Annotated in this window: 99 protein-coding genes, 2 tRNA genes and 1 pseudogene (1 of these 102 running past the window's edge); 65 read left to right on the forward strand and 37 right to left on the reverse strand. The window is 41.8% G+C overall.

Annotated features, from left to right (window positions below):
- From E3D81_RS01025 to E3D81_RS01045, 5 genes are all read right to left on the reverse strand, one after another.
- Nucleotides 1-628 carry the beginning of a UDP-N-acetylmuramoyl-tripeptide--D-alanyl-D-alanine ligase gene (locus E3D81_RS01025; RefSeq protein ID WP_134776107.1) on the reverse strand. Its footprint begins 728 nt before the window's first position, so the window shows 628 of its 1,356 coding nt (coding positions 1-628); its start codon is at nt 626-628; the stop codon falls past the left edge of the window.
- Between the two features lie 80 nt (nt 629-708).
- Nucleotides 709-1,683 carry a 6-phosphofructokinase gene (pfkA, locus tag E3D81_RS01030; RefSeq protein ID WP_099367104.1) on the reverse strand — a complete coding sequence of 325 codons (975 nt, stop codon included), beginning with the start codon at nt 1,681-1,683 and terminating at the stop codon, nt 709-711.
- Between the two features lie 50 nt (nt 1,684-1,733).
- Nucleotides 1,734-3,449, reverse strand: a complete 1,716-nt coding sequence (locus E3D81_RS01035) for a protein-disulfide reductase DsbD family protein (protein ID WP_134776108.1) — start codon at nt 3,447-3,449, stop codon at nt 1,734-1,736.
- Between the two features lie 77 nt (nt 3,450-3,526).
- Nucleotides 3,527-3,979, reverse strand: coding sequence for a protein-disulfide reductase DsbD domain-containing protein (locus E3D81_RS01040; protein ID WP_099367106.1), 453 nt, complete (start codon nt 3,977-3,979; stop codon nt 3,527-3,529).
- Nucleotides 3,980-4,063: 84 nt separating this feature from the next.
- Entirely contained in the window at nt 4,064-4,873 is an 810-nt protein-coding gene (locus E3D81_RS01045) for a biotin--[acetyl-CoA-carboxylase] ligase (protein WP_134776109.1), read from the reverse strand.
- Between the two features lie 48 nt (nt 4,874-4,921).
- On the opposite strand from E3D81_RS01045, the gene rsfS reads away from it, so the two are divergent.
- The 4 genes from rsfS to E3D81_RS01065 all read left to right on the forward strand — a co-directional run bounded on the left by rsfS (nt 4,922) and on the right by E3D81_RS01065 (nt 8,771).
- Nucleotides 4,922-5,296, forward strand: a complete 375-nt coding sequence (gene rsfS / locus E3D81_RS01050; protein WP_099367108.1) for a ribosome silencing factor — start codon at nt 4,922-4,924, stop codon at nt 5,294-5,296.
- 35 nt (nt 5,297-5,331) lie between these two features.
- Nucleotides 5,332-7,410 (forward strand): ATP-dependent zinc metalloprotease FtsH, encoded by a 2,079-nt coding sequence (gene ftsH, locus E3D81_RS01055; RefSeq protein WP_134776110.1) that lies wholly within the window; start codon nt 5,332-5,334, stop codon nt 7,408-7,410.
- A gap of 83 nt (nt 7,411-7,493) precedes the next feature.
- Complete coding sequence (locus E3D81_RS01060; RefSeq protein WP_134776111.1) at nt 7,494-8,141, forward strand: lactate utilization protein C; 648 nt, start codon at nt 7,494-7,496, stop codon at nt 8,139-8,141.
- Nucleotides 8,142-8,771 (forward strand): rhomboid family intramembrane serine protease, encoded by a 630-nt coding sequence (locus E3D81_RS01065; RefSeq protein ID WP_099367111.1) that lies wholly within the window; start codon nt 8,142-8,144, stop codon nt 8,769-8,771.
- A gap of 13 nt (nt 8,772-8,784) precedes the next feature.
- Here the strand turns inward: E3D81_RS01065 and E3D81_RS01070 are convergent.
- Nucleotides 8,785-10,322 (reverse strand): annotated as a pseudogene (locus E3D81_RS01070) (YifB family Mg chelatase-like AAA ATPase).
- Nucleotides 10,323-10,547: 225 nt separating this feature from the next.
- On the opposite strand from E3D81_RS01070, the gene E3D81_RS01075 reads away from it, so the two are divergent.
- From E3D81_RS01075 to E3D81_RS01085, 3 genes are read left to right on the forward strand one after another with little or no spacing between them, the layout of a single operon-like run.
- Nucleotides 10,548-10,817 carry a YtxH domain-containing protein gene (locus E3D81_RS01075; protein ID WP_134776112.1) on the forward strand — a complete coding sequence of 90 codons (270 nt, stop codon included), beginning with the start codon at nt 10,548-10,550 and terminating at the stop codon, nt 10,815-10,817.
- A gap of 20 nt (nt 10,818-10,837) precedes the next feature.
- Nucleotides 10,838-11,290: a hypothetical protein gene (locus tag E3D81_RS01080; RefSeq protein ID WP_180268484.1), complete on the forward strand. Its 453-nt coding sequence runs from the start codon at nt 10,838-10,840 to the stop codon at nt 11,288-11,290.
- Nucleotides 11,271-11,849: a hypothetical protein gene (locus tag E3D81_RS01085; RefSeq protein WP_134776113.1), complete on the forward strand. Its 579-nt coding sequence runs from the start codon at nt 11,271-11,273 to the stop codon at nt 11,847-11,849. The genes E3D81_RS01080 and E3D81_RS01085 overlap by 20 nt, the downstream gene beginning before the upstream one ends.
- 63 nt (nt 11,850-11,912) lie before the next feature.
- Here the strand turns inward: E3D81_RS01085 and E3D81_RS01090 are convergent, their stop codons facing one another.
- Nucleotides 11,913-12,845 carry a GDP-L-fucose synthase family protein gene (locus E3D81_RS01090; RefSeq protein ID WP_134776114.1) on the reverse strand — a complete coding sequence of 311 codons (933 nt, stop codon included), beginning with the start codon at nt 12,843-12,845 and terminating at the stop codon, nt 11,913-11,915.
- Between the two features lie 56 nt (nt 12,846-12,901).
- Here E3D81_RS01090 and trmB point away from each other — a divergent pair, with 56 nt between their 5' ends.
- Together trmB and E3D81_RS01100 are read left to right on the forward strand one after the other, a co-directional pair.
- The gene (trmB, locus tag E3D81_RS01095; protein WP_134776115.1) at nt 12,902-13,558 is read left to right on the forward strand and encodes a tRNA (guanosine(46)-N7)-methyltransferase TrmB; all 657 of its coding nucleotides are present in this window, start codon (nt 12,902-12,904) and stop codon (nt 13,556-13,558) included.
- Nucleotides 13,559-13,594: 36 nt separating this feature from the next.
- Nucleotides 13,595-15,058 carry a M28 family peptidase gene (locus E3D81_RS01100; protein ID WP_134776116.1) on the forward strand — a complete coding sequence of 488 codons (1,464 nt, stop codon included), beginning with the start codon at nt 13,595-13,597 and terminating at the stop codon, nt 15,056-15,058.
- Here the strand turns inward: E3D81_RS01100 and E3D81_RS01105 are convergent.
- The 7 genes from E3D81_RS01105 to E3D81_RS01135 form a co-directional block, all read right to left on the reverse strand.
- Nucleotides 15,055-15,837 carry a M48 family metallopeptidase gene (locus E3D81_RS01105; RefSeq protein ID WP_134776117.1) on the reverse strand — a complete coding sequence of 261 codons (783 nt, stop codon included), beginning with the start codon at nt 15,835-15,837 and terminating at the stop codon, nt 15,055-15,057. The genes E3D81_RS01100 and E3D81_RS01105 overlap by 4 nt on opposite strands.
- Nucleotides 15,834-16,277 (reverse strand): DUF4870 domain-containing protein, encoded by a 444-nt coding sequence (locus E3D81_RS01110; protein ID WP_099367012.1) that lies wholly within the window; start codon nt 16,275-16,277, stop codon nt 15,834-15,836. Before E3D81_RS01110 ends, E3D81_RS01105 begins: the two co-directional genes overlap by 4 nt.
- Nucleotides 16,253-16,660: a DUF2752 domain-containing protein gene (locus E3D81_RS01115; protein ID WP_134776118.1), complete on the reverse strand. Its 408-nt coding sequence runs from the start codon at nt 16,658-16,660 to the stop codon at nt 16,253-16,255. Before E3D81_RS01115 ends, E3D81_RS01110 begins: the two co-directional genes overlap by 25 nt.
- 3 nt (nt 16,661-16,663) lie before the next feature.
- Nucleotides 16,664-17,005 (reverse strand): TM2 domain-containing protein, encoded by a 342-nt coding sequence (locus E3D81_RS01120; RefSeq protein WP_099367010.1) that lies wholly within the window; start codon nt 17,003-17,005, stop codon nt 16,664-16,666.
- Nucleotides 17,006-17,085: 80 nt separating this feature from the next.
- A complete protein-coding gene (locus E3D81_RS01125; protein ID WP_134776119.1) occupies nt 17,086-18,057 on the reverse strand; it encodes a rhodanese-related sulfurtransferase in 972 nt (323 codons plus the stop codon).
- 89 nt (nt 18,058-18,146) lie between these two features.
- The gene (locus E3D81_RS01130; RefSeq protein WP_317128165.1) at nt 18,147-18,383 is read right to left on the reverse strand and encodes a DUF3820 family protein; all 237 of its coding nucleotides are present in this window, start codon (nt 18,381-18,383) and stop codon (nt 18,147-18,149) included.
- Nucleotides 18,364-19,122, reverse strand: a complete 759-nt coding sequence (locus E3D81_RS01135) for a glycosyltransferase family 2 protein (RefSeq protein WP_134776120.1) — start codon at nt 19,120-19,122, stop codon at nt 18,364-18,366. The genes E3D81_RS01130 and E3D81_RS01135 overlap by 20 nt, the downstream gene beginning before the upstream one ends.
- A gap of 408 nt (nt 19,123-19,530) precedes the next feature.
- Between E3D81_RS01135 and E3D81_RS01140 the strand changes: the two genes are divergently transcribed.
- Nucleotides 19,531-20,229 (forward strand): FkbM family methyltransferase, encoded by a 699-nt coding sequence (locus E3D81_RS01140; protein ID WP_134776121.1) that lies wholly within the window; start codon nt 19,531-19,533, stop codon nt 20,227-20,229.
- 33 nt (nt 20,230-20,262) lie between these two features.
- Here E3D81_RS01140 and E3D81_RS01145 read toward each other — a convergent pair whose 3' ends face one another.
- Nucleotides 20,263-21,189: a glycosyltransferase gene (locus E3D81_RS01145; protein ID WP_134776122.1), complete on the reverse strand. Its 927-nt coding sequence runs from the start codon at nt 21,187-21,189 to the stop codon at nt 20,263-20,265.
- A gap of 85 nt (nt 21,190-21,274) precedes the next feature.
- Between E3D81_RS01145 and E3D81_RS01150 the strand changes: the two genes are divergently transcribed.
- Genes E3D81_RS01150 through E3D81_RS01160 form a run of 3 tightly spaced genes read left to right on the forward strand, consistent with a single transcriptional unit; the run spans nt 21,275 to nt 25,189 of the window.
- The gene (locus tag E3D81_RS01150; RefSeq protein ID WP_134776123.1) at nt 21,275-22,729 is read left to right on the forward strand and encodes a lipopolysaccharide biosynthesis protein; all 1,455 of its coding nucleotides are present in this window, start codon (nt 21,275-21,277) and stop codon (nt 22,727-22,729) included.
- Entirely contained in the window at nt 22,729-24,093 is a 1,365-nt protein-coding gene (locus E3D81_RS01155; RefSeq protein WP_134776124.1) for a hypothetical protein, read from the forward strand. The genes E3D81_RS01150 and E3D81_RS01155 overlap by 1 nt, the downstream gene beginning before the upstream one ends.
- Nucleotides 24,086-25,189, forward strand: a complete 1,104-nt coding sequence (locus E3D81_RS01160) for a CapA family protein (RefSeq protein ID WP_134776125.1) — start codon at nt 24,086-24,088, stop codon at nt 25,187-25,189. Before E3D81_RS01155 ends, E3D81_RS01160 begins: the two co-directional genes overlap by 8 nt.
- Nucleotides 25,190-25,278: 89 nt before the next feature.
- Here E3D81_RS01160 and E3D81_RS01165 read toward each other — a convergent pair whose 3' ends face one another.
- From E3D81_RS01165 to E3D81_RS01180, 4 genes are all read right to left on the reverse strand, one after another.
- Complete coding sequence (locus E3D81_RS01165) at nt 25,279-26,022, reverse strand: DeoR/GlpR family DNA-binding transcription regulator (protein WP_099367002.1); 744 nt, start codon at nt 26,020-26,022, stop codon at nt 25,279-25,281.
- A gap of 64 nt (nt 26,023-26,086) precedes the next feature.
- Nucleotides 26,087-27,145, reverse strand: a complete 1,059-nt coding sequence (locus E3D81_RS01170) for a hypothetical protein (protein WP_134776126.1) — start codon at nt 27,143-27,145, stop codon at nt 26,087-26,089.
- 88 nt (nt 27,146-27,233) lie between these two features.
- Entirely contained in the window at nt 27,234-27,959 is a 726-nt protein-coding gene (locus tag E3D81_RS01175; RefSeq protein WP_099367000.1) for a YebC/PmpR family DNA-binding transcriptional regulator, read from the reverse strand.
- A gap of 1 nt (nt 27,960) precedes the next feature.
- Complete coding sequence (locus tag E3D81_RS01180) at nt 27,961-28,911, reverse strand: NAD-dependent epimerase/dehydratase family protein (protein WP_134776127.1); 951 nt, start codon at nt 28,909-28,911, stop codon at nt 27,961-27,963.
- A 339-nt stretch (nt 28,912-29,250) separates the two neighbouring features.
- Between E3D81_RS01180 and E3D81_RS01185 the strand changes: the two genes are divergently transcribed.
- Nucleotides 29,251-30,240, forward strand: coding sequence for an aspartate-semialdehyde dehydrogenase (locus tag E3D81_RS01185; protein WP_134776128.1), 990 nt, complete (start codon nt 29,251-29,253; stop codon nt 30,238-30,240).
- An 87-nt stretch (nt 30,241-30,327) separates the two neighbouring features.
- Here E3D81_RS01185 and E3D81_RS01190 read toward each other — a convergent pair whose 3' ends face one another.
- Together E3D81_RS01190 and E3D81_RS01195 are read right to left on the reverse strand one after the other, a co-directional pair.
- Nucleotides 30,328-31,311, reverse strand: a complete 984-nt coding sequence (locus tag E3D81_RS01190; protein ID WP_134776129.1) for a Kelch repeat-containing protein — start codon at nt 31,309-31,311, stop codon at nt 30,328-30,330.
- Between the two features lie 3 nt (nt 31,312-31,314).
- The gene (locus tag E3D81_RS01195; protein ID WP_167554207.1) at nt 31,315-32,673 is read right to left on the reverse strand and encodes a DUF4270 family protein; all 1,359 of its coding nucleotides are present in this window, start codon (nt 32,671-32,673) and stop codon (nt 31,315-31,317) included.
- 220 nt (nt 32,674-32,893) lie between these two features.
- On the opposite strand from E3D81_RS01195, the gene E3D81_RS01200 reads away from it, so the two are divergent.
- The 3 genes from E3D81_RS01200 to pncA are packed head-to-tail and all read left to right on the forward strand — an operon-like array spanning nt 32,894 to nt 35,610.
- Entirely contained in the window at nt 32,894-34,327 is a 1,434-nt protein-coding gene (locus E3D81_RS01200) for a sensor histidine kinase (RefSeq protein ID WP_134776131.1), read from the forward strand.
- Nucleotides 34,324-34,998 (forward strand): response regulator transcription factor, encoded by a 675-nt coding sequence (locus E3D81_RS01205; protein ID WP_134776132.1) that lies wholly within the window; start codon nt 34,324-34,326, stop codon nt 34,996-34,998. The genes E3D81_RS01200 and E3D81_RS01205 overlap by 4 nt, the downstream gene beginning before the upstream one ends.
- A gap of 21 nt (nt 34,999-35,019) precedes the next feature.
- Nucleotides 35,020-35,610: a bifunctional nicotinamidase/pyrazinamidase gene (pncA, locus tag E3D81_RS01210; protein WP_099366993.1), complete on the forward strand. Its 591-nt coding sequence runs from the start codon at nt 35,020-35,022 to the stop codon at nt 35,608-35,610.
- A 34-nt stretch (nt 35,611-35,644) separates the two neighbouring features.
- On the opposite strand, the gene E3D81_RS01215 is transcribed toward pncA, so the two are convergent.
- Nucleotides 35,645-38,506 carry an outer membrane beta-barrel protein gene (locus E3D81_RS01215; RefSeq protein ID WP_134776133.1) on the reverse strand — a complete coding sequence of 954 codons (2,862 nt, stop codon included), beginning with the start codon at nt 38,504-38,506 and terminating at the stop codon, nt 35,645-35,647.
- A gap of 125 nt (nt 38,507-38,631) precedes the next feature.
- Here E3D81_RS01215 and E3D81_RS01220 point away from each other — a divergent pair, with 125 nt between their 5' ends.
- From E3D81_RS01220 to E3D81_RS01245, 6 genes are all read left to right on the forward strand, one after another.
- Nucleotides 38,632-39,174 carry a TetR/AcrR family transcriptional regulator gene (locus E3D81_RS01220; RefSeq protein WP_099366991.1) on the forward strand — a complete coding sequence of 181 codons (543 nt, stop codon included), beginning with the start codon at nt 38,632-38,634 and terminating at the stop codon, nt 39,172-39,174.
- A 101-nt stretch (nt 39,175-39,275) separates the two neighbouring features.
- Nucleotides 39,276-40,982: a glycoside hydrolase family 3 protein gene (locus tag E3D81_RS01225; RefSeq protein ID WP_099366990.1), complete on the forward strand. Its 1,707-nt coding sequence runs from the start codon at nt 39,276-39,278 to the stop codon at nt 40,980-40,982.
- Between the two features lie 119 nt (nt 40,983-41,101).
- A complete protein-coding gene (locus tag E3D81_RS17330; protein WP_209023091.1) occupies nt 41,102-41,635 on the forward strand; it encodes a transposase in 534 nt (177 codons plus the stop codon).
- Nucleotides 41,636-41,859: 224 nt separating this feature from the next.
- Complete coding sequence (locus E3D81_RS01235) at nt 41,860-42,540, forward strand: IS3 family transposase (protein WP_262708803.1); 681 nt, start codon at nt 41,860-41,862, stop codon at nt 42,538-42,540.
- A 437-nt stretch (nt 42,541-42,977) separates the two neighbouring features.
- Nucleotides 42,978-44,405, forward strand: a complete 1,428-nt coding sequence (locus tag E3D81_RS01240) for an L-serine ammonia-lyase (RefSeq protein WP_099367625.1) — start codon at nt 42,978-42,980, stop codon at nt 44,403-44,405.
- 16 nt (nt 44,406-44,421) lie between these two features.
- Nucleotides 44,422-45,255 carry an MBL fold metallo-hydrolase gene (locus E3D81_RS01245; RefSeq protein WP_245153259.1) on the forward strand — a complete coding sequence of 278 codons (834 nt, stop codon included), beginning with the start codon at nt 44,422-44,424 and terminating at the stop codon, nt 45,253-45,255.
- 77 nt (nt 45,256-45,332) lie between these two features.
- On the opposite strand, the gene E3D81_RS01250 is transcribed toward E3D81_RS01245, so the two are convergent.
- Nucleotides 45,333-45,725 (reverse strand): serine protease, encoded by a 393-nt coding sequence (locus E3D81_RS01250; protein ID WP_167554208.1) that lies wholly within the window; start codon nt 45,723-45,725, stop codon nt 45,333-45,335.
- Nucleotides 45,726-45,824: 99 nt separating this feature from the next.
- Between E3D81_RS01250 and E3D81_RS01255 the strand changes: the two genes are divergently transcribed.
- Nucleotides 45,825-46,037, forward strand: coding sequence for a hypothetical protein (locus E3D81_RS01255; protein WP_099367623.1), 213 nt, complete (start codon nt 45,825-45,827; stop codon nt 46,035-46,037).
- A gap of 465 nt (nt 46,038-46,502) precedes the next feature.
- Nucleotides 46,503-47,327: a hypothetical protein gene (locus E3D81_RS01260; RefSeq protein WP_099367622.1), complete on the forward strand. Its 825-nt coding sequence runs from the start codon at nt 46,503-46,505 to the stop codon at nt 47,325-47,327.
- 88 nt (nt 47,328-47,415) lie between these two features.
- Here E3D81_RS01260 and lipB read toward each other — a convergent pair whose 3' ends face one another.
- The 4 genes from lipB to E3D81_RS01280 are packed head-to-tail and all read right to left on the reverse strand — an operon-like array spanning nt 47,416 to nt 51,889.
- On the reverse strand, nt 47,416-48,114 hold the full coding sequence (gene lipB, locus E3D81_RS01265) for a lipoyl(octanoyl) transferase LipB (protein WP_134776135.1): 699 nt from the start codon (nt 48,112-48,114) through the stop codon (nt 47,416-47,418).
- Between the two features lie 40 nt (nt 48,115-48,154).
- The gene (gene hflX / locus E3D81_RS01270) at nt 48,155-49,345 is read right to left on the reverse strand and encodes a GTPase HflX (protein ID WP_099367620.1); all 1,191 of its coding nucleotides are present in this window, start codon (nt 49,343-49,345) and stop codon (nt 48,155-48,157) included.
- Nucleotides 49,346-49,386: 41 nt separating this feature from the next.
- Nucleotides 49,387-51,492 (reverse strand): ATP-dependent DNA helicase RecG, encoded by a 2,106-nt coding sequence (gene recG / locus E3D81_RS01275; RefSeq protein ID WP_134776136.1) that lies wholly within the window; start codon nt 51,490-51,492, stop codon nt 49,387-49,389.
- A gap of 4 nt (nt 51,493-51,496) precedes the next feature.
- On the reverse strand, nt 51,497-51,889 hold the full coding sequence (locus E3D81_RS01280; RefSeq protein WP_099367618.1) for a RidA family protein: 393 nt from the start codon (nt 51,887-51,889) through the stop codon (nt 51,497-51,499).
- A 111-nt stretch (nt 51,890-52,000) separates the two neighbouring features.
- Here E3D81_RS01280 and nagA point away from each other — a divergent pair, with 111 nt between their 5' ends.
- The 21 genes from nagA to E3D81_RS01380 all read left to right on the forward strand — a co-directional run bounded on the left by nagA (nt 52,001) and on the right by E3D81_RS01380 (nt 83,621).
- Nucleotides 52,001-53,113, forward strand: coding sequence for an N-acetylglucosamine-6-phosphate deacetylase (nagA, locus tag E3D81_RS01285; RefSeq protein WP_134776137.1), 1,113 nt, complete (start codon nt 52,001-52,003; stop codon nt 53,111-53,113).
- 71 nt (nt 53,114-53,184) lie between these two features.
- The gene (locus E3D81_RS01290) at nt 53,185-54,837 is read left to right on the forward strand and encodes a glycoside hydrolase family 10 protein (RefSeq protein WP_245153260.1); all 1,653 of its coding nucleotides are present in this window, start codon (nt 53,185-53,187) and stop codon (nt 54,835-54,837) included.
- Nucleotides 54,838-55,453: 616 nt separating this feature from the next.
- The gene (locus E3D81_RS01295; RefSeq protein ID WP_134776139.1) at nt 55,454-58,540 is read left to right on the forward strand and encodes a SusC/RagA family TonB-linked outer membrane protein; all 3,087 of its coding nucleotides are present in this window, start codon (nt 55,454-55,456) and stop codon (nt 58,538-58,540) included.
- 10 nt (nt 58,541-58,550) lie between these two features.
- Nucleotides 58,551-60,137: a SusD/RagB family nutrient-binding outer membrane lipoprotein gene (locus E3D81_RS01300; protein WP_134776140.1), complete on the forward strand. Its 1,587-nt coding sequence runs from the start codon at nt 58,551-58,553 to the stop codon at nt 60,135-60,137.
- Nucleotides 60,138-60,153: 16 nt separating this feature from the next.
- A complete protein-coding gene (locus E3D81_RS01305) occupies nt 60,154-60,975 on the forward strand; it encodes a DUF4397 domain-containing protein (protein WP_134776141.1) in 822 nt (273 codons plus the stop codon).
- A gap of 2 nt (nt 60,976-60,977) precedes the next feature.
- Nucleotides 60,978-61,955 carry a phosphodiester glycosidase family protein gene (locus tag E3D81_RS01310; protein ID WP_134776142.1) on the forward strand — a complete coding sequence of 326 codons (978 nt, stop codon included), beginning with the start codon at nt 60,978-60,980 and terminating at the stop codon, nt 61,953-61,955.
- A 335-nt stretch (nt 61,956-62,290) separates the two neighbouring features.
- Nucleotides 62,291-63,526 (forward strand): exo-beta-N-acetylmuramidase NamZ domain-containing protein, encoded by a 1,236-nt coding sequence (locus E3D81_RS01315; protein ID WP_134776143.1) that lies wholly within the window; start codon nt 62,291-62,293, stop codon nt 63,524-63,526.
- Between the two features lie 184 nt (nt 63,527-63,710).
- A complete protein-coding gene (locus tag E3D81_RS01320) occupies nt 63,711-67,169 on the forward strand; it encodes a SusC/RagA family TonB-linked outer membrane protein (RefSeq protein ID WP_099366739.1) in 3,459 nt (1,152 codons plus the stop codon).
- An 18-nt stretch (nt 67,170-67,187) separates the two neighbouring features.
- Nucleotides 67,188-68,990: a RagB/SusD family nutrient uptake outer membrane protein gene (locus E3D81_RS01325; protein WP_099366738.1), complete on the forward strand. Its 1,803-nt coding sequence runs from the start codon at nt 67,188-67,190 to the stop codon at nt 68,988-68,990.
- Between the two features lie 25 nt (nt 68,991-69,015).
- The gene (locus E3D81_RS01330) at nt 69,016-70,440 is read left to right on the forward strand and encodes a DUF4623 domain-containing protein (protein WP_209023092.1); all 1,425 of its coding nucleotides are present in this window, start codon (nt 69,016-69,018) and stop codon (nt 70,438-70,440) included.
- Nucleotides 70,441-70,544: 104 nt separating this feature from the next.
- Entirely contained in the window at nt 70,545-71,996 is a 1,452-nt protein-coding gene (locus E3D81_RS01335) for a glycoside hydrolase family 10 protein (RefSeq protein ID WP_245153261.1), read from the forward strand.
- Between the two features lie 2 nt (nt 71,997-71,998).
- On the forward strand, nt 71,999-73,846 hold the full coding sequence (locus E3D81_RS01340) for a PQQ-binding-like beta-propeller repeat protein (RefSeq protein WP_099366737.1): 1,848 nt from the start codon (nt 71,999-72,001) through the stop codon (nt 73,844-73,846).
- A gap of 42 nt (nt 73,847-73,888) precedes the next feature.
- Nucleotides 73,889-75,712, forward strand: coding sequence for a glycoside hydrolase family 9 protein (locus E3D81_RS01345; RefSeq protein ID WP_245153262.1), 1,824 nt, complete (start codon nt 73,889-73,891; stop codon nt 75,710-75,712).
- A 65-nt stretch (nt 75,713-75,777) separates the two neighbouring features.
- Nucleotides 75,778-76,371: a polysaccharide deacetylase family protein gene (locus tag E3D81_RS17435; protein WP_245153263.1), complete on the forward strand. Its 594-nt coding sequence runs from the start codon at nt 75,778-75,780 to the stop codon at nt 76,369-76,371.
- 85 nt (nt 76,372-76,456) lie between these two features.
- On the forward strand, nt 76,457-77,275 hold the full coding sequence (gene murQ / locus E3D81_RS01350) for an N-acetylmuramic acid 6-phosphate etherase (RefSeq protein ID WP_099366744.1): 819 nt from the start codon (nt 76,457-76,459) through the stop codon (nt 77,273-77,275).
- 9 nt (nt 77,276-77,284) lie between these two features.
- On the forward strand, nt 77,285-78,796 hold the full coding sequence (locus tag E3D81_RS01355) for a sodium:solute symporter (RefSeq protein WP_099366736.1): 1,512 nt from the start codon (nt 77,285-77,287) through the stop codon (nt 78,794-78,796).
- Nucleotides 78,797-78,863: 67 nt separating this feature from the next.
- Nucleotides 78,864-79,679: a purine-nucleoside phosphorylase gene (locus E3D81_RS01360; protein WP_134776144.1), complete on the forward strand. Its 816-nt coding sequence runs from the start codon at nt 78,864-78,866 to the stop codon at nt 79,677-79,679.
- A gap of 53 nt (nt 79,680-79,732) precedes the next feature.
- Nucleotides 79,733-81,721 (forward strand): putative porin, encoded by a 1,989-nt coding sequence (locus E3D81_RS01365; protein ID WP_134776145.1) that lies wholly within the window; start codon nt 79,733-79,735, stop codon nt 81,719-81,721.
- A 441-nt stretch (nt 81,722-82,162) separates the two neighbouring features.
- Nucleotides 82,163-82,240, forward strand: a tRNA-Val gene (locus E3D81_RS01370).
- A gap of 44 nt (nt 82,241-82,284) precedes the next feature.
- Nucleotides 82,285-82,359: transfer RNA gene (locus tag E3D81_RS01375), tRNA-Val, on the forward strand.
- A 314-nt stretch (nt 82,360-82,673) separates the two neighbouring features.
- Nucleotides 82,674-83,621, forward strand: coding sequence for an IS110 family transposase (locus tag E3D81_RS01380; protein ID WP_134776146.1), 948 nt, complete (start codon nt 82,674-82,676; stop codon nt 83,619-83,621).
- Nucleotides 83,622-84,083: 462 nt separating this feature from the next.
- Here E3D81_RS01380 and E3D81_RS01385 read toward each other — a convergent pair whose 3' ends face one another.
- A complete protein-coding gene (locus E3D81_RS01385) occupies nt 84,084-84,776 on the reverse strand; it encodes a DUF1080 domain-containing protein (protein ID WP_134776147.1) in 693 nt (230 codons plus the stop codon).
- A 78-nt stretch (nt 84,777-84,854) separates the two neighbouring features.
- Nucleotides 84,855-85,376 carry an NADPH-dependent FMN reductase gene (locus tag E3D81_RS01390; RefSeq protein ID WP_134776148.1) on the reverse strand — a complete coding sequence of 174 codons (522 nt, stop codon included), beginning with the start codon at nt 85,374-85,376 and terminating at the stop codon, nt 84,855-84,857.
- Nucleotides 85,377-85,592: 216 nt separating this feature from the next.
- Between E3D81_RS01390 and E3D81_RS01395 the strand changes: the two genes are divergently transcribed.
- The 5 genes from E3D81_RS01395 to lepB are packed head-to-tail and all read left to right on the forward strand — an operon-like array spanning nt 85,593 to nt 90,279.
- Nucleotides 85,593-86,390: a ParA family protein gene (locus tag E3D81_RS01395; RefSeq protein WP_099366731.1), complete on the forward strand. Its 798-nt coding sequence runs from the start codon at nt 85,593-85,595 to the stop codon at nt 86,388-86,390.
- A 1-nt stretch (nt 86,391) separates the two neighbouring features.
- Nucleotides 86,392-87,312: a ParB/RepB/Spo0J family partition protein gene (locus tag E3D81_RS01400; RefSeq protein WP_099366730.1), complete on the forward strand. Its 921-nt coding sequence runs from the start codon at nt 86,392-86,394 to the stop codon at nt 87,310-87,312.
- Nucleotides 87,312-88,082, forward strand: a complete 771-nt coding sequence (locus tag E3D81_RS01405) for a DUF5683 domain-containing protein (RefSeq protein WP_134776149.1) — start codon at nt 87,312-87,314, stop codon at nt 88,080-88,082. Before E3D81_RS01400 ends, E3D81_RS01405 begins: the two co-directional genes overlap by 1 nt.
- Nucleotides 88,083-88,101: 19 nt before the next feature.
- On the forward strand, nt 88,102-88,845 hold the full coding sequence (gene dapB / locus E3D81_RS01410) for a 4-hydroxy-tetrahydrodipicolinate reductase (RefSeq protein ID WP_134776150.1): 744 nt from the start codon (nt 88,102-88,104) through the stop codon (nt 88,843-88,845).
- A gap of 3 nt (nt 88,846-88,848) precedes the next feature.
- Entirely contained in the window at nt 88,849-90,279 is a 1,431-nt protein-coding gene (gene lepB, locus E3D81_RS01415; protein WP_099366727.1) for a signal peptidase I, read from the forward strand.
- A 230-nt stretch (nt 90,280-90,509) separates the two neighbouring features.
- Here lepB and E3D81_RS01420 read toward each other — a convergent pair whose 3' ends face one another.
- Nucleotides 90,510-91,229 carry a pyridoxine 5'-phosphate synthase gene (locus E3D81_RS01420; RefSeq protein WP_134776151.1) on the reverse strand — a complete coding sequence of 240 codons (720 nt, stop codon included), beginning with the start codon at nt 91,227-91,229 and terminating at the stop codon, nt 90,510-90,512.
- Between the two features lie 95 nt (nt 91,230-91,324).
- On the opposite strand from E3D81_RS01420, the gene cdaA reads away from it, so the two are divergent.
- From cdaA to E3D81_RS01435, 3 genes are all read left to right on the forward strand, one after another.
- Nucleotides 91,325-92,119 carry a diadenylate cyclase CdaA gene (cdaA, locus tag E3D81_RS01425; RefSeq protein WP_099367805.1) on the forward strand — a complete coding sequence of 265 codons (795 nt, stop codon included), beginning with the start codon at nt 91,325-91,327 and terminating at the stop codon, nt 92,117-92,119.
- Nucleotides 92,120-92,223: 104 nt separating this feature from the next.
- Nucleotides 92,224-93,129: a DUF1338 domain-containing protein gene (locus E3D81_RS01430; protein WP_134776152.1), complete on the forward strand. Its 906-nt coding sequence runs from the start codon at nt 92,224-92,226 to the stop codon at nt 93,127-93,129.
- A gap of 7 nt (nt 93,130-93,136) precedes the next feature.
- Entirely contained in the window at nt 93,137-96,058 is a 2,922-nt protein-coding gene (locus E3D81_RS01435; RefSeq protein WP_134778364.1) for an FAD-binding and (Fe-S)-binding domain-containing protein, read from the forward strand.
- A gap of 169 nt (nt 96,059-96,227) precedes the next feature.
- Here E3D81_RS01435 and E3D81_RS01440 read toward each other — a convergent pair whose 3' ends face one another.
- The 5 genes from E3D81_RS01440 to E3D81_RS01460 form a co-directional block, all read right to left on the reverse strand.
- Nucleotides 96,228-97,076, reverse strand: coding sequence for a DUF2911 domain-containing protein (locus tag E3D81_RS01440; RefSeq protein ID WP_134776153.1), 849 nt, complete (start codon nt 97,074-97,076; stop codon nt 96,228-96,230).
- Nucleotides 97,077-97,210: 134 nt separating this feature from the next.
- Nucleotides 97,211-98,476: a sugar MFS transporter gene (locus E3D81_RS01445; RefSeq protein ID WP_134776154.1), complete on the reverse strand. Its 1,266-nt coding sequence runs from the start codon at nt 98,474-98,476 to the stop codon at nt 97,211-97,213.
- 210 nt (nt 98,477-98,686) lie between these two features.
- Entirely contained in the window at nt 98,687-99,115 is a 429-nt protein-coding gene (locus E3D81_RS01450) for a hotdog fold thioesterase (RefSeq protein WP_099367800.1), read from the reverse strand.
- Nucleotides 99,102-99,638, reverse strand: a complete 537-nt coding sequence (locus E3D81_RS01455; protein WP_099367799.1) for a DinB family protein — start codon at nt 99,636-99,638, stop codon at nt 99,102-99,104. The genes E3D81_RS01450 and E3D81_RS01455 overlap by 14 nt, the downstream gene beginning before the upstream one ends.
- Nucleotides 99,619-100,839 carry a sensor histidine kinase gene (locus E3D81_RS01460; RefSeq protein WP_134776155.1) on the reverse strand — a complete coding sequence of 407 codons (1,221 nt, stop codon included), beginning with the start codon at nt 100,837-100,839 and terminating at the stop codon, nt 99,619-99,621. The genes E3D81_RS01455 and E3D81_RS01460 overlap by 20 nt, the downstream gene beginning before the upstream one ends.
- A 78-nt stretch (nt 100,840-100,917) precedes the next feature.
- On the opposite strand from E3D81_RS01460, the gene gltX reads away from it, so the two are divergent.
- Both gltX and E3D81_RS01470 read left to right on the forward strand, forming a co-directional pair.
- Nucleotides 100,918-102,438 (forward strand): glutamate--tRNA ligase, encoded by a 1,521-nt coding sequence (gltX, locus tag E3D81_RS01465; RefSeq protein WP_134776156.1) that lies wholly within the window; start codon nt 100,918-100,920, stop codon nt 102,436-102,438.
- Between the two features lie 24 nt (nt 102,439-102,462).
- Nucleotides 102,463-103,347, forward strand: coding sequence for a sugar phosphate isomerase/epimerase family protein (locus E3D81_RS01470; RefSeq protein WP_134776157.1), 885 nt, complete (start codon nt 102,463-102,465; stop codon nt 103,345-103,347).
- Nucleotides 103,348-103,823: 476 nt separating this feature from the next.
- On the opposite strand, the gene E3D81_RS01475 is transcribed toward E3D81_RS01470, so the two are convergent.
- Both E3D81_RS01475 and dapF read right to left on the reverse strand, forming a co-directional pair.
- Nucleotides 103,824-106,706 carry a DEAD/DEAH box helicase gene (locus E3D81_RS01475; protein WP_134776158.1) on the reverse strand — a complete coding sequence of 961 codons (2,883 nt, stop codon included), beginning with the start codon at nt 106,704-106,706 and terminating at the stop codon, nt 103,824-103,826.
- 76 nt (nt 106,707-106,782) lie between these two features.
- Nucleotides 106,783-107,574, reverse strand: a complete 792-nt coding sequence (dapF, locus tag E3D81_RS01480; RefSeq protein ID WP_134776159.1) for a diaminopimelate epimerase — start codon at nt 107,572-107,574, stop codon at nt 106,783-106,785.
- A gap of 199 nt (nt 107,575-107,773) precedes the next feature.
- Between dapF and E3D81_RS01485 the strand changes: the two genes are divergently transcribed.
- The 9 genes from E3D81_RS01485 (at nt 107,774) to E3D81_RS01525 (ending at nt 115,065) form a co-directional block, all read left to right on the forward strand.
- Nucleotides 107,774-109,318: a Do family serine endopeptidase gene (locus E3D81_RS01485; protein ID WP_134776160.1), complete on the forward strand. Its 1,545-nt coding sequence runs from the start codon at nt 107,774-107,776 to the stop codon at nt 109,316-109,318.
- Between the two features lie 230 nt (nt 109,319-109,548).
- Complete coding sequence (locus tag E3D81_RS01490) at nt 109,549-109,983, forward strand: low molecular weight protein-tyrosine-phosphatase (protein WP_134776161.1); 435 nt, start codon at nt 109,549-109,551, stop codon at nt 109,981-109,983.
- Between the two features lie 73 nt (nt 109,984-110,056).
- Complete coding sequence (locus tag E3D81_RS01495; protein ID WP_134776162.1) at nt 110,057-110,404, forward strand: hypothetical protein; 348 nt, start codon at nt 110,057-110,059, stop codon at nt 110,402-110,404.
- A 51-nt stretch (nt 110,405-110,455) separates the two neighbouring features.
- Nucleotides 110,456-111,211, forward strand: a complete 756-nt coding sequence (locus E3D81_RS01500) for a peptidylprolyl isomerase (protein WP_134776163.1) — start codon at nt 110,456-110,458, stop codon at nt 111,209-111,211.
- Between the two features lie 24 nt (nt 111,212-111,235).
- Entirely contained in the window at nt 111,236-112,000 is a 765-nt protein-coding gene (locus E3D81_RS01505) for an exodeoxyribonuclease III (protein WP_134776164.1), read from the forward strand.
- Between the two features lie 94 nt (nt 112,001-112,094).
- On the forward strand, nt 112,095-112,292 hold the full coding sequence (locus tag E3D81_RS01510; protein ID WP_134776165.1) for a hypothetical protein: 198 nt from the start codon (nt 112,095-112,097) through the stop codon (nt 112,290-112,292).
- Nucleotides 112,293-112,329: 37 nt separating this feature from the next.
- Nucleotides 112,330-113,373: a glutamate 5-kinase gene (proB, locus tag E3D81_RS01515; protein WP_134776166.1), complete on the forward strand. Its 1,044-nt coding sequence runs from the start codon at nt 112,330-112,332 to the stop codon at nt 113,371-113,373.
- Nucleotides 113,374-113,404: 31 nt separating this feature from the next.
- Nucleotides 113,405-114,676: a glutamate-5-semialdehyde dehydrogenase gene (locus tag E3D81_RS01520; protein ID WP_134776167.1), complete on the forward strand. Its 1,272-nt coding sequence runs from the start codon at nt 113,405-113,407 to the stop codon at nt 114,674-114,676.
- Nucleotides 114,677-114,678: 2 nt separating this feature from the next.
- Entirely contained in the window at nt 114,679-115,065 is a 387-nt protein-coding gene (locus E3D81_RS01525; protein ID WP_134776168.1) for a hypothetical protein, read from the forward strand.
- Nucleotides 115,066-115,343: the final 278 nt, after the last annotated feature.

The raw sequence follows: 115,343 nt of genomic DNA on the forward strand, positions 1-115,343 counted from the left end.
GAACAAAAACCTGCCCATTATGCTCCTTAAGGTAATCATAAAGCTCTCCTTTGGTCTTCATCACTCCTTCAAAAGAACCAAACCCTTCCAGATGAGCCTTGCCCACATTGGTGATCAGACCATGGCTTGGCTGCGCGATATGACATAGAAATTCAATTTCTCCCTGATGATTAGCACCCATTTCAATAATGGCCAGTTCCAGATCCTTTGGTAAGGAAAGAATAGTCAAAGGAACACCGATATGGTTGTTCAGGTTTCCCTTCGTAGCAAAAGCCTTGAATTTTTGGGAAAGGACGCTGTATAACAATTCCTTGCTGGTAGTTTTACCATTGGTTCCCGTAATCCCCACAAAAGGGATATCCAATTGTTTCCGATGATGTGTAGCCAAGGCCTGCAAACTGCTTAACACATCCTCTACCAGGATATAAGCGGGGCCATCCTGAACATATTCCCGATCATCCAGCACCACATATTTAGCCCCGGCCTCCAATGCTTTTTCGGCAAAGGTATTCCCATTAAAAGATTCCCCTTTAAGGGCAAAAAATATACAGTCTTTAGTGATCTGACGCGTATCCGTACAGATGGATGGGTAGTCTAGGTAGATTTGATAAAGTTCAGCTATTTGCATCTCCAAAAATTTTAAACAAAGGTATAAAATAAAAAATCCCGTTTCTTTTTTGGAAACGGGATTTCAGGTATTTTTTTTCCTTACAAGGAAAGGATTTCGACGATCCGAGTAAGGTTGGTATTGATTTTATCAATATGCTTGATGGCTTTGTTGAACGGGGTAAATTGTACATTTCCACAGATCAATCCGGCCATTTCGCCTTTACGACCTTCGAGAAGTCCTTCTACCGCGGCAACACCCAAACGGCTAGCTAACACACGGTCCATACAGGTTGGTGATCCACCGCGTTGGATATGTCCCAATATGGAAACACGAACATCATAAGCAGGGAAGTTGGCCTTGATTTTTTCGGCAACGACCAATCCGCCTTCTTTATCACCTTCAGCAACGATGATGATACGGGATGATTTGTTTTTTCTGGTTTTATCCAGGCGTTTCATGATGGCATCATAATCCACTTCCAGTTCTGGGATAAGCACGGCTTCAGCACCAGTACTGATACCTGAACGTAAAGCGATCAGACCGGAGTCGCGACCCATCACTTCCACCACAAATAGGCGGTCGTGGGACTCTGCGGTATCACGGATCTTATCTACAGCATCCACTACGGTGTTGATGGCTGTATCATAACCGATCGTAAAGTCTGTACCATTCAAGTCATTATCGATGGTGCCGGGCATACCAATAATAGGAATATCAAATTCTTCAATGAATTTGGATGCTCCTGTAAAGGTTCCGTCTCCACCAATAACCACTAAGGCATCAATATCATGTTTTTTAAGGTTTTCGTAAGCTTGTTTTCTTCCTTCGACAGTTCTGAATTCATCACTTCTTGCTGTTTTCAGGATGGTACCACCACGTTGGATGATATTGGCTACAGATTTAGCATCCATCGCAATAATATCGCCCTGAACCATGCCATCGTATCCTCTACGGATACCAAACATGTTCATTCCATGGTAAATACCTGAACGGATAACTGCACGGATACCGGCATTCATACCTGGAGAATCACCTCCAGAAGTTAAAACGGCAATGTTTTTAATGTTACTCATATGCCAAATATACCGATTTACTTACGTTTAAAATGTATGATTATGTTAACTTATTTCGCGTTGTATTTATCCAAACCTGATTGCAAGAATGCTTTGTAGCTAGCAATATCGTAATCCGCTCCACTGGTTGGAACCAATAATTCACCATTATTATCCAATAAAGCATATAAAGGTTGTGAATTGGAGTTGAAACGCTCGATCTGTAGTTCCGAATTCTTCTTACTTACTTTGGTTACTTTTTTACCCGTGATTTTAGAGGTGTAATGCTCAGATTCCGGTAATTCCAAAGCACTATCATCCACATAAAGTTCAACTAGGATAAATTTCTCATTGATCATGGCTTTTACGCTTGGATCAGACCAAACGGTTGCTTCCATCTTACGACAGTTTACACAGTTCCAGCCTGTGAAATCGACCATAAGCGGTTTGTTCTGCGCTTTTGCTGCTGCTAAAGCTTCATCATAATCGTAATAAGGGTCCATTCCTTTCAAGGTTGTTCTTGGATGGAAATGGCTATAATATTTACGGCTAGAAGCATCGGCTGAACCTGCAGGAGCTGCATGACCTCCACCGCCACCGGCAGAAATATCAAAATCTTGGGTTCCGATCGGAGGAAGGAATGCTGAAATAGATTTCAACGGTGCTCCCCACATACCAGGTACCATATACATCACAAAAGAGAATACGATAATGGCCAAGATTGTTCTTGGAACCGACATGAATTTCAGGTCGCTATCATGCGAGAATTTGATTTTTCCGATCAGGTATAGTCCCATCAAGCCAAAGATCACGATCCATAATGCTAGGAATACCTCACGGTCTAGGAATTGCCAGTTGTAGGCCAAATCGACATTCGAAAGGAATTTTAAGGCCAAAGCTAACTCTAAGAAACCTAATACCACTTTCACACTGTTTAACCAACCACCTGATTTAGGCATTGATTTCAACAGGGATGGGAACATCGCAAATAGTACGAAAGGAATAGCTAACGCGATCGAGAATCCCAACATACCAATGGCAGGACCTAAGCGATCACCTTTTGTAGCCGCATCAACCAATAATGTACCAATAATTGGTCCTGTACAGGAGAACGATACTACCGCTAAACTTGCGGACATAAAGAAGAGACCTATCAATCCACCTTTGTCTGATTTTGCATCAATTTTGTTGACAAAAGAACTTGGAAGGGTAATTTCGAATGCTCCTAAGAAAGAAGCTGCAAATACCACCAAGAGTAGGAAGAATAGGAAATTGAATATACCATTTGTAGAGAGGACATTCAGGGCATCGGCACCGAAAGCGATGGTAATCAACATACCTAAGGCTACATAGATTACGATGATGAATAATCCGTAAAGGAAAGCTTGTTGAACAGCTTGTGCTGTGTTTCCTGATTTTTTGGTGAAGAAACTTACGGTCAAAGGAACCATTGGGAAGATACATGGCATTAAGAATGCAATAAATCCACCGATTAGCCCTTTAATGAAAATCCCCCACATGCTGGTGTCTTCCCCATCTGCATCAGATGGAGCAGCGGCAACAGTTGTAGTAGTTGTGTCTTGTGCACTGGTATCCTGACCATCGGAGAACTCTAGATCTCCAACATCAGTTAGCAATGTGTCATCAGATGTCGTTTGTTCTTCCCCCGAACTGAACTCGATATCATCTGTATTGATTAAAGAATCTTGTGAAAAACCTGCTAGAGGTGTGGTTAATGAAAGTAAAAGCCAACATGTGGCAATTAAAATATGTTTTAAATTGAACATAATTATTAGTTTATCGCGGCAAAGCTAAGAAAAAGGCAGGGAACCCTGCCTTTTTAGATAAGATATTTTATAATATTTTACTTGATTGTTACAGCAAATTCGTACTCATCTGGTGGAAGACAACGTTCTTTGTCACATACCATGAAGGTAGCAGTACCTTTAACTTTGGTAGGTTTACCATTAGCTAAATTAACTTTTTGTTGGAAAATCACTTCTCCGTTGTAGTAAGGAACATTCATTTTGAAGGTTTCCTCGTACTTAGATTTTGGTGCTTTCGCTGCAACTTTACCGTTTAATTTTGCACCATTGTCTGCAGTGATGTTGAATTCGGTAGCAATTGGGCCTCCTTCAGGAACACTTAACCCGTAGATATGCCATCCTTCATCTACTTTCGCTTTGATAAAAACAACCGCTTCCTTAGCGTTGATTTTCTTCGTAGCAACCGACCATTCTACTGGTTTCAATACCTGCGCAAATGCACCTGAAATGGCGAATAGTACGAAGGCAATTAATAAATTTATTTTTTTCATAAAAAACCGTTTGTGTAATTGACTATTAATTTTTAATATAGTTTAATTCAAAGTTAGAATAATATGTTTCAAAGTTTGTCATATTTAGTTATTTTTTTTTCGAGTGTAATCAATTTTTTGCAAATGAAATACGACTTCTTTGAACTGGTAACTTTTTAACTCACTGGCACTTTCTATATATATAAGGCCATTTCTGTCCACTTTTCTGATTATTCCTTCGAATTGTATATCATTAGACGTGTAAATAGCTGGAATGTCCCTTTGAAAAAGTAATTTGTTGTAAAGATTCAATAATTCCTCTTCTGTAATTTTCTCCGATTTAAAAGCATCGTATTTATTTTGAATGGATTGCAGGAGCTCTTCGCATGCTTTTACCAGATCGTGGATTTCATATCCGGTCTCTTTTAAAAGAGAGCTGGCGGTTGCTTTGATTTCCTGTGGAAATTCCTGTTGATTGACGTTGATGCCTATGCCAATTATGGCATGATTTATCGCTTTCGAGGTAATACTGTTCTCGATCAGGATTCCCGCTATTTTTTTTCCGTTCAAGAGAATATCGTTCGGCCATTTAATTTCTGCATCAATCTGAAGACTTTTCAACCAATCGATGATCCCTAAACTGATCAGCATATTCAACAAGAAATGATCTTGCAAGCTTAGGAATTTTGGATAGAGCAAGGTGCTTACGGTAATGTTTTTATTTGGCGGAACGGTCCATACATTGCCTCTTTGGCCTCTTCCATGGGTCTGATGCCTTGCCATTATGGCAGTCCATTCTGGTAATGGCTTGAAATTTGACAGTTGAGATTTTAAATAATCATTTGTTGAGCCAATTTGCTCCAAAACAATTATCTTTTGGCGTAGTGAATCTCCCGAAAATGTGTTATTTTGCAAAAAGAAAGAGTTTTAATAAAATATTTATCAAAAGTATAATATTTCTTAATGAGTAAAAACAAAAAAGGTTCCTTATCAGAAAAGCTTGCAGACATTGTGATTCATGGGATGCAGGAAAAAAAAGGAAACGAAATAGTGCGGTTGGATATGCGGGAAGTTAATGGGACATTGTCCGATTATTTTGTAATCTGCCATGCCGACTCCACGGCACAAGTAAATGCTATCGCAAAAAGTGTAGAAGACGAAGTTTATAAGGCTTTTAACCAAGATCCATGGCATAAAGAAGGCCAAGGGAATGGGGAATGGATTTTATTGGACTTTGTGGATGTTGTAGTTCACATTTTCCAAACGGAAAAACGTTCGCATTATCGGATGGAAGACCTTTGGGGCGATGCAGAAGCAAGCAGCTATCAGAGCGCTTAAGAATTGATTGTATAGAAACGTAGTATAGAGAATAAATGAAGAAAGTTCCAAGTAAGAAGATTACGCCAATGCCACCAAAATTTAATATGATATGGCTTTGGATAGCAATTTTTATTGGTTTTTTTGGGCTCCAGTATTTGTTTAGTGGTGAGGGAGCTAAAAAGATAACCTATAAAGAATTTGAAACGAAATCCCTGATCCCAGGTGATGTCGATAAATTGATTGCCTATAAAAATGGGGAATTGTGGGATGTAGAAGTATATATTAAACAGGATCGTTTAGCAGAAGAGAAATATAAGGATGTTGCTCCAAAAGGCAATTCATTGAACTTCAGCAAAACGCAAAGCCCACAATATGTATTTTCGGAAGCAAATGCCGAAGCATTAGAGAATAAATTAAAAGCATCACAGGATAGCCTAGCGGCTAACCAACCTCGTGTTGGAGTTAGCTTCGAAGACCGTTCAAACCCTTGGGCGGGATGGTTCGTATCCTTCATGTTGCCATTGTTGATCATTGTTGCCATCTGGATTTTCTTGATGCGCAGAATGAACGGTGGAGCAGGGGGTGGCGGCGGTGCCATTTTTAATATCGGTAAATCGAAAGCACAACTTTTCGACAAAGAATCTCAGATCAACATCACCTTCAACGATGTTGCTGGATTGGAAGAGGCAAAACAAGAGGTCATGGAAATCGTGGATTTCTTGAAAAACCCGAAGAAATATACCGATTTAGGAGGTAAGATCCCTAAAGGAGCGCTATTAGTAGGCCCTCCGGGAACCGGTAAAACCTTGTTGGCGAAAGCAGTAGCAGGCGAAGCGCAAGTACCTTTCTTCTCCTTGTCAGGTTCTGACTTCGTGGAGATGTTCGTAGGTGTTGGGGCATCCCGTGTTCGCGATTTGTTCAAGCAAGCAAAAGAAAAAGCGCCATGTATCATCTTTATTGATGAGATCGATGCGATCGGACGTGCTCGTGGAAAGAATTCCATTATGGGCGGAAATGACGAGCGTGAAAATACGTTGAACCAGTTATTGGTGGAGATGGATGGTTTCGGAACCAACGTTGGGGTGATCATCCTGGCGGCTACCAACCGTTTAGATGTACTGGATTCGGCTTTATTGCGTCCAGGACGTTTTGATAGACAGATTTCGATCGATAAACCAGATTTGATCGGTCGTGAACATATCTTTAATGTACACTTGAAGCCATTGAAATTGGCGGAAGAGGTTGATGCGAAGAAATTATCGGCACAGACCCCAGGTTTTGCTGGTGCAGAAATTGCGAACGTATGTAACGAGGCAGCCTTGATTGCAGCTCGTAAGAACAAGAAAGCAATTGAAATGCAGGATTTCCAAGATGCAATTGATCGCGTAATTGGTGGTTTGGAGAAAAAGAATAAAATCATCTCTCCGGATGAGAAAAAGATCGTGGCTTACCACGAGGCAGGTCACGCGATTGCGGGTTGGTTCCTGGAACATGCGGACCCTTTGGTTAAAGTTTCCATTGTTCCACGTGGAGTTGCTGCCTTAGGCTATGCCCAATATCTGCCAAAAGAGCAGTTTTTATACACCACTGAGCAGTTGATTGACAGTATGTGTATGACAATGGGTGGTCGTGTTGCGGAGGATATTACTTTTGGAAGAATATCTACCGGTGCACAGAACGACTTAGAGCGTATCACCAAATTGGCTTATGCAATGACGGCGGTTTACGGTATGAACCACAAAGTGGGGAATGTCTCTTTCCGTGATAGCTCTGGCGATAGCCAATTCCAAAAACCATATTCCGATCAAACGGCAGAGTTGATCGATGATGAGGTGAGAACATTGATCTCTGAAGTTTACGAGCGTACGAAACAATTGTTGCTGGAGAAACAAGAGGGATTGATCAGAATCGCAGAGAAATTATTGGAAAAAGAAATCCTTTTCCAAGCAGATCTGGAGGAAATCTTAGGAAAGCGTCCATTTGCCAATAAAACCACTTACGATGAATTCGTGAATGGTGGGGCTGATGGTGGCGGTGTTCCTCAAACGGATCTTCCGATTCCGACAGGCGATGTGGATGATGCAGAACAAGCAGCAGACAACAAGCCTAATACAAATTCTGAAAATATTTAATCAAATCATAGACAGACAAGGCTTTCCCAAACCTTGTCTGTTTTTTTTATAGCTATTGTTAGCTTTTTGTTTTATATTATAGCATGAACACCCGAAATACCACGGCGAAAGAGAAGATGTTGAAGAAGATCCGTCAGGCACTTCTTCAGAAGAAGGAGAACCCTCATCCTATGTTTGAGGAGACCCCGCTGTATAAGGACGAGGAAGAACCGTTGGACGTCACTTTTGCCCGTGAATTCACGCAGGTATCGGGAAAGTTTGTGTATTGTGATGGAGAGATCAATCTGATCGAAAATCTGATCATTTTGGTGGAGAAGCTGGAAATTTCTAAGCTATATGTTTGGGAAAAGACTGTTCAACAGTTGTTGGATCAGTATGGTTTCCCTTATCGAAGCACGCAAGTGAATTTTGAGGAGGTGGAAGCCAGTATTACGGGTTGTGAAGCACTGATCGCCTGTAATGGAAGCATCATGCTGAGCAATGCCAATGAATCGGGACGCCGGTTGAGCGTTTATCCACCGGTACATATTGTGATTGCAAGAGCCTCTCAATTGGTGATGGACCTGAAGCACGGAATGGCGGTGGTTCGTCAAAAATATGGAGCAGACCTGCCTTCCATGATCAGTACCATCACAGGGCCTAGCCGAACTGCCGATATCGAAAAGCGTTTGGTGCTTGGTGCCCATGGACCTAAAGAACTTTATTTATTTTTACTCGAAGACCGTTTTTAAATGTTAGCTTATTATCTTTTTAATCTACCTGTTGCCAGTGTTATTTTTGCCCTTACTATCGGATTGAGCATTTATGTTTTTGCAAATCCGCAATGGTATGGCAAATTGATGTTGCATCCTTATAGTATTTCAAGAGATAAGAAATATGCCTATCTGATCTTTACCAGTGGGCTTATCCATAAAGATTGGATGCACCTGATCTTTAACATGATTACCTTCTACTATTTCGGTTTCGGACTGGAAGCTATTTTTGTTGCACAATTAGGGGTTTTGGGGCATGTGATGTTTGCGGTATTATACATTGTGGCATTGGTGCTGAGCGATATTCCTACGATCATGAGGCATAAGGATAATTATGGTTACCATAGTTTAGGCGCTTCTGGAGCTATTTCTGCAGTGCTGTTCAGTTATATTTTATTTAACCCACTTACTAAGCTTTATATCTTTTTTGCCCTTCCGCTTCCGGCTTTTTTATTCGCTGGTTTGTATTTGGTGTATTGTATATGGGCTTCCAAGAATTCCAATGATGGGATCAATCATGATGCGCATTTATTTGGCGCATTGACGGGATTGGTGCTTACTATTCTGATGTTCCCTGGAATTATCAATCATTTTATTGGGCAGTTTTAAGAAGTATTCTATTTTAATTCGTCCAGTTTTCCCGATCCAAACTCCTATACTGTATAGCTTCAGCTAAATGCTCGATTTTAATGGCCACAGAATTATCCAGATCAGCAATAGTTCTGGCCACCTTTAATATCCTATCATAAGCCCTCGAAGAAAGATTCAATTTATCCATTGCCTTTTTCAACAAACCTTTCCCGATCTCATCAATCAAGCAATATTCTCGAATATTCCTCACCCGCATCTGCGCATTCGAATGGATATGCTCCAAATCCTTAAACCGCTGTTCCTGAATCCTCCTAGCAAGAATCACCCTTTCCCTTATACTCCCACTTTTTTCTGTTGCTCTTACCGTCGTCAATTCATTGAATTCAACAGGCGTCACTTCAATGTGGATATCAATTCGATCCAATAAAGGACCAGAGATCCTGCTCAAATATTTCTGCACATTAATATATCCACAAGTACAATTCCTACTGGGATGGTTATAAAAACCACAAGGGCAGGGGTTCATGGCTGCGATCAGCATAAAACTGGCGGGATAATCCACCGTGATCTTTGCTTTGGAAATGGTAATCGATCGAGATTCCAAGGGTTGACGCATCACCTCCAGAACAGACCTTTTAAATTCAGGCAGCTCATCCAGGAAAAGAACCCCATTATGCGCCAAGGAAATCTCTCCTGGTTGTGGATTTGCCCCGCCACCAACCAAAGCCACATCAGAAATGGTATGATGGGGAGATCGGAACGGCCTAATCGTCAATAGCGACTCTGTGGCAGCCAATTGGCCAGAAACAGAATGTATTTTGGTGGTTTCCAAAGATTCCTCCATGGACAAAGGCGGGAGTATGCTGGGGATTCGCTTCGCCAACATGGTCTTGCCAGAACCTGGAGGACCAATCAAAATCACATTATGCCCCCCAGCAGCCGCTATTTCCAAAGCCCTTTTGATATTCTCCTGTCCTTTGACATCCGAAAAGTCCATCTCGTATCCATTCACCTGCTGATTAAATATTTCCTGCACATCAATCCGCAAAGGGGCAACCTGCCGGATACCCAATAGAAAAGAACAAGTATCCGAAAGGTCTTCTACCGGATATACGGCAATCCCTTCCACAATGGCGGCCTCTTCTGCATTCTGTTTGGGAAGGATGATTCCTTGAAAACCATCTTTCTTCGCCTGGAGGACAATGGGTAATACGCCTTTAATAGGCAAGTTTTTCCGTCGAGAGCAAGCTCTCCCAAGATCATATGCGTTGCGAGTTTATCGGTAGGGATCTGTTCGGAAGCCGCAAGTATTCCAATGGCAATACTCAGATCATAGGAAGAACCTTCCTTTCGGATATCCGCAGGTGCCAGATTAATCAGGATCTTACGTCTGGGCATGTGAAAACCAATAGACAATATGGCACTTTCTATCCGTAATAAGCTCTCTCTGACAGCAATATCTGGCAATCCAACAATATAATATTGGGTTCCGGTCGTTATGTTCGCTTCTACGGTGATGGTCCGGGCACCAATGCCAAAGACAGCGCTACTGTATGTTTTTGTCAACATATAGGAAAATAATTCAATTTGCAGATAGAATAAATTATTTGCAGAACAAAATGGGCTCAAAATTTGAGATAAATGTTTATATTATAAGTGACCGTGGGAAAAGGCTGTAGCCGAATGACTATTGATTATCGATAAAATATTATTTATTAAAACGATTCGGTCTATTTTTTGTTAACACTATATAAAACGGTAAAGAAATTACAAAAAATTAAAATACATACTAAAATGAACGATAACGGTAAAATTGTAACAGCATTATTAGCTGGATTAGCAGCAGGAGCAATATTGGGAATTTTGTTCGCACCAGAAAAAGGAAGCGAAACTAGAGAAAAAATCAATGAATCATTAGCCGATCTTGGCGATGCGATCAAAGAGCGCGCAGAAGAGCAATTCGATCAATTGAATGACTTTAAAGAAAAAATCGTAGCTACATTAAAAACGAAACTAGGTAAAGCAGATTCGTATATCGACGAAGAGATTGAAGAACACGCGTAAGCGGAAAGGGGAATTGCTGCATGGAAGAACAAAAATTTTCATTTTCTGAGTCCTTTGATAAATCCAAGGAATACGTAGAAACACAATTTGAGTTATTGAAACTCAAAGCTATTTCCAGAATGTCCAGGATCTTAGGATCCTTGATCGTGGATGCCAGCAAGGTTTTATTGACCCTATTGATTGTGTTCTTTGTATCCCTTGCCTTAGGGTTTTATTTAGGAGAATTAATGGGTAGCTATTCATTGGGCTTCTTATCCACAGGTGGTATTTTCTTGGTGATCTTATTGATTATCCGAGCTATGGAACCTAAATTGGAAGCCAAGTTTATGAATGTAACCATCAAAAGAATCCTTACAAAATGGGACGATGAAGATGATGAGGAGGAACAGCCCATCGTAAAGCCTAATATGGAGGAAGTGAAACAAGATGTTAACCAGGAAGGACCGATAGAAAATGATCATAGACAGCAATAATAAAAGAAGAAGTGTCAACAACATTGATGATCTAAATGCTGAGATTGCCAGGTTGAAGCGTCTCAAAATTGAGCAGGAAGATTTTTTGAAAAATCAATATTCCCTGCTCAAACATAAAATTGAGACACCAGCGCGTATCGCCAATATGTTGATGAACAGGGTTCCTGGAGTAAGTACCATCAAGGGATTGGTTCAGGGAATCGGAGAGGTTACAAATAAAAGCAACAAATCCGATTGGTTGACCAAAACGCTTCAATTAGGACTTCCATTGGTGTTGAACAAGACCTTACTTAAGAATGCAGGTTGGATCAAAAAAGGCTTGGTCTTGTTAGCTTCGGAAACTGCAGCAAAAAATGTGAATCAAGATAATGTAAGCTCCTGGATTGGGAAGATTACAGACATGATCAAACCCAAAAAGAAAAAGAAGAAAAACAAGGTAGAGGCTCCGGTGGGCGAGGTGATAAACCCCGTTCCTCCACAACATCCACCGATGATTACGGCGGAGGAGTCTGTACAGGATAATATTTACGGTATCCCAAAGGATAGCGAAGCTTATTAGGCGCGAGGCCTGATAGCAAAATAAAAAACCAAGGTCATTCGACCTTGGTTTTTCTTTTTTATGTTAAGCCTGGTTTTTCTGTTTGAAATCTTCGTAAGCTAAAGCAATACCTTCCTTAAGACTGGTTTTAGGCAACCAACCCAACCCTTTTAATTTTCCAACATCCATCAGTTTCCTTGGCGTACCATCAGGTTTGCTGCTATCAAACTCCAATTCGCCTTCAAAACCAACCACTTCCTTGATCAGCAGCGCGAGATCTTTAATGGAAATATCTTCACCTACGCCAATATTGACAAATTGCTCCTCGTCGTAATTTTCCATCAAAAATACACAGGCATCCGCTAGGTCATCCGCATACATGAACTCACGTAATGGTTTTCCGGATCCCCAAATGCTCACAGAAGCCGCATTATTCATTTTGGCTTCATGAAATTTCCTGATCAGCGCAGGTAGTACGTGCGAATTTTCAGGATGGTAATTGTCGTTGATGCCGTAAAGATTGGTCGGCATAACGGAAATATAATTATCGCCATATTGCAAGCGATAGGATTCCACCATCTTGATTCCTGCAATCTTGGCAATGGCATATGGCTCGTTGGTGTACTCCAATGGTCCGGTCAATAAGAAATCTTCTTTCAAGGGCTGCGGAGCCATTTTCGGGTAGATACAGCTCGAGCCCAGGAACATCAGTTTCTTCACCTCATTTTCATGGGAAAAGTGGATCACATTGTTCTGGATGGCTAGATTTTCGTAGATGAAATCTGCACGGTAGGTATTGTTGGCCATGATGCCACCCACCTTTGCCGCCGCAAGGAATACATAATCTGGTTTTTCCAGTTCAAAGAATTCCTTAACCGCTTGTTGGTCACGGAGGTCCAGTTCACCGGATGTTCTAGTGATAATATTTTCATATCCCAACTCCTGTAATTTGCGCAAAATAGCAGACCCCACCATTCCGCGGTGTCCAGCAACATAAATTTTCGCTTGTTTTTCCACCTGAATATCTTGTTTACTGCAAATATAAGGTTAATTTTGCGACTTAATTATCAGTTATGGGTAAGGATAAACTTAGAAAATTCGCAGAGATTGCCACCTTCGAGAATGTAGTGGAAATGGATGCCGGGAAAGCATATAAAGGAAAATGGGCCAAGGAATTCTTTAAAAACGATAAGCCAATCGTTCTTGAACTGGCCTGTGGCAAAGGGGAATACACAGTAAACTTAGCGAAACTATTTCCAGAGCGTAATTTTATTGGTATCGATTATAAAGGAAACCGGATTTGGAGAGGTGCTAAAACAGCCTTGGAAGAGGGAATATCCAACGTAGGGTTTTTACGCATACAGATCGAAACTTTGCTGGAGCATTTTGCAGAAGCGGAAGTAGCTGAAATTTGGATAACTTTTCCAGACCCTCAACCGCAGGATAGCCGCGAGAAAAAAAGGTTGACCAACCCGAAATTCTTGGAGCGTTATAAACATGTCCTTGTTCCAGGTGGAATCATGCACCTGAAAACAGATAATGACGGATTCTATGCCTATACCCTTGAGCAGATCGCCTTACAGGAACTTCCTAAACTAAAAGAAACTACCGATCTTTACCATTCCGATTTAGTGGATGAGGTTCTTTCCATCAAAACCTATTACGAGAAAAAATACCTTGCACACGACAAGAACATCAATTACGTGCAGTGGAAATTGACTAAAGGATAAGCATTTAAAAGGCAGATTTTGTAACTTCATTTCATTATGAAAAGAATTTACCTAATCTGCCTCCTACTTTCGGGTTTTGTGGCTCAAGCACAGGAAAACCCAAATAGTGCTCAGGCACAAGAAAACCTAAATAATACCTTCTCTCGCATTATTTCGGAAGTAAATCAGCATGCTGAAGCTTACGACCGGTTGAAATACAGTACCGAACATTTGGGGCACCGCCTCACAGGTTCGGAAAATGGAAGAAAAGCGGAGGAATATGCATTCAAACTTCTTCAATCCTATGGATTGGATGTCTCCTATCAACCTTTTTCATCCGAAAGTTGGTCTAGGGAATCTCTTTCCTTATCCTTCAACGGAGATCCTATTGCTGCGGTAGCCTTGGCACATTCTCCGATCAAAGTGGATTTAAACGCAGAAATCATTGATTTAGGGAATGGTTTGGAAGCAGATTATCAACGGGTGGGTGATAAAATCAAGGGTAAAATTGCATTAGTCTATTTACATATTCTCCCTAATTCCGGAAAAGACCTCAAGAACCTTCATCGATCAGAGAAAACAGCTTTGGCCGAAAAATATGGTGCAAAAGGGATTATATTCATCAATAGCGTTGCAAATAATGTGTTATTAACCGGTACAGCTTCGATTACGGGTCAATTAATAAATATTCCGGCCATTTGTATTGGATTGGAGGATGGTTTGAAATGGAAGGAAGCCCTTGCAAGCAAGGTTGTTAAGGTGAGCATTAACATGCGGAATAAGGCAGGGGAAACCCAATCGAGAAATATACTTGTCCGTATGAAAGGTACGGAGCTGCCCAACGAAAAGATTGTTATAGGTGGACATTTGGATAGCTGGGATCTGGCAACCGGAGCAATTGATAATGGAATCGGCTCCTATGCGGTAATGGATATTGCCAGGACATTCAAAAAATTAGCATTAGCCAACAAGAGATCCATTGACTTTGTCCTGTTTATGGGGGAGGAGCAGGGATTATTAGGCGCAAAAGCCTACGTTGATGCCGTGCTGAAAGAAGGTTCTCTGGATCAGATCAAATACATGCTGAATTTTGACATGGTCAATGCACCTACTGGTTTTTCCACTACAAGGGAAGAAATGATCCCGTTACTCAACGCACAAGGTGAAAATTATGCTGCCTTGGACAGTACATTTAAAAACAATAATGCGATAAGTGTGGGTCTGCATAGTGATCATCAGCCTTTTATGCTACGAGGGATCCCAACGGGAACCGGCCGAGGAGGTAAGCTTCCGAATAATGCAGGGATGTATTACCACTCCAATAAAGATGATTTTAGTTTGGTGGATAAAGCCGGATTGACGCAGACCATCCGTGTCGGCGCAGCCTACCTTTATTTATTGGCAAATGCAAAGGAGCTGCCTGCTAAAAAATTAGCAGACAATGAACTGGTGGATTTCCTGAACAAGGCCGGCCTAAAAGAACCTTTGCAAATTTCAGGAGAATGGCGATGGGGCAATTAATACCTAACCTGATCCTGAAATTTTGTCCAAGTGCTTGGATCTAAAGCCTGCTGATAAGTAGAGGCCTTTGGATTCAAGCGTTTTATACGATTTTTGATATACGCTTTTCTATCGGCCGGCGCAGGATGGGTTGAGATCCAGGTCAGATCTATATCCTCAGCCATATGGATTTCGAAGAGTTCCATGACCCTAGACAAGTTTTTTGGATCAATTCCTGCAGCATTTAGATATTCCACTGCCGTTTCATCTGCCTCTTTTTCCAAACTCCTTGAAAAGGCTTGTCCGGTTAGGAAGTTAGTCACTTCTGCGGTTCCTGTACTGGAAAGCAGTAGGTCCAATCCGAAATTGGTGACCAAAGATTTCATCACGTGGTTCTTTTCGCAATGCGCGATTTCATGGGCTATAATCCCCGAAAGGTATTCTGCACTATCCAAAAAGTCGATTAAACCGGTGGTTACCAAAATCTGGTCATCAGGAAGAGCAAAGGCATTCACTTCCTCATCCACGATGATATGAAAGCTATAATTGGTACTATCGATATCATTTTTGCTTAAAATAGGCAGGCAGATGGAGTCAAGTGTTGTCATGATGGAATCTTCCCCATCCAATACCTCATAAGTATCAAAGATATGGTTCATGATCATGGATCCTAGTTTTTTCTCCATCTTCTTTCCATTTTCTTGGACCTGGAATATACCGGTCCAATTTATTTGGGCAAGTAAAAAGTAAGAACCAGCGATGGCCACAAGAAGTAGGAGGGTTTTCGTTAAGATTTTCATGGTTTAATAATATTATCCGTAATGTCTGAGAACAAAAACCAACGTACATGAATACCTTTTCTGGTTTGAATGGAGGTATAGATGGTTGATACAATTTCAATGATATTGATGATAACTATCAAAAAGATATAAGCGATATAGTAATTGGTTATTTCCGTTTTATGAAGAATCACGGAGATGGTCCACCAGAAACCCACAGTATTGAAAAAGAAGATGAAAATTTGGGATATCAATGCCTGCATCCCATGCCATCGAACAAATTTGGTGGATCTTTTTTTGCCCACAACAAAGATGATGGTGGCCAATAAATTAAAAATGGGTAAAGGCAGTCCTGCAAATAGCGCAAATAGAGACATCAAATAGCTGTTGGAAGCATATTCTCTTTCGTCTTCTGATACCTGTTGGGGTGTAAATGTTATAATCCCTTCTTGATGTTCCATATCCAATTGGCAATTAATAATATAATAAGTAAAACGGAAATAAGCATGTTTTTTTTGAGGAACTCTTCCGCTGCGTTGTATACCCTGAAATAATAATCCCTTTTGGTGATTAGATCAACCAGGATCAAGCAGATAATGCTGGCCAGCAAAAATAAAGAGATGATCCCTAGAGGGTTGATCAGTATGGCCTCCCAGATGTTTCCATGCAAAAAGGCATCAATAGCTCGTGAAGAACCGCATGAAGGGCAAGGATAACCGGTTAGGTTCTTGACGGGACAGAGTGTAACCGCTGTATGGAAATAATGTAAGAACCCAAGCCATAGTATTCCAAAAAAACAGATTATACCTGTGATAAGGTATAATCTGTTCTTCTTCGCTATCATGAATTAGTAATTTAACGCAGTTACTAATTTTTCAAAATTCTTTGATTTAGTGGATCCCATGATCAAAAACCAGTCAATGATGGTCCATATTCCTAAACCACCACAGGTCAATAATTTTGCGATACCCAATCCCGTATCACCGATCATAAAACGATCAATACCAAATGTTCCAGCTAAAAGGGAAACTATAAGGACAGTAGTCGGATCTTTATATTGTTGAATCTGAACATTTGTCAATTTACTATCATCCGCTTTGGCCAATAAGTCTCGGATCTCCATGAGATGATAGGATTCAAAAAATTTGTTGTTAGACATTAAGAACATGTCTACTCTATTGCTTTCCATTTTATTTTGGTTATTGATGAATAAAAAAATCCGTTTATATAATGAAGATAAACGGATTTTTTCAATTTTCTGATAAAACTTTAATTTTTTATAAATTTTTTGTGCTTTCGCTTAGAAATTTTGTCCAAGTTAACGGGCTGAGGAATTTTTACATAATAGCCAGTACCATCGTATTCTCGTTTATTTGGGCTCTCTTTGCAGGCATCTGAACAACAGCCATCCAATTTCCAACCACATTCATCACATTGGGTGAAGTGCTCATTGCAAACAGGGTTTGCGCAATTGATCATTTTTGCGGTAACCGTTCCACAATTCTTACAGGTTGAGACGATGGATGGGTTCACCGAATTGACAGGTACGGTAACCCGGTTGTCAAATACGTAGCATTCGCCTTCAAAATCCTTTCCACCAGCTTCTTTACCATATTTGATAATACCGCCATGCAATTGGTAAACATCTTCAAAACCTTCTTTCAATAATAATGCAGAAGCTTTCTCACATTTGATACCCCCTGTACAATAGGTCAGGATCTTTTTACCTTTCAGATGCTCCAGTTCCTTCACTTTTTCAGGGAATTCGCGGAAATTATCGATATCTAACGTAACTGCATTCTTAAAACGGCCTACATTATGTTCGTAATTTGAACGAACATCCAGGATGACCACATCCTCCTCATCTTTCATCTGCATGAATTCCTGAGGCTCTAAATGCTTACCAGTTTGTTTATTGGGGTCGATGATTTTCGGGTCACGCAGTCCGGAATGGACAATCTCCTCTTTGTAACGACAATGCATCTTGATAAAGGAAAGTTCATCGACATTATCGATCTTAAATTCCGTTTTGGCAAAGCGAGGATCGGCATGTACCGCTTCCATATAGGCCTTACAAGCCTCAGGAGTACCGGATACTGTACCGTTCAAACCTTCATCTGCGACGATGATACGGCCGACAAGACCTAGGGATTTACAAAATGCTAAATGATTATCCGCGAATTGTTCCGCGTTTTCGATAGGGCTGTAGCAATAGTACAGCAATGTTTGATATTGTGCCATATATTCATTGATACCGCTGCAAACGGCGTTTAATGTTTTTAAATTTTATGCAAAGATAAGGAAAATGAAAAAATAAAAATTGATGGCGATCACTTTTTGATCAAGGGGGTCAATAAATACTCCAGCCCATTCAGTTTTATTTCGTAAAGTGTTTCCAATAAAACACCCAATTTACCCGCTGGAAAGCCATTTTTTTTGAACCATACGAGGTATGGCTCCGGTAATCGGCAAAGAAGATAACCTTGATATTTTCCGAAAGGCATCTTCATGTTGGCCAATTCCACCAAGATATTCGGATCCATAAAATTAGTCTCTTGTTTTGCCATGGGTCAATCGGTGTTTTAATAGGCGCAGGGCAATGATTCCATGGTTGAGTAGATTTGGAATCGTACCATAATATTTTTTGAAGATCTCGTAACGCTCTTTTAAGCTTTGTTTATGCCTTTGTTGCGACATGCCTCCAACCAAATATTTGGCCACATAGTCTTTTACATTGACCGTTTTCTTCGCTTTTTTAGCTGCACGGATCACCCAGTCGATATCCGAGCTGAGTTTATATTGCATGTCATACGGTTCTGCAATTTCCCTTTTGACATAGATCGCCTGATGGCATACATTCATCCCGTATTTGAAGGACTTCCAATCAAAGGTATCTGGGCATTTGTGTCGACGATCGCCCAGGATCTCCCGATCTTCATTGACCAATTTGGTCTCGCCATAATAGATATCTGCATCTTCTCCGGAATTAAAAACCTTTTCCAAGGTGTCAGGGGCATAAAGTTCATCCCCAGAATTGAGGAAGAGTACATAATCGCCTGTTGCCAAGCGTAATCCCTTGTTCATGGCATCGTAGATACCTTTATCCTTTTCGGAAACAAGAACGGTGATATGATCTTTGTATTCCTGGATGACATCCAAGGTTCCATCATTGGAATTTCCATCGATGACAAGGTATTCTATATTTGGATAGGTTTGCTGAGCAACCGATTCCAAGGTATACCTAATATCACGTACATTATTGTACACTATGGTAATGATGGATATTTTGGGTTTTGCGAATGTCATGATGGATTGTAATGCAACGGCACAAAAATAGGGAATTAAGTGGAAATAAATATTATCTAACAAGTTGGCTTCGCTGCTAAAGCATACTGAAAGTAATGTTAAAGTATGTAAATCCTATGCTTCGCATACTTTTCAATGTTTTAACCTTGCTTTAAGCCTACTTAAATAACGATTCTAACCCAAAATCAATCACATATTGAACCATGAAGTCCTGAACCACGCTAAGAAAATGGATAATAATCGTTATGATGTGTCCATTCCGACATCAAATGTAAGCACATTTTAAATAATAAAGGACCAATATAAAAACGGAGAGCATTGATTAATTAAATATAAATGCTAATTTAAAGCGAGATTTTAATCCATTTATAAATTTAGGTCATAGTTATTCCAGGTCTCCAAGAAAATATGTCAACACTTAAACAAACCATTCTAAAATACTTTCCTGTCCATAAATTTTTCCATGCACGATCTTTTTCCCAAGAAGGGGAGGATATGGTTATTCGTGGATTTTACGAAGCTAAAAAAGGATATAAAGGTGTTTATGTAGACGTGGGTGCCCACCATCCTTACCGTTTTTCCAATACGAACTACTTTTATAAAAAAGGATGGCGCGGAATCAATATTGAACCCTCACCTGATGCCATGCGTTGGTTTAAATGGTTCAGACCCAAGGATGTGAATCTGAATATCGGCATCAGCGAAAGCCCTCAGGAATTGACCTATTACTGTTTCAACGAACCTGCATTGAATGGGTTCTCCCAAGAAGTTTCGGAAAGTAGGGATGGTTTGCACGCCAAATATCACCTCTTAAAGACCATTCCAGTTCCTACCTTGCCTTTGTCGGATGTGCTGGATAAATATTTAGCTCCTGGAAAACAGATCGACTTTCTTTCAGTAGACGCGGAAGGGTTTGACCTGATTGTCCTTAAATCCAATAATTGGGAAAAATATAAACCGATTTTCGTGTTGGTGGAAGAAGAACTCTCTATTCCAGAATTGAATAAGTCAGAGGTTTACCAATTGATGCTGAGTAAGGGATATTCCTTAGTAGCAAAAACAAAACGGACCTTGTTTTTTAAACGCAGCGATCTCACGAATTTTTAATTTTTTTATCTCGCTAAATTTAAATCCATCGATCTAGGAGATTTTCGATTTCTTGGCTTTATAGGCATTGATCTTTTTCTCTAAGAACCTGGCCAAACGCTCAAAGAAGGTACCTTTCCGATGTTTGTAGAAATGTTTGATGGCCGCATAGGCCGTTGGATCTTCCTGAATGACGCTAGGAAAGCGCTGCACAGGTTTGGTAGATAGCTCCACACGATATACCTGATCAACATCTGAGTGGGTACCAGAACCATCTGTGCCGGTATTTTGAATAAAAGATCGACGAGGATATAACACTAATCCCTGCTGATTAAAAATGGATAGATACCAACGTATTGCCCAGGAATTGATCTTTCCAGCCTTAAATTGCTGTACCTGCTTCCAAAAATTCTCCGTTCCGTCCACACTGAAAGCCTTGCGATCTTTACGCTTAAAATCTTTCGTCAATTCTTCAATATCCGGATTGAAATGCTTCCAGGCTCTTTCCCACGTTGCCCAGCCCCAGCTATTGGCTACCCGAAAAAAGAAGGATTGCTGAAGGCTTTTAGGCCTTTCTACAGGATACATATAACCCGAAATCTCCATGACCCGCTCTTCATCTACATACCTGTCCAGCGCATCATTGAAATATTGTAAAGCAAATGGCGAAGTTTCCAGATCGTCCTCCAGAACAATGATCCTGCCGTGTTTTTGTATAACCTGACTGACGCCATCGATAATGCTATTTGCCAGACCTTTATTCTGTGCCCTTTCAATGATGTAAATATGTTTGAATTTCCAAGGCTCCCGGATTAAGGAGCGGACTTGGTTCACCATATCGATGTCGTTTGCTGATTTAGGTCCATCAGAAAAAATATACAGATCAGATTCTTCTGCCAAAGGGTTGGCCTCTAAAGCTGTCAATGTTTTTCTCGTATGTTGGGGTCTATTATAAACAAAAAGTGCGATCGGTGCTAACATGTATTCTCGAAAATCAATCAATTCAAAATCAAATATATGGAGATAAAGTCGGAATCTTTCCTAAATTTGCTGATTATACCATTTCATGAGCGAAAACGCAAAAAACATAACCATTAAGGGGCTTTTTTGGAATGCCATAGATCGGTTTGGCTATCAGGTCATAACCAATCTGACCACCATTGTGCTGGCAAGAATCTTCGCTCCTGATGATTTTGGGGTCATTTATGTCCTGGCTATCTTTACCACTATTGCTACTTCCTTGGTGGATTCGGGCCTCGCGACATCGCTCGTGCGATCAAAAGTGGTTAAGGATGTCGACTATTCCACCATGTTTGTCTTCAACCTGCTTGTTAGTGGTGCTATTTATCTGATACTATTTATTGCCGCGCCCTATCTGGAAGAACTCTATCAGATCAATAACCTCAGCCTATATGCCCGGATTTTATTCCTGCAGATTTTGGTCCAAGCCTTTGGGATTGTCCAATATGTAAAGATGCTTAAGAGCTTTCAGTTCAACCTGACAGCCAGGGTAAACTTTATTGCGGTTTTAGGCTCTGCTATCGTGGTCGTTTTTTTGGCCTGGATGGGATTGGGATTTTGGGGGCTTTTATTGCAAGCTGTATTGTATGCCTTCTTCCGCTCCGTCCTGTTATGGGTATGGGGAAATTGGAAGCTGGATTTATCGTTCAGTAAGGAGTCCATGCGGACGCATTGGGGATTTTCCATCTCCTTCATGATCTCCAACCTGTTAGGGAAACTCCTGAGCCCTTTGTACAATAATTTATTAAAGATGAATTATACCACCGAGGATGTAGGAATTTATGGTATGGCAAATAAATTGGGAGAATCGCCTAATTTGTTGATTTCTTCAGTCGTCCAAGGGACAACCTTATCTACCTTGACTCCGCTACAGGATGATTTCCCACGCTTTTTGAATGCCTGCCGGAAAACCATGTCTTCACTTGCGTTTTTACTTTTTCCGGTAAGTTTTCTGGCTATTTGTGTTGCTGAACCGGCATTTCAGACGCTTTTAAAGGAAAAATGGAATGATGCCATTCCGCTGTTCCAATGGCTTTGTTTCGCTGGCTTATTCATTTCCCTGACGGATATGAATGTAAATTTTCTGAACATCAAGGGAAAGTCGAAATTCGCCCTGGTACTGGAGGTCATCAAGGTTGGATCTGCAGTAGGGATTTTCTTTTTTACCTATCAGCATGGATTATTAGCGGTTGTTTTTGGTCAATTAGCAATTCGCATCCTGTGTTATATCATTGCTGCCAGCATGAGTGTTAAAGTTTATGGATATACGATCTTTGCCCAGGCAAAAGACCTTTTTTCTTCTTTTCTGATTAGCTTGCTCGCTGCGGTCATTGCTTATTTGCCGCTATATTTCGGTTGGATTCACAATAACTTGTTCCTATTGGTGGTACAAACCCTTATATTCGCTTTGATTTACATCGGCATAAACCACATGATCAAAAACCAGATTTGGATGGAGGTGCTGGATTTGGCAAAAAAGAAAATATCTAAAAAAGTTTAATGGAAGTTGCAAAAGGAAATTGGGTTGGTTACGAAACGGTATTTTACCATGAAAAAACTGGAAAATTCAGCCAGGATATCAATGAGGTAATTGATTATACCAATTTGGAGATCGATCCAGAAGGATTGGCGGCCTATCTCGATTTCGGATACAGTGTATTTGGGCATACTCCGGTTAAATATGTTCGATTTTTATTGCCGAATCAGACCCTGCTGTTGAAAGATGGAAAATTGGAGGTTAGGGAAGAATCCGATTCCACCATCCAATTGATTGGTAAAAAAAGTCAAGAGGATGATGTATTTGCGAAGTTGCATCAATCGTTGAACAGCTGGGCTTCTGGATTTGAGGAAGATATTCTGATACCGACCAGTGGTGGGTTTGACTCTCGACTAATGAATGTGCTGATCGATGATAAATCTCGTATCCATGCCTATACCTATGGAACCTCCTTTAACCAAGGGCTTTCTCGGGAATCGGTGTATGCGGGATTATTGTCCGAACGCTTGGGCACACAATGGTCCAGAATTCCTTTGGGCATTTTCAATGTGTATATGGAGCAGTGGTATGACCAATTTGGTCCTGCAGTAGGCGCATCGGGAACTTACCATATGGAGTTCTACCAAAAAATCAAGGAAAAGGAGAATTTCAAAAAACTTCACTTATTAAGTGGGATTATCGGCGATGCCTGGGCCGGTGCGGTACATGTACCGATGATCCATTCCGCTCAGGAATATAGAACCTTAGGCTATACCCACGGTATGAGTGCCAACTCCAAGTTGGCGATGGACGTAGATTACCTATCTATTGTGGAGCCTGTTTTTGATAAACAGAAAGATCATCTGAAGGATCCTGATTTCCGGATTATTACCGCCATGCGAACCAAGATGATGTTGTTGCAATACCTGATCTCAGTGCCTTCCAAAATGGGCTTTCCTGGATATTCCCCTTTCGTGGAGGAAGAGATTGCCCTGGCGATGTTGAACCTTCCGAAGGAAAGAAAAGAGAACAGAAATTGGCAAAGGGATTTCTTCCGCAAAAACAACCTGCTTTTTGAAGAAGAGAAACATAAATATACCTATCAGAATTCGTTGAACTACTATTCCTTGTTGCATGAGGACCTGGCACCTTTGGATGTGGACCTCTTAAAGGAACATCTAAAACCAGCTTACCTGGAATGGATAAATAGTAAGATTCAGCATATTGGCAAGAAGGAAAGGGTTTTCCAGACCTTGATGCATACCCCTAAGGTTAAGGGTGTCCTTAAATTATTGGGGGCAAAGAATGAACTGTTGGAAGCTTATTTTGCTTATATTACCATAAAACCGATCGAGATTCTATTAAAAAAGAGAGAGAAACATGCCTAAACAACATAAACTTCTTTTTGCTGGGGATGTGGTGATGAACAGTAAACCCGAATTTTCGGCTGCCTTACAGCAGTTATTGGCTTCGGCCACTGTTTTGTCCTGCAATTTTGAAGCGCCAGTTGCGGGCTATGGCAAGGCTATTGCCAAAACCGGACCGCATGTTGGTCAGGATCCTCTGGCAATCAATTGGCTATACCAAGAAGGTTTTAACCTGTTCTCATTAGCCAATAACCATATCAACGATTATGGAAAGGAAGCTTTAAAAAAGACCATTTCCTTATTTAAAAAGGGTGATGTAGTTGGAGCTGGTGATGAACGGGAAGCGTTAGAGCCTGTTGTTCGTGAGCTGGAAGGTGTAAGGTTCGCTTTTATGGCTTTTGGGGAGAATGGTTATGGAGCATTGAACGGAGATCGATCTTACGGTCATGCTTGGGTGAATGCCGAAGGTGTTGATGAAAAGATTAGGCGCTGTAAAGAAAAGGTTGATGTCCTGATCGTCCAGGTGCATGCTGGTGTGGAATTGTTGGATGTTCCTATCCCAGAATGGAAAACCCGTTATCAGGAATTGATCGAAGCTGGTGCTGATGTGGTTGTGGGACATCATCCCCATGTGCTTCAAGGAATAGAAACCTATAAAGGGAAACTCATCTGTTACAGCTTGGGTAACTTTTATTTTGATTATCCATCAAACCATCCGCAGTGGAATACCGGGGGATTATTAGAGCTCCAATTTGAAGGAAAGGAACTTTCCGGCTTTCAGATGCATGTGGTTGAAAAGAAGGGAGCTCAATTGGATCTGCTTTCAGAAGCTGCTATGAATCTTTTGCAGCATCTACAAGAAAAATTGGAAGGTAATGATTACCTGGAATTGGTAGACCGCTTTGCTGTGCAGGAATGGGATAAGCATCACCTTGGATATTATGCAAAACCATTTAATGGTTTAATGAGCTATTCTCCGAAAGGGATTTTAAAACATCTTAAACGCAGTATTTTTAACCGTAAGGTGGATTATAACATGATCTGGCATAACCTATTTATCGAAAGCAACAAATGGCTCGTGGAAAGAGCCATTCGTAAAAAAATGTCTGATAAATAAGTGCCTCCCGCGTCATTGCGAGGAGGTACGACGAAGCAATCTTCCTAACCAACCTTCCGAAAAACAAACCTTCCGAAAAACCAATCTCCTTAAATAACCGTTATCTGATTACTAAAATCCTTCAAACTCGGATGTTTAGGATCAAGATCCGTAATCAAATAATTAATATCCTTTAAAGGACACACCCGCATCTTCTGGTTCGAATTCAATTTCTCCACAATACTCAACACCCCAAGTTTTTTGGAACACTTGATCATCGCCTTCTTGATTTGTACTACTTCCCAATCCGAATCCGTGATCCCTTCCTCTACAGAAAGACTATTTGTTCCCAATAAACACAAATCCACCTTGATCTCCGATAGCTCGTTGATCACCTGAGAACCCGTTACCACATTCGTATTCCTGGATAACTTTCCACCCAACAAAATCACCTCAATATTCTCTTTTTCTGCCAATTCCAAAGCTACCAAAGGACTAATGGTAAAAAAGGTACATTGCACATCTTTGGGTACCAATCGGGCCAACTCAATCATGCTTGTTCCTCCACCCACAAGTACGGTCATCCCACTCTTGATCAGGGTTATAGCCTTAGAAGCAATCTCTTTTTTTGCCTCTTTTGCATATACATTTCCTTCTTGAAAAGGGTATTGGAAAGACCTCGAAAGGGCACCGCCATAAACTTTTAGAACTTGCCCGCTCTCTGCTAATTCATTCAGATCTCTTCGGATCGTATCCTCTGAAACGTTCAATTGAACACTTAAATCTGAAGACAATACCTTATTATGGATATTGATCTGATGTATGATGTAGGCTTGCCTTTCTTCTTTTAACATAATTATTCGTTGACTTTGGGGTATAAAAATATGAAAATATTCCTAAGTGTAATCAGGTATCTACCTAATTATCATCTTCTTTGTCTTTTTTGTCTTCGGTTTTATTGGTTTTTCCCTCTTCAGGATTGCCCTCCAATTTCTTAGGAAGATTAGAAGCTTTAAATCTTGGCTTGAATCCAGCTGGTTTAACAGCTTTTTTCTCTTCTGCAGCAGGTGTTTCTGCGGCAGAGACCTCCGCAGCAGGTGCTTCCTGTTTTACAGAATCTGTAGTTTCCACTTCTTTCGAAGTCTCAGTAACCACTGGCTTTGGAAGATTGGAAGCTTTAAATCTTGGCTTGAATCCAGCTGGTTTAACAGCTTTTTTCTCTTCCGAGGCAGGTGTTTCTGCGGCAGAGACCTCCGCAGCAGGTGCTTCCTGTTTTACAGAATCTGTAGTTTCCACTTCTTTCGAAGTCTCAGTAACCACTGGCTTTGGAAGATTGGAAGCTTTAAACCTTGGCTTGAATCCAGCTGGTTTCACCGCTTTTTTCTCTTCCGCTGGAGGCGCTTCCGTAGCAGAGACCTCCGCAGCAGGTGCTTCCTGTTTTACAGAATCTTGAGTCTCTTCTACTTTGGGAGTTTCTGTTACCGCTGGTTTTGGAAGATTGGAGGCTTTAAACCTTGGTTTGAATCCAGCCGGTTTAACAGCTTTTTTCTCTTTCCCGCCAGTAGCTTCTGCAGTGGTAGCCTCGGATTTTACAGAATCTGTAGTTTCTTCTTTCTTCGGCGTTTCAACTTCCGCTGGCTTTTTAATATTTCCTGACTTAAATCTAGGTTTAAACCCTGCAGGTTTTGCAGTTGTATTCCCCGGATCAGAAACTTCTGTAGATTTGCTTTCAACATTTACCGAACTTGTAACATCAGGCTTAACCAGCTCTTTTTTCTCCTCCGCAGGAATCTCAATTTCCTCCAGCAGAAATTCCTTTCGCAATCTATTGAACCAGAATTTCTTACTATGATCAAAGCTTTTTTCACCCATTAAAGCATAATCCCGATCGAATTCCTGATAGAGATCCGGTCTAGACTTTTGAAGCGCAATAATATCGATCTTCTTTTTCGTGAAAAACTCCGTAAAAGTTAACATAATACAAACTTACTGATTCATGGATGAAATACCGCTTAAAAGAAATGGAGGATATAAACCCTCCATTCCTAGTATCCTATAAATAAGATTAATCCATATTGTGGTAAACCGCTTGCACATCATCATCTTCTTCGATCTTATCGATCAATTTCAAGACGTCTGCAGCCTGTTCTTCGGTCAATGTGGTATGTGATAGGGCAATACGTTCCAACTTCGCAGAACTCACCTCAATCCCTTTTTCTTCTAAAAGACGTTGCATATTTCCGAAGTCCTCAAAAGAAGTTTGAACCACAACGACATCGTTTCCTTCTTCATCAGCCTCCACATATAATTCCTCTAAACCACCATCGATCAATTCCAATTCCAGTTCTTCCACATCCAATTCCTCTGTAGCAGGGAAACGGAAGATGGATTTACGGTTAAAGATAAAATCCAAAGAACCGGTCTTCCCTAAAGAACCACCAGCTTTGGTAAAATAACTGCGCACATTGGCAACCGTTCTATTGGTATTATCTGTAGCGGTTTCGATCAATACAGGAACGCCATGCGGGCCATATCCTTCGTATACAAATTCCTCGTATCCTTTCGCATCCTTTTCTGATGCACGCTTGATAGCAGCCTCCACACGGTCCTTCGGCATGTTTACAGCTTTGGCGTTTTGGATCGCCGTACGTAAGCGGGAGTTGTTTTCCGGGTGAGGACCGCCTTCTTTTACCGCTATGGCAATTTCTTTCCCAAGTCGTGTAAACTGAACGGCCATCTTGGCCCAGCGTTTGAATTTTCTTTCTTTTCTAAATTCGAAAGCTCTACCCATTTTATTGTAATTTAATTTTAAGATTATCTAACATATCCTTTGTCATTGCTGTCAGATCAAACGTTGGTTTCCAACCCCAATCGCTTCTTGCTTGCTCATCATTGATGCTCTTTGGCCAGGAGTCCGCAATCGATTGACGTGGATCGTTGTCTGAATAGGATATCTCAAAATTAGGTAGAATTTTTTTAATTTCTTCAGCTATTTCTCTAGGAGTGAAACTAATTCCTGCCAGGTTATAGCTTGAACGGATGCTCAGTTTCGATGGATCGGCATCCATCAACTCGATCGTTCCACGAACGGCATCGTCCATGTACAACATCGGAAGTTCCGTTCCTTCGGATAAGAAGGACGTATATTTGCCCTGACGGATCGCTTCAAAGAAGATGTGGACTGCATAATCCGTTGTACCTCCTCCTGGTTCTGTTCTCCAGGAAATGATTCCAGGATAACGTACCGAACGGATATCCAAGCCAAATTTCTCGTGATAATATTCACATAACCTTTCACCAGCCAATTTACTGATTCCGTAGATGCTGTTCGGGTCCATCACGCAGTACTGAGGCGTATCTACTTTTGGTGAGTGAGGTCCGAATACCGCAATAGAACTTGGCCAGAAGATCTTTTTGATGCCAAATTCAACCGCAAGGTCCAATACGTTCAAAAGGCCGTTCATGTTCAAGTCCCAAGCTTTTTGAGGGTATTTTTCGCCAGTTGCCGAAAGCATGGCTGCCAATAAATAAATCTGGGTTGGTTTATATTTAACGATAAGGGCTTTGATAGCTTCCTTATCCAACACATTAAGGGTTTCGAAGATTTCCCCCGATGCAATGGCTTGCGGTTCGCGGATGTCGGAAGTGATCACGTTTTCATTTCCAAACTTTAATCTTAACGCAGCCGCTAATTCTGAACCGATTTGACCGTTCGCACCGATCATCAAAATGCATTCTTTCATGCTATTGGAGATAATTTTTATTTAAATGAATCCTAAATTCTCCTAATGGGAGAACATAAATGCGAAAATACCAATTAAATGGCTGAATATGATGGTTATTTGTGATTTTACGCAATCGTATGATTATAGGGAAAATGACAATTTATCAAGACATTTGTCTAAATACTGAATATATTTCATGGAAATCCGCTGCTTATTGAATAATGTTTTGGAAGCACTGTTTTACATTGTAAATTGCTAAATATTATGCAGATAACTCCTTTGAATTTATTAAGTTTGTTTTCTTGAATTAATTAATTAAGATCTATTTTTTTATAAATTTTTTAAAGTAAAAACTAAATGAAAGTTGCAGTAGTAGGCGCGACGGGACTTGTCGGGTCAGAAATGTTGACCGTATTAGCGGAACGTAATTTCCCAGTATCAGAATTGATTCCAGTAGCTTCGGAAAGAAGTAAGGGTAAGGAAATCGAATTCAAGGGAAATAAGTATAAGGTTGTGACGCCTACGGAAGCTATTGCACTGAAGCCGGATGTTGCTTTGTTTTCGGCTGGGGGTGGTACCTCTACCGAGTTTGCTCCTTTATTTGCAGAAGCGGGTATCACCGTAATTGACAACTCCTCTGCTTGGCGTATGGATCCATCCAAAAAATTGGTGGTTCCTGAGGTGAATGGTGATGTGCTTACCGCAGAAGATAAGATTATCGCTAATCCGAACTGTTCTACCATTCAAATGGTAGTGGTGATGAAACCTTTGCATGAAAAATATAAGATCAAACGTGTCGTTGTTTCTACTTACCAATCCGTTACAGGAACAGGTGTAAAAGCGGTAGACCAATTGATGAACGAGCGTAAGGGAGTAGAAGGAGAAATGGCTTATCCATATCCGATCGATCTAAACGTCATTCCTCACATCGATGTATTCCAAGATAATGGATATACCAAAGAGGAAATGAAGATGATCAAGGAAACGAATAAGATCATGGGAGACGACAGCATCAAGGTTACAGCAACCACGGTTCGTATCCCTGTGATGGGAGGACACTCTGAGTCGGTAAACATCGAATTTGAGAACGATTTTGATCTTGATGAACTGAGAGCGACATTAGCTGCTCAAGAAGGCGTGATCGTTGTGGATAATCCTGCGAAATTGGAATACCCGATGCCTAAGGATGCCCATGGCAAGGATGAGGTATTCGTTGGACGTATCCGTAGAGACGAATCCCAGGACAAAACAGTAAACCTTTGGATCGTAGCAGATAACCTGCGCAAGGGAGCAGCAACAAATGCCGTTCAGGTAGCTGAACTATTGAACAAGAAAGGTTTAATCTAACCCGAGATAATTAGGTCGATGTTAGCATCGACCTTCAACAAAAAAGGACGGCATTTGCCGTCCTTTTTTATCGTAATATCAAAAATATTATCTAACAGGAGTAAATTCCCAGTTATCATCAAAGAAGCTAGTTCCAGTAGAACCAGTTGTGATATATCCTTTACCTTTTACAGCAAAACCTACTGCCTTCTCACGAGCAGAAGTTAAAGATTCGTGTTTGTCTGTCCAAGTGTTGTTAGAAGGATCGAATTTCCAAACGGTATTAACAATACCAGAAGCAGAACGGCCACTCACTACATATCCATAGTTTCCGATAGCAAATGCAGATGCATTGAAACGTCTTGCATCATAGTTATCAGTTCTTAAGCTAGGTAATTTAGTCCAAGTAGTACCATCAAATTTATAGAAATCATCAGTAGGTACACCATTTGAGTAACCACCACCCACATACGCTACACCATTGATTACGAATGCATAGGCATACGCTTTTTTGTAGGTAAATGGCGTTTCGATTTTTGTCCATGAATCTGAGGATGGATCGTATTTGTAGAAATCGCTGAATGTTTTATCAGTAGATGTAGCACCTAAACCAACGTATGCATTGTTTCCGATAGCGAAAGCAACCGCTCCAAAGCGCGCTTCACCAGGGAAATCAGCAACTTTTGTCCAAGAGTTAGCTGTAGGGTTATATTTGTAGAAATCTTTCAATGCACCAACAGCGTCACCACCGTATCCTAAACCTACATAGCCTTGATCGTTTACTGAAAAACCTACTGCACTATGTCTTGCAGGACCAATAAAATTAGCTTTTGTGCTCCATTGAGATCCATCAAAAGCATGGTTATCTGCTAATACTTCGTTTGTTTTTAAATAACCACCTACAATATAGGCAACATCATTTATCGTGAAGGTTGAAGCTCCGTTACGTGGATCTTCTGGAAATACTGCTGAGCGAGTCCATTCAGTAGGTCCTGTCTCCGTGGTTTCCTCATCATCTTTTTTACAGGAATTGAAGGATGTAATTGCTAAAGTGGCTACTAAAAATAGTGCTAGCCAATTTTTCTTATTCATAGACTATTTAAATTTTGTATATACGATATTTAATTTAACTTTCGGTTGATTGTTTTGGGTCGCCAAAATACTGGTGTTTCCTGTGCTGAATAATGCTGGATTGCCCAAAGATAAGTATAATGATTTATTTTGAGCGTCAGGAAGGTTGACTGTACGGATATATTGGATCATGTTGAACACATATTTCCCAGGTCTACCCGTGTTATTTCCCAAAATATAAGTTCCTGTCTGTACCGTGTTGGTAAATGGAACAGGCAAGAAATTGGTCGGAACACCCATATCTGTCGTGTAAAGGACAGGTTGTGGTGCAGCCGTATAATATCCCAAATGGGAGGATGCAATCTCTATTTCTAATTCTGCTTTATTGATGGCGATGCCAGGTTGTTGCATAAAATCACGCAATGCTGGAAAGCTGATCTGCGTAGCTACTCCTGAACCGGCCTGGATAAAAGAAATGCCGTTAGTTTCTGCAACAGGAAGCGGATTTGTCGTTGTCAATGCTTCGAATTCAGTTCCCGTTCTATCAGCAACAATGTTATTATATTGAACGGATTTATCAGCCATGTTCAACGTTTTTACCCCTTTCTTTCTAAACCCGTCGGTACCCACATAGGAGTAATTGATCCTTACTTCTAAGGTATCCTTGAATCCGACCATCGCTGTATTGCCAGCATCCGGTCGAATGGTCAATCCCTTAAAGTATTCTTGAAAATTAGATGCAGAATTGAAAGCTACATCGTTGTTCTTGATTTTCTGGAAGAATTCTGTTCCAACTGCATCTGAAAGCCTAACCGATAAGGTGTCCACTTTGCTCATATGCGGTCTGAAGCTAACCGACCCTAACGCATTCGCATCGAAATTGAAGGATTGATGTGCGAATATTGTTGCTCCTGGATAGTAGATAGGAAATGATATTCCTGTCGGTGATGGAGTCAACGTAGTCGTTTCAAGAGCCTGCGTCAAACGATGAACATAAATCTTTTGGATTTTGCTGGTATCGCCATAAGCGTAACGATTGTTGCTCGGACGGATAACCAAATTCAAAGAGTCGAATTTTGCTGTTGTAGGAAAATCATTCGTAATCCCTGCCGGATTAAGTCTGAAAAAGGTGTTGGAAGTCAATGAACCAATAATAGGTTGGGTAACTTTTCCCACCAATAATGTTCCTGTTGCAGCTGTTGGAATGGTAGGCATTTGAACTGTAGAAACTACAGCAGACAAGCTGTCTACTGAAGAAACGTTCAAATTATCAATATTGTCGTTCTTCAACGAAATCGCCATATCCTTATCACAACCGGATAAGAATAATACAGCGCTTAGACTGAAAGTAGCAAAAAGAGAAAAACGTAAATTTTTAATCATAAATTCATTAGTCATGCAAAAGTATAGAAAGAGAATTGTTATTCATTGTTATATTTTGTTAAAAATCACGCAATTTCCCCTATCTTTTGCTTTATATTAACGGTTAAAACGGCTGATTTGCGACAATCAAATTGTCCAACTGTTAATCAGTGTTATAAATTGTTAAAAGCATCAAATTCTTTATGCCGTGCAAATCTACTAATTTAAATTTGTTTTAATTATGTTAAAAAACTATAAAATATTGATGCTTGCCATCGTCCTGACCGCTTCAGGTATCATCCTGGTGCTGAGTGTCTGGCTGTATGGGAGTTATCAGATTCGAAAGCAATTTTATTTGGGTACGGCGGAGCACGAGCTTTTCGATGTCATTCAGGATTTTTATCAAGATAACGAGGCTGAAATTCAAAAGGATAACCAGAACCAACGCAGAGGGCGGGTGGATCGGATCAGTATGGCCATCAAGAAGAAATATCCGGTCATCAATATAGACTCGGTGAAGGCCATCTTCGAAAATGAAAATTTCGGACGGAGGCAGAATAACGATCGTACAACGAACGATAGCCTGTCAAACGGTAAACCCAGAATGAGCCGTCATTTCATTTCCTCCTTCGTCTTTCGAAACATCAATTGGAGCGATGAAGTATTGGATACGCTTTCCAATAGGCTAACCATGGCTTTAAAGGAAAGAGGAATGTATACCCCCTTTAAACTAAGCCTGCTAAAACTTCCAGACGAAAACGAACGCAACGGAAGATTTTATAAAGAACGGTTCAAGGAAAATAAAACAAGACCGACCATGGTTGATGCCGGTGAGAACAAGTACCTGGAGCTGGATTTTGACAATCCCTGGCTATACCTGTTAAAATCCATCCTTTGGCAAGTAGTCATAGTGGTTCTCCTGATCTGTTTAATGATCGGAACCTTTATCTACCTCTTGGATACCATCAAAAAGCAGAACCAATTGGCAAAGATGCGGAAAGCATTTGTGAACAACATGACCCACGAACTGAAAACACCTGTTTCTACGGTTATGGCAGCGGTAGAATCCTTAGAACGCTATGGGGCCATGAACGATAAGGAAAGGATGGATCGATATTTTCGGATTTCCAGGCATGAGCTGGAACACCTATCCGATATGATCGAACGGGTATTGCAGGTTGATGTAGCGGAAACCAATGGCGTACTACTCGAAAAAAGCTGGGTGGATGTTGTTGCTCTTCTTAAGGAATGCAAGGAAAATGCCCAACTATTTGCCAAAAAAGCAGTTAGCATAAACATTGAAACCAACGTGGAAAGCTATGTGGTTTTTGCTGATCCTGCGCATATTAAAAATGTTTTCAGTAACTTATTGGACAATGCGATCAAATATGCGGCAGATGATGTGCAGATCATGATAAAGATCCAAGGAAGGGACCAAGCGGTTGAAGTGAGCATCCAGGATAATGGAATCGGTATTCCGAAATCATACCAAAAGGAGGTTTTCGATCTGTTTTTCCGGGTACCTTCCGGCGATATCCACAATGTAAAGGGATTTGGATTGGGCTTGGCCTATGTAAAACAGATTGTTTCCCAACATCATGGCACCATCGAATTGCGTAGCGAGGAGGGAAATGGAAGTATTTTTATTGTTAATTTACCGAAAGAGACAAAATGATCAATGTATTATATGTAGAGGACGAGGAAAGCTTGGCCATGATTGTTACCGATAGCTTGGAGGCCCATGGTTTTATGGTCCGACATGTATTGAACGGTCAGCAGGCATTGGTTTTCCATCAGAAATATAAACCCGATATCATCATCCTCGATGTCATGATGCCCTTAATGGATGGATTTACCGTAGCCAAAGAGATCAGGAAAACAGATCTTCATACGCCCATCATTTTCCTAACCGCCATGACGCAGACCGACGATGTGGTGAAGGGATTCAAGTTGGGTGCCAATGATTATATCCGCAAGCCATTCAAGATTGAGGAACTGATCGTTCGTATCGAAGCGGCTTTAAAGAAAAATGGACAAGGCATGTCCAATAATAAATTTGTGATCGGGAACTATACCTTGGATACCCTGAAAAACACATTGAGTATAGGCGATGAAACCGAAAAACTATCCTATCGAGAGGCAGAATTACTGAAAAGACTGATCGAAAGTAAGGATAAGGTACTGCCAAGGGATGAAATCATCCGCACCTACTGGACAAACGACACCTATTTTACAGGCAGAAGTCTGGATGTTTTTATCAGCCGGATCCGTAAATACCTTTCAGGCGATGAAAGGATCAAGATTACCAATATCCGAGGGGTGGGTTATATGCTGTCCTTAGATTAAGGATTATTTGTAAATTTAAGTATGAAAGCGCTAATAATTGTTGATGTACAATACGATTTCCTTCCTGGAGGCTCCCTTGCGGTTGCCAAAGGTGATGAGATCATACCGGTGATAAATTATATACAGAAAGATTATGATCTGCTGGTTGCTACCCAAGATTGGCATCCGGATAATCACCTGAGTTTTGCCAGCCAACATGAGGGAAAATTACCTTTTGAAGTGATCGACCTATTTGGGCTGGAACAGGTCCTATGGCCCGACCATTGTGTGCAGGGATCCTACGGGGCTGAATTTTCCGAAGATCTAAATATGAATAGGGTAGAAGCAATTTTCCGGAAAGGAATGGAAAGGAACATCGATAGCTATTCAGGTTTTTTTGATAACGGAAAAAGGAAGGATACCGGATTAGCGGGCTATTTAAAGGCAAGGAAGGTGGATGAAGTGCATGTTTGTGGATTGGCTGCTGATTATTGCGTATACTTTACAGCGATGGATGCATTAGCAGAAGGATTTAAAACCAACATCATTTCCAAAGCGACCAAGGCAATTGACAAAGGTGCTTTTATGGAAAAGAAAAATGAATTTATACAAGCAGGCGGATTATTATTGTAAATAATCCGCCTGTCCAATCATATCTATTCGTGAATTAAAATCTTCCTCCCCGGTTACCTCCTCCTTGATTGCCACCACGCTCATTTCTATTTCCGCCGCGATCTCCGCGATCCCCTCTTGGTCCTTCGGATCTTCCTTCTGGTGGAGCTGAACTTCGACCTCCAAAATTACGGATGTTATACGTCAGGTTCAATATGAAATACCTATTCAAGGTCTGTGATGTAGAGTTTGTAATGGAGGTAGGGCCAACATTCCGGTTGATGTTCTTCGCATTATTCAACAGATCGAAACCTTTGATGGAAAGTTCCGCATTCTTCCTTCGTAAGAACTTATAGCCCAAAGAAGCATTCAATAAGGTCAGGTTAATGTTCTGCGAGTTCGCTGAAGTGGAATTATTATTCTGGATCGCTCCGTTATTGATATAAACCAACTGATAGCCGATCAAGAAACTCTTGAACAATTCGATGGTTGCTCGCGAATTGAATCGATGATTGATGATGTTGTATTTCGGGTTGATCGTGTTGCTGGGGTTCTCAATAAATCGAGAAGACAGGTCATAGCCAACAGAAATCGTATATCTTCTATCAAAATTACTGTTCAGGGAAACCCCTTGCGAAAACCCAAAGGTTTGGTTTGGCGTCAAAACAGAATTCAGGAAGCTTTTTCTTTTGTTGTAAAATAAATTCGTAGTCGCATTCACATTAAAACCCAATTTTTTAATCGGCAACCCATAACTTGTCTGTGAATTCAAGGAATAGACCCCATCCACATTTGTTCTGGAATTAAAACGTCCGCCTGCACCCAATTCGATATCATCAAAAAGGATGATGCTGGTATCGGTTCTAAATTCATTGTCTACAATACTGTTGTCGATGATGTTAAAAGTAGCATGAGTCGTAAAACTTCTGCCGTTAACCTTGTTTACATCCCTATAATTTAACTTTAAGGAATGGGAGTATTCTTGTTTCAGATCCGGATTTCCTGTTGAAATATTCAAGGGGTTTTCATTGTTGAGGTAATCCTGCAGATCAGAGATCGACGGAACATTGGTGTTGGTGTTGTAGGTAAATTCGATTGTCCGTTCCTTGGTAAAGAAATAGGTCGTATTGAAATTCGGCAAGAAACTACCAAAGTTAGCTACGGTTCTTAAATCATAAGGTACTGTTCGATCATTAACACGCACGCCATGTTCATAGTTCAAGCCGGCCTGAATTCGTAATGTATCTCTTTTATTATAAGAATAGGAAAGCCCAACAGAATGATGGTTGAAATCGTTTCGGAATTCATTGGACAACCGTTGGTTCAATTCTTCGTATTGACCGGTTTCCGCTAAAAACTCCAATGTTTTCCGATCAGAATAATTACTGGTGTTCCGGAAACCGTAATTGGCCTGCAACCTCGACAGGTTATTGATGTTTTTGGTAAAACTCAATCGGCTATTGAATCCAGAACCATAACCATAGGTGGCATTCTGTCTATTGATGGTATCGCTTCGCTGCAACACAGCGTTTCTATAATACTCATTGAAGGCCAATGTTTGACCCAGCGCATCATTACTGCTTTTATTTCCATCGATATTCAAACTTATCGTTTGTCCTGGAGCCTTAAATCGGTGCATATAAGTCAGGTTTCCCCCGAAATTGAAGTTATTGCTCGAGTTGTTGTTACTTCGATCCACATTGTTGATTGGATCGGTCTTATTATAAGAAGTATTACTCTGCGTTGAATTTTCCCTGTCATTCCATCTCAAGGACATGTTCGGGTTGAAATCCAGGTTGTTCATGCTATCCAATCGCCATTTGAACCTTCCGCCTAAGGTATGCTCATTATTGATGGCCTCCGAAATATTGTGAGAATTCTGGAATTGATTTTCTCTGCCTGAACTGAGGAATTCAATATCATTTAAAATATCATTATTGGTATTGGATTTCCGGAAATTATAGTTGGCATTCACTTCCAGTTTTTTATCCAGGAAGGAGTTCGTATAATTCGCAGCCCCTGCGTAGGTGTCGGTAAGTCCATTTTCCGTGTTGCTGTTTCCATTTCGGGAGCCACCACGTCCAACAGAACCCAGGTCCGTTTCATTGATGTTATTGGCCATGAGGGCAACCGACATTTTCCGGTCTCCATTAAAGGCATTCAGAGCGGTGTTGATCGCAAATTTATCCGCATCGCCCTTACCCGCATTCGCACGGCCGAAAAATCCACTGCGGCGATCTGGTTTGGTGACGATATTGATCACCTTATTCCGTTTTCCATCATCAAATCCGGAGAACCTCGACTGCTCACTCCGTTCATCAATGATCTGTAGTTTGTCGATAATATCTGCTGGCAGGTTCTTTAGGGCTATCCGAGGGTCGGAAGTGAAGAATTCCTTTCCATCCACCAAGATCCTTTTTACATCCTCTCCATGGGCTTTTACATTCCCATTCTCGTCGATCACCACACCTGGCACCTGAGCCACCATTTCATCGGCATCGGCATATTCCCGGGTCTGAAAATTCTTGGCATTGAATTCCATGGTGTCCCCACGAACAGCCACAGTAGGAGGGGCCGTAATGGCAATCTCCTCGATCATGATCTCTCCGGGTTCCATGGCTAAGTTCAGGTTCATGGCTTTATTAGCCACCGTAACCAACAGCTCGCTGCGCTTAAACCCCAATAGGGTTGCCGTTAATTGGTAATTGCCGGGGTTAACTTTCTCGAAAGAAAATTCCCCTTTATCGTTTGATTTTATACTAGTTCGGGTGGAGTCTTTGGTATGAAGAAGGAGTAAGGTAACATCCTGCAACCCTTCGTTCTTTGTTTTGTCGGTTATTTTACCGGATAGTTTCACCTGTGCCTGTATGGTGGTAGTTAGCCCCAACCATATCAGGAGAAACAGCATGTATTTCATGGTTAAGAAAATTGATTGCTCAATATTAATTCATTTAAGTGTAAATTAATGTAAATACTGTTAAATCACAAAAAAGATACAATGTGTAGACTAAGCGAAAAAAGGATATATTTGTCTCATTAGGAATGAAGGAAACTAGTTTAAGTAGAAAAGAAAAAATACTGCAGACGGCATTACAGTTATTTGCAACAAAAGGATATCTGGACAGCTCCACGAAAGAGATTGCCGCACAGGCGGGTGTCTCGGAGGCGCTGATATTCAAGCATTTTGGAAATAAGGATGCCTTATTGGCGCATATCGTCAAATCCGGTTACCGTAAAGTGCTCATGCAGCACAAGGGTATGATGACCTATAAAGGGGCTAAGGATTTTTTGCGCAATATGGTTTTGCTTCCTAGCCAGCTAGTGGCCGAAGAACCGCTTTTCTGGAAGCTCCAGGAAAGATTATCCCATCATTCCTTTTCCAAATCCCAACACGAGCTTTTCATAAAACCTGTACAGCCCATCGTTCATCGTGCGTTTGTAGAACTCGGTTTTAAAAATCCAGAATTGGAAACCCAATTTCTCCTTCTGGTTATCGATATGCTCTGGAAGAAAGAGGCCTGTGGTGATATTGAAAATGCAGCCGAACTTGCCAGCCTGATCCAAAAGAAATATGATTTGACGTAATGCGTGTTTATGCACGTTTATGATCGAATTTTCGAATAAAAGCGCAGTATTATTTCCATAACTAAGCAAAATTTCCGTATTTCGTAACAAACTAATTTGTGATGATTAAAAAAATAGCTAGTGTAGGCGCCCTTTCTTTATTATTTGTGAGCTCCTTATTTGCACAAAAGAAGCCTGAATTTATTTCTTTTGTAAACCAAAAGCATGCTTGGGTTGATTCTGTATTCAACAAATTGACACCCAAAGAACGCATCGCACAATTGTTTTTGGTCCGTGCGCATACCAATTTGGGTCAGAAATATATTGACTCTGTACAAAATGTCATTCAGAAGGAACAGTTAGGTGGCCTAGTGGTTTTCCAAGGAGGACCTGTGCGTCATGTCAATATGTTCAATAAATACCAAAAGGTATCCAAAGTGCCTTTGTTGATCACGTTTGATGGTGAATGGGGATTGGGCATGCGAATGGCGGATTCGACCATCTCTTTTCCTTATCAGATGACCTTGGGCGCTATCCAAAATGATAACCTATTGTACGACATGGGTCGTCAGATTGCGAATGATTTCCACCGTATCGGCATGCACTTTAATTTTGCACCGGTTGTGGATATCAACAATAACCCAAAAAATCCGGTGATAAACTTCCGCTCTTTCGGGGATAACAAATACAATGTGGTCAGAAAATCCAAAGCCTATATGAATGGTATGGTGGATGGTGGTATTTTGGCTTCCTTGAAACATTTCCCAGGACATGGTGATACCGATGTGGATTCACATTACGACCTTCCGCAATTGAAATTCGATAAGGCGAGGTTAGATAGTTTAGAGATTTATCCGTTCAAGGAATTGATCAATGCGGGTGCACCATCGGTGATGGTTGCCCATATGAACATCCCTTCCTTGGATGCGACTCCGAATATTCCTTCTTCCATTTCCAAAAAGGTAGTGACCGATCTGTTGCGCAAGGAATTAGGCTTTAAAGGCTTAACGGTAACGGATGCAATGGATATGAAGGGGGTTAAGAAGTTCTTCCCTAATGGCGAGGCGGATGTAATGGCGATCGAAGCTGGTCATGATCTTTTGGAGATCTCCGAGAACAGTGGCCGGGCGATTGATCTGATCGAAAAGGCGATCAAATCTGGCCGAATTTCGCAGGCTGATATTGATGTGCGGGTGAAGCGGGTTTTGGCTGCGAAGTTATGGTTGGGCTTGAATAAGAAAACAGAGGTGAGTAGCCGTAATCTTTATCAGGACCTGAACAGTCCTTCTTCGCAATCCTTGGTTCAGCGTTTAGCGGATGCTGCGGTTACTTTATTGAAATCTGATCGTGGAATCAAACGTTTTGATGCCAAAAGAGAAACTGCGGTGGTGAGTGTGGGTATTACGAAGGCAGAAGATTTTGAGACCGGCTTAGCCACTCAGTTATCGAATTACAAGCAGTTCTTTGTAAAAGGTGATGAGTCGGAAGAGGTATTAAAGGATTTGATGAAAGAGATCCGTGGTCATAAGCAGATTATTTTGGCGATTCATGATAATCGTTCAAGACCAAGAAGCGAGCTGGCATTTACAGCACCTACGGTAGAGTTTATTGATAAATTGGCTGGTAGAAGAACCATTTCTTTTATGTTCACCAATCCATATGCGATGAATTCGGTGGATGTGATGCGGAGTTCGTCGGTGGTATTGACTTATCAGAATGATTTCTTTATGCAAAAAGCGGCGTTGAAGGTTTTGTTGGGACAGATTAAAGCAGAAGGTAAATTACCTGTAACGATTTCAAAGGATTTGAAATATGGTAAAGGATTGTAATCGAATTATTTTGTTTTTTTGATAGATATGGAAGGCTAACCAAAGGGTTAGCCTTCTTTTTTTGTGGGGGAAATGGGGGTTGTCCAATCCTAAAAAAGCTATACACAAAAACAAAGTGTATGGAAACAACAGAAAGAGAGTTTGAGTTCGCGGAGCGGACCAGTAAGAAGCAGCCATTCGACAAGCGTCTGATCCTCCACATGCTGGATCAGATCGAACTTGGGGTCCCTCGCCGGGACCTGATGGAACAGTACGGTGTGTCCGAACTGAGCCTTATCCGCTGGATGAAGAAGTTCGGGCGACAGCCCATTGGGCCAAAGCGGTATACCAACGATCTGAAGCGTTCAGTGGTCAGGGCGGTCCAGGACGGGATGAGCGCCTACCGGGCGGGGAACACCTTTGATATCTCCTGCGGTACGGTCTCCAGATGGGTCAGGGAATATAAGGGGGAAAATACCGAACTTAGTTCCCCAAAACCCGATGATATGGCCAAAAATAAACCCGTAGACCCCAAAGAGGCAGAGATCCTGGCCCTGAAGAAGGCCCTGGAGTATGCAAACCTGAAGATCAGGGCATTGGATACCATGATCGACATTGCCGAGGAACAGCTCAAGATCGACATCAGAAAAAAGTCTGGTGCCAAGCGGTCGTAAAGATCAAACAGGAATCCCCAGCAATGGGGATCCGTTTGATCTGCGGACTGTTTGGAAGAACAAGGCATGCGTACTATGACCGCCAGTGGCGGGGGCAGGATGTCGGACTGAAGGACGAGGTCATCCTGCAGCACGTGCTGCGGATACGCAGCGAACAGAGAAGGATCGGTACCCGGAAGCTGCTCCATATGCTCTCCGGCCCCCTGTAGGAACATGGGATCAGGATCGGCCGCGACTATCTCTTCGCCCTGATGAGGGAGCATTCCCTACAGATCAGGACCAGGAAGAGGAAGGCGGTCACCACCGATTCGCGGCACTGGATGAAGAAGTACGGGAACCTGATAAAGGGACTTACGGTCGAGCGTCCCGAGCAGGTCTGGGTAAGCGACATCACCTATGTACAGCTCAACAGACGCTGGGGATATCTGAGCCTGATCACCGATGCCTATTCCAGGAAGATAGTGGGCTGGGCGTTCAGGGGCGACCTCTCGGCACAGGGATGTATCGATGCCCTGCAGATGGCACTGCGGCAGAGGCAGTATCCGGGAAAGGGTCTGATACACCACTCCGATCGGGGTTCGCAGTACTGTAGCAAGGGCTATGTGGATATCCTGCGCTCCAACGGGATAGCGGTCAGCATGACCGAGAACGGGGATCCCTACGAGAACGCGATAGCCGAACGGGTGAACGGCATACTGAAGGCAGAGTTCGACCTCTACACATCACAGAGCGGACTGAGGGAGACCACCGGAAAGATACGGGAGAACATCAGGGTATACAACAACCTGAGACCGCACGCGAGCTGTGACTACCTCACCCCTGAACAGGCACACATGAGATCAGGTGCGCTCAGAAAGAGATGGAAACCGAAAAAATATCCAATAGTGAAAAAAGAGTTTGTATAGTACATATAGTATTACCAAATTTGCCTGTATAATCAATTCAGAATTAAACCAATAATCTGTATAGCTATATAAGGACAAGACAGGTTGGGTTCGAGCTTAAACTAAGGTGAAAGTAATGTGAAAGTATGCTTTTAGTATGTAAGGCATGGGATTTGGTGCTATAATCATGGTTTAAGTATGTTTTAAGGACGATTTTAATAGAAAAGATGGTGTTTTACATAGCAAACTCTCTTCATTGCGAGGAGTTACGAGGAAGCAATCTTTGGACTACACTCAGCATTTCATGCGGGAAGATTGCTTCGTTCCTCGCAATGACGCGGCGCCACTCATCCCACCACTCATCCCTCCACTCATCCTCCCCCCTCCCCCAATCCCCTCCTAACATTTTTTTTAAAAATGGTAAAAGAAAGGCTACTTTTGTCTTAATAAATTAAATTATGGCAAAAGAGCAGATTTCTATTTTTGATATGTTTAAGATTGGGATTGGTCCTTCCAGTTCCCACACCTTAGGACCTTGGCGTGCTGCACAACGATTTGTGGAAGTGTTAAAAGAAAAAGCTGCACTCGACCGTGTTCAAACGGTGAATATCTTGCTCTTTGGATCACTTGCCAAAACGGGTGTTGGCCATGGTACCGATATTGCGGTATTATTAGGCTTAAGTGGCGATGATCCTGTCACATTCGATGTGCATGACGTGGTTCCCAAGGTGGACCGTATCAAAGCCAACAAAAAATTAACCTTGGGTGCTGAAAAGGAAATTGAATTCGACTACGATACCAATTTACTATTCCTTTTCGACCAAAGTTTACCGTTCCATCCAAATGCGGTCACTTTCCAGGCTTTCCTAAGCGATGGTTCCGCCATCAGCGAAACCTATTACTCTATCGGAGGAGGTTTTGTTGTTCAGGAAAATGATACGGAAGGGGTATTGACAGAATTGGATCTGCCATTCCCCATCGATACCGCACAGGAATTGATGGTTGCCTGCATGCGTACCGGACTTAAAATTTCGGAACTGGTGCTGGAGAACGAGTGCTCCTGGCGCTCAGAACAGGAAACCAAGCAAGGAGTGATGCAGATCTTCCATACCATTAAGGAATGTATCTATAAAGGCTGCCATACCGATGGTGTACTCCCAGGAGGATTGCACGTGGAACGTCGGGCATCCAAATTGAACAAACGTATGCTGAAAGGGCGTACTTACCATGATTATGATACCTGGCTGGAAGCAATCCGTGCCGGTGGACGTGATTTTGGTTATATATTAGATTGTGTAAGCTGTTTTGCCTTGGCGGTAAATGAGGAGAATGCTTCCTTTGGCCGTGTGGTAACAGCACCTACAAACGGTGCAGCAGGGGTTATTCCTGCCGTACTGCAATATTATCTGGCATTTCATGATGCCTATAAGGAAGAGAAGATCATTCAATTCATCGCAACAGCTTCTGAGATCGGTTCTATCTTCAAAAAAGGAGCGACGATTTCTGCGGCTATGGGCGGTTGCCAAGCTGAGATCGGTGTTTCCTCCGCGATGGCGGCGGGCGCATTGACCGAGTGCTTGGGAGGATCCCAACGCCAGGTCTTGATGGCAGCAGAGATAGCCATGGAGCATCATTTAGGACTGACCTGCGACCCTATTGGTGGTCTGGTTCAGATTCCATGTATTGAGCGGAATACCATGGGCGCGATCAAGGCCATTACAGCAGCCCAATTGGCGCTTCAATCCAATCCGGACAAAGCCAAAGTGAGTTTGGATGCGGTAGTGAGCACCATGTGGGAGACCGCATTGGATATGAACGCCAAATATAAAGAAACGGCTGATGGTGGATTGGCCATCAAAGTGCCATTGAGTTTACCAGAATGTTAATCCTTTAAATTTTTCCATGATTAGGTATTGTGCGTTAGCTTCAGGGAGTAATGGAAACAGCTATTATATAGCGAAAGGGAATACGGCTATTCTGGTGGATGTGGGCATCAACAATAAGCATCTGCATCTGCGGATGGCTAGTCTGGGAATTAACCCTGCCAGCATCGATGCCATTTTTATTACCCATGAACATACGGACCACATCTGCGGATTGGCCGTGTTTGCCAAAAGGTACCAGATACCGGTTTATCTGACCGTAGGGACCTATGAATCCTCCCGAATTCAATTACCGGAGTATCTCTTGCATTTTATCAAAGCCGATTCCATTGTAAATGTTGGTGACTTATCCGTTTATGGCATTCCTAAATACCATGACGCAAAGGAACCCTGCAGTTTCATGGTTACTGATGGAGAAATCAATATTTCGGTATTGACCGATATCGGAAGGATCTGTGTAAATGTGATGAAGGCGATCGAGATTTCCGATGTGCTGTTCCTGGAATCCAACTTCGATGAGGATATGTTGCAGAATGGAAGATATCCCTATTACCTAAAGAATAGGATCCGAGGAGGAGAGGGCCATCTTTCCAACAGGATTTCGATGGATGCCTTTTTGGCCCATCGTTCTTCCCGGATGAAACACCTGATCCTTGGCCACCTCTCCGGCGAGAACAATAGGGTAGAACTGGTGGAAGAATTATTTGCTCCTCATTGTGTAGAGATGATACTGTCGGTGGCGAAACGAACCGAACCCAGTGCTTTGTTCCAAATCGCTAGACCAGTGGAAACGGAAATAAGCTATACATCGATTACCTATCAATCCATTCAGATTGAAGGCTATTCCGATTAATTGAAATAAAAATAATAAAAGCCCTTTTCCTGAGCAGGATAAGGGCTTTTTTGTGGATGTATTTAACGATTGCTAACTTAGTGCTGGATCAAATTTTTGATGGCACTTACAGGGATGGCTTCTTTGATGACCATTTGGAGGTTTTTCTGCTCCGCCTGGTTGTAATAAAATGATCGGGTTAGGGAGACAATTCCGGCAATATTTCCTTTATTGTCGAAAATTGGCCCACCGCTTGACCCAGCAGCATAATCTGCCGTGATCTCCATTTTTCTGCTCATGATACCGGCATTGCTTTCCGTCATGCAGGCAACTCTACCAGAGGTATAATAGTAGAAATAATCTCTTGGATGGGAAATGACAAACACGTCTGAACCTGCCTTCAAATCAGTTCCAATCGGATTGGCGGCAATCTTCTTTCCGTTCAGGTTGGCTTTAAGGATATCGATATCGGCCTCCTTGCTATAGCTCAATACAGAATCTATCCGGTATTAGTTTCCGGCATAATCGGCCAACATCAGGTGGATGGTAGAACTAAACCTAGAATCTTAATTCCTTAAAACCTTATTATTATGAAAAATACTTTTAATAATATTTTATATATCTTCCTGTCCATTGCATTATTTACAGGATGTAGTAAAGATTTAGGAAACTATGATTACCAGGATTTGAATAAAATCGATTCGGTAACAATTGCTACGGGTCGTCCATTAGCTTCAACCACATTTTCATTATCTATGGGAGAAACGTTGGAGATTAAGCCCACTCTCTATAGCTCAATGTAATCAGATGACAATGATTACACATTTGCTTGGGTAATAAATGGAGATACAGTAAGTCATGAAAAAAACCTTGTTTTTAATACACAAGGGGTTAATCCTGGAGTTCTTCGTTCAAACTTTTATGTTTTCGATAAATCCACGAATACAAAAAACAACTATCATTTTGTTATAAATTTAGCGGCAAGTATAACTCGAGGTTATTATCTACTGGCAGAAGATGAAAATAGAAATGCGCACTTATTTTTAAAGGGAAATGAGCGGACAAGTAAATTTTACCACTATAACAATTATGGAGAATATACTTTTGGGAAAAACCCTTTAAGTGTCGAACTCTACCATTATGCAACTTCAGCGTCAAATGGTCAATTTACGACGATTACTGTTGCAACTGAAGAAGGAGAGAATCCGATAATAAGAGCAGGTAGCAGAACCAATTTGCCAATCCTACTTTTCAATCGTCAAACATCTATGATTTTTGATCCCGTTGCGGGTGGTTTCCAACCTAGCCGAGTTAAAATAAATCAAAATCAAGGTACTACTAGTATTGGAAAAAAGATTAGAGCTATCGCTAATGGTGTTGTGAGTACCGATGTATATAATGATCCTTTAAATTATGATTTTGGAAAAGGGGATTATTACGTGAATGAAGGAACTTTCAAAGGACTGTTTTTAGTAGGTTATGATTATAGGAATGAAAAATTAAGAGTATTCGCAAGTAAATATGGAGCTGCAGAAAACACCTATCAAACAACATTAGATCATTTGATTCAGGAAGATTTTAAAGGTCATGAAGTATTAGGTGGAGTCGAAGATTATATTACCTGGGTAAACAGCTTTGTTTTAACTAAAAATGGCGATGACGTTGCGCTTCACCGGTTTGATTTTAGTCAATCATCTGTAAATGGATATTTGCCAAATAAACATATCGTTGTTGCTAGGAAGAAAATGCCGGAAATGATGAACCAAATAGGTATACGTTATAGAAATGGAGCAGGTTTCTGGTATTTTGCAAGCGGTCGTAAATTGTACAGGTTTTCTAATAGTGGATTTGATGTTCAAGAAGTTTTGACCCTACCAAATGACGGAACAGGAGATATTACTGCATGGAATTTTGATTACAGCCCTGCTGGTCAATTCAAATATATCATTGTTGCTACCTACAATCCTAGTTCTACCAAAGAATTCAAGGGTTCAGTTTATACCTATGCAATCAACGGAACAACGCCATTGAACGTGGAAACAGAAGTAACTCACAAAGTTGTTGATTTGAAAGCTGGTTATTTACCATATTAAACAACCTCAAAGTTGAAATTGAAAAAGGCCATCAGATAATATTTCTGATGGCCTTTTTATTTTCAAGGCTACCTAAATAATCCTTCCTTTAAACAATCTCCATTTGAAACAATTCCGCGATATGCTTCCTTAACTTCCCTTTCACCTCTTCCATATCCAATTTCCGCCCCAACTCCCTTTCCATAGAAGTCACATCCTTATCATCGATTCCGCAAGGAATAATATTTCCAAAATATTCCAGATCAGCATTCACATTAAAAGCAAAACCATGCATGGTTACCCAACGCGATGCCCGAACACCCATTGCACAGATCTTACGCGCCTTTTCATTATCCGCATCCAGCCAAACACCGGTATACCCCGGATATCGACCAGCCGCAATACCATAATCCGCCAAAGTAAGAATGATCGCCTCCTCCAAGGTCCTTAAATACAAATGTATATCCGTGAAGAAATTATCCAGATCCAGGATCGGATAACCCACAATCTGCCCAGGACCATGATAGGTAATATCACCACCCCGGTTAATTTTATAGAAAGTAGCGTTTTTCTCCTTCAACCCCTCCTCATCCAACAGAAGATACTCCTCATGCCCACTTTTACCCAAGGTATACACATGTGGATGCTCTGTAAATACCAAAAAATTAGGCGTAGGATCGGTGGTATTATTGACCCTATTATTATGTTTTATGGCGAGGGTTTCAGCAAATATCGCTTCTTGTTTATCCCAAGCTACCTGATAATCCTGTAGCCCCCAATCCAAATATTTTACTTCTTTGTTTTGCATTTTAAATAAGGCAAATTAATAAAGTAGATTAACATCAAATTTAATAAAGCAAGTTATTGTAAGGATATCGAGCATTATGCATTTTCACGATCACCTCATAAAGCTTATCCTTCAATTCTTCCACATTGATCTTATCGGTAGCCGAAATAAAAATAGCCGGATCCGCATTTTTTGCCATCCAAGAATTCCGGAAATCATCCAACGTGATCTTGATCTCTTCACCATCCTCATCCGTTTCGATCGCAGGTTTATACGCATCGATCTTATTGAAAACCGTGATGATCGGCTTATCCACAGCACCTATATCCTTCAATGTCTCGTTTACCGCAATAAGTTGGTCCTCAAAATAGGGGTGGGAAATATCCACCACATGGATCAAGACATCGGCCTCACGAACTTCATCCAAAGTAGATTTGAAACACTCCACCAAATGGTGAGGGAGTTTGCGGATAAATCCTACCGTATCGGATAATAAGAAAGGCAGATTGTCGATCACGACTTTACGCACCGTGGTATCCAAGGTTGCAAAAAGCTTATTCTCGATCAGTACTTCCGACTTGGAAATCATGTTCATGATGGTAGATTTACCTACGTTGGTATATCCAACCAATGCCACCCGGATCATTTCTCCACGGTTCTTCCGTTGGGTCTCATTCTGTCTATCGATCTGCTTCAAACGATCCTTCAACAAAGAGATTTTGTTCAAGATCATCCGTCTATCACTCTCGATCTGGGATTCACCCGGACCACGCATACCAATACCACCACGCTGACGCTCCAAGTGGGTCCACATTCGGGTCAAGCGAGGTAATAGGTATTGCAATTGCGCCAGTTCTACCTGGGTCTTTGCCTGTGCGGTTTGTGCATGTTTGGCGAAGATATCCAGGATCAGGTTGGAGCGGTCCAATACTTTGATCTCAAAATATTTTTCGATGTTTCTTAATTGGGAAGGGGAAAGCTCATCGTCGAATACGACCATATCGATCTCTTCCGCTTTGATATATTCCTTGATCTCATCCAATTTACCACTTCCTACAAAAGTAGCACGGTCTGGATAGGCCAATTTCTGGGTGAAGATCCCTTTGGTTACTCCACCAGCGGTGCTCACCAAAAATTCTAGTTCTTCGAGGTATTCTTTTGCCGTTTCGTCGGAAACATCCGGGGTGATCACACTGACCAATACCGCAGTCTCCGGCTTATGGGCCGTTTCATATATTTTCGTTCTTGCCATTTAGTGTTTTTATAAGGAACAAGTTTACAAAGGTAAAGTTTTTAGGAGATTTTGTCCCAAGAAATACTTGGCTGCCCTTTTTGGATGTAATGCAGCAATAGGCGGTTTTCTGGTGCCCCCAATTCGGGATCCTCTTGGAACAGTTGGATGACGGATTGCCGAGCTTCCGTCAGGATAGCCTGATCCTTTGCCAGATCTGCAATTTTCATGTCCAGTACACCGGATTGCTGTGTTCCGGAAATATCTCCAGGTCCCCGCAATTGCAGATCAACCTCCGCGATCTCAAAGCCGTCGTTGGTCCGCACCATCGTTTCTAAACGCGTCCGACCTTCCTTGCTCAATTTATCGCCCGACATGAGGATACAGAACGATTGCTCCGCGCCACGGCCAACCCGTCCTCGTAACTGGTGAAGCTGGGAGAGCCCGAATCTCTCCGAATTCTCAATCACCATCACGGAAGCATTAGGCACATTGACCCCTACCTCGATCACCGTGGTGGCCACCATGATCTGGGTTTCGCCTTTAATAAAACGCTGCATTTCAAAGTCCTTGTCCTTCACGGGCATCTTGCCATGGACGATGCTGATGCGGTAATCCGGAAGCGGAAATTCCCGCATCAGCCCCTCCAATCCTGCTTCCAGGTATAAAAGGTCTAATTTTTCACTTTCCTTGATCAAGGGATAGACAATATATACCTGCCTTCCTTTAGCAATCTCTTCCCGCATGAATCCAAACACCCTCAGGCGTTGGTTCTCGAAGAAATGTACGGTTTTAATAGGTTTTCTTCCTGCCGGCAATTCATCGATAATGGAAATATCCAAGTCGCCATACATGGTCATAGCCAATGTACGAGGGATCGGAGTGGCGGTCATGACCAGCATATGGGGCGGAATGATATTCTTACGCCATAATTTGGCCCGTTGTTCTACGCCAAAGCGGTGTTGCTCATCGATCACCACAAATCCAATGTTCTTGAATTTCACCTTATCCTCAATCAGAGCATGAGTACCGATCAGGATATCCAAGGTGCCATCTTCCAATTCCTGATGGATGATCCTTCGGGCTTTGGTTGGGGTGGATCCGGTCAATAATCGAACCTTACAGATGTCTTCGCCCAATAAGGAGGTTATTCCATGGTAATGTTGGGTAGCCAGGATTTCGGTAGGTGCCATCATACAGGCCTGGAAACCATTGTCTATGGCCAATAGCATGCTCATCAAGGCCACAACGGTTTTTCCTGAACCAACGTCACCCTGAACCAATCGGTTCATTTGCGCGCCGGTATTACAATCCAATCTGATTTCCTTAACAACCCTTTTCTGCGCGTTGGTCAATGGGAAAGGCAGTCTTTCGGTGAAGAATCTATTGAATTTTTCACCAACCTGATCGAACCGATGGCCTTTATATTTCTGGGTGTTTAACTGTTTGTTCCTTAATAGTTTTAACTGAATGAAGAACAGTTCTTCAAACTTCAACCTACGGATAGCTAGTTTCAGGATCTGCTCGTTCTGCGGAAAATGGATGCCCAATAAAGCCTGTTGAAAAGAAATCAACTGGTGTTTTTCCATCAGGTAAGCGGGAAGGGTTTCAGCCACGCCTTTTAAAACCGTCATCAAAGCCGTTTCCTGGAGTTTCTGAATTCCCCGGCTATCCAGGTTGGCCTTTTTCAGCTTTTCCGTGGAAGAGTAAACGGGTTGCATCGTCTGGTTACCGATCTTTTTCGTCTGCTGTTGATAGAGCTCCATTTCAGGGTGGGTCATGGAGATATTTCCATTGAATTCGCTCGGTTTTCCGTAGATTATATAAGCGGACCCCACCTGCAACGTTTTTTTGAGCCAGGTAAGGCTTTGGAACCAAACCAGTTCCATCAAACCCGTTTCATCCCGGAATTGGCCCACCAATCGGCGTCCTCTTTTTTCGCCCACTTCCTGCAGGCTAATCAAACGGCCAAGCACCTGCGCGCCGATCATATCGGCATGGAGTTCCCGAACCTTATGGAATTTTGTCCGGTCGATGTATCGGAAGGGGTAACATTGCAGGAGATCGCCAATACTGAAGACCATCAACTCCTTTTTGAGAAGGTCGGCCTTTTGAGGGCCTACACCTTTCAGGTATTCAATAGGAGTTATTAACGATAGTTCAGCCATGGGATTAATCCCGTGCTTTCCATGCAATGACGGAGATTTCTACATTCACTTCTTTGGGAAGTGTTTTTACCGCTACGCATTCCCTTGCCGGTTGGTTGTCCTTGAAATATTGCGCATACACTTCGTTTACCGTTGCAAAATAATCCATAGAACTTAAGAAAATGGATGTTTTCACGACATCTTCAAAATCATAACCTGCATTTTTCAGGATGGCACCTACATTTTTCAACACCTGGTGTGCTTCATCTTCTACACCTGTCGTGATCAGTTCCATGCTTTCTGGAATCAATGGAATCTGTCCGGAAACATATAAGGTATTATCCGCTTTGATCGCTTGGTTGTATGGTCCAATGGCTGCGGGCGCTTTATCTGTATTTAATATCTCTTTTTTAGACATGATAGGCAGTATTATCGTAGTTGAATTTATGTTATTGTTTCTTTAATACCGACTAATATACGATTAGCCCATTGGATTTTCAAGATTTGCATACATTAACTAACTTGCAGGATGAAACAGAAATTAGCTTTGGTCAATGGGACCATCTATAATGGATATGAAATCCGTGAGGATGCAGTTTTACTGATCAATCAAGATAGGATTACAGGGATTGTTGGTAAAGAGGCTGTTCCTGAAGAATATCAGGTGGTGGATGTGCAAGGCGCGAATATCTGCCCGGGATTGATCGACCTGCAATTGTATGGAACTGGAGAGGATCTTTTCTCCGCTGAACTGACTGCCGAATCTTTGGAAAAAATTAACCTCAACCTGCTTAAACAGGGTTGTACTGCTTACATGATGACCCTGGCCACCAATACCTTGGAGGTGTTTAAAGAGGCTATAGCCGTTTTTCGGCAAACAAAACCTTCCGCAGCCCTTGGCTTGCATTTGGAAGGACCGTTTCTAAATGAAGCAAAAAGGGGGGCTCATCCTGCCGAACTGATCATGGAAGCGACCTTGCCTATTTTGGAAGACCTTCTGGAAGGCAACGACGATGTGGTTAAAATGATGACCATTGCGCCAGAGAAAACCAAACAGGAATGTTTGGATTACCTAAATAAGAAAGGCTTATTGCTGTCTGCAGGGCATAGTACAGCCACTTTTGAAGAGGCTACGCAAGCCTTTGATCATGGGGTGAAAACAGCTACCCATCTTTGGAATGCGATGTCGCCGCTGCAGCACCGGGAAGTTGGACTGCCAGGCGCTGTTTTTAATCATCCAAAAGCCTATTCCTCTATCATTGTTGATGGTATACATGTGAATTATGAAGCCGTGAAAATTAGTAAACAGGCAATGGGTGAGCGATTGTTTCTGATCACGGATGCTGTGGCCACTTGTCATAAAGGGATATATCAGCATGTACTGAATGGGGATCATTTCGTGCTGCCGGATGGAACATTGTCTGGATCGGCATTGACCCAATTGCAATCTGTACAGAACTGTGTGCAAAATGTAGGAATTCCGTTGGATGAAAGTATCCGAATGGCAACGTTGTACCCCGCCCGTTTGATCGAAAGATCGGATATCGGAAATCTGAATGAAGGATCAATGGCGAATGTACTGGTTTTTGATACTGATTTTCAGGTTCAACAGGTCATTTTTGAAGGCGAAACGCTTCTTTAATCTATAACGAATAAGTTACAATTTGATTCCAAGGTAATAAAAACCGTAGTTTTGCGTGTTAAGATATGTTTATGAAGATGAGATTTTTGCAATTATGCGTGTTTGCTGTTGCCTTGATGCTGGTAGTTTCCTGTGGATCTAAAAACAGGCAGGCAAAGGCTAAGGAGCAGCCAAAAGCGGAGGTAGCGCAGGGTGCCCAGGTAGAAAACCAACCTAAAAAGGCGGAAGAAGTAAAAGAAGTGAAGAAGGGGGCTGTTGTTGAAAAGCCAGCTAAAGTGGTTAAGAAAGAGGAACCTTTTAAAGAATTCCGTACCGATCTGCCAAAGGCACCACGTGAGTTTCGTGCGGCTTGGGTAGCAACCGTAGCCAATATCAACTGGCCAAGTAAGAACAACCTTTCTACAGCACAGCAAAAACAGGAGGCGATTGCCTTATTGGATTTGCTGAAGAAGAATAATTTTAATGCGGTGATCTTTCAGGTGCGTCCATCTGCAGATGCTTTATACCATTCTAAATTCGAACCATGGTCTTATTTCTTGACCGGTACCACTGGAAAGGCACCTTCGCCTTATTACGATCCTTTGGAATTTTGGGTGGATGAAGCGCATAAGCGTGGATTGGAACTGCATGTTTGGTTGAATCCTTACCGTGCGCATCATTCGAATGGTGGTCAAGTAACCAGCGAATCCATGGTTCGTAAGGCAGCTGATCACGTTGTAAGATTGCGCAATGGCATGTACTGGTTCGATCCGGCAAATCAAAAAACCCAAGACCACTCTTCGGAGGTGGTAATGGATATCGTAAAACGTTATGATATCGATGGGGTTCATTTTGATGATTATTTCTATCCATATGCTTCCTATAATGGAGGAGCTGATTTTCCGGATGATGCCTCTTGGAATGCGTACAGAAAATCAGGTGGAAATCTAAGCCGTGGCGATTGGAGACGTGATAATGTCAATAAATTCATCAAAAGAATCTATACCCAGATCAAAGCAGAAAAACCATTTGTTAAGTTTGGATTGAGCCCTTTTGGAATCTGGAAACCAGGTTATCCAGCTGGTGTTACGGGATCTTCACAGTATGATGAGTTGTATGCAGATGCGAAATTATGGTTAAATGAAGGTTGGATCGATTATTTTACACCTCAATTGTATTGGCCAATCGACCCGCCAAAACAGAGTTTTACTTCTTTGTTGAAATGGTGGGAGTCGGAAAACAAGCATAATCGCCATTTATGGCCGGGATTGAATACGGTGGAAGTTCGTTCTTCGAACAAAATCGAGGAGATCAAGCGTCAGATCGAAGTGACCAGGGACGTTACGCCGAACAGTACTGGTGCTGTGCACTGGAGTATTGCCGGATTGACGAAAAACCCGTTGATGTTGAAGGCGCTTTATGAAGGACCTTATCGTGCTCCTGCCTTAGTGCCGGCTTCACCTTGGCTTTCAGCCAACCCGATCTTGAAACCTACCTTGATGTTGACCAAACAGACCAGCAGTGTATTTGCTAAATGGTTGCACAAACAGCCTGAGCAGGTTTTCAAGTGGGTAGCTTATGCAAGGTATGGCAATACTTGGGAGATGGAAATTTTGGATGCGCCGCAGACAGAGTATAGTTTCCCGAAAACCAAAAACGGTCAAAAATTGAATGCAGTAGCTATTAAAGGTATTGATCGTTTAGGAAATGAAGGGGATTATATGGCAGAGGAGATTACCGAATAAATTTGCAATAATTTAAGTATATAGAGTTAATTTAACTTTAGTAAAGATAAAAAAAGAGGCTGTATCTATTTTAGGTACAGCCTCTTTTTGTTGAATATGGCGGGTGTTTGTGTTCTTGGTCCAAGTGAGGTGTAAGTGAGTTGCAAGTGAGGTGTATGTGCCTTTGCCTACTTACACCCTACTTAAAGAGTGCTTCCAACGCGCCGAAATAAAGGACCTATCTTGAACCAAGTTTATTCCCAATATTCACTACTCTAATAAGCTGCTTGGTTTTATTTCGTTAAATAAGCTTTTTATTTTAAAGTTGACCTATGCGGTAGCCTAAAATTTAAAAAAACGCATAATCCATTATTTTGTTTTGAAAGTTGCAAAGATTCGAATCATGAGCGTAGATTCTACTGATTTATATTCGTTTTTTGTGACAAATCATTGAAATTAATTCTTGTTGCAATGCGTATTCATGCGTATTTCATAAAATAAAATAAAAAACAATGCAATTTATCAACCTTTTATTTTTATAATTGTTATAAGAAAAACGAACCATGTATTACTTTGACATCTGCCTTGGTAATACAAAAACTAACAGAACTTAAATTAAACATCTAAATCTTAAATTATGAAAGGAAGGCTACTTCTATTCGTTATTGGGCTAGTCTTTATTAGTTCCAATCTCTATGCGCAGCGCAGCATTTCAGGGAAGGTTACGGATTCAAAGGGTGACCCACTAGGAGGTGTAACGGTGCAGGAGAAAGGAAAGGGGAACCAGACACTGACCAATAGCTCCGGAAATTATTCCATTAGTATTTCAGAAGATGCGACCTTGGTGTTTCGCTTTATCGGTTATACAACCGCAGAGAGAAAGCCCTCAGGGAACATCCAAAACGTATCCTTAACGGAAGATCAATCCAATATTGATGAGGTGGTTGTTACGGCCTTCGGTATTGAACGTGATCGGAAAACCTTAGGGTATTCTACGCCAAAGGTTTCGGGGGATGAGGTTGCGGAAACACAACGCGAGGCTTTTTTCAATGGACTTCAAGGTCGTGTGCCCGGGCTGACCGTGAATTCGTCAAGTGGATTGCCAGGTGCTTCTGCGCAGATTGTATTGAGGGGATTCATTTCTATCTCCGGCGATAACAATGCATTAATTATCGTCGATGGAGTTCCAATCGATAACTCGGTTGTCAACGAGGCAGATATGGTGCACGTAGGAACCAATAGGGAAAACGATTATTCCAACCGTGGTATTGATATCAACCCTGAAGATATTGAAAGTTATGTGATCATGAAAGGTGCCGAAGCTACCGCGATGTATGGTAGTATGGGTGCCGGGGGTGCGATTTTGATTACGACTAAGAAAGGTAAAGCTGGTAGGGCTTCAGTAAATTATTCCTATTCTGGTCGTTTTGAAAAACCGTATCGCTATCCGGAACGCCAATATATCTATGCGCAAGGAACCAACGGTGTTTACACCGCAACTTCTGCCTATGCTTTAGGACCAAAATATAATGAAAATGAGGTATTGCATACTGATAATACCAAAAACTTCTTTCGTACAGGTTTTAACCATAAGCACAACCTTACCATAGAAGGAGGTTCCGATGCGATTACCTATCGTTGGTCCAATGAGTATTTTGACAATAAAGGGGTAGTGCCTAATACGAGTCTCAGAAGGTTTACTTCCAGATTAACGGGTACTTCAAAAATTAACTCCAAAATGGATATGAACACCACGTTTAGCTATATGAATTCTCATAACGATAAGGCTAATAAGGGTGATGTGGGCTATTTGATGGCGCTTTTGAGGTTTAACCCAAGATGGGACGTGCGTGATTGGATCGATGAAGGGGGGAATAGGGTGCTGCATGCTTCAGATATTTACAATGAAATTGATAACCCATTTTGGGATGCCTATAAAAATACCGCATACGATGATGTGAACAGGATGATTGCCAACTCCCAGTTCAACTATAAACCGAATTCTTGGATCAGTATGCAGGCAACTTTGGGGATGGAATATTCCGTTACCAACGGATTCAAGATTTATCATGGTCAATCCTATAATGGGTCAGGAAACTCTAGCGATCCGGATTTAGGAGAAATGTACATCTATACGAGAGGTGCAAGAATATTTACTGGTGGATACCGCGTGACGACCAGAAACTCTTTTTTTGATAAAAAGTTTACCATGCAAAATAACCTTGCTGCGAATATTTACGACTATCATTATAATACCGATTCGCAGTATGGTCGCAAAATGTATGATCCTAATTTTTATAACATCAATAATTCCGACCCGGATGAGCGTCGGGCAAAAAATTATATCGATCGATATCGGATCATGGGAGCATCCCTTCAGTCGGTATTAAGTTATAAATCCCTGTTGTCACTGACGCTTACCGGAAGGGTCGATGCGTCTTCTAGATTGATGCCAAATAATCCTGTCTTTGCTTATCCATCAGCATCTTTAGCCTTCAATTTTTCAGAATTTGATGCAGTTAAGGAGAATTATAATTGGTTGGATGAAGGAAAATTGCGTTTTTCCATTTCCAGAACAGGTAAGGGACCATTTAGATCATTTGCTACACGTTCTAACCTAGAAACTCAAATGACTTCAGGCGGTGGTTTTGCTTATGGAGTGAATGGTGGTAATCCGAATTTATTTGTGGAAACGACCGAAGATATGGAAGGTGGTTTGGACTTAAGCTTTTTCAAAAGGAGGTTTACCATGGATTTCACGTATTACCGTCGTCGCAGTATTGACCAGATTTTCAATCCTCGCTTAAGTTATGCCACTGGTTTTATTCTGAAACTAATCAATGGTGGTACTATTGAAGCGAATGGTATCGAGATCCAAAGTAATGTAGCACCAATTCGTAAACCAAACTTTAATTGGGATATCACTTTTAACTACACCAAGCAACGTAGTATTGTTAAATCATTGGCGAAAGATATTCCAGAGTCCTACGATTCCGATACCTGGTTAACAGGCGGGGTTCGTTCCGCAGTTTTCATCGGAGAGAGTATTGGTTCTTTATCAGCTACTAAATTTAAGCGTAATGATCGTGGAGACATCTTGATTAATCCTCAAAATGGCTTGCCATTATTGCCAAGTGAATCTACTTTTGGTTATGTCGGTGATCGTATTCCAAGATTTACCCTAGGTATCGTCAATAAGTTCAGGTATAAAGACTTTACCTTGAATTTCCTTTGGGATTCTAGAGTGGGTGGAGACGTCTATAACCTTTTGGACTATAGATTATATACTCTTGGTTTAAGTAGTCAAACCTTAAACCGGGAAGAACCTCGTGTAGTTCAGGGTGTATTAGAAGACGGACTAGAAAACACCGATAATCCGACACCAAATAACATCGCAGTAACTCCTTATTATACTTCTGGCTATTACTATAGTTCAGTAACCGGTGAGAAATTTGTTGAAAAGAATATTTGGACGGTAAGGCTTCGTGATATCACATTAAGTTATTTAATGCCGAAAAATCTAGTAAGAAGAATTGGGCCTAAATCTGACCTTTCCCTATTCTGTACATTGACAGATGTGGTTTTGTTAACTAATTATTCCGGCTTAGATCCAGAATCAAACTCTAATACACCGGGTATTGGTGGTATTGGCGGATATGGTATTGATTATGGAAACATGACTAGGCCAATTGGATTTAACTTTGGATTTAGATTGAAACTTTAATCGGAACATTATGAAAAAGAATAATATAATCACCTATGTCATAGCGGCTGTTTCTTTATTAACCGTAGGATGTAAAAAAATATTGGATATCAATTTCAGTCCTTCTTTTCCACAAGAAGTTTCGGCGGAATTGTATTTATCACCCATACAATACCAGATCGCTAACGGATATGGGCAGGATCAACGGATCATAAACAAATTTACCCAAGCGATGCTGGGGACTTCAACAGATCGTGCATCCTATATTTGGGAACAGCACAGTTACCCTGGTGGGGTAAGTGATGTCGGAGGTGTGATGTGGAGAATGGTTTATTTTAACCATGGTAAAAACCTAGAAAATCTACTTGCTGATTCCAAGGTGAGTAAAAAATATGAATTCACGGCAATCGGATACGCGATTAAAGCTTTTGATTATCAGCTATTAACAGATTATCATGGACCAATTGTATTGGATGGTGCTTATGAAGATCGGTTACAGTTTGAATATAAGGATCAGCCGGATGTTTATAAACGAGTGCAGGTTTGGTGTGATTCGGCTTTGTATTTCTTAGGGCAGAAAAGTATGGCCGATAATACGGGTATATTATCCAAATATGATTTTATGTACGGTGGTAATATGGAGCGATGGAGAAAATTCATCTACGGAATAAAAGCCCTGAACTATGCGAGATATATCAATAAACCTGATTTTTTGACCAATTATGCGGATTCTGTAATGAAATATACCAGCTTGTCATTTGCATCTGAAGCAGATAATGCAACTGTAAAGTTCACAGGGTCAAGTTCAGAAAACTCCAATGTATATGGTCAAGATCAAGCGCTATTGAACAGCACCTATTATAATAGGGCAGGAGCACCGATATTGCGTTATTTAACTGGCGGAGTGCGTGGCGAATATGAGGAAGAGGCAAAGACCTCGAGCGATCCAAGATTATCCCGGATGCTCAAATTTGGTACTTCAGCAACAGCTTCTACAGATAGTATATACCGGGCAGCTTTACCGGATGGAAGATCGGCAAACTCGACTGTGCCTGCAGTGGGAAATTTCTATATGTTCAAAAACACAACGGATTTTCCAATTATGACGTATTCGCAATTGCAATTTATCCGTGCGGAGGTGGCCTTAAAAAAAGGCGATCTTCCCGTTGCGCATGAAGCTTATTTAAACGGTATCCGTGGACATATGACCTTTGTCAATAAATATACGGCGGTCAAAGATGAAAACCAGGGAACCATTTTCAATCCATTAGAGATTACGGCAGCGGAAATAAATTCGTACATGGATTCTACGGAAGTTGCTCAAACTGCTGCTGAGTTGACATTGGCTGATATTATGGGCCAAAAATATATTGCCTTATGGGGATGGGGGGGATACGATATCTGGGCTGATCTTCGGAAATATAGATATGATCCTGCTATTTTCAGGCAATTTGTAACAAGGTCAGGTGCAGAATTAGCACAGGGAAGTTACACTTATCGCGTGCGGCCAAGGTTCAATTCGGAATACATGTGGAATGCAGAAGAGTTAGAGAAATGGGGCGGATTAGAGGCCAATTATGTGATCACGCCAACCTGGTTTGTATTAGACAACTATTAAAAGGAGAGAAATTATTATGAAAAGATATAGTTTATTCATTTTTTTATTGGGTTTAGTTACACTCACTACCATAGGGGGTTGTAATAAAGATAAAATCCAGGATTTCGGAGCTGTAGAATTTATGGATGAATCGAATTCCATTGTTAAGATCAATATGGCTTCGGCTTATCCAGACGATAGATACATGATCGTTAAATTTAACGATGTGCGGGTAACTCCAAAAATCCGAGGTCGGGAACCTTATCCTGGTGGCGGTTATAATACCAGAGGACCTTCAAGTTCTGAATTCTTAATGGTTAAGGGCGGAGATGTAGAGGTTAAAGTGGTGTTGCCGAAAACCAAGGATGACGGAACAGATTCGGTTTTGCTTTATAAAACAACGCTGAATATAAAGGCTAATAGTCGTTATACTTTCCATGTAACGGATACAGGAGCCAATACGAAGGTGATACCTACAGAAGAAACATTTGCCCTTCCGGATTCATCCTATGCGTCCTATCGGTTCGTGAACTTGATTCCAAATGTTCCAGCTGTAGATCTATATTATGGATTTTATTCGACTTCAGCTACCGCGCAAAAACCCGATCAAGATTCTTTGGTGTTAAGTAATATTAAATATGGGGAAATCTCTCCAACCTTTGTATTGAATCGCGCGATTACCAGAACTTGGAAAGTTAGGCCAGCAGGAGCTGCGGTAACCAATGCTACGGTTCTAGCGTTTTATGCGAATGCCGGATCCACCTTAAACCAAAGGCAATATACAGCTTATGCTATGGGTTGGGCAGGAAAGACCGATGCCATTATGAAACCATATATTTCATTTATGTTAGTTCGATAATTATGAAAAGAAGATATATAAAAACAATTATAGGTTTATCTATCGCTCTATTTACAATGGGTTCTTTGGATTCTTGTAAAGTAAGGGATGACTTTCCAGAATTTGGCGAACCTGTAGAAGAAGAGCCAGAAGAAGATATAATTCCTCCTGATAATCAGATGACGCCGATGATCCAATCGATCAAGGATAAGACGACCTATTTGAAGGTGTTTCAGATGGATACCACGCAGACCATTTCACCAGGGGTTGAATACTTGCATGCCAGATTTATCAATAGAGAGGATGTACCTATCAGTATACATATTATGGAATTGGATATTTCCAATCCAAAATTAACCATGCAGGCATTGACTCCTTATAATGAAAACATGTTTGCGGTTCAGAACCTGCCTGAAATGGTGAAATTCAACCAAAAAACGGCTGAAGGGAAGCTATTGGCGGCCATAAATGGGGATGCGGTCACTTCGGGCGAACCGACTGGATCTTTTGTGAAATTTGGGAAAGTCCTCAAAACAAGTGCCTCTAAAACAAGACCCTATATTGGTGTAAAAAAAGGATCGGATGCGATACAATTTTTCAATAGTCCTGATGCTACTAAATACCCTACGGACGCCATAAATTTAGCGGAAATCAAACATTTGGTCGGCGGTAGTTACTTCCTTTTATATAAGGGTGACGATGTTTCAACAAGTTCAAGTGGAGCTGCGCGTATTGCGGTTGGAATCAACGAGGCATCAACCAAGCTTTACTTAATGGCCGCTGATGGAGTCATTGCTAATTTTTCAGCAGGCGTTGCGCTTAATGATCTAAGAGACATGATGCGTGCAATAGGCTGCTATACAGCGATGCAACCCACTAGTGGAAATTTGACAGCCATGACCGTTCTTGATATCCTGAATCCAGAACAATCTTGGATCAATAAAAATTTTACAACCACTCCTGCCGGAACAACCAATGGTATTGGCTTTGTACTAAAGTAATGGTGATATATTAGTTTGTTGTTGGGTTGCCTTAGGGCAACCCTTTTTTTGTTATATACCATTCTCCGTAACACCAATGTTACTTAAAAGTGTTTATTTTACACTAAGTCGTGCAACCGATTGCACTCAAAATCAGCTTTAAACGCTGAATTACGGGATTTTACGGATTTTCTTCCTCCAAGAAATAAAATCTCAATATTCTGCTTTATGCGTTTTTAGCAAATTGTTTTGCTGAAAGTGACGTAAATCATGCATCAACTTGCTTTATTGTGCGTTATTTCTATTATTTTTATCCCATAAATGTGGTAGAATCCGCAAAGAAACGAAATCTATTAATGAAAAATTTTTTAGTTCATAGTCTACTTTTAGCAGTTCTATTGACCAATAGCTGCGGTTCGTCGAAAATCAACAAGACTTCCAATCCTGCTGTGCCCGCCGCTCAGGAGAATGTCTCTAACCAAGCCATTGTCCCTGCTGCCGATCAGCTTAAAGCTTATCTGCCCTTATTGAAAGGAAAAAAAGTAGGATTGATGGGGAATCAGACTTCCGTTGTAGGACCGAATAATGAACATTTGGTGGATGTGTTGCTGCGCGAAAAGGTAGATCTGAAATTTGGATTTGCTCCTGAACATGGTTTCCGCGGAGATATCGAAAGAGGAGAGAAGGTTTCGAATGATGTGGATGCCAAAACAGGACTGCCATTGTTCACGTTATATGGTGGAAATGCAAAGCAGGATTCAATTGTGAAATCCATCGATGTGATGATCTTCGATCTTCAGGATGTAGGCGCACGTTTCTATACCTACATCACATCTTTGCACCGTGTAATGGAGCTGTGTGCAAAACATAATAAGGAATTAATCGTATTGGACCGCCCAAATCCATGTGGAGACCAAGTGGATGGCCCAGTACGTAAAGATGATAAATTCAAATCCAATGTATCCTTCCATAAAATTGCGATGGTACATGGTCTAACCGTTGGCGAGTTGGCAAAAATGATCAATGGCGAGAAATGGTTGGAAAATGGAAAGGAATGTAAATTAACGGTAGTACCCGTACAGAATTATACCCATAGTTCTATCTACAAATTACCGGTAATCCCTTCTCCAAGCTTACCGAACCACCTTTCTGTTCGTTTATATGCTGCCTTATGTCTTTTTGAAGGAACCGATATTTCGGTAGGCCGTGGAACAGATTGGCCTTTCCAAGTGGTGGGATATACCAACCCGGTTTACGGTGATTTTACCTTTACCCCAGGAGAAAAAGCAGGGATGGTAAAACATGTGGAAGGTAAGGGAGCAGTAAATTACGGATTGGACCTTAGGAATATCAATCCGGATGAATTTAAATTCACCCTAAAATACGTGCTGTACTTCTATGATAAAATGCCGGACAAGTCGAAATTCTTTGCCAGACCAGAGTTCTTCGATAAGTTGGCAGGAACAGATGAACTACGGAAGCAGATTTTAGCCGGTAAAACCGAAAAAGAAATACGCGAAAGTTGGCAGCCTGAATTAGCAGCATACAAACAGATGCGTAAAAAATATCTACTCTACCCAGATTTCGAATGAAAAACAAGTGGAAGGCTCAATTAATTTGGGCCTATTCACGTTAATCCAATCTGGTGAAATTGTCCTCCTTAGGGGATATGGAGTAATACCTATTATGAATAATAACTGATCTAATCCTGAAACAATATCAGGGTTGGACCTAAATAAGATAAAAAACAAATTATAAATTATTAATCATTTAGCAATGCGAAGACTTCTACTCTTTTCTCTCGCTCTTGGATTGACGATGCCAACTTATGCTTCATTTGCTGAAGCAAAGGGCAAAGAATCTCTAGGAAAAAATGCTGGCTGGACTAAGGCCACATCGGTATTGCAAAATACGGTTTCAGGTACGGTATCAGGACCTGACGGTGTGATTGCTGGGGCTACGGTTACCGTAGTAGGTTCAACAGCAACAACGGTAACCGATGCAAACGGTAAATTCACGATCAATGCAGCTGTTGGAGCTACATTGCGCGTTTCCTTTGTAGGTTTAGAGACCAAGACCGTAACTGTAACAGGAAGCACTATCAATATCACCTTAACCGAATCCAGCGATGCGTTGGAGGAAGTAGTGGTAGTAGCATACGGTGCGCAAAAAAAGGAACACCTTACAGGTGCAGTATCCTCTGTAAACGTGGAAAAAACCTTAGGATCCCGCCCGATTTCTGATGCAGGTCGTGGATTGCAAGGTGCGGTTCCAGGTTTAAGTGTACAGATCCCTTCTGGTGAGGTAGGTTCTGACCCTATTATGAAAATCCGTGGTCAGGTTGCTTCCATTTCCGGTAGCAGCAACCCGTTGATCTTGGTTGACAACGTGGAGATACCTAGTATCAATATGATCAACCCGAATGATATCGCTGAGATTTCCGTGCTTAAAGATGCAGCATCTGCATCCATCTATGGATCAAAAGCAGCATTTGGTGTGGTCTTGATCACCACGAAAAAAGGTGCAAAAACAGAAACCAACAATATCACCTATTCCAATAACTTTTCCCTTCAAACGCCATTCAAACCAATTGATATCGCAAGTATCGATGGTTTGCAATATACGTTGGATGCCCATAAGAACATGCAGTCTGCAGGTTCGGCAGGTGGTTTCTGGCGGATATCGGAAGAAAGTATCCGCAGAGCGAAGGAATGGCAGGAAAAATACGGCGGAGTAATCGGTAATTCAGATCCTGTAGTTTATGGCCGTGACTGGTACGTGGAGAACAACGAGAAGTTCGGTGTTCGTATGTACGACCCAGTAGCGGTAATGATCAAGGATAATGCCCTAACCAACCTACATAACCTAGGATTAAATGGTAAGGCTGGAAATACAACCTATAATATCAGCGCTGGTTACTTGAACCAGAATGGTATGATGAAAGCGGCTAAGCATGATGATTTCAAGAGATATAATGCGACGTTGAATGTTTCCACCAAAGTAACCGACTATTTGTCCCTACGAGGTGGTGCCATGTATTCTGATGGTACAAAACGTTATGCCAACTCTGCAACCGGCTTTACGGCGGATCCATGGTTATACCTTTACCGTTGGTCGAGAGCTTTCCCTATTGGTGTGCAGGAACATGGTGTAGATATCCGTGACCCTTATTTCGATACCGCAAAATCACATACGGCCTATAAAATCGATCGCTATACCAACTTGAATTTAGGAACTACTGTAGACCTGATGACAGGTTGGGATGTGAAAGCAGACTATACATTTAGTTCAGAAAATAACGGCAATAGATCATCTATGCCTACTTTCTCTGGTAAAAGTACTTGGTATGGTGTAGAACCTTGGAATGATGAGAATGGTAATAGAATCTACGTGGATGAAAATGGTCTTCCAACCGACAACGGTGGAACAATGGCCTTTAAATTCCCTTTCGAAAACTACATTACCAAAGCACAATCTAATATTTATCAACGTTCCTTCAACTCCCAAAGACATACGTTCAACGCATTCTCTACCTATGGTAAGAAATTCGGAGAAGACCATGACTTTAAAGCAATGTTGGGAACAAACATTGTGGCCTTTAAATGGAGAAATCATTTCTCTAGAAGGACCAATCTGATCAATGAGGAAAATCCACAGTTTGATTTTGCTACGGGGGTACAGGAAAGTGGTGGAGACACCAACTGGGATTCCCAAGTAGGGGTATTCGGACGTTTAAACTATACGTTCAAAGAGAAATACCTTTTCGAGACCAGTTTGAGATATGATGGAACTTCAAAATTCCCTTCTCACTTGCGTTGGAGATATTATCCTTCGGTATCAGCAGGATGGATTATTTCCAATGAAAATTTCATGCAGGGAATTTCCAATGTGTTGAGTTTTGCAAAACTACGTGGTTCATGGGGTATGATTGGTGACCAATCCGTTTCCAACTCATTATATGTGCCTACCATGGATATCGGACCAAACAACTGGTTGGATGGATCGGGTAATTATTATTACTCCATGACAACCCCAGGTGCGGTACGTAATGATATTAGATGGCAGGATATCGAACACCTGAACGTGGGTGCCGACTTGAAATTCTTCAACAAATTAGGGGTGGTATTTGAATGGTACGAAAGAAAAACCAATCATATGATCATTCCTGGTGAATCATTACCAGGTACATTTGGTACAACTCCAGCTAGAGGGAACTTTGGTAACCTTTCTACAAAGGGATGGGAATTGGCCATTGATTACAACCATAGCTTCGATAACGGATTACGTTTGACTGTTAATGCTAATATCGCGGATGCTATTACAACCACTTATAAAGGATTGCAGTGGAACAGAGAATGGGAAAACAGATCTGTTGGAACGGAATTCGTAACTGGAAGTAGATATGGTGATGTATGGGGTTATGTAACAGATCGCCTTTACCAAAAAGACGACTTTGTATATGATGCAGATGGCAATTTTGAGCAAACAGCCATTATTTTCCAAGGTGTTTCCAAAACCACAAATATGTTAGCAGGTAATAATCCGGTTTATCAAACATTCTTTGAAGATGGTAACAACGTCATGAAAATGATGCCTGGAGACGTGAAATTTGTAGATGTGAATGGAGATGGATATATCACCTCAGGAAGCAGTACTTTCGGCGATCCAGGTGACCGAATGGTAATTGGTAACTCAACTCCTCGTTACGACTATGGTTTCAGATTAGGCGCAGACTTTAAAGGATTCGATCTTTCGGTATTCTTGCAAGGCGTTGGTAAACGTGAAATCTGGGGTGCTGGTCAATTAGCTATTCCTGGTTTCCATGTTAAAGATGGTGCTATGCCACAAGCAATCGCTGAAGACTATTGGAGAGAGGATCGTACAGATGCATTCTACCCAAGAGCATGGCATTTAGGTGGAGCTAACGAAGGTTACGTGATGAGACCTCAAACACGTTACTTATTGGATATGTCTTATTTTAAGATTAAGAACATCAATTTCGGATACTCCCTACCAGGAGCCTTGTTAAGTAGAGCGAACTTTAAAACAGCGCGTATCTATGTCTCTTTAGAAAACTTCTTTACGTTCGATAATTTGAGAGGACTTCCAATTGATCCAGAAGCAATTTCAGGTAACAGTATGTTATTGACGAATGGTAATTACAACCTTGGCCGTACGGGTACAGGAAATCCATCGTTCAAATCAGCTTCTGTCGGTATTCAAATTGGTTTATAATTACAGGAGGAAATTATTATGAAAATTAAATATAGTTTATTCGTTGCGGCAGCTTTATTTTTCACCAGTTGTGAGAAATTCTTAGACAGACCACAGCTTACGCAGGCAAATGACGAAACTGCATGGACAACAGAAGATAATGTACGTCTATATGCCAGACAATATTATACCACCTTTTTCCCAGGTTATGGATTAGGTTTTAGTACAGATGGAGCACTTTTAGCGTCCTATACCTTTAGTGACGATGTGCTTTACCAAGGCAACCAATCTCAATTCACTAGATCGGTGCCGGTAAGTGCAATCTGGAGCTATACCACGGTTCGTTCATTGAACATTATGATCGACCGGATTCAGACTAGAATGCAAGATGTTCTTGCACCAGAAGCTTTTAACCACTGGATCGGTATTGGTCGCTTCTTTAGAGCAATGCGTTATTGGGATTTGGTTTATGCTTATGGCGATGTTCCATATTACGATAGACCTATAGATGACACCGAACTTGATGAGCTTTATAAGAAAAGAACACCAAGGAATGAAGTGATGGATGCTGTTTATGAGGACATGAAATTTGCAATGGAAAATATTCGTGCAAATGATGGTGCTCAAACAGTAAATAAATTTATCGCGGCAGGTTTTATTTCTAAGATCGCCATGTCGGAAGGTTCTTGGCAGAAATATTATTATAAGAATGATGAAAGAGCTAAGAAATTCTTTGAATTGGCGGTTGAGGCTGGAGAAATGGTGAAAAGTAGCGGAAGATATGATATCGTTACGGATTACAGATCTCAATTCACATCCGATAATTTAGCCGGAAATAAAGATATGGTCCTTTATAGACAATATGATGCGGCTTTAGCGATTAGACATTCCATCTTATCCATTCATAACTTATCGGATAATGTTACTTATGGTCCTACAGCAGACCTATTGAAATCGTATATCTGTACAGATGGTAAAGTTTGGCAAAATTCAGATTCTACAAAAGCTTCTGATTTCACCAATGTGGAAATGGTTAAAAACAGAGATTCGCGTTTTGAAGCTACTTTCCATACGAATCCTACACCTAAGAACCGTGCATCATTTATGTACATTACTAAGTTCTTACCAAGGGATGTGGAAGCTCGCGTTGCAGCAGGAGGTTCTCCAGGTACCGAGTTTTCGGGTGCAAATAATGTAACGGATGCTCCGGTATTGAGATATGCAGAGGTGCTATTGAACTGGATCGAATCTAAGGCTGAATTGGCTACCCTTGGTGGTCCAGCAGTTACCCAAGCAGATATCGATGCTTCGATCAATAAAATCAGAAATAGACCAATCGCAGCAGATGCTGCTGCAAAAGGCGTGAAGAAAACAGCGGCAATGAACATCGGGGCATTACCTTCAGATCCTGATCGTGATGTAACGGTAAGTCCTTTGTTATGGGAAATCCGTAGAGAGCGTCGTATGGAGATGACTTTTGAGGATTCTCGTTTAGCCGATCTGAGAAGATGGTCGAAATTGCAATACATGGATACGGAACAAAATCCAGATCTTTTAGCAGGAGGATGGGTTAACTTCCCAACAGAAGCTCCTGGAGAATTGAAAGCTACTGTTTCTGTCGTGAAATTGAACGGCCAAATAGAGGTTTATAATCCAAGTGACCCTACTAGTAAAGACAAAATGAAAGGTTTTTACAGATATACACTGAACAAGGACCGTTTACCTTTCTACAACCAAACGAATATCAATCCTTACTTATCTCCAATAGGCTCTAATCAGATCAATGAATATGAGGCGGCAGGTTATACGTTGGATCAAACAGAAGGTTGGCCTCAGAACTAATTATGAATCTTAATTGATGATCAAGATGAAAATGAATTTTAATCAAACAATAGGAGGTATACTACTGGCTTTTGTAAGTTTTGTAGGATTTACTTCTTGTTCGGAGGATTTCCCAAAAAATATGGAATCCGATAAATATACCGATCTTAAATCCATTAAGATCGTTAATGCTGGACCGCTAGGAAACGAAGTTTTGGAAGGATCCATTGATGAAAAAACCAAAACGATTACCTTTCCAAGGTTGGATACCTTAACCGACTTTTCAGGTGTAATCTTTCAAGCAGAAACTTCTGAAGGTGCCAAACTGGAAAAAGATACCATTGCCATTCCTTTTCAAAGTGGGGATGCTTCTAAGGATATCTTTCTAAAAGTGGTTAACTCTCCTCGTTTTAAGGAATATAAAGCAGTAATCCGTTTCGATGTTCCTGTTTTTGGAGCAGACTTCGGAAAACCTACAGTATATGATTACTCTTCAAATCCAGTTGGAAATGCCGCATACACGGCATTCTCAGGTGGATTGGTCCGTGGAACGGGATTCGATGGAAAACATGTATTAATAATCTCTAGAGGAACCCCTGGAGTTCATTTATTAAATGTGGAAGATTTGAAAAACAATCAAATCAAACCGATCCAGGTAAACACTACGGGTGTAACAGGTGGTACTTTCCCAGTTAATATGGGAGCCCAAGTGAATGGTCGTACCTATGTGGCTAGTTTATCTACCTCTGGAGCATCACCTTTGAAACTGTATCTGTGGGAAGATCCTGCAGCAGCTCCTCAGGTAATTGCTAATATCAATGTTGGATCAATTGCTGGATCTGGTGCTCGTCATGGAGATAACTTCTCTATCGGATTAGATGCAAGCGGTAATGGTTATGCCTTCTTTATTAGTGGCGGAACCCAGGTGATGCGTTTGAAAATTGAGAACTATAAGAATGTAACCGAAACGGTAGCATTTAATACGGTTGCTACGTACGGCCAATGGTCTTATTATAACCGTATTGGAAATTCAGAGAACTTCTTTGTTACTGGACATGATAAAGTGATCGCTGTTGCCAATAATGGAGGTGGAGTAAGCTATTCTATGGGAGCTAGCTCAATTCCGGTACACTCCGGTGACCCTCGTGTTATTGAATTCAACGGCGAACGCTATTTATTGGTTGTTACTGTTCCACGTGGTGGTGCAGCTGTTGATGCCGTAATGCGTGTTTACAACATTACGAGAGGCGCTAGCATCGTTGATGCATTAACTGCATTCGAGCAAGGAGATAAAAAACCGGTATATGAGTTTGGTATCTCAGGAAATGCCAATACAGCTCCTGGTACACAATCTGGTTACCATATTGTGAAAAATGCCGAAGGAAAAGATGAAAAATTAATGATCTATGGGGCAACCTCTGATGCTGGTTTTACCATCGTGGAATTCCCTATTAATGTACTAGAGGATTAACTTTAAGTCTTATATATGGTGAAAGGGCATCTGTTATGCAAATTTAGTTCTACTATTTGAGCAGGATGTCCTTTCATCTTTTTATTGAACCTTTTACTTTTATTATGATGAAAAAACTCTCTTTATACCTTTGCCTTTTCCTATCATGGACTTTGTTGTTAGTAAGTTGTAGTAAGGACTCTGACCCTGTTACACCAAATCCTGAACCTGAACCAGAACCTCCAGTTAGCACCCTGAAATTTCCCGGAAAGGAAATGCGAGCAGCTTGGGTAGCTACCGTATGGGAATTGGATTGGCCAGGAATCCGCGGTGAAGCTGTACAGAAGCAAAAATATATCGAGCAGTTGAATAAAATAAAAGAATTGAAATTCAACGCGGTTGTCTTTCAAGTAAAAGGCATGGGAGATGCCTTCTACAATTCTCCTTATGAACCATGGTCTGCTGCTATCTCCGGTACCAGAGGCGTAGATCCAGGTTATGATGTGTTGAAATTCTTAATCGATGAAACACATGCCCGCGGAATGGAATTCCATGCATGGATCAACCCATACCGTATTTCTACACGTGCTTCAAGCGCTACAGCTTTCCCTGCACTACATGCATCCATCGATGCATCTTGGGTAAAAGATTACGAAACTATCCGTATCTATAATCCAGCAGTCCCTGAAGTAAGACAGCGACTAAACGATATCGTCAAGGATCTCATCACCAAATTCAATGTGGATGGTATTCATTTCGATGATTATTTCTATCCGGAAGGACAGAACCATAATGATGACGCCGAGTATACCAAATATGGAGCCGGCTATTCATCCAAAGAAAATTTCCGTAGAGGAAATGTAGATAAAGCTATTGAAGGAGTTTATAATACCATCAAAGCAACCAAACCAGCAGTGGTATTTTCCGTATCACCTGCTCCTAACAAAGACAATAACTACAATGTGTTATTTGCGGATATTGCAAAATGGACATCCTCAGGTTGGGTGGACATTGTAATGCCTCAATTATACCAAGAAATTGGAAATCAATATAATCCTTTCGAACGTAATCTAGCCACTTGGGTTCAATTCCGTGGTCAAGCTAAGGTAGTGGTTGGACATGCGGCCTACAAATTCGGTGATCCAGCAATGGGAACCGCTTTCCAAAGTCCCGATGAGTTGCAAAGACAGTTTAATCTGACTAGAAACAACGACCGGGTATTCGGTAGTGTCATGTACAGCATGAAGAGTATCATGACAAATAAGGTTGGAATTACCGATAAGATCAAGGAACTTTATGCTAAAGATGTACTAATGCCATTCTTTGGACGAGAAGTAGCCGCAAAACCTACTACCCCAACCAATGTAAAAATCACAGGTTCTGAAATAACTTGGACTGCAGCTGCAAACAATACCCGATCAGCAGTTTATTATTTCTCGAGCAAAACTGCGACAGGCGAGCTGGTAGGAGTGACCACTGAAAATAAAATGCAGATATCAAAATCAGGTTTCTATTGTGTAACCGGTTTAAATGTAGATAACCTAGAAAGTAAAGAATCCGAGTTATTACAAAAATAAAAATGAGGAAATCCATCATTAAGTCGGCTTTTTGTGCATTGTTTTTATGCTGCACATCGGCGTTAACCGCTCAAACCTTCAAGTTTGCACAGGTAACCGATACGCACGTGGGTGGATCTACGGGAGCAGATGATCTTCGTAGAACCGTTGCTGATCTTAACCAGCAAAAGGACATCGACTTCGTCATCCTTTCTGGAGATGTCACGGAATTCGGTTCTGATGAGGAATTAGCGTTGGCCAAAAGAATTTTGGATAGCCTCCGATTGCCCCTGTATGTCGTTCCGGGGAACCACGACAGCAACTGGTCCGAAAGTGGCGCCAATAGCTTCCGCAAAGTATTTGGCGGAGAAATGTTCTTCTTCGAACATAAAGGATTTCAGTTCATCGGAACCACTTCGGGACCAAATATGCGGATGAGCCCTGGGCAAATCCCCCGTGAAAACCTCGTTTGGATGGATTCGGTTTTCAAAGCAAATCCCGATGCCTCCAAACCCCTTATCGCAACCAACCATTACCCACTAGATTCTTCACTGAACAACTGGTATGAAGCCATCGATCGCCTAAAAACGCGAAATGTGCAATTGGCAACCTGCGGACATGGGCATATCAATAAATTGTACGATTGGGAAGGGATTCCAGGTGTGATGGTACGATCCAATCTGCGCGCTAAAGATGCGGTAGGTGGATACAATATCCTCACCATCAGCAAGGATTCTGTGTTCTTTCAGGTTCGTAAGCCTTTGCTCCAAACCATGGATTATTGGCTAAAACTGCCTTTAAAGCAACTAACAGCAACAAACAATCAACAAATAAAAAGACCCGATTACTCCGTCAATAAAACTTCGAAAGCCCGACTCGTTTGGGAATATGAGGACCATGGGGATATCGGTGCCGGCATCAGTGCAGATAAAAAGCATTTATTTACGGCCAACACCGTTGGCGAAGTGTATGCCCTGAACCTTAAAACCGGTAAAAAAGCTTGGACCTATAAAACCGGCGGAAAAGTCTATTCTACGCCTATGGTGCATCAAGGGGTAGTTGTGGTAGGATCTTCCGACCACTATATCTATGGCCTCGATGCGAAGACTGGTCAACTAAAATGGAAGATCGAAGCGGCAAAAGCTGTACTTGGATCTCCTGCAGTTGCCAATGGCAAAGCCTTCATTGGGGGTTCTGAGGGTGTTTTCTGGGCGATTGATGTCAAGACCGGAAAGGTCATTTGGTCTTTCAGTCCGGTAAAAGGATATGTATCCAGCCAACCAACCCTGGCCGATGGAAAGGTGATTTTTGGTAGTTGGAGCAATGGCTTTTATTGCCTGAACCAACAAACAGGTAAATTGGAATGGGAGTGGAGCAACGGGCATCAGAACCGCATGTTCTCTGCCGCAGCAGTTTATCCCGTTGTGGCCAAAAACCGCGTATTCATCGTAGCACCTGATCGGTATATGACGGCCATCGATCTCCAGACCGGAAAAACGATCTGGCGGGAGAAAAAGGATGATTATCGCGTAAGGGAATCCCTAGGTTTATCGGCAGATCATCAGATGGTCTATGCAAAAACCATGGATGGCGAATTGATCGGAGTTCCGGTTAATTCCGAGAATATGGATATCACCTGGAAAGCCAAAGTAAGGCTGCCTTACGAATTGGCCCCAACGGCTATCTATTCGGATAAGAAATTAACATTTATGCCATCCGATAAAGGATTGATGACAGCAGTGTTGTCCAAATCTGGGGAAACGGCATGGCAATATAAAGTCTCCAATGGCATGATCAACCCGCCATTGGTCCTAAAAAATAAAATTGTATTTAGCAGCATGGATGGCAAGATTGTCATGCTATCCTATTGATAACATTGTTTTCATGTTCAACATGAAATAATCGGTTAACCTATGAATAAACCTACATGCTTTATACTTTTCTGTCTATTACTGCTTTCAGCGTTTTCCCTTCATGGGTTTGCGCCGGAACAGTCATGGATCAGGGTGAACCAATTGGGCTACCTTCCACAACAGAAAAAGGTGGCGGTTTGGGTTTCCAAAGCAAACAGCGAAGTCAAACGGTTCCAACTGATCAATTCCGATAGCCAGAAAGTGGTTTATACCAACAAAGCAGGTAAAGCATTTGGAAAATATGGTCCATTTCAGAAGGGATATCGATTAGACTTTTCTGCATTTAAGGGAAATGGAACATTCTATATCCTAAGCGATGATGGAACAAAATCTCCAGCATTTAAGATCAATGAGCAGGTGTATGAGGGTACTGCCGATTTTGCATTAAGATATATGCGGCAGCAAAGGACCCTGTTCAATCCCTTCTTAAAAGACAGCTGTCATACCCATGATGGGTTTACCATGTATGCCAGTTCGGTAGGAATGCCAGATAGTACCCGCGTCGATGTGGGAGGGGGATGGCATGATGCTTCCGATTACCTGCAATATGCTACTACCTCTGCGAATGCCACTTACCATCTCTTAGCGGCATACCGTGATTTTCCGCAGGTGTTTGGCGATCAAAAGCAAGCCAATGGCCTAGATGGGAAAAACGGCATTGCCGATGTGCTGGATGAAGCAAAATGGGGACTGGATTGGTTGCTCAAAATGCATCCAAAACCTAACATCATGTTCAACCAGATCGCCGATGATCGCGATCACATCAAACTGCGCATGCCCGGACAGGATTCTATCTATGGCCGTGGCCATGAAAGACCGGTTTATTTTATTGATGGTCTACCACAACAGCGGGGTAAATTTCTCAACAATACCACCGGTACCAGTTCAACAGCGGCAAAGTTTGTTTCCGCTTTTGGCTTGGGTCACCAACTCTACCAACAAAAAGACCAGGCTTTTGCACAGACACTAAAAGAAAAAGCACTTACAGCCTACCAATATGCCCATATCAAACCCGGTGTAACCCAGACCGTATCCGTGAAATCGCCCTATATCTATGCCGAGGACAATTGGGTTGATGATATGGAATTAGCGGAAGCCAGTATGTTCGGAATTACCCAGGATCAACAGCATTTGAACAAGGCATTGAACTATGCCCGCCAAGAGAACATTACGCCTTGGATGATCCGTGATACGGCCAATCATTACCAATATTATCCCTTTATCAATCTTGGCCATTATGAACTGGCAAAACAAGGAGATAGATCCAGCAAGAAAGAAGTGCTAACCTATTATAAAAAAGGAATCGAACAGGTGTGGGATAGGGCACAAGAGAATATGTTCTACCGCGGGGTTCCATTCATCTGGTGCAGCAACAACCTCACCACCTCCTTTGCTATCCAATGCCATTGGTACCAAGAACAGAGTGGCGATAAATCTTTTGAGGAATTGGAACAGGCAAATATAGATTGGTTGTTTGGCGTAAATCCTTGGGGCACAAGTATGGTTTATGGCCTGCCGGCCGATGGCGACACACCAATTGACCCACATTCAGCGTTTACCTATTTACACGGTTACCCCATTGATGGTGGTCTGGTGGACGGACCGGTCTATTCCAGTATTTACCAAAACCTGATAGGCATCAAATTGATAAACCCTGATGAATACGCGGATTTCCAGAGCGATCTGGTGGTTTATCATGACGATTTTGGGGATTACAGCACCAATGAACCGACCATGGATGGTACGGCATCGTTGATTTACCTCTTGTCTGCCAAAGAGAGTGAATCAAAAAAAAAAGAGCAATTGATACCCACGGGGCAATAATCCGTGGGGATGAACATAAAAAGCAGATCAGTCTGATCTTTACCGGAGATGAGTTTCGGGAAGGATTGGGCACTATCCGGAAAGCCCTGAACAAAAACAACATCAAGGGAAGTTTTTTTGTGACCGGGAGATTCCTGGAAGATAGGAAATCTGCGAACCTGTTGAAGAACATGTATAAAGAAGGGCATGAGGTTGGTCCACATTCAGACCAGCACCTATTATATGCTCCTTGGGAAAAAAGAGATAGTCTACTTGTTACAAAAGAAGTTTTTAACAAAGATTTAACTGAAAACATTTCCAAACTTCATGCACTAGGTATTCAAAACATTGATAAATTTGTGGCGCCCTTTGAATGGTACAATAAAACCATTACAGAATGGGCCAAAGATGTTAACCTAGTTTTATACAATTTCACACCAGGATTACGAACTGCTGCTGATTATACCTTCCCAGCAATGGGAAATAAGTATATGAGTTCAGAAGCAATTTTGGAGCAACTGTACAAACATGAAAGTCAGTTCGGATTAAATGGTTTTATTATTATTATCCATATCGGGTCTGACCCGAACAGAACGGATAAATTTTTTAATCAGTTGGAAAAATTGATTAAAGGACTGAAAGATAAAAATTATAAATTCGTGCCGCTAAACGAAATATAAATTTAGCATGCGGGTTTTTGCGTTTTTTATTAAAAAGTCGCATATTTACGGAAAGTTATTGAAAGTATTGCACATGCAGAAGGCTATGATCAACACAACGGAGAAGGATTCGAATTATCAAGACCTAGACAAAATGTCGGTCAACGAGATCCTAAGTAACATTAATCAAGAAGATAAGACCGTTCCGTTGGCGGTAGAGAAAGTTATTCCTCAAATCGAGGCATTGGTAAAAGTTATTGTTTCACGGATGAAAAAAGGTGGACGATTATTTTATATCGGTGCTGGGACGAGTGGTCGGTTAGGTATTTTGGATGCATCTGAATGTCCGCCAACCTATGGCGTTCCTTTCGACTGGGTAATTGGTTTAATTGCTGGAGGGGATTCTGCAATCCGTAAAGCAGTAGAGTTTGCGGAAGACGATATGAACCAAGCTTGGATAGACCTGGAGGAATATGCGATCAACCCGAATGATGTGGTGATCGGTATTGCTGCTTCTGGTACGACTCCATATGTGATCGGTGGGCTTGAAACAGCGAATGCCAAAGGCATTGCAACAGGCTGTATCGTGTGTAATGGCAATTCACCTATTGCTGCTCGTGCGCAATATCCAGTGGAAGTGATCGTAGGACCTGAGTTTGTTACTGGTTCCACGCGGATGAAAGCGGGTACTGCACAAAAATTGGTATTGAACATGATCAGTACCGCTGTAATGATTCAATTAGGCCGCGTAAAGGGCAATAAGATGGTGGATATGCAATTGTCAAACCATAAATTGGTCGGTAGAGGCGTTCGTATGGTGATGGCCGAAACCGGAACGGATGAGGAAACAGCATCTGCATTGATCGAAGAATTCGGAAATGTCCGTAAAGCGATCGATAACTACAATCTGAAAAACAAACAGTAAACACCCAATATGTCACCTAGTATTTTATTAACCTTCCTGGTCGTGTACTTCGGAATTCTCTTGGCGGTATCTTATTTTACCTCCAAGGGTTCTGCCGATAACTCTACCTTTTTCGTTGCCAACCGCAATGCCAAATGGTATATGGTTGCCTTCGGGATGATCGGTACGGCCCTATCAGGAGTAACCTTTATCTCCGTTCCTGGAGATGTAGGAAATACCCCTGGTGGAATGACCGATCCCAATAACTTCAGTTATTTCCAGTTCGTACTCGGAAATGCCATCGGTTTTGTCATCATTGCCTATGTCCTGTTGCCCTTGTATTATCGGATGAACCTGACGTCCATCTATACCTATTTGGAGGAACGTTTAGGGCATAAATCCTATAAATCTGGCGCGATGATCTTCTTGATCTCCAGGACCATAGGATCCGCATTCCGTTTATACTTGGTAGCTATCGTATTACAGCGCTATATTTTTGATGCCTGGAATGTACCATTCTTCTTAACCGTTTCGGTGTGTTTGGTGCTGATCTGGCTCTATACCAATAAAGGTGGTCTTAAGACTATCATTATCACAGATACCTTACAGACGACATTCCTTCTTTTGGCGGTTATCCTTTCCATTTATTTCATGGCCGATGGTCTTGGATTGACCGTATTCGAAGCTTTCGAAAAAGTGAAGGAAAGTTCTTATTCCAAGATCTTTATCTGGGAAAACCTATTGGGAGATACCCGTAACTTCTGGAAACATATCATTGGCGGTATCTTCGTCACCATTGCGATGACGGGTCTCGATCAGGATTTGATGCAGAAGAACCTGAGTATGAAAACCATTGGCGAAGCGCAGAAAAACATGATGGTATTCACCAGTATTTTCGTGGTTATCAACCTGTTCTTCCTAGCCGTAGGTGCTTTGTTGTATTTCTATGCAGAAGCGAACGGCATCACCTTGGCCGAACTGGGTAAATCCGATTATTTATACCCTGAAATTGCCCTGCGTCATTTAACCTTATTGCCAGGGATCATCTTTATGATGGGTTTAACAGCAGCAACGTTTGCTACAACAGACTCCGCTTTAACTGCATTGACCACATCCTACTGTGTAGACTTCCTGAACTTCAACAAAAAGGAAAATCCGAATGATCCAAAATTGGTGAAACAACGTAATATGGTGCACCTGGCATTCTCCGTGGTTATGCTATTGGTAATCTTGTTGTTCCATTGGATCAACGATGAATCGGTGGTCTCTGCCATCTTCAAGATCGCAGGTTATACCTATGGTCCTTTATTGGGCTTATTCTCCTTCGGAATCCTGACCAAACGTCGTGTAAATGACAATTTGGTCCCTCTGATCTGTGTCTTATCACCTATTCTGATGTTCTTGTTGACAACCTATGTGTTGCCGCATACGAATTATAAGATCGGGTTTGAACTGATCGTATACAACGGACTGGTAACTTACCTTCTTTTATTGCTTACCTCCCCAGGTAAGGTAGAAGGCAAGATTGCAGGAAGCCGTTAGCCTTATTTGCTGATTTGTGTGTGCAAAAAAATAAATGTAAGTTTGATTATAAAGTTTTTTTGCACACATGTATCAACAGATTCAAGAATCCATACTAGCTATACGCCGCAAAATAGGCGAATTTAATCCCGAATTTGGTATCATCTTAGGCACTGGTCTAGGTAAATTGGTCAACGAGATCGACGTGGAGCATCAGATGATGTATTCCAATATCCCGAACTTCCCGATTTCAACGGTAGAATTCCATACCGGTAAATTGATCTTCGGAAAGCTCAATGGGAAAAATGTAGTGGCCATGCAAGGGCGTTTACATTACTATGAGGGATACAGTATGCAGGAGATCACTTTTCCTATTCGCGTGATGAAAGCATTGGGCATACAGAAACTGTTTGTATCCAATGCCTCCGGATCCCTAAATCCGGAGATCAAAAAGGGCGATATAGGCATCATTGAAGATCATATCAACCTCTTGCCTGATAATCCGTTACGGGGAAGGAACAATGAAGAGTTTGGCCCGCGTTTTCCGGATATGAGCCAACCCTATAATTTCGATATGTTGGAGCAAGGTCTTGAAATTGCCAATAAATTGCAGATTAAAGCCCATAAGGTGGTTTATGTCTCTGCGCCAGGTCCCAACTTGGAAACCCGTGCTGAGTACAGATATATGCGCATCATAGGCGGTGATATCGTTGGCATGAGTACCGTTCCGGAGGTTATCGTAGCCAACCATATGGGAATTCCGGTATTTGCTATTTCGGTGATTACAGATGAGGGATTCCACGAAAACCTACAACCTGTTTCTTTGGATGAAATCGTTGCAGTTGCGGCAGAAGCAGAACCAAAAATGACAAGTATATTAAAAGAATTAATCGCATTGCAATAATTCTGCTTTTTTGAACTATTTTTGCTGAATTAAATTTTTGTATCGGTCCTTACATGAGTATACTTAAGCGGTTATTGTTTGTATTAGTGTTGTTTAGCCTTACGCCTAAGCTTTATGCCCAGGTCGAGGATGAATTTAGTTCTGCCTTGGATTCCGCTAGGAACAAAGAAGACAATAAAAAGGACTCCGTCGTTTTTACGGCAAAATATGTAAGGTATACCAACCTGGCCACCTTGAAACGCCTGACCAGGACCTATGCGCTGGATACCTCCCATGTGAATTTCCAGTATTACAATAAACAGAATCTTCCTTGGAACCCAACCATTAACCTAGGTTCTTATGGTCTGGCATCTAGAGATCTACTCTTCAACCCCAATAAGTCGATTGGTTTTCAATCGGGTTACCATGCCTTGGAGCGCTATCTGTTAACTTCAGATTCTGTCCAGTATTTTAGGGCAAGGGCCAGATTCTCCGAATTATATGCAGTAGGTTTCTTTTTCGATGATCAGGTTTTCAAAGCTCGGTTGGCGCAGAATATCAATCCGCATCTGAATATTGGGGCAGAATACCATGCAACCAATACGGATGGCTATTATAACAACCAGGCCTATAGCGATCGGAAGGGAGCTGTTTTTGTCTGGTACGAATCGCCAAGTAAGCGGTATAACCTGGTTTCCAACTTAACTTTTAACACTTTGGATGCGACTGAAAATGGTTCCATCCTCAATGATACCGTATTTAGGGATACCTCTGATAATACTTCGCCTTCTCGTTATCCTGTGAAACTGAATGGAACGCAGGCGAATAGACCATTCAATAAATGGAAAGATATGGCCCTTTTCCTAAGGCAGTCCTATTATCTGGGCAGGATCGATACCGTGAATGGCAATGGTCCGGATGGAGAGATCCATCCAACCAATGTGGTGGCCCATAATTCCAGTATCCGTCAACAGAAATTTATCTTCTTTAAGAATCAGGCGGATTTGTATAATGCCTTTCCTTCCGATTCATTGGTGCGGGTAGATGATACGACCAAGATAACTAGTATTACCAACGATTTTACCTATTCTTTCTTCCTTCGAGGGAGGAATCTGAAGAATGAGGCGAAGGTGGAGCTGGGATTCCAGAACGACCTGATATGGTATACCGATTCGCTCATGAGTAATTTCTATCAGAATTCCATGGTGAAAGGCTCGATAGGGTATAAGTTCAGTGATAAGGTGGATCTTAATTTTGCGGCTAACCAGATCGTGTTGGGCCGTAATTTTGGGGATTTTCTATATGAAGCCTATGCCGATGTGCATTTGAGTGATGTGATCGGAAAATTGCGGATAGGGGCTTATTCGCAGAATAAATCGACGGAAATGATTTTCCAGAATGCCAATCTTTCTTATCATAATTGGCGGGAAGAGGATCTTAACCTGGATAAGATAAAAACACAGAACCTTTCCTTTTCCTATTCGAACTCAAAGATTGGATTTAGTGGAAAGGCGGAATATTTCCTGATCAATAATTACACGTATTTCCGGGAGTTGGAAAACCCTAGCAACGATATTCTTTTTGCTAGGCAGATTAAGCCTACCCAAGCTGGAAACTTAAACCTATTGAAACTGACCGTAGGGCAGAACTTTAAGTTCCGGAAGTTCCACTTGGATAATATGGTGGTTTATCAGAAATCGGATGCCATGGATGTGTTGGCAACGCCGGAGTTGTATACTTTCCATAGTCTGTACTATGCGAATATCCTGTATAATGTGATGGATTTTCGGATTGGTATGGATGTGAAGTTTAATACGCCATTTAAGACACCTTCCTATGCGATCAATGCGGGACAGTTTTATAATGATAATGTAGGGATCGAATTTTCGACCTATCCGATCGTTGATTTTTGGTTGACAGCGAATATTGATAGGGTAAATTTGTTCTTGAGTTATAATTTCGCGAATCAGCATATCTATCCGAATGGGTATTATACGGTTAGAAGATACCCGATGAACCCTGCTTTCTTGAGGTTCGGGGTTTCCTGGAAGTTTTATGACTAACACCCCCGTCATTGCGAGGAACGAAGCAATCTTTAGCCATGTCATGCTGAGCGAAGTCGAAGCATCTACAGGTGGTACCCGTACAGATCCTTCGACTACGCTCAGGATGACACCTCCTCCCATTTCGCGTAATAAATAATCTCAATGTCATATCACACAAAACCCTTCAAATTATTTATAATCATTCTAAATAAACCATATCTTTACCTCAGCAATTTGCACATAGTTTCAACTTACATAAGTCCTGTTTACCCGTGCTATTGATAGGGGCACGGGTAATGCAGGCACAAAAATCCCCCAAAATCCCCCATCCCCGTAAAAAAATCCAAAATTTATCTCTTTGTATTTGAATATATTGCCAAAAAAATCTCAAAATAAGATTCAAAATATTTTGTAAATCAGATTTTAGCCCTATATTTGCACACCGCAAGACGGAAAAAAGGAGGCTTAGCTCAGCTGGTTCAGAGCATCTGCCTTACAAGCAGAGGGTCACTGGTTCGAATCCAGTAGCCTCCACCAAAAACAGATTCCTTAACTGTTTCAAAATAAAAAAGGAAAAACAAGGAGGCTTAGCTCAGCTGGTTCAGAGCATCTGCCTTACAAGCAGAGGGTCACTGGTTCGAATCCAGTAGCCTCCACAGACGAAAGCTCATCGAAAGATGAGCTTTTTTTTATTGGACATTTTTTTTGCGCCCTTCCCCGTCATCGTAAGTTTGTAAGTAAGTTATAGGAATTAAAGAGACAGAATATAATTTTGTATTTCATTTAGGATACAGCGAGAGAGGGAGTAAGATTTTTAATCGTCATTGGTCCTTGAGAGACCCTTCGCAATGTTAATCCCCCTCTCTTATTCCTATCATAAACTTGGACAGTTCATTAGGCCAGGAGCCTGTTTTTACGATTGATAAGTTATGATAAGAGCTGCTGTAATCCACAAATATGATATACAAATATGGTAACAGGTATTGATTGTTCAAAGGATTATTTTGACATTTCTGTCCAATCGGGAGAGAAAGAGGTTTTCAAGGGTCGTTTCCGTAACGACCAAGCGGGTTTTGTGGAGGCCCTGGGCCACATGCACGGCAGCCATATAGCGATGGAGGCCACCGGTCCCTATTACTTCCGCCTGGCAAGGTTCCTCTGGGAAAGGGATGAACGTGTCTCGGTCATCAACCCCCTTGTCATCAGGCGTTTTTCCCAGATGACCCTGGCCAGGACCAAGACCGACAGGAAGGATGCCCAGCTCATCGCCAAGTTCACCAGCATGACGGAACCTGCCCAATGGAGGCTGCCGGAGGAACATGTGCTGAGGATCAGGAACCTGGAGGGCTATATCAAGGGACAGAAGGAATGCAGGAACCTTCTAGGGAACCAGCTCCATGCATATGAATATGCTGGGACACTGGACCCCTCGCTCAGGAAGACCATGGAGGAAGGGATCAAAGTTTTTGATGAGAACATCAATGAACATGAAAGACAGATCCAGCAGATCATCATGGAGAATTACGGGGAACTCAACGCGAACCTGCGGAGCATACCGGGAATAGGGCCACGCAGCGCAGCACTGCTTATCATCCTGACGGACGGTTTCAGTCGGTTCGAGGGGCACAGGCAGCTGATATCCTATTTCGGACTGGCGCCCAGGATATTCGAATCCGGTACCAGCGTAAAGGGAAAGGGGCATATCTGCAAGATGGGGATGGGCCAGGTCAGAAAGGTGCTGTACATGGCGGCAATATCCGCCATCAGGAGCAACACCGCCTGCAGTGAGCTTTATGGGAGGTTGATGGAAAAAGGAAAGCCATACAAGGTCGCAATCATAGCAGTGGTGAACAAACTGATCAAACAGGCATTCGCCATCGCAAAATCTGGAAAGGGCTACATCGCAAAAGCGGCCTAATCAGAATATTATTTGGAGAAAATTTAATTTATTATTTGGATATATACACAGTTCATTGCGAGGAGGCACGACGAAGTAATCTTTACACTAGTCGAAAGATTGCTTCGTCGTACCTCCTCGCAATGACGTGATTTTCCTCCTCGCAATGACGCGACTCTCGCGACTTTCGCAATGACGCGACTCACGCAATGCCGCGACTCACGCAATGACGCGATACGTTAAGCAACTAATTCTAACTTTTATTATCCAATTACTCTGGACGCATTCTATGCTGACTATTCAAAATATGTTTGTTTTAGGGTTAGAATCGTACTTTAAGTATGCTTAAACGCAGGTTAAAGTATGGAAAAAGTATACCGGACATACATTTTACATACTTTAGGTATACTTTCAGTATGCTATTACTCCGAACCTATCTAAAAAAACAAGCTGCATCTATAAAAACAGGCTGCATATAAACGACTATAATTCTTTTAACCTTAAATTCCGGAATCCTACGGAATCCGTATGGTTCTGGAAAGCGATTTTTCCCTTTCTGAACATCCCAAAGCTTGGGTAATTCTTCATGTTCGTCGTAGCGACCTTCGCTTTAAATTCCTCTGTAGTCACATTTTCTTGAAAGGTGATCTTATCGTTCAGCCAGAAAGTAACCTCCCCATCCTTCTGTCTGATCTTTGCCTTATTCCATTCTCCATATGGTTTCGGCTTGGAGTTACTGCCAATACATTCCACGGCATATAAACATCCTGCCCAATGGGTAGAATCCACTTGATGCCTAGGCTCGGCATTCTCATTATCCAGCAATTGCATTTCCAATCCCGTCGCAAAGGTAGCCGCAAAGCTTGAATCTTCCTTTACATTGATGAATACGCCTGAATTTCCTCCTTTTCCAACCTTCCACTCAAAATCCAGTTCAAAATTTTCATATTCCTTATCCGTGATCAGATCACCAAAAACACCTGTACCCTTAGGATCACAGATGATCTCTCCATTGACCACCTTCCATTTGGATGGTTCATTGCCCTGATTAAACACATGAAACCCGCTCAGGTCCTTCCCATTGAAGAAGCTGTTTTCCGATTGGGCATTTTGACCAGATTGGCATGCTGTAAAAACGGCCAAAACAAGTATTCCTAGTGATTGTAAAAGCTTCATAAACTTAGATTTTTTTAAACCATTTCAGGCTTAGTGTTTAATAACCCTAAAGGCTTACTGTTTAATAACCCTAAAGACTTAATATTTAACGATCTCATCCAGCTGTTCGTTGATGAACTTTAAGGTCAACGGGTCATGAAAATTCAATTGCTCATCCAATTCGGATTGTATATGAGGGATATGGATCTTCAGGGGCAATACATGCATGCGCAGGTAATTACAAACCCCTGTAAAATGATCAACGCCACGGATGTTTCCATATTTCCCGGAAGAAACCCCTACCAATACCGCTTTCTTATGGTAAAAACTGCTTGGAAAAGCGCAGGCATCAATGAATAATTTCAGCACGCCTGGGTAGCTTCCATTGTACTCAGGGATGATAAATATAAATTTATCCGCATTAAAAACCTGCTGCTGTATAGCTGCAAATTCCTCCGAACGTTTTCCGAAAAGATCCGTTTCCATGAGGTTGCTCGGTAGCTCTTCCATCGACAGAATTTGGAACTCTTCGCCGCGTTCTGCGAGTTCTTTTTGGTAAAATTTTGCCACCTTAAGGGAGTTGGCATGTTTTCTATTCGTTCCGGATATAATTAAATTCATTGTTTATATGTTACTTATAAAAAGCATGTTAGATAGATATCCTTACCTAAATCTATTTTTTGTATCTTAGCAACCTCAGCGTTATGTGCAGGATACTGTCCAAAAGTAGCAAATTTAACATCATTTAATTATCATATATCGATGCAGTATGTTATTTTGCAAGGGACGTCCGTATCGACGCTTCAAAATTAGTTTTCATAATCGAGGAATTACACAATGGGAAAAGTTATTGCCATAGCCAATCAAAAAGGGGGAGTAGGTAAAACGACAACTTCTATCAATCTTGCAGCAAGTTTAGCCGTTCTAGAATACAAGACGTTGCTAGTGGATGCAGATCCTCAGGCAAACTCTACTTCGGGGATTGGTTTTGATCCGCGTGGCATCAAAGCAAGCATCTACGAATGCTTGATCAATGACTTAGATCCAAAAGAAGCCGTTCAACATACCGACACGCCAAATCTGGACCTTCTTCCGGCGCATATCGACCTGGTCGGTGCGGAGATCGAAATGATCAACCTGGAAGAGCGGGAGTATAAGATGAAACGCGTGCTGGATAGCCTGAAAGATGAATACGATTTTATCATCATCGATTGTTCGCCATCTTTAGGTTTGATCACCATCAATGCCCTAACCGCTTCTGATTCGGTGATTATCCCTGTTCAATGTGAGTATTTCGCCTTGGAAGGTTTGGGTAAACTATTGAATACGATCAAAATCGTTCAGAACAGATTGAATACGGCGTTGGAGATCGAAGGAATTTTATTGACCATGTACGATGTGCGCCTGCGCCTATCCAACCAAGTGGTGGAAGAGGTAAGGACCCATTTCCATGATCTGGTATTCGATACGATCATACAGCGTAACACCCGATTGAGTGAAGCACCAAGCTTCGGTATTTCGGTGATCATGCACGATGCTTCCTGCAAAGGAGCGATCAACTACCTGAACCTTGCTCGGGAAATATTAGAGAAAAACGGATTATTAAAAGAAAATACGCAAACAGTAACAGCATAATATGGCAGCATTACAGCGGAAAACAGGATTGGGAAAAGGATTAGGCGCTTTATTGCAGCAAGATGATATCGGAATTGCAAAGAATACGCCTGCTGAAGTTCCTGTAGCGAAACCGTCTACCAGTCCGGCTGGTAGTATCAATTTTATCAAAGTAGACCAAATTTCCATCAACCCTTTTCAGCCACGTACTGACTTTGATGAGCAAGCACTGAGGGAATTGTCGGAATCCATAGAAGTTCAAGGGCTTATTCAGCCAATCACCGTACGCCAAGTAGCGAAAAACGAATACCAATTGATCAGTGGAGAGCGTAGATTACGTGCTTCCAAACTGGCCGGTATCACGGAGATCCCTGCTTACGTACGTACTGCCAATGACCAACAGATGTTGGAGATGGCCTTGATCGAAAATATACAACGTGAAAACCTGAATGCCATTGAGATTGCGTTGAGCTTTCAGCGTATGATCGAGGAATGCAGCCTTAAACAGGAAGAATTGGGTGACCGTGTTTCTAAAAACAGGTCAACAGTAACCAACTACCTGCGCCTGTTGAAATTACCTCCGGTGATTCAGGCAGCCATCCGCGACGGCGATCTGACGATGGGTCATGCCCGCGCATTGATCAATGTTGGCGAAGTGGACAAACAGCTGTATATCTTTAAAGAGATTGTAGAGAAAGGTCTTTCTGTACGTACCGCCGAACAATTGGTTCGTGAGGTGCAACAAGCCAAGGATAAAAAACAGAAGGGTAAGAAAGAAAAAGCATTGACATTCCAATACCAAAAAATTGAGGATGATCTGGCTTCCAAATTCGCTACCCGCGTAAAACTGAATGTGAAATCTACCAAAGGAAAAGGAGCCATTGAAATTCCTTTTGATTCCGAAGATGATTTAAGCCGTATTTTAGAATTACTTGATTGGTAATGCAAAGGATTATCTTGCTATTGGGATTGTTGTTGGCTATAAACCTGGTTTATGGACAGAATAGAGACAGCATTCCGCCAACCAAAAAGGTCGTTTTACAGGACAGCACGAAAAAGATCGATCCGCAGGACACGCTAAAATCCGTTGCCCAACAGGATACGACCAAAAAAGAAACCAGAGCGGAGCGGAAGGCACGAGAAAAGGCGGAAAAGGAACGCGCGAAATATTATTACAAGGATATTTTAAAGGATTCTGCCCGTTTGGAGATCGAACGCCTTACCCGTGTTGCCTGGAAGAGATCCATGATCCTTCCCGGCTGGGGACAATATACCAACCAAGGGTTATGGTGGGTCAAGGTCCCGGTGATCTATGGTGGTTTTGTAGCTTCCTATTTCGTGTTTGACTATTGGCAATGGTATTATAAGCTATTCTTGGATGAATTGCAGTACAGAGCTGATAGGGGTCAACCATCGGATGGGGTCTTGGGTATCGATAGCAACTGGGATGTAGCAGGTTTGGTCAAATTCAAGGACTATGGCCGCCGAAACCGAGACCTGACGGTATTGGTTACCTTGGGCTGGTACGGTTTGAATATCGTGGAAGCCTATGTGGATTCCATCCTTAAGAACCGTTGGAACGTGAGTGACGACCTTTCCTTTAAAATGTCACCAACCTTTATGCCGACCAATTCCTATGCCCTTGGCATGAATGGTTTTTCTGGAAAGAGCATGTTCGCTCCGGGTATCAAGATGACTTTTACGTTAAAATAAAATATTAACCAATTTAAATATGAAAATCGTTTTATTGGGTTATGGAAAAATGGGGCAGCTGATCGAACGCTTCGCGCTCAAAAGAGGCCATGAAGTCGTGTTGATCGTTGATGAGCAAAACCGGGATTCCATCGAGCTAGAGGATATTGAGGATGCTGATGTGGCTATTGATTTCAGTACCCCGCATGCGGCGCTGGATAACATCAGTTTATGCTTTGAAGCCAACCTTCCTATCGTTGTGGGGACAACGGGTTGGTATGAAAATTTAGAAGAAGTGAAACAAATTACACTTTCTAGCGACCAATCCCTATTATATGGTTCTAATTTTAGTATCGGGGTGAATGTTTTCTTCCATATCAATAAGATGTTGGCAAAAGCGATCAATCCATACAAACAATATGATGTTCAGGTAGAAGAGATCCACCACATCCATAAATTGGATGCGCCGAGCGGAACCGCTATCACCATTGCTGAGGGGATCCTTGGCGAAGTGGACCAGAAGAACACTTGGGTGAACTCTGTGGAAGGTTCTGGAGAGGAAGTGATCGCCAAGCCTGATGAGTTGCTGATCGAAAGCTTACGCATTGAAGAGGTTCCAGGAACGCATACCGTGTTGTATAGTTCGGAAGTGGATCAGATCGAGTTTAAACATACGGCACATAGCCGTGAAGGATTTGCCCTAGGTGCAGTGATTGCTGCCGAATGGCTACAAGGGAAAAAAGGGTTTTTCCAGGTTACAGAAATGTTTGATTTTAACAGTTAATATATGTGGTATATATTCTTAGCCATTTTTGTTATTGGGTCTTTATACGGCCTATATCTGCTATATAGAAAAGCAGGAAAACAGGGATGGGAAGCTATTGTTCCTATTTATGGACAATACGTCATGGCGCAACTGGTCGGTAGACCTACCTGGTGGATCATCTGGTTATTTGTGCCAATCGTGAATGTGTTTATCTTTTACGATCTTTTCCTGAATTTTATTAAGGCTTTCGGTAAGAGAAGGTTTTGGGAAAATGCAGCGGCCGTTTTGGTGCCGTTCATTGTGCTACCGATGTGGGGCAGGGATCCGAATACCAAATATCTAGGTCAATCGACCACGGAAGAGTTCAAGAAAAAATACCCTTATAAGAAATCTACAGGTAGGGAATGGGCAGATGCGATCATTTTTGCTACGGTTGCTGCTACGTTGATCCGTGGATTCTTGATCGAAGCTTATATGATCCCTTCGGGATCTATGGAGAGAAGCCTATTGGTAGGGGATTTCTTGTTCGTGAGTAAATTGAATTATGGCCCACGTGTGCCGATGACGCCGATCGCTTTCCCTTTTGCGCATCATACCATGCCGATTACAGGTGGCAAGGCGTATTCGGAAGTGATCAAGGTTCCTTACAAACGACTTCCTGGTTTTCAGGAAATCAAGCGTAATGATGTGGTTGTTTTTAATTATCCGGAAGAAACGCATAGACCAATCGATAAAAGAGAGAATTATATCAAACGTTGTGTGGGCTTGCCGGGAGATGCCATCTCCATGGAAGATGCGACCTTGTTTGTGAATGGGGAGAAGGCCTATACTTCGCCTGAGTTTCAGACCAATTATATTATTCAGACGGATCCTAATGGGTTGGACTTGAATAGATTGGTGGAATTGCGGTTGGAATTGGATATGAATTATACCAATCCTGATCAAGGTTTGTATGTGATCCACATGACGAAAGAAGAGGCAGAGCAGGTGAGAACCTGGCCGCAGGTGAAACGTTTTGAGGAGTTGATCTATCCGAAGGGAACGACGGATGCGTTGAGTGATGCTTTCCCGCATTATCAGAATGGTCCGGTTTGGAACTATGATAATTTTGGCCCGATCACGGTGCCTAAGAAAGGGGCTTCTGTGAAGTTGGATAGTCTTTCAGCGCCGATTTATGAGAGGGTGATTACGGTGTATGAGGGGAATCAATTGGAGAAACGTGCAGATGGGTTTTATATTAATGGACAGAAATCGGATAGTTATACCTTTAAGATGGATTATTACTGGATGATGGGGGATAACCGCCATAATTCAGCTGATTCTAGGGGTTGGGGATTTGTGCCGGAGGATCATATTGTTGGAAAGGCGTTGTTTACTTGGATGAGCTGGGATAAGGATGGTTCTTTCTTGAGTAAGATTAGGTGGAATCGGATTTTTAAAGGGATAGAATAGGGGGGTAACGTCATTGCGAGGAACGAAGCAATCTTCCCGCATGTCATGCTGAGCGTAGTCGAAGCATCTGTTCGTTAGTAACCGTACAGATCCTTCGACTACGCTCAGGATGACAAAGACTACGGCCAGGATGACAAAGACTGCGCTCAGGATGACAAAGATTACGCTCAGGATGACAAAGTACAAAGATTGCTTCGTCGTGCCTCCTCGCAATGACGCAATGACGTAATTTACCCCTTCAATGCGGCCAAATACCTCTTTATCGTTTCTTCCAAGCCCAAATAAATCGCATCCGCGATCAAAGCATGTCCAATACTTACCTCCAACAGCTCCGGAATATGCTGATTAAAATACTCCAAATTATTCAAATCCAAATCATGCCCAGCATTTAATCCCAAACCTACTTCCCTCGCCTTCACTGCTGCCTTAAAATACGGCTCAATAGCCTTTTCCTTATCAAACCCAAACTCTGCCGCATAAGCTTCCGTATACAGCTCAATACGATCAGTTCCTGTCTCCGCCGCAGCCTCCACCATATCCTCCACCGGATCCACAAAAATAGAAACCCTAATCCCTTGATCCTTGAACATTTTCACCATCTCGATCAGGTAATCCTTATTCGCAATGGTATCCCAACCATGGTTCGACGTCAACTGGTTCAGCGCATCCGGCACCAAAGTCACCTGCGTAGGCTTGTTCGCCAATACCAGATCCACAAATTTTTGCTCCTGACAATTCCCTTCGATATTGAACTCGGTCTTGATATTCGCTTTCAAATCATACACATCCTGATAACGGATATGTCTTTCATCCGGGCGAGGATGTACAGTAATCCCTTCAGCACCAAAACGTTCACAGGCCAATGCTGCGGATAGTACATTTGGAACATTCCCACCACGAGAATTACGAAGGGTTGCAATCTTGTTGATATTGACGGATAGTTTAGTCATGATTTATCTGTTTTTACAAATTTAATGTTTTAGCATTCCTTTTACTAAGTAATAACGCTAAATCAATGGATAAATTTTTTTAAATTGCATAACATATGGATGGACTAGATTTCAACCTCTTAAGTGGCTTCAGGCTCAAGGATTTTATCGATATCATACTCGTAGCAATCATTATCTACTATATCTATAGTTTGATTAAGGGTACGATTGCGGTAAATATCCTGATAGGTGTTGGTCTGTTCTACGGAATCTACCTGGTCGTTAAGCAGATGGAAATGCGTTTGCTGACCGAAATATTCGGTGGTTTTATTTCCGTGGGATCCATCGCCTTGATTGTCGTCTTCCAGCAAGAAATACGGCGATTCCTGCTACATATCGGTAAGAACATTTCCCTCCGACGGAAAAAGTTCTTCTGGAATATTTTCGGTACGAAAAAGAGCAGCCATGCCGATAACTCCGAATATATCCGTCCGATCGTAGAAGCTTGCCAGAATATGTCGCGCGCAAAGACCGGTGCACTATTGGTCTTTTCCAGGTACTTCGACGAAGAATATTACCAGACCAGTGGAACGGTGATCGACGCTCCGATTTCCAAAAGACTCTTGGAATCCATTTTTTTTAAAAATTCCCCTTTACACGATGGTGCGGTTATTATCGTCGATTTCCGTATCATGACCGCGAGTTCGGTGCTTCCTTTATCAGACTCCGAAGACCTTCCGCCACAATTTGGATTGAGACATCGCGCAGCCATTGGGGTAACCGAGGTTTCGGAAGCCGTTGCCGTTATCGTATCTGAAGAAACAGGGGAGATTTCCTTTGCCAAGGATGGAAACATCAACATGAACCTTACTGCCGACGAGTTGGAGAAGATTCTTATGGAAGAATTATAATTCGCTGAATAATATTTTCATTATTTAATATTTTACTGAATAATTGTTTTTGTTTGTCAATTTTTCGATAACTTTATTCTAATTGTAAATTTAAAATTTTTGAGATGCATTTTGATGAAAATAAACCTGTTGATTTTGTTCTGAATGACCTGTTCGAACATTATCGCAAGAATGTCGCTGATGTCGATAAAATAACCAAAGCTCTTTTGGACCGTCAGGTTGTACAATCCCAAGATGATATAGTAAACGACCATATTGCTTTTAGAACATTGGGTGTTCCGCATCTGGGAATCCAATCCTTTGAAAAAATATTCCTGGCTTTTGGGTACACGAAGAAGGATTATTTCCATTTTGAGGGTAAGAAATTGAACGCCTATTGGTATGCGCCAGCGATTGAAGGCTATCCGAGAATCTTTGTTTCGGAACTTAGGGTGCATGAATTGAGTCAGGCTGCTCAGGATATCATCTATAAATACACCGCGCAGATTACCTCAGATCCGGTAGATGATCTGGACCTGAACAATGGTCCGGAGGTTGCTGCCTTTTTACAACAGCCACTTTGGGGGCTCCCAACTTCGGAAGAATATGAAACCTTATTGGCGGAAAGTGAATACGCCGCTTGGGTGATCTACAACAGGTATTACCTGAACCACTATACGATCAGTATCCATGAATTAAAGGATGGATACAATACCTTGGAAGAATTTAATGCTTTTCTGGAGAGTATCGGCGTGAAATTGAATACTTCCGGAGGGAAGATTAAGACCAGTGAAGACGGGTTGCTTCGTCAGAGCAGCACCGTTTCTGCCTTGTATGATGCAAAATTTGCGGACGATAAAACCATTCAGATCGCGGGTAGCTATGTGGAATTTGCGGAGCGAAGTGTTCTCCCTCAATTCAAGGATCTACCGAAGGAAGAGATCGAATCCAAGCACCGCAGGGATGGTTTTGAAACCAATAATGCGGATAAGATTTTCGAGAGTACCTATACCACACAAATAAAAGGATAAGGCCATGATGGAAGAGCAGCTGTCTTTGCTTGCTCAGCAGTTGGAGGGTGAGCTATTTTGGGATGAGAAGATGCGGGTGCTCTATGCTACCGACGCATCAGCTTATCGTGAAATGCCCTTGGCTGTTGCTTATCCGAAAAACAAAACGGATATCAAACAGCTGATCCGATTTGCCGAGGATCATAACACTTCTTTGATCCCAAGAACGGCGGGGACTTCCTTGGCGGGTCAGGTGGTAGGATCGGGTATTGTGGTGGATGTATCCCGTTATTTCACGGAGATCTTGGAGCTGAATACGGAAGAATCCTGGGTGAGGGTGCAGCCTGGCGTGATCCGGGATGAACTGAACCTTTTCTTAAAACCGCATAAATTATATTTTGGACCTGAGACCTCCACCGCCAACCGGGCGATGATAGGTGGTATGGTCGGCAATAACTCCTGCGGATCCAATTCCTTGATCTACGGAAGTGCAAGGGAGCATACGCTGGAGATCGAAGCCTTATTGAGTGATGGCTCGGAAGTGTGCTTTAAGGGGTTATCTTTTGATGAGTTTATCGAGAAGAGTAATCTTCCGACCTTAGAAGGAGCCTTATATGCGCAAATGAGGAGCATGTTGGGGAATTATGATAACCAGGAACAGATACGTTCCAACTTCCCTAAAGCTTCTATCCTGAGACGTAATACCGGTTATGCGGTCGATCTATTATTGGATTCCGATCCATTTGTGGCAGATGCCGAACCTTTTAATTTCTGTAAACTGATCTGTGGTTCGGAAGGAACCTTAGCCTTTATCACATCTATTAAAGTACATGTTGATCCATTGCCCGAGAATCCATCTGGGCTATTGTGTGTACACTTCCATTCCTTACAGGATGCCTTAAGGGGGAATCTTATTGCCCTGAAACATCGGCCCCTGGTGAGTGAATTGATGGATGCCTACATCCTGGAATGTACGAAGGGTAATCTGGAGCAGTTCCAGAACCGCTTTTTTGTGGAGGGCGATCCGGCGGCCATATTGATCGTGGAGTATGATGGAAAGGATGAGGCGGAGATTTTGCAAAAGGTGCTGGCAGTGGAAGCAGAAATGCGATTGAATGGATTGGGATATCATTTTCCATTGATCTTAGGAGCTGATAAAAAACGGGTATGGAACCTGAGAAAAGCGGGATTAGGTTTGCTGAGCAATGTGCCGGGCGATGAAAAGCCGGTGGCTGTGATCGAGGATACGGCTGTTGATGTGGAGGATCTTCCGGCTTATATTGAGGAGTTCAATAAGATATTGGAGAAATATGGCTTGTATGCAGTGCATTATGCGCATGCAGCTACCGGAGAACTGCATTTAAGACCCATCATCAACCTCAAAACGGAGGATGGCAATTCCTTGTTCAGAACGATAGCTTTAGAAATTGCGCATCTGGTGAAGAAATACCAAGGTTCGTTGAGTGGGGAACATGGTGATGGAAGGTTGCGTGGGGAGTTTATCCCTTTGATGATCGGAGATCATAATTACCAATTGTTGAAGGAGATCAAAAAGGCTTGGGATCCGCATGGGATCTTTAATCCGGGGAAGATTGTGGATACCCCATCCATGAACACTTTTCTGCGGCATGAACCCGGACAGCAGGATAGGAAAATAAAAACGGTGTTCCGTTATGGACCACAAACGATACAACAGCATGCCGAACAATGTAACGGTTCGGGAGACTGCAGGAAAACACATCTATCCGGGGGAACCATGTGTCCATCGTATATGGCGACCAAGGAAGAAAAGGATACCACCAGGGCAAGGGCGAATATGCTTCGCGAAATGTTGACCCATTCGACCAAGGCAAACCCCTTTGATCATCCGGAACTGAAGGAGGTAATGGATCTTTGTTTGAGCTGTAAGGCTTGCAAATCGGAATGTCCGAGCAGTGTGGATATGGCGAAATTGAAGGCTGAATTCCTACAGGCTTATTATGATACGAATGGGGTGCCATTAAGGGCGAGGATGGTTGGACATGTGGATACCTTGACCAAGTTTATGCAGCCCATAGCGGGGCTGTACAATGCGGTTGCCGGAAATGGCATTACCGGAAATCTGGTGAAGAAGATGGTGGGCTTTTCTTCGAAACGGCATATCCCTAAAATTGCTTCCAGGACATTGCGGTCTTGGTATGAGAAGAAGGATAAGGTATATACGGCGGGTTCGAGTCCCATCAAATCGGTTTATTTCTTTTTTGATGAGTTTACGAATTATAATGATGTGGAGATTGGGAAGAAGGCCATTCTGCTATTGGAAAGGCTGGGCTATCAGGTGTTGATGGTCCCGCATGCTTTTTCTGGTCGGGCATTGTTGTCGAAAGGTTTGTTGCGGGAGGCGAGGAAATTGGCGAATAGGAATGTGGAGGTTTTTCGGGGGAGATTGTCGGCAGAGGTGAAACTGGTTGCTGTGGAGCCATCGACGATTCTGACTTTTCGGGATGAGTATGTGGATTTGGTTGATGAGGAATTGATGGAAGATGCGGTAAGGATTGCGCCATTGGCCTTGACGATAGAAGAGTTTTTGTTGGAGGAGTTTTTGGCGGGGAATATTAGGCAGGAGCAGTTTACGGAAGAAAGCTCGGAGATTTTGCTGCATGGACATTGTCAGCAGAAGGCTTGGGGATTGTTGCCTATTGTGCAAGGGGTGTTGGGTATTCCGAAGAATTTTAAGGTGAAGAATATACCTTCAGGATGTTGTGGGATGGCTGGTTCTTTTGGCTATGAAAAGGAACATTATGAGGTGTCGATGAAGATCGGGGAGTTGGTGTTGTTTCCAGCAGTTCGGGAGAAGAAAGGAGGGGTGGTTGTTGCTGCGCCAGGGGCGAGCTGTAGGCATCAGATTATGGATGGAACTAAGGAATTGGCGCTGCATCCGGTGGAGATATTGTTTAAGGCGCTGAGGTGAATGTGTAATATTATTGTCATCCTGAGCGAAGTCGAAGGATCTGTTCGTTTGTAACCGTACAGATCCTTCGACTTCGCTCAGGATGACATGGCCCAATTCTTTTGACATGGTCCTATTCTTATGACAAGGCCCAATATTTCTGATGGCAGAGCCATCTCAAATCACCGCTCTACTTCTTCTGCGCAGCTTGCAAAGCTTGCGTATTCAACTTAATATACTCCGAGTTCTTATCTCTTTTCGCCATTTCCAAACCTTCCTGTGCAGCTTTAACCGCTCCAGCTTTATCACCAGCTTTCGCAAGAATCAACGATTTCCAATACTTAATATGAGGAGCTTTGGTATTCCCTTTATCCGCTTCTACCATCCATTCCGCAGCTTTCTTCACATCCACATTATGCGTAAAATAGTACTGCGCAGCTTGGAAATAAGGTTTCTTTTCGCCTTTCATCGCCGAATCAATGCTCGCTAAGATCTCCGCTTTCTGATCAACCTCAATCAAGAACGAAACCTTAGTATTTTCCCATGCCAATGAAGTTTTCATGTGCTGATCATTCACATCATCAAAACTAATCGTAAAGGACTCTACCTTATCTTTTAATTTGATAGGTTTTACTTTCACACGTAACACATCATCTGCCTTATCATAGGTATAAGCGCCCCATTGTTTGGCATTGCTGTTAAAGATAATGGTCCATTCTTTTTCCGTAGGGATAGTGAACATGGCATAGGTTCCTGCAGTTAAGGTCTGGCCTTCAATCTTCACTTCATCCTGAAAGGTAATATTGGTGGCATTGTTTGCTCCAGTACGCCAAATCTGATTATAAGGCACTAGATCACCAAATACTTTCCGGCCTTTGATATTAGGTCTTTGGTAGATGATACTTACCTGGCTAATTCCAAGATCCTGGATAATAAATTGCGTGCTACTTGCTGGAGGGAGTTTTATCTGTGCATCAGCATGTTGAGCATTGAATAATAGACCCGTTGCAAGCAATAGGGCGAATGCTAATTTTTTCATAATCATAAATGTTCTATTCTTCGAAGATACTAATACCTAATAAAAAAACAAACGGAGATAGGTTAATATCTCCGTTTGCTTTATGTCATTTTAATTAATAATAATGCTCGATTAATATAATTTCTCGATTAATATTAGTGCTTACGAACTTTGTGTCCAGCAATGGCATAGTATAAAATAAACAGGTAACAAGGCAATGCGATCCAATACGCTTGGTGCGAATTGGTGAAATGTGCCAATTGTCCGTAAAGTAATGGGATTACCGCTCCACCGGCGATACCCATAACCAAGATGCCGGAAGCGGCACTTGTAAATTTACCCACACCTTTCAACGCCAATGGCCAAATTGCCGGCCATACCAAGGAGTTGGCCAAACCTAATAAAGCAACCAAAGTAAGGGATACAATACCGTCAGTCATGACGATACCTACCGTAAGGATAATACCCAATATCGCACAAAGCTTTAATGCAGTCTCTTGAGAAAGATATTTAGGAATGGCTACAATACCGATCAAATAACCAACCACCATCGCACCCATGGTAAACGAGGTGAAGAATTTTGCGGTATCCAATGGAATACCCAAATAGGTTCCGTAGGCAATAATGGTATCACCAGCCAATACTTCCACGCCTACGTAAGCGAACAAAGCGATAAATCCTAACAATACGTGTGGGAAATCGAAGATACTCTGTTTTCCTTCGGTAATGTTATGATGAGCAGCATCTTCCTCCTCATCACCCGCTACTTCCGGTAAATTTGCTCTGGAAATCCAGAATGCCAATACCAAAAGAACAACAACGATACCGATATACGGGTTAACCACTTGTAGGGCGATTTTGTCCAAAGCTGCAGCCGATTCTTCAGGGCTCATGTTCGCTAAGGAATTTTTAACCTTATCGGCCTCGCTCAAGTTTAGGAATAAACCTAAAATGATTGGAGCTAATGCGCCTGCAAATTTATTACAGATACCCATGATACTGATACGGCGCGCCGCAGTTTCCACAGGACCAATAATGGTAATATAAGGATTGGAGGCTGTCTGAAGGATAGCAAGACCACCACCCATGATGAATAATCCGGTTAAAAATAACAGATAGGTACGGGAATATGCTGCTGGAATGAATAATAAAGCACCCACAGCCATAATTCCTAATGAAATAGCCATACCATTCTTAAATCCGAATTTGTTCAGTACCCAAGTAGAAACTGGAGCCATGACCAAATAAGCGATATAAAAAGCGAAGGTTACAAAGTAAGATTGAACTTCGGTAAGCTCACAGGCGATCCTTAAGTAGGGTATTAATAAGGAGTTTAGCCAGGTGGCAAATCCGAAAATAAAGAACAAGGAACCGATGATGATCATGGGTCCAAGGGTAGATTGATTTTGTTGGTTACTCATAAATTCGATTTATGGATTTAATAATTTTAGCTAACCACAAGGCTAATAAAATAAATTGGAAAAATAAAATGAAATTTAATAAGCAAACGATTGCGTTCTGATAAAATATGAAGAGACATCGAATGGGCGATGTCTCTTCAAAACCTAAACCGTATCATAAAACCAAAATGGTATTATTATCGGATGAACAAACAGACTGGCGGTTTGTTTTTAGATCGAAGGTTTTTTTATGACCGCAATGGTAAGCCTGGAAATGCATACCAATGCACCTCTTTCATTGTTGATTTTGATGTCCCACACATGGGTTGTTTTGCCGATATGCAATGGTTTGCAGATGGCTGTGACTTTACCTTTGGTCACTGGTCGGATGTGGTTGGCATTAATCTCCAAACCTACACCGGCATACACATTGGCATCAACGACCATATTGGAAGCAATGCTGCCTACCGATTCTGCCAGTACACAGGATGCTCCACCATGCAATAGGCCGTAAGGTTGTTTTACTTTTTCGTTGACCGGCATCTCGGCGATGATTTCATCATCGGAAATGGAGGTTGCCTTAATGTCCAAGAAGCCTGTCATGTTGATGGCGAACAGTTCATTCACCTCTTCCAAGCTGTATTCCCTATGCCAAATCATTGTTGATGTTCTGATCTTTAAGATAACGTGATTTTAAGATTAACACGTGGTGGTTCAAGTGGCCGGCGATAATGTACAGAAATGCGCGTACAGAAATCAATCGGTCTGAAGCCATCCCTTTTCTTGCCAATTCCGTTTCATCAAAGGAATTGAAAAGGTAGAGGTTTGCTTTGCGGAGGTGATAGAATTCCTGCGCAAGATCTTCCATTTTTCGTTCGTTATGGCGACCATTGGCAACAAACTCGTCCTGTTCAAAAGAAGCTAATGCGGTCATGTCATTCCGGCCAAACCTTAATGCACGATAGGTCATGATGCGTTCGGCATCGATGATGTGGTTCAATACTTCTTTGATGGACCATTTGTCTTCCGCATATTTATAGCTGCCCAGATCCTCGGGGATACTGGCTATAAATTCGGGAAAGGTGGTCAGTTGGTCGTTCAGATCATCATATACATCGCCTGTAACAGTTTCGATATAATCGTTGAAGATCGCTGGATACTCATCAGATTTGAGTGGGCTCATATCGTAGATTGCTTTTTAATACTATTCTAAAAGTGGTCCCTTTTCCTATTTCGGAGTCCTTCACAAAGATCTGACCTCGGTGGTAATACACCATCCGTTTCGTTAGACTTAAGCCCAAACCCCAACCGCGCTGCCTTGTGGTGAATCCAGGTAGGAAAATGGTTTCCCAGTTAGAGCGGGGAATGCCTTTCCCCGTATCGCTAATGTCTATAAAAATTTCCTCTTTTGCAATGTTTTCAGAAATGTTAACAGTAATCTTGCCCTCACCTTCGATGGCATTTACTGCATTTTTAAGTAGATTTTCAATGATCCAATCGAATACCTGCACATTGAGCTTGGCCTCCACATGTTGGTCCCCCGTGAGCTCAAAAGTTATCCTTTTACTGCTGCGGATCTTAAAGTAATTGACGTAATCTTCCACAATTCCATAAACCACATGGTTGGAAAGGGAAGGCGTAGAGCCTATTTTTGAAAATCGATCCGCCACGATCTCTAGCCGTTGCACATCCCGTTCCATTTCATTCAATAGCGTGTCGTCCTTCGGCTCATAGGTGACCCGAGCTAACTCGAGCCATCCCATCAGGGAAGAAATGGGGGTTCCCAATTGATGGGCCGCCTCCTTGGCCATTCCCACCCAGACCAAATTCTGTTCGGAATCTCTGATGGAATTGAATACGGTATAGGCTATGGCTAAAAAGAAAGCAATTAACGATAACTGGATATAAGGGAATATGCGGAGTTGTTTTAAGGCTTTGGAATCATGGTAGTAAACGAACCATTTTTCGTTCCTATCCAGCGATAGTTCAATGGCTGGATGTGCTTTTTTCATCTGGTTCAGTTGTTTTTCAAAATATACCGGATCATATTCCAAAGTGGATGTAGAATCTTCAATGGCCGTTTTGGTACTGTCTAAATCTCGCCAAAGGATAATCTTGTCGTTCTGGTCGGTAATAATGGCGGGCAAACTCAAACTGTCCCGAACTGCAAAGATGAAACTGATGAATTCATCATCCACATCGGGCATACTGACCACACTTTTGGTACTCATTGCCCAAACCTGCGCTTTGGTACGTTCGGATAGGGACAAATTCTTGACCAAATAATTACTGTACAGCAAGGAAGCTGCAGCGATCAATGCTGCAAAAATAAACAGCAAAAATTTCCACTGTTGTTTATTGTAACGATAAGGATGTTGCTTCATAGCCTAAAAAGTGATTCCAAAATAATCATTTTCCAATAGCTTCGAGAAAGAAATTTAGAAATGCTTAATTTTGCGGTTATGAGTTCACAAAAACAAGTAAGGGTGCGTTTTGCCCCAAGCCCAACAGGCGGATTACATTTAGGTGGTGTGCGCACTGCCTTGTTCAACTATTTATTTGCTAAGCATCATGGTGGAGAATTTATCCTTAGGATAGAGGATACCGATCAGACCCGTTTTGTTCCAGGTGCAGAGGAATATATTATGGAATGTTTGGCTTGGTGTGGATTGAATCCAGATGAAAGCCCCGTTAAGGAAGGGAAATTTGGTCCTTACCGTCAGAGTGAACGAAAGCCTTCTTATCGCCAATATGCAGAGCAATTGGTGGCAGCAGGTAAAGCATACTATGCTTTTGATACGCCAGAGGAGTTGGATCAGCAACGTCAATTGCAACCTAATTTCCGCTATTCGCACGAGAACAGGTTGGATTTGAGGAATTCCCTTAGTCTTTCTGATGAGGAAACGGCGAAGTTGTTGGCTGAAGGTGCTCCACATACCATCCGCATCAAAATGCCGGAAGATGAGCATGTATCTTTCGAGGATATGATCCGCGGGCGTGTAACTTTTGAGACCAAATTGGTGGATGATAAAGTATTGTTGAAAGCGGATGGCATGCCGACCTATCATTTGGCCGTCGTTGTTGATGACCATGCCATGGAAATATCCCATGTTTTCCGGGGTGAAGAATGGTTGCCTTCAGCACCTGTACATATTTTGCTTTGGGAATACCTAGGTTGGAAGGATGAGATGCCTGAATGGGCGCATTTACCATTAATCCTGAAACCAGATGGTAATGGTAAATTGAGTAAACGTGATGGTGATCGATTGGGATTCCCGGTTTATGCCATGAATTGGACAGATCCAAAAACTGGGGATCTAACTGTTGGATTCCGTGAGCGTGGGTTCCTTCCTGAAGCATTTGTGAACATGTTGGCTTTATTGGGATGGAACGATGGGACGGATCAGGAATTGTTCCACATGGAGGAATTGATTGAGAAATTCAGTGTGGATCGTATCAGTAAGGCTGGTGCCAAATTTGATTTTGAAAAGGCTAAATGGTACAACCAGGAGTGGATCAAACAGACTTCAAATGCCGATTTATTGCCTCAGGTAAATGCTGTTCTTAAGGAGCATGGGGTGGAAGCGGATGAGAATTTTACAAATAGTATTCTTGATTTGGTAAAAGAAAGGTTAATTTACATCGAAGATTTCTGGGAACAGGCTTCCTTCTTTTACCTAAAACCTGCCCAATACGATGTTGATGCAGTAAAACCGAAATGGAATGCAGATAAAACTGCTTTCTTCCAAGATGTGGCGAAGACTTTTGCTGAACAGGATACTTGGACCGCTGAGGCCTTGGAACCTTTGTTCAAAGATAAGATAGCCGCATCGGGAATGAAGATGGGCGAATTGATGATGCCATTTCGGATTATGTTGGTAGGAGGGAAATTTGGTCCTGATGTTTTCAAGATCACCGAACTATTGGGTAAAGAAGCGGTTTTGGATAGGATCCAAGCAGCTTTGCCTCAATTTGAAGGATAAATCCGAATCAAAATAAACTTATATATGAAAACTTTTAAACAACTCCTTTGGAGCTGTGTAGCTGCTACTGCTCTTTTTATTTCAGCTTGTGCTACATCGGGAAATGTAGTTCAAAATGGGAATAAGGCCAATTATCCGGAAGAAAAGTTGGGTTGGCATTTGGGCTCGCAAGCTTATACTTTTCGTTTATTTACGTTTGAAGAGGCGTTGAATAAGATTGATAGCGCAGGATTGCGTTATGTGGAAGCTTTTCCTGGACAGAAAATCGGCGCTGGGAGTACGGAGGCAATGACTTATGAGCTTTCCCAGGAGGGAAGAGCTTTGGTGAAGAAATTGTTGAAGGATAAAGGGATTACTGTGTGGGCTTACGGAGTTGTGGGTGCTAAAGATGAGGCAGAATGGGAGAAGGTTTTCCAGTTTGCAAAAGATTTAGGGATAAAAGTGATCAATAGTGAGCCTGGGGAAAAGCAATTGGATTTTCTTTCCAAGCTTTGTGATAAGTATGATATTAAGCTGGCGATCCATAACCACCCGGAACCTTCGCATTATTGGAATCCGGATGTTATTCTGAAAGCTATTGAGGGTAAGAGTGCAAAAATTGGTGCAGCTGCAGATGTGGGGCATTGGATGCGGTCGGGTTTGGATCCGATAGCGACTTTGAAGAAGTTGGAAGGCAAGATTTTTCATCTGCATTTTAAGGATTTGAATGAGTTTGGGAGTAAGAAGGCACATGATGTGCACTGGGGAACGGGTAAGCTGGGTATGGAGGCTGTCCAAGCTGAATTGAAGAGACAGGGTTTTAAAGGGATGATTTCTGCGGAGTATGAGTATAACTGGAAAAACAATATGAATGATGTGAAGGTGAGCGCGGAGAATTTCAGGAAAGCTGTAGGGTTATTGAGGAGATAGGTTTTTTTGGTAGCCTTTTGTCATTGGGATTATGCGTCCTTGCGGTTTTGCGTCATTGCGAGGAGGTACATTCTACGTCATTGCGAGGAGGTACGACGAAGCAATCTTTCGATTGTTGTCGTGATTCCGTTGAATTGTCATTCTGATTCCGTTGAATTGTCACGCTGATTCCGTGGGATTGTCATTCTGATTGCCTTTTAATTGTCACGCTGATGATCGTTGAATTGTCATCCTGAGCATCGTCGAAGGATCTGTACGCTTGGAATTATTCGAACAGATGCTTCGACTGCGCTCAGCATGACATATTATTTCCGATATGAGTATAAAGATTGCTTCGTTCCTCGCAATGACGGTACTGGGTAATGACGGCACTGGGCTTAGATGGCGCGGTGCAAAACAGCCTCGGATGACGACCCTGTGCAATACAGCGTCAGATGCCTTCGCGGTGCAATGACGACCCTGCCCACTTCCCCAACCTATCTAAACAACTCATTGATATCCTCTTTTGTAAGGGATTTCACAAAAGATTCCTCCGTATTTATCAACGAGGTCGCTAAAGATTTCTTCATGCCCTGCAAAGCCAGTATCTTTTCCTCAATACTATCCTTCGCTATAAATTTATAAATAAACACATTCTTTTTCTGGCCGATTCGATGGCTACGATCAATGGCCTGTTGTTCTACAGCTGGATTCCACCATGGATCTAAAATAAACACATAATCCGCCTCCGTTAAATTCAACCCCGTTCCACCAGCTTTAATGGAAATCAAGAAAACCTGAACATCATCCTGCTCCTTAAATTTCCGAACCGCCTTATTTCGATCACTCGTCCCCCCATCCAAATAAGCATATTTTATCTTATTCCTATCAAAATAATCCCTGAAAATCTGAAGATGCTTCACAAACTGTGAAAATATCAACACCTTATTACCCTCCTTCAGAATGGATTCCATGGTTTCAATAGCGGCATCAAATTTTCCGGAACCATCTTTATAATTCGCATCGATCATCAATGGATGGTTGGCCAATTGCCTTAATTTGGTCAAGCCCTGCAACAACGCAATCTGTGAAGCTTTTCCCGAAAACGCCCCATCCAATAACGCATTTCTATACTCCGATTTTACTGTTTCATAGTATTCCTGTTGTTCCTCGGTCATACTGCAATAAAAAATCTGTTCGGATTTTGGGGGCAATTCCGTTGCTACCTGCGCTTTGGTTCTCCTCAAAACAAAAGGCTTGATAATAGCCTGCAATTTCTTCGCTTTGGCCTCATCCTTCTTTTTCTCAATCGCCAGCACGAATTCATTCTGAAAATAGGAAAAGCTTCCCAATAGACCTGGATTGACGAAATGCATCTGTGACCAGATATCTGCTACCGAATTCTCGATCGGTGTTCCACTCAGTGCCAATTTATTTCGACCTTTAAAATGCTTGATCGCAGTAAAAGACTTAGACCTTGGGTTTTTTATGTTTTGACTTTCATCCAGGATGATGTAGTTGAAATAATAATTGCTAAAAAGTTCCTCATCGATCCGCGCAATGCCATAGGTACTGATCACCAGGTCAAAATGTGAAAAAGCAAAGCTATCTCGACTCCGAGTCCCTCCGGTATGTAACAATACCCGCAGTTTGGGAACAAATTTCTCCGCTTCCTTTTGCCAATTGAAAATCAATGAGGTAGGAACAATCAAGAGGGATGTTTTAGGAAGGTCAGTTCCCACATTGGCTTCTTTCTGCTTCTGTAACATCGCCAGGGTCTGCACCGTTTTCCCTAAGCCCATATCATCTGCCAACAAACCACCAAAACGATATTCATCCAAGAAATGGAACCAATTATAACCAGCCTTCTGGTATGGCCTCAATTCTCCTTTAAAATATGCTGGTGCAGCCTGATCAACAATTTCATCAAATTCACCGAGTTTATTGAGCTTCCGCTGAAGACTTACCTGCGTATGCTCACTGATCTCATTCAGAAGACCAATATGCGTTTTGTTTAATCGAAGTTCCTCCTTATGAGCTGAAAACTGGAAGAGATGTTCGTATTGAGAGAACCATTCCTGCGGAATGATTGCTATTTCGCCATTTGGCAACTCAAATTCTTGTATTTTTTGGAGGATATGTTGCCGCAGTTGCATGAAAGGGATTTCATAATCCCCAAATCGGACAACCGCTTTAATATCAAACCAGTCATTCTTTTCCTCAATTTCAATGCTGATACTAGTTTTCCCGATCAAGAAGCGTTTGTCACTTTCTGATTGAATAACCTCAAATCCTTTTTCCTGAAGTTCGGTCAAATGTTCGTTCACCCATTCAATGGCCGACATTCGTATGCCTAAGGCATTGCTGCTGGCAGCATAAGTGCCAAATAGAGGGTCTACCTTTTCTAATCCCAAATCCGAAAGATATTTCGATCGGTTTTCCTCCCAGGCCATGGATCTTTTGATGCGGTAAAATTGGTGTTTATCCAGTTCTCGGTTATAGACATATTTTACGGTTACAGCATGCTGCCCACCGGCAGGGAAAGTAAAATCGCCATATTGGAAGTTTAATTGGAGTTGGGTTTCCTGTTCAGGCGAATGTATGATCCGTAATTGTGGTTTCGCGTTTTCCTTATACACGATAATATCGAATCCTTCGGCATAAACATGATGCTTCTCGATCAAGGAAGTGACAAATGTTTCGAAATACCTTTTTTCGGTATTCCTAGGAATGGATATAAAGCGTTTATTTAAAAATGGCGTTAGTTTTTTGCCTTCTAGCTCTTCATCAAAATGATATAAGGTGTTGTCCAATAATAACCAAGCCTGTTGATTGACAATGACTTCGGCGTTCTTGTACATGAATTCCATTCGGAAACCATCATATTTTAAAGTTGGAAAATAGCGGGTCTCTGTTTCATTCCTTCTAAAATGAAAAAGGATGGATGTTGGTTTTTCAGCTAATTTAAGTTCTTGTTCGGCCGGATATCCATCTTTGCTCATTAAGAATAACGGTTTATCACCAATGATATTAAGGATGGCCAACATTCCCTTTTCAATCTTCGGGCGAATGGAATCATAGATCTGCTGGTCGAAAATCTTGCTGAAATAGGTGATTGGACGGATGGCTTTTTTATGAAATCTTTTGATAATCTGGGTCTGCTCCATTTCATCGCAGAGTTGGATCAATTTTGCATCCACTTCATCTATTGCCTTGGCATATTCATCCACCGTGTTACTAAAAACCCGTTTATAGGATAAGGAATAAGATCCATTTTGATTTAGATACACGATATGTGGTTCGATGAGGTAGCCCAGGTAAGGGTGCTTCCCCAAAGAATAAACCAAGCGATAGGGTAAAGAAGTGTCTGTCTGCTGCATGATGGATCGTTCCTTCTCGAAAAAGCTACTAATATACAGTTATTCGCGCTTTTTCGCCTCCAAATAGCAGATTAAATTATTGTGAAATATCTATTTTTCCTTGAAAGACTTGTTCCGCTGGCCCAGATAAATAAACCTGACTGAAGCTATTGCCATCTTTGTGGAAGGAGATGTATAATTGCCCTCCTAAAACACGGATAGGGATATTAAAATCGCCATCTTCCCCAGATTGAAGAGCAACCGACATGGCTGAGGCAACAGCACCCGTACCACAAGCATAGGTTTCATCTTCTACACCACGTTCGAAGGTGCGGACAAAATAACCGTCCTCTTCTTTTTCAATGAAATTAATATTGATGCCCTCAGTTTTGTAGGTTTCATTGTTTCTGATGGCATACCCTTCTTGAAAAACATCCTTCTCTTGTAGGTTTTCGGTGAACTGAACATAATGTGGAGAACCGGTATTCATCACAAAAGCTTCACCATCCTTATGATGGTCATGGACATCAATCATTCCCAAATTCACCTGATTACCGTCAATACTGGCATCATGTTTTCCATCTACTGCCAAAAAGACAGTGTTAGATTCCACAACTCCCAGATCTCTGGCAAAGGCTACCAAGCAACGCCCTCCATTGCCACACATACTCCCTTCTTTTCCGTCTGCATTGAAGTAAAGCATTTGGAAATCATAATTATTTGTGTTTTGAAGCAGCATAAGACCATCTCCGCCGATTCCAAATCTTCGATCGCAAAGTTTTTCGATCAAATCTTGGTTTTTAGCATCGAAAATTAAGTTTCTGTTATCGATTAAGATGAAATCGTTGCCAGCACCTTGGTATTTATAAAATGAAATTTGTTGTGCCATAAGGTTGAAAATGTGCTGTAAATTTAATATTCTTGTTACAATAAACCCAGTTTTTGTTAAATCATGTTAAATGGTTAACATACATTGCTTCCATTAACATTTTTTAACTGACAAAACCAATTAAGAGAATTGTAATGGTATTACATTTGAATTAAGGAAAATGAAATTATAACAAAAATATATAAATCAACAATAGTATATGAAAAAGATAGGAGCAACATTATTGGCGGCCATTGTTGGAGGAGCTGTAGCTGTAGGGGGTTTCAAGCTTCTTGAAAAGAAACAAATGGACGGCATGACGTTCGAAGAGCGTCAAAAAGTATATTACGCAAATAATCCGGGGGAGGAAATTATGTCCTCAACTGGAAATCCAGATTTTACCCAGGCAGCAGCTGCTGTATCGCCTGGCGTAGTGCATATTCAAGTAACGGTATCAAGCCGTAACTCAGGAGGTGGCGGTGGTTCACCATTCGATATGTTTGAAGAATTCTTCGGAGTTCCTCAGCAAAGACGTGGTCAAGGTCGTCCGATGACGGCATCAGGTTCTGGGGTGATTATCTCTCCTGATGGATACATCGTGACCAATAACCACGTGGTAGAAGAAGCTGATAAAATTGAAGTGGTATTAACGGATAAAAGATCCTATGAGGCCAAAGTAATCGGACGTGACCCGAATTTTGATTTGGCTTTGATCAAGGTTAATGCTACTGGATTACCAATGGTTAAATTGGGTAATTCAGATAATGTACAGATCGGAGAATGGGTATTAGCAGTAGGGTATCCGCTTGGATTACAATCTACAGTAACTGCTGGTATCATTTCAGCAAAAGGTCGTCAGATCGGTATTTTGGGAGAATCGCAGCAACCACAGCGTCGATATGGACAAGGACAACAAGAGCAGATTATCAATACTGCTGTAGAATCCTTTTTACAGACCGACGCGGTAATTAATAAGGGAAATAGTGGCGGTGCATTGGTTAATGCACGCGGTGAATTGATCGGTATCAATTCAGCGATTGCTTCCCCAACAGGTACTTATGCAGGATATGGATTTGCTATCCCAATCAATCTTACCAAGAAGATCGTAGATGACTTCAAAGAATTCGGAAGTGTTAAGCGTGGATATATTGGGGTAACATTCAGTGAGATGAATGCTGATGTGAGAAAGCAGTACGGAATTGATGATCTGAATGGGGTTTATGTAAGCGATGTGGTGAAAGGTGGAGCGGCGGAAGCTGCAGGCATCAAATCTGGTGATATTTTGACCAAAGTTGAAGGAAAAACCATCTATGGATCTCCAGATCTACAAGAGCATGTAGCAAGATTGCGTCCAGGCGATAAAGTTAAATTGACCTACAAGCGTGATGGTAAAGAAAAAGATGTTACGATTACTTTAAAAGGCGAAGAGGCAAATAAGTCTAAATCACAGGATGAAGAGTCTAGTGCATCAGCAACTGAAATCTTCAACAAGTTGGGAGCTAGCTTTGTCCCTGCAAATGCACAAGTTAAGAAAGAATTGGGTATTAATTCCGGTGTAGTTGTTTCTCAAGTACATAGCGGAGGTATCTTCGAATACTTCGGTGTGGAAAGAGGATTGGTTATCACCCATATTAACGGAAAAGCCGTAAATAATGTGGATGATGTGGAATCTGCATTAGGTAGTACACAGCGAAATATCGTAAGGATAAAAGGAGTTCCTGAACGAGGAAGCTCTGTTGAATTTAATGTTCCTTTGAAATATTAGGAATAGATAATAGACGATAGATAATAGACGTTAGACCTTTCCCGTCATTGCGAGGAACGAGATTCCGTCATTGCGAGGAACGAAGCAATCTTTCGATTAGTGTAAAGATTGCTTCGTTCCTCGCAATGACGGTTTTTTATAACATCTAACATCTATAATCTAACATCTCAAATCTATCGTTTCAAATCTAACATCTCACATCTATCATCTAATTTACTATCTTTGAAACCATGAGAATTTTAATGGTGTGCCTGGGCAATATTTGTCGTTCTCCATTGGCACATGGGATTTTAGAACATAAGGTAAAAGAGGCGGGCTTGGATTGGGAGATCGATTCTGCTGGTACAGGTGATTGGCATATTGGACATGCCCCCGATAAAAGATCGGTACAGGTTGCAAAAGACCATGGCATCGATATCTCCATGCAACGTGCGCAGTTCTTCATTCCTGATCTATTCGAAGCTTATGACCGTATTTTAGTGATGGACAGACAGAACTATAAAGATGTTATTGCCCAGACTGAAAACCAGAAGCATAGAGATAAAGTCACCCTATTTTTGGATAATGACATCGTTCCGGATCCCTATTATGATTCCAATATGTTCAAACCGGTTTTTGACCTGATCGAAAAACGTTGCCAACAGTTGGTTGCTGAATGGCGATAATTCGATTTAACATCAGCTAAAGGTCTAAAAGCGAATTAACATTAGCTTAAGACCATTTACAAAATGATTTCAAATGCAAGCAGCAGAAATAAATACCAAATGGAAACATCTTCAGCAAGTCATTGCTGATCGATTTGAAATGGATACCCCCGACATCAAGATCATGTTGTTCTTGATCGGTGTGCAGGAATTGGGAAAGGGGCCACAGGCCTTTTCAAAAAGAGAAAAAGAGGAATTGATGCATATCGCCAATTGCCGTTTGTTCAGTAGTTTGGGCTTTTATGAACTGGAAGGTTCTGATGAACAAGGTTGGCCGCATTGGAAGTTGATAAAACCCATTCCAAATTATACCTTAATGGAACAAGAAATGATCATCAAATCCTTGGTCATCGACTATTTTGAAGATCAAAATATTATCTAAACAAGAACAAGATATCAATAAAAGAAAAGCAAAATATTATCCAAAAAATATATGAAGAGATTACTGTTTTTATGCGCATTATTCTTAGGGATTTCCTTCGCGCAGGCACAAACGCCTCAATTTTATTATGTGGAAATCAAGACCAATAAAGGCGATGCGCTTTTAAAACTCTATAATGAGACCCGAAAACATCGGGACAATTTTGTGAAATTGGTTAGGGAGGGATATTATGATTCTCTCATGTTTCACAGGGTGATCAACAACTTCATGATTCAAGGTGGAGATCCGGATTCCCGTTATGCAGCCAGCAGACAAAAACTGGGCGAAGGTGGACCAGATTATAAGATCCCTGCAGAAATCCAACCAGAATTGATCCATAAAAAGGGAACCATCGGTGCGGCGAGGGATAACAATCCAGCCAAAGAATCCGCAGCATCTCAGTTTTATCTGGTTCAGGGACGCGTATTTTCACAAGCAGCCTTGGACTCTTTGGAAAAATTTAGATTAAAGGGAGTAAAACTTACGCCTTTACAACGCCAGACCTATTCCACCATTGGTGGTACGCCACATCTGGATGGAAACTATACTGTTTTTGGTGAATTATTGCGTGGTGTAGATATGGTCGACAAGGTTGCTATCGTAAAAACAGATAGTAATGATCGTCCTTTGGATGATGTTCGTTTTGCGGTGCGCGTGCTGAATAAAAGAGAAGCTCAGGATCTAGAGCGCGAATTACAGGGATTGCCACCTAAAAAAGGCTTGTTCAGAAAATTATTCGGCTCCAAAGGACCTTATAAACTTCCTTAAAATAGAGATATAAACTTCCGTAAAATGAAGATATTAACCTATAATGTAAACGGTATCCGCGCAGCGCTTAAAAAAGGCTGGTTGGAATGGTTAAAACTTGAAAATCCTGATGTCATCTGTATACAGGAGATCAAAGCAAGCCCTGATCAAGTTCCAGAGATCGTATTATTGGAGGAAATGGGCTATGAACACTACTGGTATCCGGCACAGAAAAAAGGCTATAGTGGAACGGCCATTTTCACCAAAATAACGCCTAAGCATATTGAATACGGCTGTGGACATGAAGATTATGATTTTGAGGGAAGAGTGATCCGTGCCGATTTTGATAAGGCATCCGTTATGAGTGTTTATTTCCCATCGGGAACCACTGGAGATGTAAGACAGGATTTTAAATATAAATTCCTGGATGATTTTCAGCTTTATTCGAACGATCTATTGAAAGAGAAACCAAACTTGGTGGTTTGTGGCGATTTTAATATCTGTCACCGCGCCATCGATATTCACAATCCAAAATCCAATGCCAATAGTTCGGGCTTCCTTCCTGCCGAAAGGGAATGGATGGAAAACTTTATCAATTCGGGATATATAGATTCCTTCAGGCACCTGAATCCTGATCCGCATCACTATACCTGGTGGTCTTATCGTGCGGGAGCCAGAGGTAAAAACCTGGGCTGGCGCATCGATTACAATATGGTCTCTAATGGATTAAAAGATAGTATCGTTTCTTCTAGAATCCTTCCATCTGCGGTTCATTCCGACCATTGCCCGGTGGAATTGGTATTGGCTTAATCCGATTTCCGTTTAGCAGAAATCAACAGATATTTAAACAGACCTTAGGGTCTGTTTTTTGTTTTTAAGGATTTTTCTCGTTAAATTAGTTTTTATGAACAAATCCTTCATCCTGATTTGCTTAGGGTTAGCCGTATTTCTGCTGCTGCTTTCAGGCTTCCCATTATACGCCCAGTATAAAGGAGGTGAAGGTTTGTCATTTTCTGATTTTCTTGTCCCCAGCTCGCTGCTGCTCTCTTGTATTGTTTTTATCAATCTCTGGAGAACCTATAAGCAGCAATCTGCTGGTTAAGCTATGCTTTTCTAAAAATCAACCCTAAATTTTATTCATGAAAAAGCCAATTTTAGTCATAAAATTTGGTTCGGCTTCCATTACCAATCATGGTGAGGTGGATGATCGGATCGTGTTGGAGATTGCCCGACAATGTGCGCAACTTCAATCAACCTATAATATCGTATTAGTTTCTTCTGGTGCAGTTGCTGCCGGCAAGCGATTTATTCCGAAATATACCGGTACTTTGTCGCAGCGGAAAGCCGCAGCTGCCATTGGAAACCCCTTATTGGTCATGACCTATGCCTCCTTTTTTCGCCCCTATAAAATAGCCTTGGCCCAAAGCTTATGCGAAAGACATCATTTTTCCAATCGCAGTCAATTCCTGCAATTGAAAAGCACCTACGAAACCCTATGGAAAAACAATGTGATCCCCATCGCCAATGAGAACGATGTGGTGAGCAATAAGGAATTGAAATTCTCCGACAATGATGAACTGGCTACCCTAATCGCAGTAGGATTTGGAGCAGAAAAACTGCTTTTCAGCACTTCCGTACCAGGGGTCCTGAATGAAAGGGGAGAGGTTATCCCGCAGATTGATAAGATTGATCGTTCGATTTTGGCTCTGCCAAGCAAGGGAGTTTCTGATGTCGGTTTGGGTGGTATGGTATCCAAATTGAACTTTTCCCGAATGGCTACGCAGATGGGAATTGAAGTGGTTATTTTTTCCATGGAAAAGGAGAATGGGCTGCTGAAGGCCGTTCGAGGTGAAAACGGTACGGTATGCTTGCCCCAGAAAAAACAATTATCCTCCAAGAAAAAATGGTTGGCAAGTGGGAGTTTGATTTCGGGTTTGATTCAGGTAGATGATGGCGCTATTGAAGCGATCCTGAAAAGGAAAAGTTTATTGGCTGTTGGGATTAAGAAGGTTGTTCAGGATTTTGTGGTAGGAGAGGTTTTCCAGATTATGGATGAACAGCAAGTGGTCCATGCGGTCGGAAAATCCAGAATTGATTCTGTTAGCCTGATGCATGGATTGAAATCAAGGGAGGGACTTCGGAATCTGGAAATTGCTCATGCAGACGATATCGTCCTGTTATAGGCAGCATAATTTCATGTTAATAAAAGAAAAGATGAAAAACTTAGAAAAAGAAGATAAAGTAGGAATACAAGCGGAACTGGAACAGGCTAGGCAAGCTAAATGCACCATGGCCAGCATGTCAAATGCCGATAGACAAGAGGTTTTGAAAAAAATTGCTTCAAGTCTTTTAATAAACAAACAGCTTATCATCCAGGAAAATCAGAAGGACTTGGCAAAATTGGATGATAAAGATCCAAAGCGCGATAGGTTATTATTGGATGAGCCCAGAATAGAACAGATGGCAAGTAGCATTTTGGAGGTGTCGAAATTGGATGATCCAACAGGTCAGATGCTTTTGGAAAGGGAGCTTCCAAATGGATTGTTGGTCCGTAAAGAAACAGTTGCCCTTGGGGTCATCGCGGTCATCTATGAGTCCAGGCCAAATGTGACCATTGATGTGGCCAGTCTTTGTTTGAGGTCTGCTAATATTTGTTTATTACGAGGAGGCTCAGATGCTTGGTACAGTAATTCCTGTTTGGTTGAAATCCTTAAGGAGGTTCTGGTATCTGCTGGTTGTAATCCCCATCTTGTTCAATTGCTTCCCGTAGAGCGTGAATACGTAGAAGAACTATTGCATGCGCGTTCCTATGTCGATCTGATTATCCCAAGAGGGTCGCAAAGTCTTATCAATTATGTAAGGGAGCATGCTAAGGTGCCTGTGATTGAAACTGGGGCAGGTGTATGCCATACCTATGTGGATGAGACAGCTGACCTGGACATGGCGGCCAATATCATTGCTAATGCTAAAATATCAAGACCTTCCGTTTGTAATGCCTTGGATACGATCTTAGTCGATGCGCTCGTCTTGAATGGCTTACTGGAACGCTTGGCTCCAAAATTTGAAAGCGCGAAGGTCGAAGTATTGGCAGATGCAATATCCTATCCTGTTTGGAAATCCTTTGCTTACCAGCACCTGGGAAAAGCTACGGAAGACGATTTTGGAAGAGAATTTCTTGATCTGATTTGTTCCATGAAAGTAGTGAATGGGCTTGAAGAGGCATTAGAACATATTGCACATTATTCTTCCAAGCATTCGGAATGCATTGTCTCCCAAAATCCCAAAAATATTGCGACATTTATGAAGATGGTTGATGCAGCAGCAGTATATGCCAACGCTTCCACTAGATTTACGGATGGAGGAGTGTTCGGTTTAGGGGCAGAAATTGGTATTTCTACGCAGAAGCTGCATGCCAGAGGGCCATTTGCACTGGAAAAACTAGTTTGTGAAAAATGGTTTATTAATGGACAAGGACAAATTAGATAATTATGGGAATACGATATGAAAAGGATACGATCCTGAATTGGATCAATGAGATGGGTAAATTTTTACGTTTATTGGTAGATAAGAATGAACAATTACAAATCTTATCGACAGAGGAGTTCAACAAAGAAGGATATTTACATTTTTTTAATAAGGATAGGTCATTTTTTGTCGAAAATGACCTTAAATCCTTAACGGATTTTGTTGCTGGCTTGGAGATTGAACAGATTAGACCCCTTGCACAGCTATTAATGTATGATGGATTGATGTCTGATGATCAGGATCTCTTGAAAAAATCAAAATTTTTATTCGAATTGAACATGAAAAAGTCGGGAGCTTTTTCATTTGATGATTATAATTATTTAAGCCTTATCGAGAATCGATTGAAATAAGTTGTTTTAACACCGATTGGAATAACCTTGAGGAATCGAGGTTATTTTTTTGGTTTGAGCTTCATAGTTCTCTAAAATTTTGAATGAATATTATTCAATTAAGCCAATTTTTTTACAATTAGAAAGAGTTTGAATAATTTTTTTATCAATATACTGTCAAAATTTTAAAGAAATTATTAAAGAAACCCAATTAAAACTAAGTTTTTAATAAAAAAGTGAGAAAATATTAAAAGTTACAATGAAGTGTTAAGCTTTTGTTAAAAAAATATTATATGTTT

This window comes from Sphingobacterium sp. CZ-2, from assembly GCF_004526235.1.
GTDB lineage: Bacteria > Bacteroidota > Bacteroidia > Sphingobacteriales > Sphingobacteriaceae > Sphingobacterium > Sphingobacterium tenebrionis.

Coding starts and splice junctions, on each gene's coding strand:
- pfkA (WP_099367104.1), bottom strand. CDS start 1,683: ATGAGTAACATTAAAAACATTGCCGTTTTAACTTCTGGAGGTGATTCT.
- E3D81_RS01035 (WP_134776108.1), bottom strand. CDS start 3,449: ATGTTCAATTTAAAACATATTTTAATTGCCACATGTTGGCTTTTACTT.
- E3D81_RS01040 (WP_099367106.1), bottom strand. CDS start 3,979: ATGAAAAAAATAAATTTATTAATTGCCTTCGTACTATTCGCCATTTCA.
- rsfS (WP_099367108.1), top strand. CDS start 4,922: ATGAGTAAAAACAAAAAAGGTTCCTTATCAGAAAAGCTTGCAGACATT.
- ftsH (WP_134776110.1), top strand. CDS start 5,332: ATGAAGAAAGTTCCAAGTAAGAAGATTACGCCAATGCCACCAAAATTT.
- E3D81_RS01060 (WP_134776111.1), top strand. CDS start 7,494: ATGAACACCCGAAATACCACGGCGAAAGAGAAGATGTTGAAGAAGATC.
- E3D81_RS01065 (WP_099367111.1), top strand. CDS start 8,142: ATGTTAGCTTATTATCTTTTTAATCTACCTGTTGCCAGTGTTATTTTT.
- E3D81_RS01075 (WP_134776112.1), top strand. CDS start 10,548: ATGAACGATAACGGTAAAATTGTAACAGCATTATTAGCTGGATTAGCA.
- E3D81_RS01080 (WP_180268484.1), top strand. CDS start 10,838: ATGGAAGAACAAAAATTTTCATTTTCTGAGTCCTTTGATAAATCCAAG.
- E3D81_RS01085 (WP_134776113.1), top strand. CDS start 11,271: ATGATCATAGACAGCAATAATAAAAGAAGAAGTGTCAACAACATTGAT.
- trmB (WP_134776115.1), top strand. CDS start 12,902: ATGGGTAAGGATAAACTTAGAAAATTCGCAGAGATTGCCACCTTCGAG.
- E3D81_RS01100 (WP_134776116.1), top strand. CDS start 13,595: ATGAAAAGAATTTACCTAATCTGCCTCCTACTTTCGGGTTTTGTGGCT.
- E3D81_RS01105 (WP_134776117.1), bottom strand. CDS start 15,837: ATGAAAATCTTAACGAAAACCCTCCTACTTCTTGTGGCCATCGCTGGT.
- E3D81_RS01110 (WP_099367012.1), bottom strand. CDS start 16,277: ATGGAACATCAAGAAGGGATTATAACATTTACACCCCAACAGGTATCA.
- E3D81_RS01115 (WP_134776118.1), bottom strand. CDS start 16,660: ATGATAGCGAAGAAGAACAGATTATACCTTATCACAGGTATAATCTGT.
- E3D81_RS01120 (WP_099367010.1), bottom strand. CDS start 17,005: ATGGAAAGCAATAGAGTAGACATGTTCTTAATGTCTAACAACAAATTT.
- E3D81_RS01125 (WP_134776119.1), bottom strand. CDS start 18,057: ATGGCACAATATCAAACATTGCTGTACTATTGCTACAGCCCTATCGAA.
- E3D81_RS01130 (WP_317128165.1), bottom strand. CDS start 18,383: ATGGCAAAACAAGAGACTAATTTTATGGATCCGAATATCTTGGTGGAA.
- E3D81_RS01135 (WP_134776120.1), bottom strand. CDS start 19,122: ATGACATTCGCAAAACCCAAAATATCCATCATTACCATAGTGTACAAT.
- E3D81_RS01140 (WP_134776121.1), top strand. CDS start 19,531: ATGTCAACACTTAAACAAACCATTCTAAAATACTTTCCTGTCCATAAA.
- E3D81_RS01145 (WP_134776122.1), bottom strand. CDS start 21,189: ATGTTAGCACCGATCGCACTTTTTGTTTATAATAGACCCCAACATACG.
- E3D81_RS01150 (WP_134776123.1), top strand. CDS start 21,275: ATGAGCGAAAACGCAAAAAACATAACCATTAAGGGGCTTTTTTGGAAT.
- E3D81_RS01155 (WP_134776124.1), top strand. CDS start 22,729: ATGGAAGTTGCAAAAGGAAATTGGGTTGGTTACGAAACGGTATTTTAC.
- E3D81_RS01160 (WP_134776125.1), top strand. CDS start 24,086: ATGCCTAAACAACATAAACTTCTTTTTGCTGGGGATGTGGTGATGAAC.
- E3D81_RS01165 (WP_099367002.1), bottom strand. CDS start 26,022: ATGTTAAAAGAAGAAAGGCAAGCCTACATCATACATCAGATCAATATC.
- E3D81_RS01170 (WP_134776126.1), bottom strand. CDS start 27,145: ATGTTAACTTTTACGGAGTTTTTCACGAAAAAGAAGATCGATATTATT.
- E3D81_RS01175 (WP_099367000.1), bottom strand. CDS start 27,959: ATGGGTAGAGCTTTCGAATTTAGAAAAGAAAGAAAATTCAAACGCTGG.
- E3D81_RS01180 (WP_134776127.1), bottom strand. CDS start 28,911: ATGAAAGAATGCATTTTGATGATCGGTGCGAACGGTCAAATCGGTTCA.
- E3D81_RS01185 (WP_134776128.1), top strand. CDS start 29,251: ATGAAAGTTGCAGTAGTAGGCGCGACGGGACTTGTCGGGTCAGAAATG.
- E3D81_RS01190 (WP_134776129.1), bottom strand. CDS start 31,311: ATGAATAAGAAAAATTGGCTAGCACTATTTTTAGTAGCCACTTTAGCA.
- E3D81_RS01195 (WP_167554207.1), bottom strand. CDS start 32,673: ATGATTAAAAATTTACGTTTTTCTCTTTTTGCTACTTTCAGTCTAAGC.
- E3D81_RS01200 (WP_134776131.1), top strand. CDS start 32,894: ATGTTAAAAAACTATAAAATATTGATGCTTGCCATCGTCCTGACCGCT.
- E3D81_RS01205 (WP_134776132.1), top strand. CDS start 34,324: ATGATCAATGTATTATATGTAGAGGACGAGGAAAGCTTGGCCATGATT.
- pncA (WP_099366993.1), top strand. CDS start 35,020: ATGAAAGCGCTAATAATTGTTGATGTACAATACGATTTCCTTCCTGGA.
- E3D81_RS01215 (WP_134776133.1), bottom strand. CDS start 38,506: ATGAAATACATGCTGTTTCTCCTGATATGGTTGGGGCTAACTACCACC.
- E3D81_RS01220 (WP_099366991.1), top strand. CDS start 38,632: ATGAAGGAAACTAGTTTAAGTAGAAAAGAAAAAATACTGCAGACGGCA.
- E3D81_RS01225 (WP_099366990.1), top strand. CDS start 39,276: ATGATTAAAAAAATAGCTAGTGTAGGCGCCCTTTCTTTATTATTTGTG.
- E3D81_RS17330 (WP_209023091.1), top strand. CDS start 41,102: ATGGAAACAACAGAAAGAGAGTTTGAGTTCGCGGAGCGGACCAGTAAG.
- E3D81_RS01240 (WP_099367625.1), top strand. CDS start 42,978: ATGGCAAAAGAGCAGATTTCTATTTTTGATATGTTTAAGATTGGGATT.
- E3D81_RS01245 (WP_245153259.1), top strand. CDS start 44,422: ATGATTAGGTATTGTGCGTTAGCTTCAGGGAGTAATGGAAACAGCTAT.
- E3D81_RS01255 (WP_099367623.1), top strand. CDS start 45,825: ATGAAAAATACTTTTAATAATATTTTATATATCTTCCTGTCCATTGCA.
- E3D81_RS01260 (WP_099367622.1), top strand. CDS start 46,503: ATGATTTTTGATCCCGTTGCGGGTGGTTTCCAACCTAGCCGAGTTAAA.
- lipB (WP_134776135.1), bottom strand. CDS start 48,114: ATGCAAAACAAAGAAGTAAAATATTTGGATTGGGGGCTACAGGATTAT.
- hflX (WP_099367620.1), bottom strand. CDS start 49,345: ATGGCAAGAACGAAAATATATGAAACGGCCCATAAGCCGGAGACTGCG.
- recG (WP_134776136.1), bottom strand. CDS start 51,492: ATGGCTGAACTATCGTTAATAACTCCTATTGAATACCTGAAAGGTGTA.
- E3D81_RS01280 (WP_099367618.1), bottom strand. CDS start 51,889: ATGTCTAAAAAAGAGATATTAAATACAGATAAAGCGCCCGCAGCCATT.
- nagA (WP_134776137.1), top strand. CDS start 52,001: ATGAAACAGAAATTAGCTTTGGTCAATGGGACCATCTATAATGGATAT.
- E3D81_RS01290 (WP_245153260.1), top strand. CDS start 53,185: ATGAAGATGAGATTTTTGCAATTATGCGTGTTTGCTGTTGCCTTGATG.
- E3D81_RS01295 (WP_134776139.1), top strand. CDS start 55,454: ATGAAAGGAAGGCTACTTCTATTCGTTATTGGGCTAGTCTTTATTAGT.
- E3D81_RS01300 (WP_134776140.1), top strand. CDS start 58,551: ATGAAAAAGAATAATATAATCACCTATGTCATAGCGGCTGTTTCTTTA.
- E3D81_RS01305 (WP_134776141.1), top strand. CDS start 60,154: ATGAAAAGATATAGTTTATTCATTTTTTTATTGGGTTTAGTTACACTC.
- E3D81_RS01310 (WP_134776142.1), top strand. CDS start 60,978: ATGAAAAGAAGATATATAAAAACAATTATAGGTTTATCTATCGCTCTA.
- E3D81_RS01315 (WP_134776143.1), top strand. CDS start 62,291: ATGAAAAATTTTTTAGTTCATAGTCTACTTTTAGCAGTTCTATTGACC.
- E3D81_RS01320 (WP_099366739.1), top strand. CDS start 63,711: ATGCGAAGACTTCTACTCTTTTCTCTCGCTCTTGGATTGACGATGCCA.
- E3D81_RS01325 (WP_099366738.1), top strand. CDS start 67,188: ATGAAAATTAAATATAGTTTATTCGTTGCGGCAGCTTTATTTTTCACC.
- E3D81_RS01330 (WP_209023092.1), top strand. CDS start 69,016: ATGAAAATGAATTTTAATCAAACAATAGGAGGTATACTACTGGCTTTT.
- E3D81_RS01335 (WP_245153261.1), top strand. CDS start 70,545: ATGATGAAAAAACTCTCTTTATACCTTTGCCTTTTCCTATCATGGACT.
- E3D81_RS01340 (WP_099366737.1), top strand. CDS start 71,999: ATGAGGAAATCCATCATTAAGTCGGCTTTTTGTGCATTGTTTTTATGC.
- E3D81_RS01345 (WP_245153262.1), top strand. CDS start 73,889: ATGAATAAACCTACATGCTTTATACTTTTCTGTCTATTACTGCTTTCA.
- murQ (WP_099366744.1), top strand. CDS start 76,457: ATGATCAACACAACGGAGAAGGATTCGAATTATCAAGACCTAGACAAA.
- E3D81_RS01355 (WP_099366736.1), top strand. CDS start 77,285: ATGTCACCTAGTATTTTATTAACCTTCCTGGTCGTGTACTTCGGAATT.
- E3D81_RS01360 (WP_134776144.1), top strand. CDS start 78,864: ATGTATCAACAGATTCAAGAATCCATACTAGCTATACGCCGCAAAATA.
- E3D81_RS01365 (WP_134776145.1), top strand. CDS start 79,733: ATGAGTATACTTAAGCGGTTATTGTTTGTATTAGTGTTGTTTAGCCTT.
- E3D81_RS01380 (WP_134776146.1), top strand. CDS start 82,674: ATGGTAACAGGTATTGATTGTTCAAAGGATTATTTTGACATTTCTGTC.
- E3D81_RS01385 (WP_134776147.1), bottom strand. CDS start 84,776: ATGAAGCTTTTACAATCACTAGGAATACTTGTTTTGGCCGTTTTTACA.
- E3D81_RS01390 (WP_134776148.1), bottom strand. CDS start 85,376: ATGAATTTAATTATATCCGGAACGAATAGAAAACATGCCAACTCCCTT.
- E3D81_RS01395 (WP_099366731.1), top strand. CDS start 85,593: ATGGGAAAAGTTATTGCCATAGCCAATCAAAAAGGGGGAGTAGGTAAA.
- E3D81_RS01400 (WP_099366730.1), top strand. CDS start 86,392: ATGGCAGCATTACAGCGGAAAACAGGATTGGGAAAAGGATTAGGCGCT.
- E3D81_RS01405 (WP_134776149.1), top strand. CDS start 87,312: ATGCAAAGGATTATCTTGCTATTGGGATTGTTGTTGGCTATAAACCTG.
- dapB (WP_134776150.1), top strand. CDS start 88,102: ATGAAAATCGTTTTATTGGGTTATGGAAAAATGGGGCAGCTGATCGAA.
- lepB (WP_099366727.1), top strand. CDS start 88,849: ATGTGGTATATATTCTTAGCCATTTTTGTTATTGGGTCTTTATACGGC.
- E3D81_RS01420 (WP_134776151.1), bottom strand. CDS start 91,229: ATGACTAAACTATCCGTCAATATCAACAAGATTGCAACCCTTCGTAAT.
- cdaA (WP_099367805.1), top strand. CDS start 91,325: ATGGATGGACTAGATTTCAACCTCTTAAGTGGCTTCAGGCTCAAGGAT.
- E3D81_RS01430 (WP_134776152.1), top strand. CDS start 92,224: ATGCATTTTGATGAAAATAAACCTGTTGATTTTGTTCTGAATGACCTG.
- E3D81_RS01435 (WP_134778364.1), top strand. CDS start 93,137: ATGGAAGAGCAGCTGTCTTTGCTTGCTCAGCAGTTGGAGGGTGAGCTA.
- E3D81_RS01440 (WP_134776153.1), bottom strand. CDS start 97,076: ATGAAAAAATTAGCATTCGCCCTATTGCTTGCAACGGGTCTATTATTC.
- E3D81_RS01445 (WP_134776154.1), bottom strand. CDS start 98,476: ATGAGTAACCAACAAAATCAATCTACCCTTGGACCCATGATCATCATC.
- E3D81_RS01450 (WP_099367800.1), bottom strand. CDS start 99,115: ATGATTTGGCATAGGGAATACAGCTTGGAAGAGGTGAATGAACTGTTC.
- E3D81_RS01455 (WP_099367799.1), bottom strand. CDS start 99,638: ATGAGCCCACTCAAATCTGATGAGTATCCAGCGATCTTCAACGATTAT.
- E3D81_RS01460 (WP_134776155.1), bottom strand. CDS start 100,839: ATGAAGCAACATCCTTATCGTTACAATAAACAACAGTGGAAATTTTTG.
- gltX (WP_134776156.1), top strand. CDS start 100,918: ATGAGTTCACAAAAACAAGTAAGGGTGCGTTTTGCCCCAAGCCCAACA.
- E3D81_RS01470 (WP_134776157.1), top strand. CDS start 102,463: ATGAAAACTTTTAAACAACTCCTTTGGAGCTGTGTAGCTGCTACTGCT.
- E3D81_RS01475 (WP_134776158.1), bottom strand. CDS start 106,706: ATGCAGCAGACAGACACTTCTTTACCCTATCGCTTGGTTTATTCTTTG.
- dapF (WP_134776159.1), bottom strand. CDS start 107,574: ATGGCACAACAAATTTCATTTTATAAATACCAAGGTGCTGGCAACGAT.
- E3D81_RS01485 (WP_134776160.1), top strand. CDS start 107,774: ATGAAAAAGATAGGAGCAACATTATTGGCGGCCATTGTTGGAGGAGCT.
- E3D81_RS01490 (WP_134776161.1), top strand. CDS start 109,549: ATGAGAATTTTAATGGTGTGCCTGGGCAATATTTGTCGTTCTCCATTG.
- E3D81_RS01495 (WP_134776162.1), top strand. CDS start 110,057: ATGCAAGCAGCAGAAATAAATACCAAATGGAAACATCTTCAGCAAGTC.
- E3D81_RS01500 (WP_134776163.1), top strand. CDS start 110,456: ATGAAGAGATTACTGTTTTTATGCGCATTATTCTTAGGGATTTCCTTC.
- E3D81_RS01505 (WP_134776164.1), top strand. CDS start 111,236: ATGAAGATATTAACCTATAATGTAAACGGTATCCGCGCAGCGCTTAAA.
- E3D81_RS01510 (WP_134776165.1), top strand. CDS start 112,095: ATGAACAAATCCTTCATCCTGATTTGCTTAGGGTTAGCCGTATTTCTG.
- proB (WP_134776166.1), top strand. CDS start 112,330: ATGAAAAAGCCAATTTTAGTCATAAAATTTGGTTCGGCTTCCATTACC.
- E3D81_RS01520 (WP_134776167.1), top strand. CDS start 113,405: ATGAAAAACTTAGAAAAAGAAGATAAAGTAGGAATACAAGCGGAACTG.
- E3D81_RS01525 (WP_134776168.1), top strand. CDS start 114,679: ATGGGAATACGATATGAAAAGGATACGATCCTGAATTGGATCAATGAG.